68 protein-coding genes and 3 pseudogenes are annotated in these 85734 nt (G+C 64.1%); 41 read left to right on the top strand and 30 right to left on the bottom strand.

The window, feature by feature from the left end:
* Positions 1-356 precede the first annotated feature (356 nt).
* Positions 357-581 (top strand): hypothetical protein, encoded by a 225-nt coding sequence (locus F757_RS0124825; RefSeq protein ID WP_027213742.1) that lies wholly within the window; start codon positions 357-359, stop codon positions 579-581.
* A gap of 78 nt (positions 582-659) precedes the next feature.
* Here the strand turns inward: F757_RS0124825 and hfq are convergent, their stop codons facing one another.
* Positions 660-1136 carry an RNA chaperone Hfq gene (gene hfq, locus F757_RS0124820; RefSeq protein WP_027213741.1) on the bottom strand — a complete coding sequence of 159 codons (477 nt, stop codon included), beginning with the start codon at positions 1134-1136 and terminating at the stop codon, positions 660-662.
* Between the two features lie 319 nt (positions 1137-1455).
* On the opposite strand from hfq, the gene F757_RS36290 reads away from it, so the two are divergent.
* From F757_RS36290 to F757_RS0124795, 5 genes are all read left to right on the top strand, one after another.
* Positions 1456-1608 carry a hypothetical protein gene (locus F757_RS36290; RefSeq protein ID WP_198021436.1) on the top strand — a complete coding sequence of 51 codons (153 nt, stop codon included), beginning with the start codon at positions 1456-1458 and terminating at the stop codon, positions 1606-1608.
* 15 nt (positions 1609-1623) lie between these two features.
* On the top strand, positions 1624-2199 hold the full coding sequence (locus F757_RS0124810; RefSeq protein ID WP_027213740.1) for an RNA polymerase sigma factor: 576 nt from the start codon (positions 1624-1626) through the stop codon (positions 2197-2199).
* Complete coding sequence (locus tag F757_RS0124805) at positions 2196-3065, top strand: anti-sigma factor family protein (protein ID WP_027213739.1); 870 nt, start codon at positions 2196-2198, stop codon at positions 3063-3065. Before F757_RS0124810 ends, F757_RS0124805 begins: the two co-directional genes overlap by 4 nt.
* A gap of 51 nt (positions 3066-3116) precedes the next feature.
* Positions 3117-4694: an FAD-binding oxidoreductase gene (locus F757_RS0124800; RefSeq protein ID WP_027213738.1), complete on the top strand. Its 1578-nt coding sequence runs from the start codon at positions 3117-3119 to the stop codon at positions 4692-4694.
* A gap of 116 nt (positions 4695-4810) precedes the next feature.
* Positions 4811-5209 carry a hypothetical protein gene (locus F757_RS0124795; protein ID WP_027213737.1) on the top strand — a complete coding sequence of 133 codons (399 nt, stop codon included), beginning with the start codon at positions 4811-4813 and terminating at the stop codon, positions 5207-5209.
* Here the strand turns inward: F757_RS0124795 and F757_RS0124790 are convergent, their stop codons facing one another.
* The 8 genes from F757_RS0124790 to F757_RS0124755 form a co-directional block, all read right to left on the bottom strand.
* Entirely contained in the window at positions 5210-6193 is a 984-nt protein-coding gene (locus tag F757_RS0124790; RefSeq protein ID WP_442856660.1) for a DUF1571 domain-containing protein, read from the bottom strand.
* Between the two features lie 142 nt (positions 6194-6335).
* Positions 6336-8150 (bottom strand): AMP-binding protein, encoded by a 1815-nt coding sequence (locus F757_RS0124785; protein WP_027213735.1) that lies wholly within the window; start codon positions 8148-8150, stop codon positions 6336-6338.
* Positions 8151-8367: 217 nt separating this feature from the next.
* The gene (locus tag F757_RS0124780; RefSeq protein WP_027213734.1) at positions 8368-9669 is read right to left on the bottom strand and encodes an acetyl-CoA C-acetyltransferase; all 1302 of its coding nucleotides are present in this window, start codon (positions 9667-9669) and stop codon (positions 8368-8370) included.
* Between the two features lie 26 nt (positions 9670-9695).
* A complete protein-coding gene (locus tag F757_RS0124775) occupies positions 9696-10631 on the bottom strand; it encodes a MaoC/PaaZ C-terminal domain-containing protein (protein ID WP_027213733.1) in 936 nt (311 codons plus the stop codon).
* Between the two features lie 2 nt (positions 10632-10633).
* The gene (locus F757_RS0124770; RefSeq protein ID WP_027213732.1) at positions 10634-12076 is read right to left on the bottom strand and encodes a 3-oxoacyl-ACP reductase; all 1443 of its coding nucleotides are present in this window, start codon (positions 12074-12076) and stop codon (positions 10634-10636) included.
* 118 nt (positions 12077-12194) lie between these two features.
* Positions 12195-14693 (bottom strand): acyl-CoA dehydrogenase, encoded by a 2499-nt coding sequence (locus tag F757_RS0124765; protein ID WP_027213731.1) that lies wholly within the window; start codon positions 14691-14693, stop codon positions 12195-12197.
* A 65-nt stretch (positions 14694-14758) separates the two neighbouring features.
* On the bottom strand, positions 14759-15643 hold the full coding sequence (locus tag F757_RS0124760; RefSeq protein ID WP_027213730.1) for a TetR/AcrR family transcriptional regulator: 885 nt from the start codon (positions 15641-15643) through the stop codon (positions 14759-14761).
* 371 nt (positions 15644-16014) lie between these two features.
* Positions 16015-17250: an MFS transporter gene (locus F757_RS0124755; RefSeq protein ID WP_027213729.1), complete on the bottom strand. Its 1236-nt coding sequence runs from the start codon at positions 17248-17250 to the stop codon at positions 16015-16017.
* A 394-nt stretch (positions 17251-17644) separates the two neighbouring features.
* Between F757_RS0124755 and F757_RS0124750 the strand changes: the two genes are divergently transcribed.
* The gene (locus tag F757_RS0124750) at positions 17645-18829 is read left to right on the top strand and encodes a hybrid sensor histidine kinase/response regulator (RefSeq protein WP_027213728.1); all 1185 of its coding nucleotides are present in this window, start codon (positions 17645-17647) and stop codon (positions 18827-18829) included.
* Positions 18830-18926: 97 nt separating this feature from the next.
* On the opposite strand, the gene F757_RS0124745 is transcribed toward F757_RS0124750, so the two are convergent.
* From F757_RS0124745 to F757_RS0124735, 3 genes are all read right to left on the bottom strand, one after another.
* Positions 18927-19931 carry an aliphatic sulfonate ABC transporter substrate-binding protein gene (locus tag F757_RS0124745; RefSeq protein WP_027213727.1) on the bottom strand — a complete coding sequence of 335 codons (1005 nt, stop codon included), beginning with the start codon at positions 19929-19931 and terminating at the stop codon, positions 18927-18929.
* A 321-nt stretch (positions 19932-20252) separates the two neighbouring features.
* Entirely contained in the window at positions 20253-22439 is a 2187-nt protein-coding gene (locus F757_RS0124740; RefSeq protein ID WP_027213726.1) for an ATP-binding response regulator, read from the bottom strand.
* Positions 22440-22467: 28 nt separating this feature from the next.
* Positions 22468-23682 carry a hypothetical protein gene (locus tag F757_RS0124735; RefSeq protein WP_027213725.1) on the bottom strand — a complete coding sequence of 405 codons (1215 nt, stop codon included), beginning with the start codon at positions 23680-23682 and terminating at the stop codon, positions 22468-22470.
* A 292-nt stretch (positions 23683-23974) separates the two neighbouring features.
* Between F757_RS0124735 and F757_RS0124730 the strand changes: the two genes are divergently transcribed.
* The 3 genes from F757_RS0124730 to F757_RS0124720 all read left to right on the top strand — a co-directional run bounded on the left by F757_RS0124730 (position 23975) and on the right by F757_RS0124720 (position 26172).
* Positions 23975-24568 carry a cytochrome b/b6 domain-containing protein gene (locus tag F757_RS0124730; RefSeq protein ID WP_027213724.1) on the top strand — a complete coding sequence of 198 codons (594 nt, stop codon included), beginning with the start codon at positions 23975-23977 and terminating at the stop codon, positions 24566-24568.
* A gap of 2 nt (positions 24569-24570) precedes the next feature.
* Positions 24571-25362: a molybdopterin-dependent oxidoreductase gene (locus tag F757_RS0124725; protein WP_027213723.1), complete on the top strand. Its 792-nt coding sequence runs from the start codon at positions 24571-24573 to the stop codon at positions 25360-25362.
* A gap of 195 nt (positions 25363-25557) precedes the next feature.
* Positions 25558-26172 carry a hypothetical protein gene (locus F757_RS0124720; protein ID WP_027213722.1) on the top strand — a complete coding sequence of 205 codons (615 nt, stop codon included), beginning with the start codon at positions 25558-25560 and terminating at the stop codon, positions 26170-26172.
* A gap of 401 nt (positions 26173-26573) precedes the next feature.
* On the opposite strand, the gene F757_RS0124715 is transcribed toward F757_RS0124720, so the two are convergent.
* Positions 26574-27416, bottom strand: a complete 843-nt coding sequence (locus tag F757_RS0124715; RefSeq protein WP_027213721.1) for a DMT family transporter — start codon at positions 27414-27416, stop codon at positions 26574-26576.
* 379 nt (positions 27417-27795) lie between these two features.
* Here F757_RS0124715 and F757_RS0124705 point away from each other — a divergent pair, with 379 nt between their 5' ends.
* A complete protein-coding gene (locus F757_RS0124705; RefSeq protein WP_027213720.1) occupies positions 27796-29376 on the top strand; it encodes a methyl-accepting chemotaxis protein in 1581 nt (526 codons plus the stop codon).
* Positions 29377-29413: 37 nt separating this feature from the next.
* On the opposite strand, the gene F757_RS0124700 is transcribed toward F757_RS0124705, so the two are convergent.
* Positions 29414-29917, bottom strand: a complete 504-nt coding sequence (locus F757_RS0124700) for a low affinity iron permease family protein (protein ID WP_027213719.1) — start codon at positions 29915-29917, stop codon at positions 29414-29416.
* Positions 29918-30130: 213 nt separating this feature from the next.
* Here F757_RS0124700 and F757_RS0124690 point away from each other — a divergent pair, with 213 nt between their 5' ends.
* Positions 30131-30991 (top strand): class I SAM-dependent methyltransferase, encoded by an 861-nt coding sequence (locus F757_RS0124690; RefSeq protein WP_027213718.1) that lies wholly within the window; start codon positions 30131-30133, stop codon positions 30989-30991.
* A gap of 52 nt (positions 30992-31043) precedes the next feature.
* Here F757_RS0124690 and chrA read toward each other — a convergent pair whose 3' ends face one another.
* The 3 genes from chrA to F757_RS0124675 form a co-directional block, all read right to left on the bottom strand.
* Positions 31044-32372 carry a chromate efflux transporter gene (gene chrA / locus F757_RS0124685; protein WP_027213717.1) on the bottom strand — a complete coding sequence of 443 codons (1329 nt, stop codon included), beginning with the start codon at positions 32370-32372 and terminating at the stop codon, positions 31044-31046.
* A 307-nt stretch (positions 32373-32679) separates the two neighbouring features.
* On the bottom strand, positions 32680-34152 hold the full coding sequence (locus F757_RS0124680; RefSeq protein WP_027213716.1) for a UdgX family uracil-DNA binding protein: 1473 nt from the start codon (positions 34150-34152) through the stop codon (positions 32680-32682).
* 6 nt (positions 34153-34158) lie between these two features.
* Positions 34159-35370 (bottom strand): putative DNA modification/repair radical SAM protein, encoded by a 1212-nt coding sequence (locus F757_RS0124675; protein WP_027213715.1) that lies wholly within the window; start codon positions 35368-35370, stop codon positions 34159-34161.
* Positions 35371-35541: 171 nt separating this feature from the next.
* Here F757_RS0124675 and F757_RS0124670 point away from each other — a divergent pair, with 171 nt between their 5' ends.
* The 11 genes and pseudogenes from F757_RS0124670 (at position 35542) to F757_RS0124615 (ending at position 46153) form a co-directional block, all read left to right on the top strand.
* A complete protein-coding gene (locus tag F757_RS0124670) occupies positions 35542-36147 on the top strand; it encodes a 2'-5' RNA ligase family protein (protein ID WP_027213714.1) in 606 nt (201 codons plus the stop codon).
* A 356-nt stretch (positions 36148-36503) separates the two neighbouring features.
* Positions 36504-36950: a DnaJ family domain-containing protein gene (locus F757_RS0124665; protein WP_027213713.1), complete on the top strand. Its 447-nt coding sequence runs from the start codon at positions 36504-36506 to the stop codon at positions 36948-36950.
* 524 nt (positions 36951-37474) lie between these two features.
* Positions 37475-37999 (top strand): annotated as a pseudogene (gene tadA / locus F757_RS0124660) (tRNA adenosine(34) deaminase TadA); the annotation flags it as partial.
* A 59-nt stretch (positions 38000-38058) separates the two neighbouring features.
* Positions 38059-38985 (top strand): muramoyltetrapeptide carboxypeptidase, encoded by a 927-nt coding sequence (gene ldcA / locus F757_RS0124655; RefSeq protein WP_027213711.1) that lies wholly within the window; start codon positions 38059-38061, stop codon positions 38983-38985.
* A gap of 311 nt (positions 38986-39296) precedes the next feature.
* Positions 39297-39989, top strand: a pseudogene (locus F757_RS0124645) (GntR family transcriptional regulator); the annotation flags it as partial.
* Positions 39990-40514: 525 nt separating this feature from the next.
* Positions 40515-41996: an NCS1 family nucleobase:cation symporter-1 gene (locus F757_RS0124640; RefSeq protein WP_027213709.1), complete on the top strand. Its 1482-nt coding sequence runs from the start codon at positions 40515-40517 to the stop codon at positions 41994-41996.
* 59 nt (positions 41997-42055) lie between these two features.
* Positions 42056-42883 (top strand): aspartate/glutamate racemase family protein, encoded by an 828-nt coding sequence (locus F757_RS0124635; protein WP_027213708.1) that lies wholly within the window; start codon positions 42056-42058, stop codon positions 42881-42883.
* 193 nt (positions 42884-43076) lie between these two features.
* Positions 43077-44027, top strand: a complete 951-nt coding sequence (puuE, locus tag F757_RS0124630; RefSeq protein WP_027213707.1) for an allantoinase PuuE — start codon at positions 43077-43079, stop codon at positions 44025-44027.
* The gene (uraD, locus tag F757_RS0124625; RefSeq protein WP_027213706.1) at positions 44024-44545 is read left to right on the top strand and encodes a 2-oxo-4-hydroxy-4-carboxy-5-ureidoimidazoline decarboxylase; all 522 of its coding nucleotides are present in this window, start codon (positions 44024-44026) and stop codon (positions 44543-44545) included. The genes puuE and uraD overlap by 4 nt, the downstream gene beginning before the upstream one ends.
* Positions 44546-44630: 85 nt before the next feature.
* Positions 44631-45644, top strand: coding sequence for an allantoicase (alc, locus tag F757_RS0124620; protein WP_027213705.1), 1014 nt, complete (start codon positions 44631-44633; stop codon positions 45642-45644).
* Positions 45641-46153: an ureidoglycolate lyase gene (locus F757_RS0124615; protein ID WP_027213704.1), complete on the top strand. Its 513-nt coding sequence runs from the start codon at positions 45641-45643 to the stop codon at positions 46151-46153. Before alc ends, F757_RS0124615 begins: the two co-directional genes overlap by 4 nt.
* A gap of 505 nt (positions 46154-46658) precedes the next feature.
* Here F757_RS0124615 and F757_RS0124600 read toward each other — a convergent pair.
* Entirely contained in the window at positions 46659-47852 is a 1194-nt protein-coding gene (locus tag F757_RS0124600; protein WP_027213702.1) for a urate hydroxylase PuuD, read from the bottom strand.
* 243 nt (positions 47853-48095) lie between these two features.
* Positions 48096-48449: a hydroxyisourate hydrolase gene (uraH, locus tag F757_RS0124595; RefSeq protein WP_013339491.1), complete on the bottom strand. Its 354-nt coding sequence runs from the start codon at positions 48447-48449 to the stop codon at positions 48096-48098.
* 546 nt (positions 48450-48995) lie between these two features.
* Here uraH and F757_RS0124590 point away from each other — a divergent pair.
* On the top strand, positions 48996-50393 hold the full coding sequence (locus F757_RS0124590) for an 8-oxoguanine deaminase (RefSeq protein WP_027213701.1): 1398 nt from the start codon (positions 48996-48998) through the stop codon (positions 50391-50393).
* A 120-nt stretch (positions 50394-50513) separates the two neighbouring features.
* On the opposite strand, the gene F757_RS0124585 is transcribed toward F757_RS0124590, so the two are convergent.
* Positions 50514-51446: a LysR substrate-binding domain-containing protein gene (locus F757_RS0124585; protein ID WP_006051768.1), complete on the bottom strand. Its 933-nt coding sequence runs from the start codon at positions 51444-51446 to the stop codon at positions 50514-50516.
* 248 nt (positions 51447-51694) lie between these two features.
* Between F757_RS0124585 and F757_RS0124580 the strand changes: the two genes are divergently transcribed.
* From F757_RS0124580 to F757_RS0124565, 4 genes are all read left to right on the top strand, one after another.
* On the top strand, positions 51695-53296 hold the full coding sequence (locus F757_RS0124580; protein WP_027213700.1) for an ABC transporter ATP-binding protein: 1602 nt from the start codon (positions 51695-51697) through the stop codon (positions 53294-53296).
* A gap of 83 nt (positions 53297-53379) precedes the next feature.
* Positions 53380-54486: an ABC transporter permease gene (locus tag F757_RS0124575; protein WP_027213699.1), complete on the top strand. Its 1107-nt coding sequence runs from the start codon at positions 53380-53382 to the stop codon at positions 54484-54486.
* 37 nt (positions 54487-54523) lie between these two features.
* The gene (locus F757_RS0124570) at positions 54524-55453 is read left to right on the top strand and encodes an ABC transporter permease (RefSeq protein WP_013339487.1); all 930 of its coding nucleotides are present in this window, start codon (positions 54524-54526) and stop codon (positions 55451-55453) included.
* 57 nt (positions 55454-55510) lie between these two features.
* Positions 55511-56617, top strand: a complete 1107-nt coding sequence (locus F757_RS0124565; RefSeq protein WP_027213698.1) for a BMP family ABC transporter substrate-binding protein — start codon at positions 55511-55513, stop codon at positions 56615-56617.
* A gap of 371 nt (positions 56618-56988) precedes the next feature.
* Here the strand turns inward: F757_RS0124565 and F757_RS0124560 are convergent, their stop codons facing one another.
* Positions 56989-57198 carry a dodecin gene (locus F757_RS0124560; protein WP_027213697.1) on the bottom strand — a complete coding sequence of 70 codons (210 nt, stop codon included), beginning with the start codon at positions 57196-57198 and terminating at the stop codon, positions 56989-56991.
* Positions 57199-57382: 184 nt separating this feature from the next.
* Here F757_RS0124560 and F757_RS0124555 point away from each other — a divergent pair, with 184 nt between their 5' ends.
* The 5 genes from F757_RS0124555 (at position 57383) to F757_RS0124535 (ending at position 63721) form a co-directional block, all read left to right on the top strand.
* On the top strand, positions 57383-58327 hold the full coding sequence (locus F757_RS0124555) for an NAD(P)-dependent oxidoreductase (protein ID WP_027213696.1): 945 nt from the start codon (positions 57383-57385) through the stop codon (positions 58325-58327).
* Between the two features lie 151 nt (positions 58328-58478).
* Positions 58479-60071: an ABC-F family ATPase gene (locus F757_RS0124550; protein WP_027213695.1), complete on the top strand. Its 1593-nt coding sequence runs from the start codon at positions 58479-58481 to the stop codon at positions 60069-60071.
* A 176-nt stretch (positions 60072-60247) separates the two neighbouring features.
* Positions 60248-61672, top strand: coding sequence for an aldehyde dehydrogenase family protein (locus F757_RS0124545; RefSeq protein WP_027213694.1), 1425 nt, complete (start codon positions 60248-60250; stop codon positions 61670-61672).
* 129 nt (positions 61673-61801) lie between these two features.
* Positions 61802-62992, top strand: a complete 1191-nt coding sequence (locus F757_RS0124540; protein ID WP_027213693.1) for an NAD(P)H-dependent flavin oxidoreductase — start codon at positions 61802-61804, stop codon at positions 62990-62992.
* A 72-nt stretch (positions 62993-63064) separates the two neighbouring features.
* On the top strand, positions 63065-63721 hold the full coding sequence (locus tag F757_RS0124535; protein WP_027213692.1) for an OmpW/AlkL family protein: 657 nt from the start codon (positions 63065-63067) through the stop codon (positions 63719-63721).
* A gap of 151 nt (positions 63722-63872) precedes the next feature.
* Here F757_RS0124535 and F757_RS0124530 read toward each other — a convergent pair whose 3' ends face one another.
* The 3 genes from F757_RS0124530 to F757_RS0124520 form a co-directional block, all read right to left on the bottom strand.
* Positions 63873-64076, bottom strand: coding sequence for a DUF1289 domain-containing protein (locus F757_RS0124530; RefSeq protein WP_027213691.1), 204 nt, complete (start codon positions 64074-64076; stop codon positions 63873-63875).
* A gap of 100 nt (positions 64077-64176) precedes the next feature.
* Positions 64177-65547 (bottom strand): phospholipase A, encoded by a 1371-nt coding sequence (locus F757_RS0124525; protein WP_027213690.1) that lies wholly within the window; start codon positions 65545-65547, stop codon positions 64177-64179.
* Positions 65548-65841: 294 nt separating this feature from the next.
* Positions 65842-67137, bottom strand: coding sequence for an Nramp family divalent metal transporter (locus tag F757_RS0124520; protein ID WP_027213689.1), 1296 nt, complete (start codon positions 67135-67137; stop codon positions 65842-65844).
* 882 nt (positions 67138-68019) lie between these two features.
* On the opposite strand from F757_RS0124520, the gene F757_RS0124515 reads away from it, so the two are divergent.
* From F757_RS0124515 to F757_RS0124500, 4 genes are all read left to right on the top strand, one after another.
* On the top strand, positions 68020-69120 hold the full coding sequence (locus tag F757_RS0124515; protein WP_027213688.1) for a polyamine ABC transporter substrate-binding protein: 1101 nt from the start codon (positions 68020-68022) through the stop codon (positions 69118-69120).
* Between the two features lie 93 nt (positions 69121-69213).
* Positions 69214-70380, top strand: a complete 1167-nt coding sequence (locus tag F757_RS0124510; protein ID WP_027213687.1) for a polyamine ABC transporter ATP-binding protein — start codon at positions 69214-69216, stop codon at positions 70378-70380.
* Positions 70377-71306 (top strand): ABC transporter permease subunit, encoded by a 930-nt coding sequence (locus F757_RS0124505; RefSeq protein ID WP_027213686.1) that lies wholly within the window; start codon positions 70377-70379, stop codon positions 71304-71306. Before F757_RS0124510 ends, F757_RS0124505 begins: the two co-directional genes overlap by 4 nt.
* On the top strand, positions 71306-72121 hold the full coding sequence (locus tag F757_RS0124500) for an ABC transporter permease subunit (RefSeq protein WP_013339471.1): 816 nt from the start codon (positions 71306-71308) through the stop codon (positions 72119-72121). The genes F757_RS0124505 and F757_RS0124500 overlap by 1 nt, the downstream gene beginning before the upstream one ends.
* Positions 72122-72152: 31 nt before the next feature.
* Here the strand turns inward: F757_RS0124500 and F757_RS0124495 are convergent, their stop codons facing one another.
* The 3 genes from F757_RS0124495 to F757_RS0124480 form a co-directional block, all read right to left on the bottom strand.
* Complete coding sequence (locus F757_RS0124495) at positions 72153-73556, bottom strand: methyl-accepting chemotaxis protein (protein WP_027213685.1); 1404 nt, start codon at positions 73554-73556, stop codon at positions 72153-72155.
* Between the two features lie 343 nt (positions 73557-73899).
* The gene (locus tag F757_RS0124485) at positions 73900-74916 is read right to left on the bottom strand and encodes an alpha/beta fold hydrolase (protein ID WP_027213684.1); all 1017 of its coding nucleotides are present in this window, start codon (positions 74914-74916) and stop codon (positions 73900-73902) included.
* 61 nt (positions 74917-74977) lie between these two features.
* Positions 74978-76477, bottom strand: a complete 1500-nt coding sequence (locus F757_RS0124480) for a flavin-containing monooxygenase (RefSeq protein WP_027213683.1) — start codon at positions 76475-76477, stop codon at positions 74978-74980.
* Between the two features lie 262 nt (positions 76478-76739).
* On the opposite strand from F757_RS0124480, the gene F757_RS0124475 reads away from it, so the two are divergent.
* The gene (locus F757_RS0124475) at positions 76740-77429 is read left to right on the top strand and encodes a TetR family transcriptional regulator (RefSeq protein ID WP_027213682.1); all 690 of its coding nucleotides are present in this window, start codon (positions 76740-76742) and stop codon (positions 77427-77429) included.
* A 104-nt stretch (positions 77430-77533) separates the two neighbouring features.
* On the opposite strand, the gene F757_RS0124470 is transcribed toward F757_RS0124475, so the two are convergent.
* Positions 77534-78730, bottom strand: a complete 1197-nt coding sequence (locus F757_RS0124470) for a tetratricopeptide repeat protein (protein ID WP_027213681.1) — start codon at positions 78728-78730, stop codon at positions 77534-77536.
* A gap of 208 nt (positions 78731-78938) precedes the next feature.
* Positions 78939-79619 (bottom strand): PspA/IM30 family protein, encoded by a 681-nt coding sequence (locus F757_RS0124465; protein ID WP_027213680.1) that lies wholly within the window; start codon positions 79617-79619, stop codon positions 78939-78941.
* A 391-nt stretch (positions 79620-80010) separates the two neighbouring features.
* Between F757_RS0124465 and F757_RS36285 the strand changes: the two are divergent.
* Positions 80011-80165 (top strand): annotated as a pseudogene (locus tag F757_RS36285) (transporter substrate-binding protein); the annotation flags it as partial.
* Positions 80166-80204: 39 nt separating this feature from the next.
* Here F757_RS36285 and F757_RS0124455 read toward each other — a convergent pair.
* Complete coding sequence (locus tag F757_RS0124455; protein WP_027213679.1) at positions 80205-80885, bottom strand: plasmid mobilization protein; 681 nt, start codon at positions 80883-80885, stop codon at positions 80205-80207.
* 535 nt (positions 80886-81420) lie between these two features.
* On the opposite strand from F757_RS0124455, the gene F757_RS0124450 reads away from it, so the two are divergent.
* Together F757_RS0124450 and F757_RS34065 are read left to right on the top strand one after the other, a co-directional pair.
* Positions 81421-83922 (top strand): penicillin-binding protein 1A, encoded by a 2502-nt coding sequence (locus F757_RS0124450; protein WP_027213678.1) that lies wholly within the window; start codon positions 81421-81423, stop codon positions 83920-83922.
* Positions 83923-85198: 1276 nt separating this feature from the next.
* Positions 85199-85734, top strand: a 536-nt coding sequence (locus tag F757_RS34065; RefSeq protein ID WP_442856661.1) for a contractile injection system protein, VgrG/Pvc8 family, incomplete at its 3' end; no start/stop codon positions are given.

Here is an 85734-nt window from a genome sequence, read left to right as displayed (position 1 = left end):
CCCAAGCCCGCCCCAAACCCAAGCCCGCCCCAAACCCAAACCCAAACCCGCCCCGACGCGCAGGTCGCAGCGAAAGCCGCACTCCGTGCGCCATCCGCCGCACAACATCCGCCATCCGCCGCACAACACCCGCCGCACAACCATTGACTCGCGCCAAAACTTGAAACGCCGGCTCACCGGCTCGTTTTCCGTGTGTCGCGGCAATGCGGCGCCGAATACAACAATCGCAGGCGGTCGCGAGGAGCCGGTCCGTCAGGCCGCCAGCGACGCATCTGCAACGTCCGGCTTGTGGAGGGGCGCGAAATCAATCGACAAACGACAATCGACAATCGACAAACGACAAGGCAGCGAACACCATGGACAGGAAGCCCGTACGCGCGAAGCGCTTCAACGCTTCACACGTGGTGGAAGCAGAGCTGGACCATCTGGATTGGGCAACGAGGCAGCCGGCGCAACGGATGCTCGACGCCGGCTACTGGCGGCGCCGGCTGTTGGCGGTGAAGTGCAGGTTCGAGCTGTCGGACCAGCAGGTGGCGAGAGTAGAGAAAATCTTGCAGCGGCTGGACCATGCCCAGGAGTGAGGCGGCGGGAGAGGCGGAAGCAGTGAGCGGAAAGCAGTGAGCGCAGCCGCAGCCGCCGCTCACCGTCTACGAGTGTGCCTACTCCTGGCCGCCGTTGCCGCCATGATTGCCGTGGTTGCCGCCGTCGCCACCCGTGCCGAACAGGCGCCGCCGGCGCGTGACCACCACCGGCGCATCCGACCCGCCGCTGCGCTCGGACGATGACCGCTCCGACGGCGCACCGTACGATTCGCGCGGCTCGCGTGGTTCACGCGGTTCCCGATGCTCGCGTGGTTCACGCGAACCGTGCGGCCCGCGCGTGGTGTGCTCGCCATGCGACGGCCGCCCGGCGCGCGGCGCCGGACGGGTTCCGGTGTCGAGCTGGATCGTCGAGATGGCGCGCTTGTAGATGCCCTGCAAGCCGACGGGCGTGCGCAGCATCACCAGATATTGGTCGAACGACTCGATGCACCCCGTCAGGCGGATGCCGTTGACGAGATAGATCTCAACGCGCTTTCGTTCTTTGCGCGCAGCGTTCATGAAGTCGTTTTGCGGATGCGATTCTGCGGAAGCCATGGACAATTCAGGTTAGAAAGACGGTGGTTCGCCGCGATTCTACCCTGTGTGGGGGCAGAACGCCTCGGCGGGCGAACTGCGTCCACTATAACGGCTTGCGCGGACATAAGCACCTGGTAACTATTGACTGTAACGTTGAGTTACCAAATCAGCCGATCATAGGCCGGCTTGTTCCGCCAGAGCGGCTGCTTGCCGGCGCCAATGGCGGAAAAAGCGGGCAGTGCGCGCAGCCCCGGAATAAAGCACCGGGCTGCCGCGTTAAGAGAGGCAAGGCGTTCACATCGCCGAGCCCACAACTTCGGCCCATCTGGAGACTCACATGAAATCGACCCGCATACCCGCCATGCTCCTCATGCTGTTCACGCTCGCATTGAGCTCGCTCGCCACCAGCGCATGCACGTCCGCGACCGACGGCGGCGCCTCCAGCACCAGCGGCTCGAGCGGCGGCAGCGGCAGCGCCGGCGGTTACTGAGCGTTTGCGCGCCGGGTGAGCTTCGAAGCCGAAGTCATCTCGTGGCTCCCGCAACTGCGCCGCTACGCGCGCGCGCTAACGGGTGACCGCGCCTGGGCCGACGACCTCGTGCAGGATACGGCGGAGCGTGCGCTTGCACGCTGGGCGGCGTTCAGGCCGAACAGCAACCTGCGCGCGTGGCTGCTCACGATCCTGCGGCATCTTTATATCGATCAGTTGCGCGGCCGCCGCGAAATTGCCATCGACGAAGAGAGCGCCCCCTGGCGCAATCTCGAAGCCCCGCAAGGCGAGGTGGACGGCCTCGTGCTGCGCGATCTGCAACGCGCGCTGTATGGTCTGCCGCTCGAGCAGCGCGAGGTGCTGCTGCTCGTCTGTGTGGAGGAACTGACGTATCAGGAAGCGTCGAAGGCGCTCGGCGTGCCGGTGGGTACGGTGATGTCGCGTCTGTCGCGCGGCCGCGAGCATCTGCGTGTGCTGCTGGAGGCGCCGTCAACCGGGCTCACGACCGACCCCACCACTGAGCCCGCAACCGGCGCCGCGCAAGGGCCGGCGCGCAAGCCGCCGTTGAAAGTAGTGAGAAATCCGCGATGAATCACGACCACGATGCCAGCATGCCCGACGGGGTGGACCTGCGAGCGCTGTCGGCGTTCGTCGACGGCGAGCTCGCGCCTGCCGAGCGCGAGCGCATCGCCGCGTTGCTCGCGCAACGTCCGCAAGCGGCCGCGCGCGTGAGCGCGTGGCGCGCGCAAAAGGCGGCGCTGCGCGCGTTGTGCGGCGCGCCGCTGCACGACGGTACGCGCCACGATCTGTCGAACCACGCGGAACTGCCGGGCGATCGGGCATCCACTGCCGCCGACGACCCGGCTGTCATCGTGCTGCGTCCGCGCACGCCCTGGTGGCGTCGCGCGGGGCTTGCGGCCTGCTGGCTTGCCGTAGGTGCCGGGCTCGCGCTCGCGCTCGGCCCGCTCGCGCCGCGTCTGACGGGCGGTGCGTGGAATGGCCTCGGCGCGCGGGCGCCGGCTTTCGCCGAACGCGCCGACATCGCGTATGCGGTCTACACGCCCGAGCAGCGTCATCCAGTGGAAGTCGCGGCGAGCGAGGAGGAGCATCTGATCAACTGGCTATCGAAGCGCCTGAACCGGCCGCTTTCGGTGCCGTCGCTGCAGGAGTACGGTTATACGCTCGTGGGCGGCCGGCTTCTGCCGGGCGAGGCCGGACCCGCCGCGCAGTTCATGTACGAGAACCGCAGCGGCGCGCGCCTCACGCTGTACGTAAGCGGCACGGCGCGCGACGAAACCGCGTTCCGCCTGCTGCGCGACGGCAACCGGCGCACCTTCTACTGGATCAGCGACGGCATGGGCTACGCGTTGTCGGGGCCAATTGCGGAAGGCAAGCTGCGCTCGATTGCCGTCGACGTATGCAGCGCGCTCGGCGGCAAGCCGGAAGCGTGGCAATAGCAGCGCGCAGCGCCCCATCGTGCCGCGCACACCGCCGCAAAGGAAGAGCCCTTGAGCCGCAATCTGCCGTCGAAACTTTCCGCCACGCAGTTCGATGCCGCGCTCACCGCGTGGCGCGCCATTGTCGGCGAGCAGCATGTGGTGAGCTCGGCGGCGGCACTTTCGGCCTATCGCGATCCGTTCGCGCCCGGCGAGCCCGAGGCGTTCGCTGCGAGCGCCGCGCTGCTGCCGTCGTCTGTCGACGAGATTCGCGCGGTGCTGCGCGTCGCCAATCAATATCGCATTCCTTTGTGGACCGTTTCGACCGGGCGCAACTTTGCTTACGGGGGTGCCGCGCCGCGTCTTACCGGTTCGGTGGTGCTCGATCTGCAACGGCTGAACCGCATTATCGAGGTCAACGAGACGCTCGCGTATGCGCTCGTCGAGCCGGGCGTGAGCTACTTCGATCTGCATGCGTATCTGCGCGAGCACGGCTACCGGCTGTGGGTCGATCCGCCGGCGGCGGGTTGGGGCAGCGTGGTCGGCAACACGCTCGAACGTGGTTTCGGCTATACCGCGTACGGCGATCATGCGGCCACGCAATGCGGGATGGAAGTGGTACTCGCCAATGGCGACGTGCTGCGCACTGGCATGGGCGCCATCGACACGAGCACCGCCTGGCAGCTTTACCAGCCCGGCTACGGGCCGTCGTTCGACGCGATGTTCATGCAGTCGAACTACGGCGTGGTCACGAAGCTCGGCGTGTGGCTGATGCCGGCGCCGCCCGCGTATCTGCTCGGCGAAATCCAGTTTCGCCGTGAGACGGACCTGGAGGCCATTGTCGACATATTGCGGCCGTTGCGGCTCGACGAAACAATCCGCAATCACGCGGTGATCGAAGGCGGCGTGCGCCGCGCAGCCGGATTGTCGGCGCGCGCGCAATGGTATGACGGCCCCGGCGCGATGCCGGAGAGCGCGGTGAGTGCGATGCTCGACAAGCTGAACGTTGGCCGCTGGAACCTGCATTTCGCGCTGTACGGCACGCCCGAGCTGATCGACGCGCGCTATGCAATCGTGCAGCGCGCGTTTGCGCGCGTGCCTGACGCACGCATCTACGCAAAGCGTTATTCGGGCGATGCCGAGCCGAGCGGGGGCGGCGACCGCAACCTCGCCGGCATCCCGGCGATGAGCGCGTTTCGCATGCTCGACTGGCGCGGCGGCGCGGGCGCGCACGTGGACTTTGCGCCGATATGTCCCGCGACGGGGCGCGATGCGCTGCGTCAATACTTCATGGTCAAGGCGCGCGCTGCCGAATACGGCTTCGACTACTACGGCGGGTTTACGGCGGGCGTGCGTCATCTGCATCACATTTTTGCGGCGATCTTCGACCGTGACGATGCGGCTCAGGTCGAGGCGGCCGGCGCCTTGCTGCGTTCGCTGATGAGCGACGCGCGCGCGGCCGGCTACGGCCAGTATCGCGCGCATCTCGCGTATATGGATTTTGCGGCCGCGCAGTACAGTTTCAACGAAGGCGCCTTGCTGCGGTTCTCGGAAACGATCAAGGACGCGCTCGACCCGAACGGCATTCTCGCGCCGGGCAAGCAGGGCATCTGGCCGGCGCCGTGGCGCGACCGGCGCGGCTATACGTGATGGAGCGTGAGCGGAGTGTGAGGGGCAGCGCATAGCATCGCACGAAACTTGCACCACGAACTTACCGCAAGAACTTACCGCAAGAACTTACGCAAGAACCCACCCGAAGGACCAGCATGGACCGGCGCACTTTCATGATGACGGGTGCATGGCTTTCCACCACCGCAGGCTGCGCGTGGCCGTGGCTGGCGCCTGCCGCGGCGCGCGGCGACACCTTCGCGATTGCCGACTCGACCCTCGCCGCGAGCGCCGCGTTTTCCCGCTACGCCGCGGCGTTGAACCTGCGCACCTTCGAAACCGGCGACGACATCGGTCTGCTCTGGCACGCCACGCTGCTTCCGCTGCTGCACGCCTCGGCCGATGCAGGTTCTGCGCCCTGGCTCATAGGCGTGACGCGCGCGTCCGACTACTTCGTGTTGAAAGAGCTTGCCACCCGCGCGACGCATCGGCTGGAACATAGCCATGAACAGGCAGCGCGGTCCGCTCACGTGAGTTTCGTGCTCGCGCCGCGCTAGCTAGAACTTGTAGGCCTTGTTTTTCGGGTCGAACGTCGAGTCGTCGAACGTTTTGGGCGTGATGGTCTCGAAGACGATCTTCTCGAAGATGCGGCCGTCGTTGTCATAAGACTCGACGGTGCGGAAATACGGATGCCGCAAATCGAGCCCCAACGTTTCCTTCTTCGCATAGAACTGTGGCTGGCCCGTGGGCGTCTCGAAGGTGAAGGCGACCACACGCACGCCGTCGATGGTCTTCACGTCGATCTGCATGGAACGCGGCAAGCCGGCCTCGATATATTTTTTGCCCTCGGCAAGATACTGCTGCGCGATGTATTCGGTGCCCAGGTCGCGCACCTGGTGGTTGGATTGCGAGCGGGCGAGGGCGCCGTTCAACGAGGTCCATAGCGGCATGACGTTCATGATGCCGCCCAGGTGACCGTACATTTCGTCGGTGCGCCTGGACTCGTCGTAGATGATCTCCTGACCGGCGTGCGCGCCGTCGGGCAGCCATTTTGCGTAGATGCGCAGCGGATCGTGCGCGACGCGCACCAGCATGTGATCGGGCTTGTCCGGCCACTTGCCGCCAATGCGCTCCGAGCGCGACATGGTGAACTCATACGACGCGTAGCCGTTCGGGCCCTCCTTGATGTAGCGCGGCAACGCGAGCGGATCGAGCGACTTGAAGAGCGCGACCAGTTGCGCGTCGTCGAGCGCTTCGAGCGCACCGCTTTGCTGCGCGGCGCGCAGCCATTTGACCTGCTGATCGAGCGTCAGCTTGCCGACCTGCGAAGCCGGGGTGGCGGGGGCCTTGACCGCGCTCGCCGTTTCGAGCGGCGGCGGCTTGTCGTCGTTTTGCGCGAAGACGGGCGAAGTGCCGAGGCCGAGCGCCGCGCAGACGATCAGCGCGGCACGGGGCAAGGCGCGAGGCCGCACCGCGTGCAGCCTGAACGCGCGAAGCTGCCTGCGCAACGCATGCTCAGCGGCTTTCGCTTTGCACCGCATCGGCGAGAACAGGCAGGGGCACAAGCGCAAGCATAAGTGCATGCACAAGCTGCGCAAGCGTAGGCCGGGCCGTGCCAACAGGCAATGCGTCATCGAACTCTCCCGAAAGGTGGCGCAAGTTTCCACACGAGCGCCTTGCCTGTCAGGCAGACTTTTGCTTCGCGAGTTCCTCGTCACGAAGCGCACGGCGCAGAATCTTGCCGACGTTGGTTTGCGGCAACTCGTCGCGAAACTCGACCGCCTTCGGCACCTTATAGCCCGTCAGATTCTTGCGGCAATGGGCGATCACCTGTTCGGCCGTCAGCGACGGGTTGCGCTTCACGACGAACACCTTCACGCGCTCGCCCTGGGCGTCGTCGGGCACGCCGATTGCCGCCACTTCGCGCACGTCGGGGTGCGCCGCGATCACGTCTTCGATCTCGTTCGGATACACGTTGAAGCCCGACACCAGAATCATGTCCTTCTTCCGGTCGATGAGGCGAATGAAGCCGCGCGAATCCATCACGCCGATGTCGCCAGTCGCGAGCCAGCCTTCGTCGTCGATAGCCTTCGCGGTTTCTTCAGGACGGTTCCAGTAGCCCTTCATCACCTGCGGCCCCTTCACGCACAGTTCACCCGGCTCGCCGATGTCCGCCCAACTGCCGTCGTCCTTGCGAAAGCGCACTTGCGTGGAGGGCGCGGGCAGGCCAATCGAGCCTTCGAAGTCGCGCAGGTTAGAAATATCGACCGGATTCATCGAGACGATCGGCGAGCATTCGGTCAGGCCGTAGCCTTCGATAATCGGCTTGCCTGTCACCGCCTTGAAGCGCTCGGCCACCGAGCGCTGCGTCGCCATGCCGCCCGCCATCGCGAGCTTCAGGTCGGAGAAATCGCGCTTGCAGAACTCCTCGTTCTCGAGAAACGCGTTGTAGAGCGTATTGACGGCCGTCATGCCGGTGAACTTCTCATGGCGGATGATCATCATCACGCGCTTCATGTCGCGCGGATTCGCAATCAGGATGTTGCGCCCGCCGAGTCCCATGAAGATCAGCGCGTTCACCGTGAGCGAATAGATGTGATAGAGCGGCAACGGCGTAAGCACCGTCTCGACTTCGCCGCTCAGTTGCCCTTCGGCCCACGCCTTCGCCTGCAGCAGATTCGCGATGATGTTGCGGTGCGTGAGCATCGCGCCCTTGGCGACGCCGGTCGTACCGCCGGTGTACTGAAGAAACGCAATGTCGTGATGCGTCAGCCGCACCGGCGTGAGCGGCCGCGCATAACCGACGGCGAGCGCCTTGACCAGCGGCACTGCATGCGGAATATGGTAGGCGGGCACCATTTTCTTCACATGGCGCAGCATGAAATTGAGCAGACGCCCCTTCGCATTTAAACCGTCGGCGAGCAGGTCGCCCAGTCCCGTCACGATCACGTTCTGCACCCTGGTGCCGGGCAGCGCATCCTGCACCGTCTTCGCAAAGTTTTCGAACACGATGATGGTTTGCGCGCCACTGTCCTTCAACTGATGCGCAAGCTCGCGCACCGTGTAGAGCGGATTGACGTTCACCACCACGGCGCCCGCTTTCAATACGCCGAAGAGCGACACCGGATATTGGAACGTATTCGGCAGCATGATCGCGACGCGCTCGCCGGGCTTTACGCCGATGCTCTGCAAATACGCGGCGAACGCGGTCGCCTTGCGGCCCAGTTCCGCATACGTCATGCTCGCGCCGACGCTCACATACGCTACGCGCTCGCGAAACTGCGCGATACATTCGTCGAAAAAATGAACGATCGACTCGTATTGGCCAACGTCGATTTCATGCGGCACGCCTGCGGGATACGACGCATACCAGATGCCGTCGGTGTTCGGCGCGCGCTGTGCGGGCTGCGCCGGTTGGGCATGCGGCGCGAGCTGCGCGCGCCCGCCTGCCTGGTCCGCAGCGGCGGGCGAGGTCGAGGCTTGAGTGGGCTCGGTCATCGGTCGTCTCCTGAAGCCGGGGCTTCATATGTTGTTTCTGTGTGTACCAGGTCTCTATGCTCGTTGTGCTGTCCGGTGCTCCCGGATGTTCTTGGATGCCGTCGGGTGCTCCTGCGGCCCTCGAGGCCGCTCGCGGTTTTGCGCTCATGCGCGCCGGCGATTGCTTGCCGGTGCCTCTATGCATGTCTTGCCGCGAGCGGCATTCACCCGCCGGCCATCAGCGCTCAAGAATCGCCACCACCCCCTGGCCGCCCGCCGCGCAAATCGAAATCAGGCCGCGCGCGCTGCCCGCCGGTTTATCGAGTTGCGCGAGCATCTTCGCGATGCCAGCGACGATACGCCCGCCTGTCGCTGCGAACGGATGACCCGTCGCGAGCGAGCCGCCGTTCACATTGAGCCGGCTGCGGTCTATCGCGCCGGGCGGCTCTGCCAGGCCCAACTGCGTGCGACAGTATTCGTCATCCTGCCATGCCGCGAGCGTGCACAACACCTGCGCCGCGAACGCTTCGTGAATCTCGTAGAAATCGAAGTCCTGCAAGCTCAGTCCCGCTCGCGCGAGCATGCGCGGCACCGCGTAGACGGGCGCCATCAGCAGACCTTCTTTCTTGTCGAAAAAGTCGACTGCGGCCGTTTCCGACCAGCTCAGATATGCGAGCACCGGCAGCCCGCGGCGCGCGGCCCATTCTTCGCTCGCGAGCAGCACGGCGGACGCGCCGTCGGTAAGCGGCGTCGAATTGCCGGCGGTCAGCGTGCCGGCGTCGCGGTCGAAGGCGGGCTTCAGCGAAGCGAGCTTTTCGAGCGTCAGGTCCTCGCGCAGGTTGTTGTCGCGCGTGAGGCCGCGATACGGCGTCATCAGGTCGTTGACGAAACCGCGCTCATACGCGTCGGCGAGCCTGCGGTGGCTCTCGTAAGCAAGCACGTCCTGCGCTTCGCGCGAGATGTTCCAGCGCTTGGCCATCAATTCGCAATGCTCGCCCATCGAAAGGCCCGTGCGCGGCTCGCCGTTGCGCGGCAACAGCGGCTTGAACAGCATGCCGGGCCGCAGCTTCGCGAGTGCGCCGACGCGCTCGCCGGTGCTCCTGCCGCGATTCGCCTCGAGCAAGATCTTGCGCAGGTTTTCGTTCACGCCGATTGGCGCATCCGATGTCGTATCCACACCGCCCGCGATGCCTACGTCGATCTGTCCCAACGCAATCTTGTTGGCGACGAGTATCGTCGTCTCGAGCCCGGTGCCGCAGGCCTGTTGAACATCGTACGCGGGTGTTTCCTTCGCCAGTGTGGTGGACAGCACGGATTCGCGCGTGAGATTGAAGTCGCGCGAATGCTTGATGACCGCGCCCGCCGCGACTTCGCCGAGGCGCTCGCCATGCAGAGCGTAGCGGTCGATCAGCCCTTGCAGCGTGGAGGTCAGCATGTCCTGATTCGACGCGGTCGCATAGGCCGTGTTCGAGCGCGCAAACGGAATGCGGTTGCCGCCGATAATCGCGACGCGGCGCACTGCGGGCAGCGGGTGAGGCATGCGTGGCTCCGTGATGTTGTCTTCGTTCATTGCAGCCTCCATTGCATGCGGCCGCGCAAATGCGGTTTTTCTCCGGCGATGTCGCGCACTTCGATGTCGCGTTCTATCAGCGAAGACGCCGCGCTCCATAGCGACGCTTCGCCGGGCAGCGGCATCGGCAGCTTGAATTCGGCGCTGAGCGTGGCCTCGGCAAGCGGCTTGGGCGGTTGCAACGACGAGGCGGCGCGCGCGAGCGTCCACATGCCGTGCGCGATTGCGCGCGGAAAGCCGAACGCCTTGGCGGACAGCGCGCTCAGATGAATCGGGTTGTAGTCGCCGGACACGCTCGCATAGTCGCGGCCGAGTTGCGGCGCGAGTTGCCAGCGTGCGATGCGTTGCAGCACGGCGCTATCGACTGCAAGCGGATCTAGCTGGGCGCCGCTTGCCGGCACGCCGCGCTTCAGGTAGACGCTGTCGCCGTCCCACACGGCTTCGCCGCGCCGGTAGATGCGTGTGTGCAGCAGGAACGCCTGGCCCTTGTCATGGCGCAGCAGTGCGCCGAACTCCACTTCCACGCGCAGCAGGTCCTGGTAGGCGAGCGGCCGGCGCAGCCGCACGTGATTGGCCAGATGCAGCAAACCGACCGCAGGCCACGGAAACGCCGGGTCGGTCAGCATCAGCAGATGCAACGGAAACGCGAGCAGATGCGGATACGTAAGGGGCACGCCGTGCTCTGGAATGAAGCCGCATACGCGTGCATAGCGCCACGCCGGCCCCGGTTCGAGCGCGACGGCGGGGCGCACCAGCCGCAGCGCGGGCAAGTGTGCGGGACGTCCGCGCTTGACGATGCCGGACAATGCGCGCGCATAGAGCCGCGCGGGCGTGGGCAAGGTTTCCACCACCACTGTCTTTGGCCGCACCGTTTCGTGCCGCACGAGCTGGGACGCACGATTGCCGCCGAACGGATCTCCCGGTTCTTCCATGCTCAGGCTCCGATCAGACTCTGTCCGCACACGCGCACCACCTGGCCGCTGATGCCGGCCGACCCCGGATGCGCGAGCCACGCGATGGTCTGCGCGACGTCCACCGGCTGCCCGCCCTGGCTGAGGGAATTCATGCGGCGGCCCGCTTCCCGAAGGGCAAAAGGCATTTTCGCGGTCATCTGCGTTTCGATGAAGCCCGGCGCGACCGCGTTGATGGTGATGCCGCGTGCGCGCAGCACTGGCGCCATGCTTTGCACGCGGCCGATCACGCCGGCTTTGGAGGTTGCGTAGTTGGTCTGGCCGAGATTGCCCGCGATGCCGCTGATCGACGACACGCCGATAATGCGTCCGCCGTCGCGCAGAATGCCGGCTGCGAGCAGCGCTTCGTCAATCCGCTCCTGGGCCGACAGGTTGATGTCGATCACGCTTTGCCAGGCGGCGGCCGTCATCTTCGCGATGGTCTTGTCTTTGGTGATGCCGGCGTTGTGCACGATGATGTCCACGCCCTGGTCGTCGAGCGCGGCCGCGATCTGCGCGGGCGCTTCGGGCGCTGCGATGTCGAAAGCGAGCGGGGTGCCGTTCAGCTGACGCATAGTGGCTTCCAGCGCATCGCGCACCGCAGGAATGTCGAGGCCGATCACCTGCGCGCCCTGCGCGGCGAGCACGCTTGCAATCGCCGCGCCGATGCCGCGTGCCGCGCCCGTCACCAGCGCGCGCCGGTTGGTGAGCGGCGCATGCCAGTCGAAGGGCGCTGAGCCGCCGTTGTTCGCGGGAGCGTCCGGCATGCCAGCGCCAAGACCGTCGGCGGAAATCTGCACGACCTGACCCGACACATAGGCCGAGCGCGGCGACAGGAAAAAGCGCAGCGTGGCCTCCAGTCGCTCCTCGGCACCGGCGCTCACATACACGAGATTGGCGGTGATGCCGCGCCTTGCTTCCTTGCCGAGCGAGCGCGTGAGCCCCTCGAGCGCGCGCTGTGCAGTCCACTGCCGTGGGTTCGCGCACTCTTGCGGCGGCCGCCCCAGCACCACGATGCGCCCGCACTTGCCGAGCGAGCGCAGCGTGTCGTGGAAGAACGCATGCAGCGGTTCCATCTGGCTGCTGTCTTCGATACCGCTCGCGTCGAAGATCAACGCGGCAAGACGAGCGGCCGAGCCGGCGTCCGCGGGTTCGAAGCGCCCCGTCATCAGCCCGTGTCGGTGCGCGAGCGGCATCCATAAGCCGGCGCTTTCGTGCGCGACACTGGTCACGCCGATGCTCGCCACCAACTGCGCGAGCGCTTCCAGCAAATGTGGCTCGCGCGCCGCGCCGATCGCGATCAGCCCGCCGAACTCCGGCTTGTCTGCGCGATAGCGGCGCAGCACCTCGGGTTTTGGCAGACCCAGCGAACGCGCGAGGCGCGCGCCGAACGGCGAATTGACGAAGTTCAGGTAAGAGTCGTTCATAGAGTCGATTGCTCAGCCGGGCACGCCCGCATGTTCGCCAGTGTGCACCGGGCGGCACCCACCGGCGTGCTCTGCAGCAAGCTTTTTTTCCGATGCAGGCGGATGACGGGCAGTTCTGTTACAGCGCCGCTTCCAGCGTCGTTTCAAGCGCCTCCTTGCGGCGTTGCAGGTTGGCGAGCAGGTCGAAGTCGGCAGGGAAATCGTCGACCTTCACGACCTCGGCCGCATAGCGTGCGTAATCGTCGAGCACGCGCCGCTCGTCGGCATCGATCAGACCTTGTTGCAGCGCGGCGTCGGCCCATGCGGACAGTTGCACGACGCTTTGCGGCATCGGCTCGATACGCCGCGCTTTCACGGCTTCCCTGAGCTTCTGTTCGATCTGTGTGAAGCGCGGGTTCAACTCGAACACGAGTTCGCCGTAGCCGATTGCGTCGACGTCGGGATGCGGCACGTACGAGTCCGACACCAGCCGGTCGCGCGCGGCGCCGGGTGTCTGCATCAGCTCGGCAATCTCGCTGCTCAGGCGGTCGGACGGTTCGCGGTGCGGCAAGCCGAACGGAAAGGCGAGCAGACGCACGAGACCCGCGGCGAAGCGGTTCGGATAGTTCGCGAGCACGCCGTCGAGCGCGTGTTGCGCGCGGTACAGCGAGTCTTCGACGCCCCAGCGCACGAGCGGCAGATCGTCGGGCTGGCGGCCTTCGTCCTCGAAACGCTTGAGCGTGGCGGAGATCAGATAGAGCTGCGACAGCACGTCGCCAAGGCGCGCGGAAATGCGTTCGCGCCGTTTCAGATCGCCGCCGAGCACGAACATGGAGACGTCCGCGAGCAGCGCGAACACCGTGGCCATGCGCGTGGCGGCGCGATAGTACGCGTGAAGCGGCGCATGCGCGCTGCGCACGCGCGCGATGAAGGCGCCGCCGGTGATGCCGTACACGAAGCTGCGGACCACGTTGGACAGCGTGAAGGACAGGTGGCCGAAGAAGGCGTCGTCGAAATCGCGCAGGGCCTGCGCGCGGTCTGCTTCGCGCGTCGCGCTCATTTCCTTCAGGACATACGGATGGCAACGGATCGCGCCCTGGCCAAAGATGATCAGACAGCGCGTGAGAATGTTGGCGCCTTCCACGGTGATCGCAATGGGCACCTGCTGATAGGCGCGCGCGAGAAAGTTCGACGGCCCCATGCAGATGCCCTTGCCGGCGGCCACGTCCATCGCGTCGTTGATCACCATGCGGGCGCGCTCGGTAATGTGATACTTGGCAATGGCCGAGATCACCGAGGGTTTTTCGCCGAGATCCACCGCATGCGCCGACAGTCGGCGCGCCGCGTCCATTACATACAGGTTGCCGCCCATGCGGCCGAGCGCTTCCTGCACGCCCTCGAACTTGCCGATGGCCGTGCGGAACTGCCGGCGCACGGCGGCATACGCGCCCGTGCCGCGCACGGCGAGCTTCGCCATGCCGACATTCGACGACGGCAGCGAGATCGCGCGGCCCGCGGCGAGACACTCCATCAGCATGCGCCAGCCGTTGCCCACTTGCGCGCGTCCGCCGATCACCCAGTCGAGCGGAATGAACACGTCCTTGCCCGAGTTCGGGCCGTTCTGGAACACTGCGTTCAGCGGCCAGTGACGCCGGCCGATGTTGACGCCGGGATGATCGGTTGGAATCAGTGCGCAGGTAATGCCGGGTTCGTCGTTCGAGCCGAGCAGGTGGTCCGGGTCGAGCGCTCGAAAAGCGAGGCCGAGCACGGTCGCAACCGGTCCAAGCGTGATGTAGCGCTTGTCCCACGTGACCCGGAAGCCGAGTGTCTCGCGGCCTTCGAACATGCCCTTGCAGACGATGCCGACGTCCGGAATCGCGGCGGCGTCCGAACCGGCGTACGGGCTCGTCAACGCAAAGCAGGGGATTTCCTCGCCGCGTGCAAGCCGCGGCAGATAGTGGTTTTTCTGTTCGTCGGTGCCGTAGTGCATGAGCAGCTCGGCGGGGCCGAGCGAATTGGGCACCATGACGGAAACGGCGGCGGCCGAGCAGCGCGTGGCGAGCTTCATGATGACCTGCGAATGCGCGTAAGCGGAGAACTGCTTGCCGCCGTACTGCTTCGGAATAATCATGCCGAGAAAGCCGCGTTCCTTGACGAACTGCCATGCCTGCGGTGAGAGGTCCTGCCACACCGTGGTGGTTTCCCAGTCGTTCGCGAGATCGCACAACTGCTCGCATTCGTTGTCGAGGAACGACTGCTCTTCGGCGCTCAGGGTCGCGGGGCCGTAGCCGAGCAGCGTGTCCCAATGCGGGCGGCCGGAAAAGAGTTGTGCGTCCCACCAGACCGTGCCGGCTTCGATCGCGTCGCGCTCGGTGGGCGACATCTCCGGCAGGATCTTGCGGAAGATGTCGAGCACCGGCCTCGTGAGCCATGCGCGCCGCAACGGCTTCACGGCGAGTACGAGCGCAGGTAGCACCAGCACGACAGCGAGCAGTGCGCTTGCCGCCACACCGGCCGCTGCGCTCAGACGCACCGCCGCGACCCACACGACCATGAAGGCGAGCCACGCAAGCGCGCGCGCCTGGAAGTACGTGAGCGCAAGCGCACCCACGGCAAGCAGCAGGACAAACCACGACATGACGTTTCCTCCCAGTTTCGATGCTGCGTGCGAACGCATCCACGCTGCGTGGACGGCTCGCGTTTTTATTGATGTTGTGCGAGCGGGGTCGTGTCGGCTTGCCCCAACGATGCATTCGCTGCGCGAGCCGATGAAGCGGGTCCGCGCGGCTCGCCGTGCGCTGCATCGGCGGCATGGCCCGCGAGAGGACACGCGTTGTCCGGGTTACTGCCAAAGCTTGCGTTCGCCTCTGCACACGCGTCCTTGTCCGTCGCGTCGCCGAGCACCGCCGCGAACATCGCCAGTTGCGACGCATCGGGCAACGGCGCCTTGAGCGCGGCGACCATGAGCGAGGCGAGGCGCGCGATCAGTTGCAGGTCGTTCATCGTCTTGCCCTGCGAGAACTCTGCAATGAGGCTCTCGGTGTCGGCGCCCGCGAGCACACCCGAGAGCGCGCCGATCGCAAAGTGCAGGCGCCAGCCCAGCTCCTCGCGTGGCAGATGCGGCAGCGCCCGCTGGAACGCGTCGAAAAAACGCACGGCGACCGACGCATAGTGCGCGTTCAGAAAGTCGCGTATGAACGCGGAGGGGTCTGTGTACGCACGGCCCAGCAAGCGCAGGAACGCCTTGCCGCCCACGCGCGGATCGCGCGAAAGCCGCAGTGCGGGAATAAACATCGCGCCGAGCACGTGCTCGCAGGTCAGCCGCTCGCCGAGCATCCTGTCGAAGCGCTCGAGCAGCTTCACGCGCTCTTCGTTGAGGCGGTCCAGCCGGCGCGAGAGCATCGAGTGAATCAGCGATTCCTTGCTGCCGAAGTGATAGTTGACCGCCGCCAGATTGACTTCCGCGCGCGAAGTGATCTGCCGCAGCGACATGGCCTCGTACCCGCAATCGATGAAGAGCGTCTCAGCTGCGTCGAGGATGCGTGACTTCGTATCGCCGGTGTGCCGGCTCGTTGTGCGACCTGCCATGTTGCGTCTCCTGATTGCCGGGCGTGCGGCCTGCGAACAGGCGATTCAAATGTGAATTTGAAACAGCCGTTTTTTTGAGGATAAGAAGGATGGTGAAGCTGAGCAAGGTCTGTTGTCGATTAACTCCTCTAGAAGACTTGAAGCTCTGCGCGCACGGTCCGGTATGCAGCAACCGCGCGCGAAAACAAAAAGGCCGTTCCGACGGATCGGAACGGCCTCGTATGAATGATGCCTGGTTTGGCCCTGCGCTCATGCGCTTGTATAAGTCGGCATGGTCATCATGCCGTGGCGGTTCTGGCCGCCTTTGCGTCTATTGTGCCCGAGAACCGCGCGGCGAAATAGCCGTTTGTTTCAAACCTCTGAGGCTGACCTTACACCGGGTGGCTTTGCACATGGTCGCCGACGTGCGCGGCCGACTGCGTCATGTCGATGCCGCGCCGCTCCCGGCTAAACGGAATCAGCGCGCAGATCACGAGCGCGACGATGCCGATCACGACCGCCATGACGAGCGCATAGTTGTTGCCGTGCGCTTCGGCCGCGGTTGCCTGCAGCGGCCCATTCACCGACGCGATCAGATTGCCCAACTGATACACGAGACCTGGAAACGTGGCGCGAATTTCGTCGGGCGAGATCTCGTTCAGATGGACAGGAATCACGCCCCATGCGCCTTGCACAGAGATCTGCATCAGGAACGCGCCCACCGCGAGCAGTACCGGCGTGCTCGAAAAAGCCCAGAGCGGCAGTACCGGCAACGCAATCAGCGCGGCAATGAAGATGGCGCGCTTGCGTCCGATGTTCTCCGACAACATGCCGAAAAAGAGCCCGCCGCAGATCGCGCCGACGTTCAGCGTGATCGTGATGAGCGACACCGTATGCGCGTCGAACTGATGCTGCACGCGCAGGAAAGTCGGGTACAGGTCCTGCGATCCGTGCGAGAAGAAGTTGAAGGCGGTCATCAGCACGATCGCGTAGAGCGACAGCTTGACGTTCTGCTTCAAGGTCGCGACGAGGCCGGGGCGCGCCTGCTTCTCAAGTGTCCTGAAGGCCGGCGACTCCGGCACGTGCGCTCGGATGTACAGCACGAGCAGCGCGGGCAGCACGCCGACAAAGAACATGCCGCGCCAGCCGATGTATTGATAGAACACGCCGAACACCACCGAGGCGAGCAGGTAGCCGCTCGGATACCCGGCTTGCAGCAGGCCGGAGACTATGCCGCGCGACTTCGGCGGCACGGTCTCCATGGTCAGGGCGCCGCCCACGCCCCATTCGCCGCCCATCGCAATGCCGAAGAGCGCGCGTAGCACGAGTAGCGTGGCGAGGTTCGGCGAAAAGCCCGAGAGCAGTTCAAGCAGCGAGAAGCACGCGATGTTGACCATCAGCGTGGGCCGGCGGCCATAGCGGTCCGCAAGCCAGCCGAAAATCAACGCGCCGAGCGGGCGCATCATTAGCGTCAGCATGATGCCGAATGCGACTTCGGGGATTTTCGTATTGAATTCGGCCGCAATATCTTTCAATACGAACACCATTAAAAAGAAATCGAATGCGTCGAGTGTCCAGCCGAGATAGGCGGCAATCGTGACGTTTCTCTGTTCCCGTGTCCAGCTCATGTGTCTGTTCTCCTCGTATCCACCGGCCTGCAATCGGCCGCGTGCGGTGCAAAGTGCCGGTAAGCCCGTGTGGCGGGTGTTTCGAGCGCGAGTGTACGCCCACCTTCTGGCCGCTGCAGGCATCGGCGCAACGCGATCGGTGTTTATCCCTGGAGCAATTAGCGTGCTGAATGCCCGGCTAAAGCAGAATGTCGGTGTAATGTAATGGTTGTATTGACGCTGTTTGCCAAGGCGTTTGCAAAATGTAATAAAAATGCATTGCCTCGATCCGTCATCCGGGCAAAATGACCTGGCGCTTTTGCGTGGTCGAGCCGACTTTTCCGCTTTGCCGCGGCGCAACGGTAGAATGCAATCGACCCCTGTCGGCATTCGCCATGGATGAGCCCGAAACGCGATGAGCGAAACCCCACAAGCTGCAACGCAAGCCACTCTGCAAGCGCCGTTCGCCGTTCTCTTCGTCGACGACGATGAAATGTCGCGCAACCACTTCGCGCGCGCGGTGCGCGACGATTACCGCGTGCATCTGGCGCGCGACGCCGACGAAGCCATCGCGCTATTGCAGGAGTTGGGGCCCGAAATCGCCGTGCTCGTCACCGACTTTCGCATGCCGGGCCGCGACGGTGGCCATCTGCTGCGCGAGGTCGCGAACCTGTATCCGCAGATCGTGCGCATCCTCGTGACCGCATATGCCGACAAGGACATGCTGCTGCAAACCTTCAATACGGCCGACCTGTTCCGCATACTCGAAAAGCCGCTGCGCGCGGACTCGGTGCGCGATGTGCTGCGCCAGGCGGTGGCGCGCTATGCCGAGCGTGAAACGCGCCAGCAGCGGCTGCTCGCAATGGACGAAACCCTCGCGTTCCTCGCTCACGAACTCAATACGCCGCTTGCCGCGATCTCGCTCTTCGCACGCTCGGTTGAAAACGACGTCGCACAGGACTACGATCCGCAGCGTCAGCGGGACATTGGTCTCGCGGCCACCTCCATGCTGAATAACGCGCAGTACTGCCTGACGCTGATCTCGTCGTTCTGGGCAACGGTGCACAAGAGCGGCGGCCAGCAGTCGGCGCCGGGAAGCGGGGCGCGCGAAGTGAAGGCGACGCGTCTCATTGCGACGTTGCTCGATTCTTATCCGTTTGCCGGCGCGCAGCGCGACTGCGTAGAGGTCCAAGCGCACGGCGATTTCGTCGTTCACGCCATGCCCAATTGCGTCGCGCTGGTGCTTTCTTCGCTGATCTCGAATGCGTTGCGGGCGCTCGAAGGCTGCCGGGCGCCTTCGCTGCGCATTGAAGTGACGGACGAGCCGGAGCCCGCCATTCGCCTGCTGGACAACGGCCCGGGTATCGAGCCGGAGGTCCGGGCGCGCCTGCTGCTCGACCCGGTGACGACGCACGCGGGCCGTGGCGGCCACGGCATGGGCATGATCTTTTGCAACCGCATCATGCAGTCGTTCGGCGGCGGCCTCGGCATCGAATCGACGCCTGGAGAGGGCACCGCCGTCACGATGCGCTTTCCCGCGCGAAGAGGCCGCTTGCAGGACGACGCCGGCGAACCGGCGCCGGATAGCCACGCCGCCTGAGCGGGGCACAGCCGGCGGCTTCCGCTTAATGCTCGCGCACGGTGCTGTCTTCCTATGTTGGTTGCGCGCGTTGACCCCGTATGCGCATTAGCGTTGGCTAGTCGCCGATAAGCCTGGCCTGCTTCGACGCGTAGTCCCAGTACTGCGCCTGCCTGGTTTCGATGCGCGCGGGCAATAGGCCGTTCTTGAAGAACGCGTCGGCGATGACCTGCTGCTCGTTAAAGTGCTGGGCGGCCACCGCCCGTACCTGATAGCTGCGGCGTGCGTTGGCCCGTTGGATCGTCGATGCGTCGAGTCCCCACACAGGCGCGAGCGTCCTGGCCGCTTCGTCTGGATGCGCGCGCAACCATTCCCCCGCCTGCTTCAACTGATCGAACACGATCTGCACAACCTCGGGGTGCGCCGACGCGAACGTGCGCGACGCGAGATAGTAGCGCTGATAGGAAGCGAGGCCGTTGCCGTCCGCGAGTATCCGTACGTCCGGGTTCCTGTCGACGGACGCCACATACGGGTCCCATGTGACCCATGCATCGACGCTGTCGCGCTCGAAAGCCGCGCGGCCATCGGCGGGCGCGAGGTAACTCGTTCTGACATCGCTTGCCGCGATGCCTGCCTTGCCGAGCGCTGCGAGCAGCAGATAGTGGCTGCCCGCCGCTTTCGTAACCGCGATGCGTTTGCCCTTGAGATCGGCGAGCGAGTGCAACGCACTGTCCTTCTTGACGATGATTGCCTGCGCGCCCGGCGACGGCGCTTCTTGCGCGACATAGACGAAGCGCGCCTGCGCGGCTTGCGCAAAGATCGGCACCGTATCGGCGACGTCGGCGCTGAAGTCGACAGCATCGACGTTCAACGCTTCCGTCAAGGGCAGGCCGCTCGTGAACTCGTTCCACGACACCCGCACGTTCAGCGGCGCAAGCGCTTTTTCGAGCGTGCCGCGTGCCTTTAGCAGCGTGATCAAGGTCGACGACTTCTGATAACCGATGCGCAGAGTCAACGGCGTGATCGTCCGTGCGCTCGTTTGTGTGAAGCTCGGTGCGCTGGCGAGAGTCAACATGGTGGCCAGTGCGATGCGGGCGAAGGCCCGTCTTGTGAGATATGTCATAGCGGTCCGTGCGTCGCTGAATCGGGCAAGACAATGGATGATCGCACCATCGTAGCAACGGGATCGCCGCTGGCTAAGCGAGTGTTTCTGCTTTGGATCTCACGCTTCAAGATAAGCGCGAACGCGTGAAGAGAGGCCATCGGTCGCTTAACGGGCCGTTGCGGCATGGATACGAAGTCACCACGTCAAACAGGCATTTGTCGAGATATTTTTCGGTGATTAAATGGGGATGAGCCATCGTCATCTATACGTCGGTCTATACGCCTATTCTGTCGCACTACGAACTGATGCGTGCCAAGCGTAATGTCATCGTGATGGCCACTATGCCTGGACTGTCTTTTCAGGCCCCAACGCCGGCCCCGCAGCGTACGGCGCTCCTGCGGAGCCCGCGTTGCCGCCGGCGGCACCGTCGCCTTGCTGCGCGAACTGCCTCGTCAGGCACGCATACAGCGAGCCGACCTGTACCGGCTTGACCAGCACCTCGTTCATGCCTGCGCCCATGCACGCCTGCACCGAACCGAGGTCCGCGTAGCTCGTCAACGCGACGATCGGCACGCTGGCATAGGCATCGCTGCGCGAGCGAATCGCGGCTGCGGTGTCGAGACCTCCCATGCCCGGCATGTTCATGTCCACTACGATCGCGTCGATGGCAAGCCCTTCGTCCAGCCGCTCCAGCACCGCCCGCCCATGTTCGGCTTCGACGACGCTCGCGCCGAAACGCTCAAGGTACGCTTTGGCGACGAGCCTGCTGTAGGTGTCGTCGTCGGCAACGAGAATCGACTTGCCGGAGAAGTCGTTAAAGCGCTGGTTCACAGCTCGCCGGGTGCCGTTCTCGAAGAGCGCCTGCAGTGACGCGAAGAGTTCCATTGAGCTGCAGGACTTGCTGATCATGTCGTCCATGCCGGCGCGCCGCGCGAGCACGCGCGCGACGTTGCCCGGTTCCGACGTATAGGCGGCCACCAGCACGTTCGCGTTCGGATGATCACGCCCGGCGCGCAACCGTTCGGTGGCCGTATAGCCGTCGAGCACGGGCATGTTGACGTCCATCAGCACGAGGTCGTAGGCCGTTGCCTCGCGCAACATCGTCAATGCGATCTCGCCGTTTTCCGCCTCGCTCACGAGGGCGCCTACCCGGGCGAGCGTGCGCTGCGTGCGCGTGCGGTGCGCGGCGTCGTCGTCGGCAAGAAGAATGCGCTTGCCGTCGAGCACGGCCGTCGCGCGCTCGAGCACCGCCTGTTCGTGCGCGGCCAGCTCGCTTTCGGTGACAGGCGGGAACTGGAGTGTGAACTGCGTGAACTTGCCCGGCTCCGATTTGCAGGCGATGCTGCCGCCGAACGCGCGCATGGCGCGCTGACAGTACGCGAGTCCGAGCCCCGTGCCTGCCGAGTTGCCTGCAGTGCGAAACGGCTCGAACAGGTGCGGCAGGATGTCCGGCGCGATGCCGCTGCCCGTGTCGCGCACGGTGACCGAATGCCGGTCCACGGTGAGCGTGAGCGTGGCCGAGGGAAGCGGCGCAATATGATGCAGCGCGTTCTTGATCAAATTGAAGAGCGTGAAGAGGTAGACCGTCTCGTCCACCTTGAAAGTGAAATCTTCCAGCACGACGAGGCGCACCTTGCCGCGTTCCTTTTTATCCGCAAAGCCGTATTCGTCGAGCGCCTTGCGGGTGGCGGCCGCCGCGCTCAGGTAAGCAAGCGAGTCCGAGCGGATCTGTTTCGCGCTGACTTCGTCGAGCGTCATGGCGATCACCCGCAGGCCGCGCTCGATCGACAACTGCCCGTGCGCGAGATGCCGGTACAGCAGCGCCGCGCCTGAGCCGGAGAGCGCGGGGGCGCGGCCCCCTTCGGTGAGAGCGGGCAGTGTTTCTTCGACGCGGTCGAGCACGTGCTTCAACTGGCTGAGCGGGTTGCGCATTTCATGTGCAATGGAGCCGGCGAGCGCCTGCAGCGCACGGTTTTTCTCGACGAAGATGCGCCCTTTACTGATCGCATGGGCAAACGCCATGCTGCATAACACGACGACCGGCAGCACGGCGAGGTCCGACTGATTAGCGGTGCTGAGCACGATGGGAGCAGGCGAGCTGGCCACCGCGGCCAGCGCGCCGGAGAGCATGCCGATGCCGATGCAGCCCATCAGCAGGAAGGGATTGTCGATGCACAACGCCATGATGAAGATCATCATGACTTCGGTCATCATCCACATGGTGGAGAAGGAATTTCTGATTGCGAGGAACGTGCACACGAACGGTAGCACGTAGATCAGGCACACATGCCAGTAGACCAGCAGGTAGGCGTTGAACCGTTTTGGCCAGCGCGCCTGGAAGATCAACGGAATGCAGATCAGCGCCGCGCTCAGACGCAGCGGCAGATTGTCGTAGGGCTGCGGCAGGAGGTAAGTCCAGACGAGGTAATAGACGGGGTGGCATACGAGGCCGAGTACGCCTCCCCATCGGATTGCAAACCGGCTTCGGTCCAGCACGTCCTGCATGCTTTCGCGCGGTATGATCATCTGGCCTCCAGTGACATTGACGACCCGGTTAATTCATATTTGCGGTTACGCCCAGATCGAGGTTGATCGCCGAGCCGTCCTTGCCGTGAAAAGGTCCGACCGAGAATCCGTACTTTTTCAACAGCCCATGAGTATAGGAGACGGACCATACGGGCGGGCTGCCGATAATGAAGTCGGAAGCGATACCTTCCTGCCAGGCGGCATAACCCTCGGCGAAACACGTATAGCAGTCGCGCGTGCTCGGCAGCCGGAACGGAAAGCGCGAATCGAGACCGGCCGGGCCGCGCGCGAAACATTCAATATATAGCGTATGTCCGCGCGACGCGAGTTCCGCCTCCACGCTCGCGGCGCGTGGATGCGAGTCGTCGATCCAGAAGCGCGCCCGTTTCAGATCGGCAGCCGTCAGATAAGGCACGCTGGTGCTGCTCGCGAGAATCGCGCCGTCGAACTGCGGCAAGGGCTTCTCGGGGCTGAAGGTGTGGACCGACACCTTGGTGTGTCCGAGCAGGTCGGCCGCCATCAGCTCGCGGGCCTGATCCGCCAGCAGGTTGACCTTGTCCGGCAGGTCGATCAGCACCAGTTCACGCGGCGTTTCCTTATAGAGCAGGTACTTGGCCACCGTCGTGCCGAGCCGTCCCGCCGCGCCGAAGAGGGCGAGCTTCATGTTGCCGAATTCGAGGTCGAGCTCGTTGCAGCAGTGCATCGCCCAGTCTTTCAGCATCGCCGCGGTCGCCGCGTGGCCCGTCGTGATGTGCGGCGGCCTGGTCTGCCGCGGCAGCGCTCCATAGTTGCAGGCGTATGGCGTGGAGGCGCCCATCGCAACCATGTTCAGGCCTGCCTGCTTCGCCAGTTCCAGCGCGGGGAAAAACTGCGTTTCGCGAAACCGCTTGATGCCGCGCGGGCTGCCGAGCCAAAGCTCCAGCGGCACCGGGCATGCAATGTTCGCGCCGATCATCTGCGAGCCGAGATAGATCGGCGAGGCAATGAAAGGACTGGTGCGCCAGAGCTCTTCCTCGAATGACGCGTTACGGGTCTTGACGTTGTGAAAGGAGAAAGAAAGCGTCTCCCAGTCCGTAGCGTGAAAGAGAAAGCCGATGCCACCCTGGCCCGCGGGCAGATTGTCGCGAATCTGCTCGGGGTGGATCGTGTGTTTGAGCGTCAGCGGCGCACCGGCCGGGCGCAGCATCGAGGTGCTGTGCACGTCGCCGGCAGTCGATGGTTCGTTGTAAAGAGAGGTTCCCATTGTGGTTTTTCCTTTGGTCCTTGAGTTGGCTCGCGCCGGGAGTCGGCGCGGCTTCGCCGGCCGGCATTGGCCGGCGACCCATCAACTCTAGAGAAATCCAATAGTCTTTGTCCGTGTGTTCGTGCGCATCGTCCGCCGATTGGGGGATTGGCGGATTGGCCGGTGGCCCGATCTGCGCGCCTCGCGCCCAGCGCCGAAATAAATTGCCCATGCAATGGAATAGCTGCCTACAACCGCTGTTTACGCCCATGACAGTGCCGATTTTTTTGCAGCTATCCACCACGAGGCCGCCTTGAGTTACACGAAGATTCAACCCGCCTGGGTCCGCATCTCACACTGGATTAATGCGCTCGCCGTCATGCTGATGGTGACGAGCGGCTGGCAGATCTACAACGCGTCGCCGATCTTCGCGGACTGGCGGTTTCCGTCGGCCATCACGCTGGGCGGCTGGCTCGGCGGCGCGTTGCAATGGCACTTCGCGGTCATGTGGCTGCTGGTCGCCAATTTCATTGTCTACGTCGGGCTCAATCTCGCTTCGGGCCGCTTGCGGCAAAAGCTGTTGCCAGTGAGCTTGCGCTCGCTCGCAAGCGACCTGAGCGCCGCGTTGCGCGGCAAGCTCGGCCACGAGGACCTGTCGCGCTACAACGCGGTGCAAAAGTTCGCCTATCTCGTAGTGATCGTGGATATTGCGCTTGTCATTCTGTCCGGACTCGCGATCTGGAAGTCCGTGCAGTTCCCGCTGTTGCGCACGCTGATGGGCGGCTACGACAACGCGCGAGTCGTGCATTTCTCTGCTATGAGCGTGCTGGTCGCGTTCTTCGTCGTGCATGTGGCGATGGTGGCGCTGGTGCCGCGCTCGCTTCTCGTGATGATTCGGGGGCGCTGATCATGACCTTACCCAACAAATCCGGAAAACCCAGTGCGTTCGCGGTTTCACATGCGCAGACCATCATCAAGGACGCGCGCGGCGAGCTGAAAAACCCGGCGCGCCGCCTGCTCGGCCAACGCATTCTCACGCTAGGCGGGATCGCGCTCTTGTCGGGCTGCGATCTCTCGAACGACAAGTCAGTGAACACGATGCTGCGCAAGATGTCGTCATTCAACGACGACGTGCAGGCGCTGCTCTTCAGCCCGAAGACACTGGCGCCGACGTACGCGGAGTCGATGATTACGCGGCCGTTTCCCTTCAATGCGTTCTACGACATCGACGACGTGCCCGAGGTCGACGCGGCGAGCTACCGGCTGCAGGTGAGCGGCCTCGCGAACGGCAAGCGCGTGTGGACGCTCGACGAACTGCGCGCGCTGCCGCAGGAGAGCCAGATCACGCGGCATATCTGCATTGAAGGATGGAGCGCGATCGGCCGCTGGGACGGCGTGCGCTTCGCCGAGTTCCTCAAGCGCGCGGGGGCCGATATAACGGCGAAATACGTGTCCCTGCATTGTGCGGACAACTATTGGACCAGTATCGACATGCCGACGGCGCTGCATCCGCAGACGCAGCTCACGCTCGGTTACGACGGCGCGACACTGCCGCCCAAGTACGGCTTCCCGATGAAGCTGCGCATCCCTACCAAGCTCGGTTACAAGAACCCGAAGCATATCGTCGCGATCAGCGTGACCAACGACTATCCCGGCGGTTACTGGGAGAACCAGGGCTATAACTGGTTCGGCGGTTCCTGATTGCCGGCTTCCATTTGCCGTGCATGGCCAGGTGGTGTTGCTTTGCCGTGCCTGTTTTGCGGTTGCTCTTTTGCCGTTCTTTTTTGCGGTTTCTTTTATTTGCAGTTCGTCTTTTTTGCAGTTTCGCTTTTGCAGTCCGTCTTTCGCAGTCCGCGTTTTGCAGTCCCATAACCGTTTCTCATGGAGCGTTCATTCATGTCTATTCGCCTCAAACTCGGCATCACCCTGGCGACGCTGGGTTTTGCCGGCGCCGCGCTCGCACAGACGCCCGCCGCCAAACCGTCGCGCATTCGCGGCGACATCGTTTCGCTCGACGGCGACGTGCTGAAGGTGCATCGCCGCAGTGGCGACACGGTGTCGGTCGAACTCAAGCCGACTGTCGCCGTGTCGGCGGTCAAGTCGATGCAGCTTTCCGATATCAAGCCGGGTTCGTTCGTCGGCACTGCCGCGACCACGGGCACCGACGGCAAGCTCACTGCCACGGAAGTCGTGGTATTTCCGGAAGCCGCGCGCGGCACGGGCGAGGGTCACTACAACTGGGACCTCGGCCCCAACAGCACGATGACGAACGCGAACGTCGACACCGTGGTTCAAGGCACGAGCGGCCGGAACCTGAAGCTCTCGTACAAGGGCGGCAGCAACGAAGTGACGGTGCCGCCGAACGTGCCCGTCGTGACCTTCACGCCGGCTGCGCGCGCCGATCTCACGCCGGGCAAGAAGGTGTTCGTCGTGGCAACGGCGGCGTCGCAGGGCGCGTATGTCGCTCAGCGCGTGGTGGTTGAAAAGGATGGTGTCGCGCCGCCGATGTGAAGCGGTGACGCGTAGGGGGCGGGCTTGGGCTTGGCGAGCGCCTGAGATCCGGAATGACGGGGCTAGCGGTGAAGGCGCGCGGCCCGATGCCTGAAGCCTCAAGCCTGATGCCCGAGGGCTGAGGCGTCAAGCCTGGTGCCCGAGGCGCGAGGCCCGAGGCCCAAGGCCCAAGGCCCAAGCCCAAGCCCAAGCCCAAGCCCAAGCCCAAGCCCAAGCCCAAGCCCAAGCCCAAGCCCAAGGCCAAGCCCAAGCCCAAGCCCAAGCCCAAGCCCAAGCCCAAGCCCAAGCCCAAGCCCAAGCCCAAGCCCAAGGCCAAGCCCAAGGCCAAGCCCGGGTAACAGGCGTCATGGTCCAACACCCCAGAGCCCAACTCAGCGCTCAACGCGCGCCAGCGCCAGCATTCACAGCCCCAGACACACCGCACCGGCCGCGACCACCACGCAGGCCAGCCAGCGCTTGCCGGTCACCGTTTCGCCGAGGAACAGGCGTCCGATCAGCACCGCGAACACCACGCTGGTCTCGCGCAATGCAGACACGGTGCCCATTGCGCCGGACTGCATCGCCCAGATCACGATGCCGTACGCCCCCACCGCCACGAGCCCACCCCCGAGCGACGAAACGACCGCGGCCGGCGTCGAACGCAGCGGGGTCCACAGCGCGGCCAGGCCGCGTCGTGCGACGAACAGCACCGGCATCAGCCAGTAGAACAGAAACATCCACGCGGTATAGGCGAGCGCCTTGCCGCCGGACAGCCGCACGCCGATGCCGTCTATGACCGTGTACAGCGCGATGGTCGCGCCAGTGGTCAGCGCGGCCAGCACGCCCGCGCGCGACACGCGCCCGCCTTGCAGCGCGATGGCGATGATGCCGCCGCAGATCATCGCGATGCCGAGCGCGTGCAGCGGGCCGATCAACTCATGAGCGAACAGCGCCGCGCCAAGCGCGACGAGCAGCGGCGACGAGCCACGCGCTACCGGATACGCCTGCGCCAGATCGCCGCGGCGGTACGCGTGCACGAGACTCGCGTTGTAGGCGATATGCACGAGCCCCGATGCGATGACATACGGCCATGCAGCGGCGTCCGGCAACGGCAGGAACACAACGATGGGCGTGCTGACCGCCGCGATGGCGACGCTCATCCACGTCATCGAGAGAAAACGGTCGCGATTGCCGTGCAGCAACGCGTTCCAGCTTGCATGCAGCAGGGCTGCGAACAGAACGAGACCACCGGTATAGCTAAGCATGCGCGGGCAGGCGGCTGCGGCCGACGTTGAAGAATGGTGCCGATGCCCGAATGGGCGAGCGTTCGATATTAAACCGGAATCGGTGCGATTGACCTGTCGTCGCTCACTGTGCTGCTCACTGTACCGCTCAATGTGCCCGTCAACGTTCACGCCCATTCCATCGCATGCGATGTCCGACCGGTTCACATCCCTCGCCGGGGCCACTTGCAGCCCGCGCATGTCGCAATCGGCTTTATCCACGTCGCATTGCCGCAACTGCGCGGCGCCGCACGTGCCGTAAAGCTGTGAGTCGGTTTTCGACCCGTCATCCCTTTCACAGCCCGATCTTTGCTATCCGGAGGAACGGACCCGGCAAGGCAGCCCGCCCGGTCTTAAGCCCATGCGCAGACACATCACCATCCGCGGCGGATTGGCCGCGACGATCGCCGGTTACACGCTGCTGCTGATGCTGGTCATCGTGGCCGGCATCGCCGGGCTTTACGACAGCAGCCGCGCGCTGCGCGATATGTACCAGGACGACACCGCGTCGCTGCTGCATCTGAAGACGAGCTCAGAGCGGCTTCTGCAACTGCGCGGCGGCCTCGGCGAAACGGAGCAGATCATCAGCGCGGGCAAGCCGGCCAAGGACGCCATCGCGCAGCTCCATGTGCTGCTTGACGCGAGCAACCGCGAGCTTGATGCTTATCGCGCGCTGCATGCGCCCGACAGCATCGAAAAGCCGCTCGTCGACGCGATGACCGCAAAGCGGCAGCGTCTCTTTTCCCAGGTATTGCAACTGGCGCTCAAGCAGCTCGACGACGACAACCTCGTCGACTTCCTCACGACGCAGCGCGAAGCCCCCGCCGCGCTGTTTGCCGACTATCAGGCCGCGCTCACGGCGCTCGAGGACTACCAGGTGCAGCGCCAGAAAGCGCGCTTCGAGCACGCCGAAGCCCGTTTTCACGTGATGCTGTGGGCGCTGGGCATAACCGGCGGCGTCGCGTTGTGCATTGGCGTGCTCGCGCAGCGCACGCTCGCGCGCGCCATCGTGCAGCCGATCAACATGGCGGTCGATCATTTCGGCCGTATCGCGGGCGGCGACCTGACGGGCGCCATCGCCGTGCAGCGCGACAACGAAATGGGCTATCTGCTTGATGCGCTCAAAGGCATGCAGAACAGCCTCGTGCAGACGGTCCAGAAAGTCCGCGCAAGTACCGAGGCGATCGTGCAGGACGCGCGCGCGATTGCCGGCGGCAGTGTCGATCTGTCGGCGCGCACGGAGCAGCACGCGGCCTCGCTGCAGCAGGCGGCGGCGAGCATGGAGCAGTTGACCGCCACCGTCCGCCAGAATGCCGACAATGCGCGCCGCGCCGTCGAGCTTGCGACCGGCGCTTCTGAAATCGCGTCGCGCGGCGGGCAGGTGGTCGACCAGGTGGTGGCGACCATGGATGCGATCTCCGGGAGCTCGAACCGTATTGCCGGAATCGTGGCTGTGATCGAGGGTATCGCGTTTCAGACGAACATTCTCGCGTTGAACGCGGCTGTCGAAGCGGCCCGCGCGGGTGAGCAGGGGCGCGGCTTCGCAGTGGTCGCCTCCGAGGTGCGCAATCTCGCGCAGCGCTCGGCAGCCGCGGCGCGTGAGATCAACGAGCTGATTGGCGACTCGACCGTCAAGGTCAATGACGGCAGTACGCTGGTCGCACACGCGGGCGCGACGATGCAAGAAGTGGTGGAGGCGGTGCGGCGCGTGAGCGCCATCATGACCGAGATCAGTCTCGCCTCGAGCGAGCAGACCGCGGGCATCGAGCTCGTCAACACGAGCGTCACGCAGATGGAAGAAGTGACGCAGCACAACTCGGCGCTCGTCGAGGAAGCATCCGCTGCCGCAGTGTCGCTCGAACAGCAGAGCCGCGAACTGAACGACGCCGTGGCTGTGTTCCGGTTGAAGGAAGACCGGGCGGCTGCCGAAGCTGGGCGATAGCGCCGCGGCCGCGCCGCGCCTGAGCGAAAAGCCCGCACTAGTCTTTCTCTTTTCGGGTGGCTCGCTTGTCAGATGCCTCTTTGCCGCCGCGCCGCTCGTCGTCATCGCGCCTGTCGTTTTCTACGTCGCGATGGTCGACGAACGGCGAATCGGTATCGCTGCCGCCTTCGCGCAGCGCAGTGCGCGCTTCCTTCGCGAGGTTTTCGTACTGTTTGCGAAAACGCGTCAAGTCTTTCTCTTCGAGTTCCTCCAGATCGAGCAGCGCGTTATGCGCGCCTTCCAGCGCGCGAATCAGTTCGTCAAGCTTGATCTGCATCGCGGCGGTGTCCCGGTTCTGCGTGTTCTGGATCAGGAAAACCATCAGGAACGTGATGATGGTAGTCGACGTGTTGATCACGAGCTGCCACGTGTCGCTGTAGTGAAAGAACGGTCCGGTGACGCCCCATACGACGACGAGCGAAACGGCGATGACGAAGGTGCCCGGGCGACCGGTCATCGTCGAAAGATAGCTTGCGAAGTTCGAAAACCATTTGGTGTTCATGGCGCTCTCCCTGTTGGGTCGGGGTTGGTTTGTACGATGATCGCATAGAGATGCGGCTGTATTGGGTCTTGTGTGGCGGGGCGCGGGCGGCGAATGGGCCGCTATGCCGATGCTATGCTCGATGCTTGTCGCGCTTAGCGCTGCCGTGCCCGAACGCGGCGCTCAAGCGTAGCATTCCCGCATTCCTGGACACTCGTAATAAGGAGGGCGCTCATGAACGAAGAACGCAAACTGGCACCCGACAGCACCGCGGCTCGGGTCGCCCTTTGGCGTGCACTCCACATGGAGGCCGACGCCGCACCGCCGGTTTTCGAAGATCCGATCGGTTTGCAACTGCTCGCTCCCGGCGACGACTGGCGCCAGCGCGGCGACATGGATGTGCAGTTCACGCGTGCGTTTCGCGCGTCGATCGTGGCTCGCGCGCGCTTCGTCGAAGATCTGCTGGCCGGGGAGGCCGCGCGCGGCATCGATCAGTACGTGATTCTGGGCGCGGGCCTCGACAGTTTTGCGCAGCGCAGGCCGGAGCTTGCTTCGCGCCTCGCCGTGTTCGAAATCGACCAGCCGGCACCGCAGGCGTGGAAGCGCCAGCGCCTTGTCGAACTGGGTTTCGGCATTGCACCCTGGCTGCGATTCGTGCCGGTCGATTTCGAGGCCGGCGAGGCGTGGCGCGACCGCCTGGTGGAAGAAGGCTTTGACAGCAGCAAGCCGGCCGTGGTCGTTTCCACTGGCGTGAGCATGTACCTGACACGCGAGGCAAACGCGGCCACGCTGCGCGAAGTCGCGGCCTTCGCGCGCGGATCGACGCTTGCGATGACCTTCCTGCTGCCATTGGAAATGGCCGACCCCGAGGTGCGCCCCGGACTGGAAATGGCGGAGAAGGGCGCGCGCGCAAGCGGCACGCCGTTCCTCAGTTTCTTTACGCCGACGCAGATGCTCGCCCTTGCCCGCGAAGCCGGGTTCGCGCAGGCCCGGCATGTTTCAGCCGCTGACCTCACGCAGCGCTACTTCGCGAATAGAAGCGACGGCTTGCGCCCGCCGAACAATGCCGAGGAGTTGCTGGTGGCCGCCACCTGAGTGCGCCGTCACGGCATGCCGCAATGCCGCAATGCCGCAGGCGTGCGTTTCATCACACCAGTAGCCGATACGCGAGCCCTATCACGCCGCACACCAGCACCACGGGGATCACGCCGGCCTTGAAGCGAAACAGCGCAATGCCGGCCGCGAGGCCGATGACGAGCGACGGCCAGTCGAAGCTGCCTTGCAACCCCCGCGGCCACAACACGTGCAACGCAAAAAACACGGCCAGATTCACAATGACGCCGACCACCGCTGCGGTAATTGCCGTCAACGGCGCGGTGAACTTGAGATTTCCGTGCGTGGTCTCGATGAAGGGGCCGCCAAGCAGAATGAACATGAATGAAGGCAGAAACGTGAAGAACGTGACGATAGTGGCGGCGAGAACCGCGGACAGCACGAGCGCGTCGGGGCCGAATATCGCTTTCGTCCATCCGCCGACAAAGCCGACGAAGGCGACCACCATGATGAGCGGGCCCGGCGTCGTCTCGCCGAGCGCGAGACCGTCGATCATCTGCAGCCCCGTCAGCCAGTGCTGGTGTTCGACCGCGCCTTGGTAGACGTAGGGCAAGACGGCATACGCGCCGCCGAACGTGAGCAGCGCGGCCTTCGTGAAAAACCAGCCCATTTGCGTGAGCGCGCCTTGGCGTCCGAAGATCATCGCCAACGTGCCGATTGCCGCGAGCCATAAAGCGACGAACACGGCCAGCACGATGAAAAAGCGCTTCCAGGTGAAGAGTGCGTGGGAAGGCGTGGGGGTGTCGTCGTCGATCAGCGCGGGCGCATGAGTTTGTGCGGCGGCGTCATGCCTGCCGCCGATCGCAAAGGTGCCCGGCGCATATTTGCCGCCGACGTAGCCCGTGATGCCAGCCACGAGGACGATCAGCGGAAAGGGCACCTTGACGGCGAAGATCGCAATGAACGCCGCAGCGGCGATGGCCCATAGCCACGCGTTCCTGAGCGCGCGCGAGCCAATGCGATAGGCGGCGAACACGACAATCGCGGTTACCGCCGGTTTGATGCCGTAGAGCACGCCGGCCACGGCCGGCACGCTGCCGAACACGAGGTAGACCCACGAAAGGCCCATCAGAATGAAAAGCGACGGCAGCACGAACAGTCCGCCCGCGATCACGCCGCCCCACGTGCGATGCATGAGCCAGCCGATGTACGTCGCGAGCTGCTGCGCTTCGGGCCCTGGCAGCACCATGCAGAAATTGAGCGCATGCAGGAAGCGCTTTTCAGAGATCCAGCGCTTTCTTTCGACGAGTTCCTGATGCATCAGCGCGATCTGCCCGGCCGGGCCGCCGAAGCTCATGAAGCCGAGCCTCAGCCAATACCAGAATGCAGTGGAAAGCGGGACTCGCGCGACGTCGTCTTTCATTGAGGTGGCCTGGTGGTTTGCTGTGGTGTGGGGTTGTGAGTTTATGTCGATGAGAGGCCGATGAGAGTAGGGCTGGGGAATTTTTTTAGCGCAGGTGGCAGGGGATTTGATGACCGGCTGAGTGGGTGCGGGTCTGACCGTGTGGGCGCTTGAGCGCCTGAGCGCCTGAGCGCCTGACCGCCCGGCTGTTTGGCTGCCTGACCGCCCGGGTGCTTGACCGCTTGACCGGCCGGCTGTCTGGCTGCCCGGTCGGCCGACGCATTACCGCATACCAAGCTCAGCGCCGCTTGCGACGCAATCTCCACAGCTACGGAACTTCCCGCGGGTCGCCTCGTATGGATTGCGCGAGCTTGCGTGCCTCGCTGAGCGCATTGCTGATTGCGGCCATCACCTTTTCGCGCGCAGCGTCGCTCCGCTGACGCAAGGCAAACGAAGGGTGATACGTCGCAATGCCCCAGCCGCCCTCGAGCTCAAAAGGACCCTTGAGATAGTCCTGCAGGCTAGACTTTTCGCGCAGCAACGCATTGAGCGCCGTTGTGCCCAGTGTGACCACCACAGACGGACGAACCGTTTCCAGTTCCTGCGAGAGCCAATGCGAGCACGCTTGCATCTCGCGCTGGGCGGCCGTTTTATGCAGCCGGCGCTTGCCGCGCGGCTCCCACTTGAAATGCTTGACCGCGTTGGTCAGATATAGCTGCTCGCGCACGAGTCCGGCGTGCGCGATTGCGCTGTTCAGCAGTTGGCCGGCGGGGCCGACGAACGGCTGGCCGCTCAGGTCTTCGTGGTCGCCGGGTTGCTCGCCGATCACCATGATTCGTGCGTCGCGGGGCCCCACGCCGCCCACCGCCTGAGTCGCGTTGCGCCATAAATCGCAACGCCGGCACGCATCCAACGAAGAGGGTTGCTCGCGTAGCGGTTGCGCCACTTCTGCTTCGACAGAAATTGCCTTGCCGTTGAATGCTGCCACTCCGCTCGCTTGCGCGAGCCGCCGCGCGCCGCTCCGTGCCTCGCTGATCATGCCGGGAATGAGCCGTCCTTCCGGCAACGCTTTCCAGAATCGCACCGGCATGTGCTGCGCGAGCGCGGCCTCGTTCAGGCGCGCCGGGTTAAACGTGCTGCGGTAATAGGCGAGCCATAGGGCTTGCGCTTCGTCATTCGTCTCGCACCGATGCGGGTCACGCAGCGCGCGGTCGTTATCGATACGCAGCTCTGCGCCGTCCCAGAATGCGGCGCCGTGCGGTGTCGCGATCATCCACGATGAACGCCCCATGCGTTGCGCGAAATGTTCGGCGCCCCAAGCCAGGACGTCGTGTTCCGGCTCATACCACGCGATGTACTCAGGCACCGAAGCGTCCGCGTTCTTCCGGAAGCGCACATACGCAATCATGTCGTGCTTCGCGCGGCGCACGCATTTAGCCATGCGATAAAGCCGCGCGCCGTCTTCATCGGCCGGCGACGCGGCCGCTCGATCTCCCTGTTGCCAACGCCATAGCACCTTGTACAGAAACGCCCAGCGGTGCGGCTCGCGATAGAGCGCTGCGTCGCGCAGCAACGCCGCCAACTCCTTCGACACATGGATTGCGGGCGCCTGCGCCACCGGGGCCGCAATGCCGACGCCCTCGCCATAGTCGAACGCCGCCTGCTCGACTAGCGACTCGGAACCGGCGCCCTCACTGAGGCGCCACTCGATCGCCTCGGGCGGGAGCCCTTGAGCCAACGCCGCCAGTGAGGCGGCACGCCAAGCGCCGAAGTTGTTGCTGATCTCGATGCTACGGAGCACGGCATGTCACCACAACTGCATTTGCACGGACGGCGGTGTCAAAACCCGCCGCAGATGTGCGGACGGCGCATCATGCAGGGCCGCGCGATAGTCCTGAGTGACGACGAACGGCTTGATTTTTTCCAGCGGACAACGCAGGCGCACGAGGTCTTCATAGCGCACGCGCCGCGAGCGCCGCAGTTCGACCAGCCGCTTCGCGTTACGCATGCCGATACCCGGCACCCGTGCGATCATGCGCAGCGGCGCGCGGTTCAGGTCCACGGGAAACTGCTCGCGATGTGCGAGAGCCCACGCCAGCTTCGGATCCATGTCGAGCGGCAGGTTGCCTGGTTCCTGGAACAGCTCGCCGACGCTAAAGCCGTAACCGCGCAGCAGAAAGTCCGCCTGGTACAGCCGATGCTCGCGCAGCAACGGCGGGGCTGCGCCGGGCACGGCCGAAGGGCTGTCTGGGATCGGACTGAACGCCGAGTAGTACACCCGCTTCAGTTTGTATGAACCGTACAGCGTTTCGGCTGTCTGCAAGATCGTGCTGTCGTTTGTCTGATCCGCGCCGACGATCATTTGTGTGCTTTGTCCGGCAGCCGTGAATTTCGGGGCCTTTGTGTCGCTCAGCGCTTCCTCCTGTGCGAGGCGAATCGAGCCCATGGCAAGCTTGATGGTTCGCACGTTCTTTTCGGGCGCGAGGCGCGCGAGGCTGGTTTCGGTCGGCAGTTCGATGTTGACGCTCAAGCGGTCCGCGTAGCGGCCGGCTTGGGCTATCAGTTCCGGATCCGCGTCGGGAATGGTTTTCAGATGAACGTAGCCGCGGAACTGATGATCGACCCGCAGCGATTGCGCGACCCTGACCAGTTGCTCCATGGTGTAGTTCGACGAACGAATGATGCCGGAGCTCAGAAACAGCCCGTCAATGTAGTTGCGCCGATAAAAATCCAGCGTGAGTTCCACCACCTCCTCTGGCGTGAAGCGCGCCCGAGGCACGTTGCTGGAGCGCCGGTTCACACAATACTGACAGTCGTACAGACAGAAATTGGTGAGCAGGATTTTCAGCAGCGACACGCAGCGCCCATCTGGCGTGAAGCTGTGACAGATTCCTGCCCCGGTGCTTGCGCCCAAACCTGCAGTGCCACGCGACGCGCGCTTTGGCGCGCCGCTGCTTGCGCAGGATGCGTCGTATTTTGCTGCGTCTGCGAGAATTTCCAGCTTTTTTTGCAGTTCCACGTTGCCGCCAATACTGTATGGATGTACAGTATTCTACGTAGGCAGTCGGCAAGCGCAAGTGTTTTTTGAAAGGTGTGGCAATGCGGCTGCGAGGGCGAACCCATCGCCGCACGCGAGCCCAACGTGAAGGAGGAAACGTGTAGATGGCGGCGTTCAACATGCAGGAGCGAGATGCCTGAACAACTCTGGTTGCCCGGGCTGGAGGCGCCGCCCGTCCCCACAGACGGTCTTTTCTTCGCTGTCTTTCCGGACACCCATACGGCGGCCGGTATTGCAAAGCTCGCGCAGCGGCTTTGTGGGGAAGCACGTGCTCGCGGCCGGCCGCTCGCCGCCAGTCGTTTGCACGTCACGCTGCGCCATCTTGGCAATTTCGCGGGCGGGCTGCCGCAGGCGCACGTCGAGGCGGCGATGCAAGCCGCAGCTTCCATCCGGATGGCGCCGTTTACTGTCGAGTTCGACACGGTCGCGAGCTTCGCCTCAAAACCGCGGCCCGGGCCTTTGGTCCTGACCGGGTCCGACGGCGTCGTCGGTCTGCATGCGCTGCACGATGCGTTGGAGGACGCGTTGCGGGAATGCGGCATTGGAAGTCATGCGACCTCAGCGGCAGCCGCTTACACGCCACATGTGACGTTGGCTTACGGTTTGCCGTGGGTCGCCGCGGGCCCGATCGAGCCGGTTTGCTGGAACGTGCGCGGGTTTGCGCTTATACACAGCTTGCTGGGGCGCACCAGGCATCTTGTGCTCGCGCGCTGGCCCCTTGAAGGTGTCGAGCTGTAGCGCATTGGTGTGCGGCTTGTACGGTACGGCCTTCCTGCTTCTGCGATCGGGTGAGTGCGCCGCAAGGGAGCGGGCGCATGGCGGGCAATCAGCGGTGCGCCGCCGCGCTTCTTGTCAACCGTATGGCGCGCGTTCTGCCAAGGCTAACGTGGTGCAGCCCGAATCGGACCGCAAGGCAACCGGGGCTCGCCGGTGTACGGCGCTCGGTCCCGAATCGACTGCTCGCTTCGCACAAGCACGCGGCGGCGGCCTTCGTATGGTGTCACCGGCCGGATCTGCAGAGCGGGCCCAGCCTTGAGGAGAGCCCCCGTGCGCTCCCTGATAGAATGCTTGGGCCGCAACGTAGTGGATTGCAGATGAGATTGCTTGATGCGTTAGTCGAACAGCGTATTGCCGCCGCAGCCGCGCGCGGCGAGCTCGACGATTTGCCCGGCGCCGGCGCACCGCTTGACCTGGACGAAGATGCATTGGTCCCCGAAGAAGTGCGCGTTGCTAACCGGATTCTGAAAAATGCGGGCTTTGTGCCACCTGCGCTCGAGCAGCTGCGCGCGTTGCGCGACCTGCAGACCGAGCTCAATGCCGTGAGCGACAAGGCCACCCGGTGCCGCCTCCAGGCACGCATGCTGGCGCTGGATATGGCGCTGGAATCGCTGCGCGGCAGCGCTTTCGTACTGCCACATGAGTATTGCCGCCGGATTGCCGAGCGACTGTCCGAGCGCACGTCGAACGCAGCGGCCCCTGTCGCGGACGGCACCGGTTTGGCGGCGCCGGGCGCGCAACCCGCCGTCGCGAGGACGCCGTGAGCGTGCCCGCTACCCCGTGCGGCGCGCCGCTGGCCGACGCTGATCGGCTTGAGGCCGGCACGTTGCCGGCTATGCCGCTTGAAACGGCAAGTGGAACAGATTTGATTGTTGGTGAGGCGGCTGCCGGCACCATGGGGGCAGACTCCACCGTGACCACTCAGGCCGCGCGCACTTCAAAGGCGCCCGCCGCGACAGCGTCCAGCCCCACAACGCACGCATCAGAAGCGCACATTGCGGCAGCGCATACCGCGACAGCGCCCACCACAGCAGAGCACGTCCCGGCGGAGCACACCCTGGCGGAGCACGTCCCGGCAGAGCACGTCCCGGCAGAGCACGTCCCGGCAGAGCACGTCCCGGCAGAGCACGTCCCGGCAGAGCACGTCCCGGCAGAGCCCACCCCGGCAGAGCCCACCCCGGCAGAGCCCACCCCGACAGAGCACACCCCAACAGAGCACACCCCAACAGAGCACACCCCAACAGAGCACGCCCCAACAGAGCACGCCCCAACAGAGCACGCTCCAACTGTCAGCGAGCGCGATCTCCGCTTCATGGCGCTCGCTCAGGCCGCGGCCGAAGAGGCGCGTGCGGCCGGCGAAGTGCCCGTCGGCGCGGTACTGGTACGCGGCGACGAAGTCATCGCAAAAGGTTTCAACCATCCGATCAGTGCGCACGATCCATCGGCGCACGCGGAGATGGTCGCGTTGCGCGCCGCGGCGCAAGTCGTAGAGAACTACCGGTTGCCGGGCTGCGAACTGTATGTGACGCTGGAGCCCTGTCTGATGTGCGCGGGGGCGATCATGCACGCACGCATTGCGCGCGTCGTGTTCGGTGCGCGCGACCCGAAAACGGGCGCGTGTGGCAGCGTCGTGGACGCATTCGCCAACCCGCAACTGAATCACCACACCGAGGTAACCGGCGGCGTGCTAGAAAACGAATGCGGCGCGGCGCTGAAATCGTTCTTTGCCGAGCGCCGCCGCGCCAGTCGCGACGCGCGGGCTGCGGCGCGCGCAGGCATAGGCGCGCAAACCGATCCCGGCGAGCCGCGCTAGCCGGCGCTCAGTGGCAACTGAGCGGCAAACTTCCCCCATAATCCCGACCAAATCCGCCGATGACCATTCACCGTACCTTCGACCTGATTGCGCCGTCCGGTTATCCGCACGACGCGGATGTACTGAATCGCGCGTTGCAGCGCCTGCGCACACAGGGGCATCGCGTGGAGGGCGTGGAGGCGACGCAGCGTCGGTATCAGCGCTTCGGCGGTACGGATAGCGAGCGTGCGGCGGACCTGAACCGGCTCGCGGATGCATCGCGCCCGTTGCCCGATGTGGTGTTGGCCGTGCGCGGCGGCTACGGCGCGGTGCGCATTCTGCACGGCCTCGACTACGATGGGCTGCAACGCCGGCTGAGCGCTCAGCCGGTCGCTCTCGTCGGCCATAGCGACTTTACGGCGGTCCAGCTGGCGCTTCTTGCGCGCGCTGGTCTGAAAACCTTCAGCGGTCCGATGCTGATGAGCGACTTCGGCGCGGAACACGTCAGCGAATTCACCATGCGTCACTTCTGGTCGGCGCTGACGCAGCCCACCGTGACGATCTCGCGAAACGTGCCGCAGGCGCACGCGGTGGACGTCTCCGGCACGTTGTGGGGCGGCAATCTGGCCGTTCTCACGTCGCTCGTGGGCACGCCGTACATGCCGCCGGTGCAGGGCGGGGTGCTGTTCGTGGAAGACGTGAACGAACAGCCGTTTCGCATTGAGCGAATGCTTTATCAACTGCACCTGTCCGGGATTCTCGATCAACAGCAGGCGCTCGTACTGGGCGATTTCTCGGGCGGCAAGCCGTTCGACTACGACAATGGCTACGACCTGCAGGCCATGATCGAGCAGATGAGGTCGGTGATCGGCATTCCGATCATCACCGGCTTGCAGTTCGGGCACGTGCCGGACATGCTGACGTTGCCGGTCGGAGCCGACGCGCACCTCGTCGCGGATGCAAACGGCTTCAGGATGACGTTATCCAATTATCCGTGTTTGCGCTGACAAACCGGTCATCGAAAGCGGGCTTGGCCCGCTTTTTTTATGGACGTCCACGGAACTAACTGCCGGCATCTGGACGGCGAAACGATCAGCAACACCACGCGCAAGCGCGACGTTTTTGTCAACAAAATCGGGCGCCGGAAATTAAGGGAAATCCAGCAGGTTGCATGCGTCCCCCCCATCCAGTAAGCCCCGACCGCGCAGTTCCCGCTCCGAGCCCGCCCATCACCGCCTCAAGCGTCGCCAATGCGAGCAAAAATTGTTGACAATCTTTATGTCCACCCTATTATGACCAACATACCGAGACGCAAATCATGTCCAACATCGAGCCGACCAGCGCGAACAGTTCGAAGCCCGAAGCAATTGCCGAGCGCATCCGCGCCGCGATCCTCGAGCATCGGCTGGCGCCAGGAGCGAAGCTGACAGAAGCACAGTTGTGCGAAGTATTCGCGGTGAAACGCGGGCCGATCCGGCAGGCGCTGGCACAGCTCGCGACCGACCGTCTGGTGGATCTGGAGCCGAACCGCGGCGCTTTCGTCGCGAGTCCGTCGCTTCAGGAAGTGCACGAGGTGTTCGAGATGCGCCGCATCATCGAGCTTGCGGTCGTCGAGAAGATTTGCAGCGGGCACGGCATGCGCCGGCTAAAGAACATTGGCAGCATGATCGGCCGCGAACGCAAGGCGTTCGAGACGCGCGACTTTTCGTCATGGATTCGTTTGTCCGGCGAGTTCCACACGGCGTTGGCCGAGCTCACCGGCAATGCTGTGCTATGCGATTGCCTGAACGGACTGGTGGCGCGCTCCACGTTGATTTCGGCGTTGTACGAATCGCTGGGTCGCAGCCCGTGCTCGTTTGAGGATCACGAAGCCATTCTCGCCGCGCTCGACGCCGGCGATGCAGAAAAGGCGGCGGATTTGATGTCGCGCCATCTGCAGAGCGTCGAGTTGAAGATGCTGGAGCGGCCCGCGCGCGGCGCAGCCGATTTGCGTGAGGTGTTCGGCGCGCTTAATAGCGTGACGGGCGGTGCAACAAGCGGTGTAACAAGCGGTGTAACAGGCGACGCAAGGAGCGGCGCAAAGCGTGGCGCCAAAGCGGGTGCATTCAGCAGCCCCGTCGAAGCATCACCCGAAGAGTCATCCACGAAGCTATCCAAACGCAAGTCCGCGCCAGGCTGAGGCATGCGGCCGGCGTGCGCCCGTTGCTGGTGCGCGCCGCACTGAACTGAACCGTATCAAGCGAGCGTTGCACGGCGGCCTTGAGCAGGCGCTGCCGGCTGGCGCACGCACGTCCGTCGCTTTGGCGAGCGGCGAGACGAGAAAGCAGTCCGCTTGCCGGAAATCCGCGGAAGGCCGGCAATGCGATAACCACAAGTACTTCAGTACGGAGACAACCGCGGCGAGGCCATGGCGGCAGTCCGGGCTACCTGCGTCCACACGGACGGCAGGTGCGGGACGCGCAGCAGAACCGCAACTGGCATGGCCAATGCAATGCCCTTCGATTTGCAATCGACGGTCCCATCACAAGGAGGAATCATGGCTCAGTTCAGTGCAGCGCCCGGCAGTTCCGCAATCCCCCCTTATGCAGACGGCGACACGTCCGGCGAGCCCGCGCTGCCGGCCGGCTACAGCGAGCGCCTCTACAACGAGGACCTCGCGCCGCTGCGTCACCAGACCTGGGGCGCCTACAACATCTTCGCGTTCTGGATGTCGGACGTGCACAGCGTCGGCGGCTATGTATTCGCCGGCAGCCTGTTCGCGCTCGGCTTGACGAGCTGGCAGGTGCTGATCGCGCTGCTCGTCGGCATCACGATCGTCAACCTGCTGTGCAACCTGATCGCGAAGCCGAGCCAGGCGAATGGCGTGCCGTATCCGGTGGCATGCCGCGCGACCTTCGGCGTGCTCGGCGCCAATATTCCCGCAGTGATTCGCGGCCTGATCGCGGTCGCGTGGTACGGCATCCAGACGTATCTCGCGTCGAGCGCGTTGGTCATTGTCGTGTTGAAGTTCGTTCCGCAACTGCTGCCGTATGCCGACGTGCATCGCCACGGCTTGATGGGGCTTTCCACGCTCGGCTGGTGCGGCTTCATGCTGCTGTGGGTGTTGCAGGCGCTGGTGTTCTGGCATGGCATGGAGACGATCAAGAAGTTCATCGACTTCGCCGGGCCTGCGGTTTATGTGGTGATGTTCATTCTGGCCGGCTACATGGTGTACCGCGCGGGTTGGCGCAACATCGGCATCAATCTGGGCGGCGTCAAGTATCACGGCATGGAGGTGCTGCCTGTAATGATCACGGCGACCTCGCTGGTGGTCTCGTACTTCTCCGGGCCCATGCTGAATTTCGGCGACTTTTCCCGCTACGGCAAGAGTTTTCGCAGCGTGCAGCGCGGCAATTTCTGGGGACTGCCGGTCAACTTCCTTGCGTTTTCGCTCGTCACGGTGATCACCACGGCGGCCACGCTGCCGGTGTTCGGCCAACTGATTACCGACCCGGTTGAAACGGTGGGGCGCATCGACTATCCGACCGCGGTGATTCTGGGCGCGCTGACCTTTACGATCGCGACCATCGGCATCAACATCGTCGCCAACTTCGTGTCGCCGGCTTTCGACTTCTCGAACGTCGCGCCGCGGCTCATCAGCTGGCGCGCGGGCGGCATGCTCGCCGCGGTGGCGTCGATCTTCATCACGCCTTGGAATCTCTTCAACAACCCGGCCGTGATTCATTACACGCTGGACGTGCTCGGCAGTTTCATCGGACCTTTGTACGGAATCCTGATCGTCGATTACTACCTGGTGAAGCGTCAGAAAATCGTGCTTGACGATCTGTACAGCGTGGCGCCCACAGCTTCGTACTGGTATCGCAACGGCGTGAACTATCGGGCGGTTGCGGCGCTCCTGCCGGCGGCGCTCATTGCGGTGCTGTGCGTGATGGTGCCCTCGCTCGACGGTATGGCGAACTTCTCGTGGTTCATCGGCGCGGGCCTCGGCGCGCTGTTCTACCGCGTGCTGGCGCGCTGAGCGTCGCTGGATGGAAGCGGCAGTGCCGGTGCACTGCCGGTGTAGAAAAAGGAGACGACATGCGCATCAAACTGATCAACCCGAACACGACCCAGCGCATGACCGATGCAATGGGCCGCTGCGCACGCGAAGTCGCCGCGCCGGGCACGGAGATTATCGCAGTGAGTCCGACGATGGGCCCGCCCTCCATCGAAGGCTATTACGACGAAGCGCTCGCGACGCCCGGCCTTCTCGCCGAAGTCATGTCAGGCGAGCGCGAGGGTTGCGACGGCTATGTGATCGCGTGCTTCGGCGACCCTGGTCTTTACGCGGCGCGTGAGCTCGCGCGCGGGCCGGTGGTCGGCATCGCGGAGGCGGCCATGCACGCGGCGAGCGTGCTGGCGCCGGGTTTTTCGGTGGTGACGACACTGGCGCGTACCTGCGGCATGGCATGGCATCTCGCCGAGCGCTATGGAATGCGGCGCTTTTGCCGCAACGTGCGCGCGACCGACGTCGCGGTGCTCGATCTGGACAAGCCGGGGTCGGCTGCGCGCCGCATCATTCTGGACGAATGTCGGCGCGCGCTGGCCGAGGACGGCTCGGACGCGATCGTGCTGGGCTGTGCGGGCATGGCGGAGCTTTGCGCAGAGATCGAGGACGCGTTGGGCGCTCCTGTGATCGAGGGCGTGACGGCCGCCGTGAAATGGACGGAGGCGCTCGTCACACTGCGTCTTTCCACAGCCAAGCGCGGCGACTACGCGCGGCCGCTGCCCAAGCGTTACGACGGCTCGCTGGAATCGTTCAGTCCGTCGGCAGTGGACCCGAACCCGCTGCCGCCGCGCGCGATCCATGCGGGCTCGCTGCGGGTAAACACCAGCGAAGAGCAGCCGCACATACATTCAGTCTGACACGCACTATCTGCCCGGGTGTATGGGCGCATCCGGGTGTTTTCGCTACACTGGTTCAACTCGGCGCGGGCTGCCGGACGCGCTTTGAGCGGCGCTCATGCAGACTGCCGCGAGCGCTTCAGCGGTGCCTTTGGCGCATCTTGCGCCGCGTCGCGCGAGCACACACGTATTGCCACCACGCATTCGTCAAATCATGCCACTCGACTCCAACTATCCACGCGATCTGATCGGCTACGGCCGCCACCCGGTGCAGGCGAACTGGCCAGGGCGAGCGCGTATCGCCGTGCAATTCGTCCTCAACTACGAGGAGGGCGGTGAAAATTGCGTGCTGCACGGCGATCCCGGCTCCGAACAGTTTCTGTCAGAAATTGTCGGCGCGGCCGCGTACCCGGCGCGTCACATGAGCATGGAGTCGATCTACGAGTACGGCTCGCGCGCGGGCGTGTGGCGCATTCTGCGCGAATTCGAAAAGCGCGGCCTGCCGCTCACCGTGTTCGGCGTGGGCATGGCGATCGAACGGCACCCGGAGCTCGCGCGGGCGTTCGTCGAGCTCGGTCATGAGATTGCATGTCACGGCTATCGCTGGATTCACTATCAGAGCGTCTCGCCGGAACAGGAAGCCGAGCATATGCGGCTCGGCATGCAGGCTATAGAACGTGTGACGGGCGAGCGGCCGCTTGGCTGGTACACCGGGCGCGACAGTCCGAACACGCACCGGCTCGTCGCCGAATATGGCGGTTTTCTGTACGACTCCGACTACTACGGCGACGACCTGCCGTTCTGGATGGACGTCGAGGTCACAGGCGGTTCCACGGTGCCGCAACTGATCGTGCCGTATACGCTCGACACCAACGACATGCGCTTTGCGAGCCCGCAGGGCTTCAACACAGCGGACCATTTCTTCACGTATCTGCGCGACGCGTTCGACGTGCTGTACGAAGAAGGCGACGAAGCGCCGAAGATGCTGTCGGTCGGCATGCACTGCCGGCTGCTCGGACGCCCGGGGCGCTTTCGCGCGCTGCAACGTTTTCTCGACCACATCGAACAGCATGACCGCGTATGGGTCACGCGGCGCGTCGACATTGCGCGGCACTGGCGCGAACATCATCCGTATCAGCACAACAACCGCGGGGCGGCGGCATGAAGGCGATGCATTACACACTGGACCAACTCAACAGCAGTTCGACCGACGCCTTCGTGGCGGCGCTGTCGGGCATTTTCGAGCATTCGCCGTGGGTCGCGGAACTTGCCGCGCATGAGCGGCCTTTTGCAAGCGTCGACGAATTGCATCGCAAGATGTCCAACATTGTCGAGACGGCGGGCGAACAGAAGCAGCTCGCGTTGATCAACGCGCACCCGGAGCTCGCCGGCAAGGCGGCGGTGCGCGGCGAACTCACCGCGGAATCCACGCGTGAGCAAAGCGGCGCGGGCCTTTCGCAATGCACGCAGGAGGAGTTCGACAAGCTGCTGGCACTGAACGCCGCCTATCGGGAGAAATTTGGTTTTCCGTTCATTCTCGCGGTGCGCGGCTACGACCGCCACGGCATCATCGCGAACTTCGAGGCGCGCGTGAACAACGGCCGCGCGGACGAACTGCGCGCGAGCCTCGACCAGATCTATCGTATCGCGCGTTTCCGGCTTGAAGACCTGATCAGCGCGTGACGAACGCATGAGCGCTGCTGCTCTCTGACTCAGCGGCTCTTCGCAGGAACGTTTTTAGCACACACCAACATCAAGGAAGACAAAGATGGCACTGCCGATTCTCGACCCCAACGCTCCCGAATTCACGCGTCGCTACGTGAATCTGGCGGATCCGCGCCTGGGCGCGCAGGCGCTCGAGGCCAGCGACGAATTCTTCGCCCCGAAGGAGCGCATGCTGAACCCGGAGCCGGCCGTCTTCATTCCCGGCAAGTACGACGAGCACGGCAAGTGGATGGACGGCTGGGAAACGCGCCGCAAGCGCGTGACCGGCTACGACTGGTGCATCGTCAAGCTCGCGCGGCCGGGCGTGATCAAGGGGCTCGACCTCGACACAAGCCACTTTACGGGCAACTTCCCGCCGGCCGCTTCGGTGGAAGCGGCGCGCGTGGTGGACGGCGTGCCGAACCATTCGACTCAATGGACCGAGATCGTGCCCTCGACCACTTTGCAGGGCAACAGCCACCACTATCTGGATGTGGGCGACGCGACCGCCTATACGCACCTGCGCGTGAACATCTATCCGGACGGCGGTATCGCGCGGCTGCGCGTGTACGGTCAGCCGCAAGTCGACTGGGCCGGCGCAAGCCGCACCGAACAGTTCGATCTGGCCGCAATGGAAAACGGCGCCTACCTCGTCGCAGCGAACAATCAGCACTTTGGCGCAGCCTCTACGATCTTGATGCCCGGCCGCGGCGTGAATATGGGCGACGGTTGGGAAACGCGGCGGCGTCGCGAGCCTGGCAACGACTGGGCGATCGTCGCGCTGGCGCAGCCGGGCGTCATTACAAAAATTGAAGTGGACACCGCGCACTTCAAAGGCAACTACCCGGACCGCTGCTCTATTCAGGCCGCGTATGTGACGGGCGGCACCGACAGTTCGCTGGTCACGCAAGCGATGTTCTGGCCCGTGCTGCTCGGCGAGCAGAAGCTGCAAATGGACAAGCAGCATTACTTCGAAAGCGAGATTGCCGCGCTCGGCCCGGTCACGCACGTGCGCTTTAACATCATTCCGGACGGCGGCGTCTCGCGCCTGCGTCTGTGGGGCACGCTTGCATCATGAAGACGCTCGCCATCGAAGCATTGACCAAGGAAGCGTTCGCCGCATTTGGCGACGTGATCGAGCTCGAGGGCGCGAAGCAGATTCCGATCAACCTCGGTACCACGATCCGTTATCACGATCTCGCGAGAGTGGATGTCAGCGACGAAAATGGTCGCACGCTCGTCAATCTGTTTCGCGGGCAGCCGCGCACGCTGCCGTTCGAGGTGAAGATGCTCGAGCGTCATCCGCTTGGCAGCCAGGCGTTCGTGCCGCTGAACGACAAGCCGTATCTGGTGGTAGTGGCGCCCGCGGGCGAGCTCGACGAAACGAAGATCCGCGCATTCGTGACGAGCGGCTGGCAGGGCGTCAATTATGCGAAGGGCGTGTGGCACCATCCGCTGATCGCGCTGGGTGACGTGAGCGACTTCATCGTCGTCGATCGCGGCGGCGAGGGGCTCAATCTCAACGAGCAGGATCTTGTCGAGCCACTGTGGCTGACTGAAGATGCGTTGAATGCAGTGGCGGTCTGATTTTTTGTTTCGGTGTTAGTTACGAGCAAGGTTCGTTTCCAAGAGCCCGCAGCACGGTGATGCTGCGGGCTCTTTGTTTTTCGCAGTCACGATGTGCGTCCTCGGTTCAAGGCGATGGGCGCGCTGTCACTCGCGCGTAGATTTGCCGATGCGGCGAATGACGTGAGCGCCGCGTTTGCCGCGTTGCCTGCAGTGCGCGCACAGCTAACTTCCAGCCGCTGAGGTAGTGGGGGCATGTGTGCTGTCACGCTAACTCGATGTAATGCGCCGATGAAATGCGCCGATGAAATGCGCCGATGAACATGCGGCGGCTCCATGCGGACATCAAGCGCGAAGCGGCGAAAGACACCGCGACGGAAAAACAACCCACAAAAAAGCCAGCCAACAAAAAACGACTCAACAAAAAACGGCTCAACAAAAAAACGAGCCTTCCGCCTCCGCGAAAAGCCCGCTTCGTCATATCTATGCGGCCCGAGAATTCAACAACCGCCCGGCCACGCCTCTATCACTTCGCCGCTCCTCCCTCGAACCATGCGGCAATCTTCATCCGTTCGTCGTCGGTCATGTGGGTGACGTTGCCAAGCGGCATGGCCTTGAGCGTTACCGCTTGCTGATAGATACGCTGTGCGTTCTGCGAGATTTCATCCGGCGTATCGAGCATCACGCCGGCGGGCGCGCTGCCCATCATCGTCGGATGCGCGGAGTGGCATGCCGCGCAGCGCTGTTGGAGCACCGGCGCGATGTCGGCCAATTTCACCGTGGGCGCATTCGCGGCTTGTGCCTGCGGAACTATGGGCCTTGGCATCGTCCAGAAGAGGGCGCCGAACATCAGCGCGATGCCGGCGAGCGGCAGATACCACAGCACCTGGCCGCGATGACGCATCACGAAGAACTGACGGATCAGCGCGCCGGCCAGCATGATCACGACGAGCACGGCCCAGTTGTACGGGTGCGTGTACGTCATCGCGTAGTGGTTGGAGAGCATCGCGAACACCACCGGCAACGTGAAATACGTGTTGTGCACGGAACGCTGCTTGCCGCGCTTGCCGTAAATGGGATTCGGCGTGTCGCCCTTGAGCATCGCGTCGACCATCTTGCGCTGGCCCGGAATGATCACGAAGAACACGTTGGCCGACATGATGGTCGCGAGCATCGCGCCCATCATCAGATAAGCCGCGCGCCCCGCAAAGATATGACACGCGAGCCAAGCCGCAATCAGCACATACACGCCCACGCAAATGCCGAGCACCTTGTCCTTGTTGCCGAGCATGCGGCACAGCGAGTCGTACACGATCCAGCCCGCCGCGAGAAAGCCGAGCGCCGAGGCGACAGCCACCACCGGGCCCATGTCGAGCACATTCCTGTCGATGAGATAGGTGGACGGCGAAAACAGATACAGCACCGTGAAGAGGCCGAAGCCCGAGAGCCACGTGGTGTACGACGGCCACTTGGACCAGTGGAGGTCGTCCGGCATTTCGGGCGGCGCAACGGTGTACTTCTGCATGTTGTAGAAGCCGCCGCCGTGCACATGCCAGAGTTCGCCGAACACGCCGCGCTTGCGCTGGTTTGGGTCCTGCGGCGGTTTCAGGCTGTTGTCGAGCGCGACGAAATAGAACGACTCGCCGATCCACGCAATGGCGGCGACGACGTGAAACCAGCGAATCGCGAGATTCAGCCAGTCGGTGATAAAGCCTTCCATGAAACTCCTCCACTTCTGATTCGTTGCTCGCGCGGGCGGCGTTCTGTGTGTCGCGTATCCGCTTGACGGATGCTGGCGAAGAGGACGCCGCCCCGCGGACTGCGGGATGAAAGACGCGGTGCGCTCAGTTCGCACGACGTCGTGGGGTTACGTTTTTGTTGGGTTCCAGCGTTGAGCGTGCGGGCGCCGTGGTTGCATACCGGCCGCCGATCAGCCGCACCGCAGCCGCACCGCAGCCGCACCTCAACTGCCGCGATACGTGCTGTACGACCACGGTGACACCAGCAACGGCACGTGATAGTGCGCTGCCGCGTCGGCGATGCCGAAGCGCAATACGACGCGATCCACGAAGCGCGGCTCGGGCACCTGCGTGCCGATGGATGCAAAGTAGTCGCCCGCGCCGAACACCAGTTCGTATTCGCCGGCGACGAACGCGTCGCCTTGCAACAGCGGTTCGTCGCAGCGGCCGTCGTCATTGGTGAGGGTGGTTTTCAGCGCGCGGCGCGTGTCGCCCGAGAGCGCGAAGAGTTCGACCTTGATGCCCGCGCCGGGACGGCCGTTCGCGGTATCGAGCACATGGGTAGTGAGCTTTCCCATTCGCAATTTTCCTTGTGTGTTTGCGAGGTTTCGGCGGCAGCCCGATCCAGATACGTTTGCGGCGGATCGAGGCTCCACGTCAGTGGCTACATACCCGTCGGCGAATTGAAGCGAGCGCCGTGGGAGCCATTGTAAAAACTTGTTCTGCCGAACGCGCGCGCGATAAGAAAGATAATAGCTGGCGCATGAAGGACCGTGCACCGCTAGCCGCAGCGAGTGACGCGTGGCCACGCTTTGCGCATATTCGATCCCCACTGGATCGTACCGGCGTCAAAAATGCCCCACTATATCGGCAGCCTTAAGTTGGTTATCGCAACGCCGCGAGTTGTCAGCCTTATTTTGGCCGCCGAAGGTTACGCCTGTGCACCGCAGCAATACGACGCCCCGGCGAAGAGCGCGGGCTTGACGCGGCACACGTCCCGAAGACGGCGCATGACGCTGGGTAACCGGGCCAACGGCGTTCGACGGGACGCGGCGGCGCCGGTTCGTGTGCCGTCACATCGCGTTCGAACGACTTTGCACGGAAGCAATCACGCGGAGAAACGGATGACGATGGAACACGCAGGACAAGGAACCAGCAAGCCAGCCCGAACCATGCTGGTGAAACACGCAGACATGCTCGTCACGATGGACGACGCACGGCGCGAATTGCGCGACGGCGGCCTGTATATCGAGGACAACCGCATTGTCGCGGCCGGACCCACGGCACAGTTGCCCGCAGACGCCGACGAGGTGCTCGACATGCGCGGGCACCTGGTGATTCCGGGGCTCGTGAACACGCATCACCACATGTACCAGAGCCTGACGCGCGCGATGCCGGCCGCGCAGAACGCCGAACTGTTCGGCTGGCTCACGAGTCTCTACAAGGTGTGGGCGAACCTCACGCCGGAGATGATCGAAGTGTCGACGCTCACCGCGATGGCCGAGCTGCTGCTCTCCGGATGCACGACCTCGAGCGATCATCTGTATATCTATCCGAACGGCAGCCGGCTCGACGACAGTATTGCCGCCGCACGACGCATCGGCATGCGCTTTCACGCGGCGCGCGGCAGCATGAGCGTGGGGCGCAAAGACGGCGGCCTGCCGCCCGATTCAGTGGTGGAGCGCGAGGCCGACATTCTGAAAGACACGCAGCGCCTCATCGAGACGTATCACGACGAAGGCCGTTACGCGATGCTGCGCGTGGTCGTCGCGCCGTGCTCGCCGTTTTCGGTGAGCCGCGACTTGATGCGCGAATCGGCGTCGCTCGCGCGGCAGTACGGCGTGTCGCTGCATACGCATCTCGCCGAGAACGCCAACGACGTGGCGTACAGCCGCGAAAAGTTCGGCATGACGCCCGCGCAATACGCGCAAGACCTCGGCTGGGTGGGTCGCGACGTGTGGCACGCACACTGCGTGCAACTCGACGACGCCGGCATCGAGCTGTTCGCGCGCACCGGCACGGGCGTCGCCCATTGTCCGTGCTCGAACATGCGGCTCGCGTCGGGCATCGCGCCAGTCAAGCGGATGCGGCTCGCGGGCGTGCCCGTGGGTCTCGGCGTGGACGGCTCGGCGTCGAACGACGGCGCACAGATGGTTGCCGAAGCGCGCCAGGCGTTGCTGTTGCAGCGAGTCGGTTTTGGACCGGATGCAATGACCGCGCGCGACGCGCTCGAAATCGCCACGCTGGGCGGTGCGCGGGTGCTCAACCGCGACGATATCGGCGCGCTCGCGCCCGGAATGGCGGCGGACTTCGTGTCGTTCGATCTGCGTCAGCCGCTCTTTGCCGGCGCATTGCACGACCCGGTTGCCGCGCTGGTGTTTTGCGCGCCGTCGCAGGTGAGCCATAGCGTGATCGGCGGGAAGGTGGTGGTGAGGGACGGAGAGTTGACGACGCTGGAGCTCGGGCCGGTCATCGAGCGCCACAACCGGCTCGCGAAAGCGCTTGGCGAAGCGGCGGTGTGACGTAGGGCGCGTGCGTGGCGGCGGATGCGCGCGGGGTACATACGGGCGTGCGCGCGGTGCACGCGATCGCGCACGCGGCCGCGCATGCATCTGCCGCCGGCCACGCGCGGCGCCGACACGTCAAGGCTTGTCGATCAATGTTCGGGTCGCTTCGGCGACGAGGCTGCGCAACCAGCGCACTTCATCGGAGTAATGGACCCGCTCGTGCCACAGCTGGTAGTACTGCATCGGCGGAAAGTCGAGCGGCGCGGGCACCACGGTGAGCGGCAGAAATTTGGCGTAGTAGTCCGCAAAAAGACGCGTCGTCGTGAAGATCAGATCGGATTTGATCAGCACATACGGCGCCAGATTGAAATACGGCAGCGTGACGACCACGTGGCGTTTCAGGCGTTCGCGCGCGAGGTGCACGTCGATTGCGCCGCGCTGGCCGACCGAATACGGAGTGGGGGCGAGATGCGGGGCGTTCAGGTACTGGTCGAGCGTGAGCCCGCCGCGCTTGGCGAACGGATGCGTGTTGCTCATCAGGCAGACGATCTGGTCGACGAACAGGTTCGACAGATGCAGTTGCTCCGGCGGCTCAGGCCAGTTGCCGACCACGATGTCGAGCTTGCCGTCTTCGAGCGCAAGTTCATAGTCGAACGCGGGGCCAAGCGAATGGAATTCGAGCGTCGCGTTCGGCGCCGCTTGGCGAAAGCGTTCGACCACCGTCGGCACGAACAGCACGTTGAGATAATCGGGGCAACCGATGCGGTAGCAGCGAATGGAGGTTGCGGGGTCGAAATTGTGCTGCTGGAACTTGATGCGCTCGATTTCCCGCAGCGCGTTCTGCACCGGTTCGAGCAGGCGCAGGCCGTATTCGGTGGGCACCATGCCGGACTTGCCGCGCACGAGCAGCGGGTCGCCGGTGATGTCGCGCAAGCGGCGCAGCGCGGCGCTAATGGCCGGTTGCGACTGGTTCAGTTTGACGGCTGCGCGGGTGACGCTGCGCTCCATCAACAGGGTGTGCAAGACGCGTAAAAGGTAAGTATCGATCGCCTCGCGTTGCTGGCTCATGACTTCTCCGAAATATATGTTCTGGCTGATCGACGGGGTACTGGGGTATATGCGTTTTAATATGAACGAAAAGGCGCGTCAAGCGAGACATACCCGCGGAGCGTGCTGTGGCGGGGCTTTGCGCGAATTTTGTCGGCTCGACTGAGCGGTTTGAATTAGGTATTGTCATCCGGTTGTGGTGACGGATCGTCTGGCGACGACGCAGGCGAACCTCGCGCAACGGTTTCACTGACGCACTACGGAATCACATGAGCAACTCTTCTGATCGCGACGGCGCCGCCATGCAGCGGGACCCCGGGCCCAAGCACACGGCGCCCCGGCTGATGCTCAAGGGCATCACCAAGCAATATCCCGCCGTGCGAGCCAACGACGACGTCACGCTGACCGTCGCGCCCGGCGAGATTCACGCGGTGCTCGGCGAAAACGGCGCGGGCAAGAGCACGCTGATGAAGATCATCTACGGCGCGGTGCGCCCGGACGCCGGGGAAATCCATTGGGAAGGCGAGGCGCTCGAGATCGCGAGTCCGGCGGCGGCGCGCAAGCTCGGCATCGGCATGGTGTTTCAGCACTTTTCGCTGTTCGAGACGCTGACCGTCGGCGAAAACATTGCGCTCGCACTCGACGAACCGTTCGATCTGAAGGCGCTCGCCAAGCGCATCCGCGACGTGTCCGCGGAATACGGGCTCGACATCGACCCGCAGCGTCACGTGCATAGCCTGACGGTGGGCGAGCGCCAGCGCGTGGAGATCGTGCGCTGCCTGTTGCAGAATCCGCGTCTTCTGATCATGGACGAACCCACCTCCGTGCTCACGCCGCAGGCGGTCCGCAAGCTGTTCGCGACGCTCAAGCGGCTCGCCGCCGAAGGCTGCAGCATTCTCTACATCAGCCACAAGCTCGACGAAATCCAGGAACTGTGCGACACCGCCACCGTGATGCGCGGCGGCCGCGTGACAGGCCACGTGAAGCCGAAAGAGGAAACGCACGCGTCGCTCGCGCAGTTAATGGTCGGCCATTCGCTGCCCGACTACACGCGCCGCGAGCACAATCCGGGTGCCGTGCTGCTCGACGTGAAAGCGTTGTCGGTCGCGAGCGACGACCCGTTCGGCACCTCGCTCGAGAACGTTTCGTTCGCCGTGCATGCGGGCGAGATTTTCGGCATTGCCGGCGTCTCGGGCAATGGCCAGGCGGAGCTGCTGTCGGCGCTCTCGGGCGAAAAGCGCGGCTCGCGCATGGATGCGGTGAGCATCTGCGGCAAGCCCGCCGGGCGTCTGGGCGCGGGAGCGCGGCGCGCGCTCGGCTTCGGCTTCGTGCCGGAAGAGCGGCTTGGCCGCGGCGCGGTGCCGGCGATGACGCTCTCCGAGAACGCGCTCCTCACCGCGCACCGGCAGAACATGGTGAGCTCCGGGTGGATCAAGGCGGGCGCCATGCGCGCGTTCGCGAAGCGCTGCATCGAAGCGTTCGACGTGCGTTGCGGCGGTCCCGAAGCGCTCGCGCAAAGCCTCTCGGGCGGCAACTTGCAGAAGTACATCATGGGCCGCGAGATTCTGCAGGCGCCCAAGGTGCTGGTGGTCGCGCAGCCCACATGGGGCGTTGACGTCGGCGCTGCGGCGTTCATTCGCCAGCAGTTGCTCGACCTGTCGGCGCGCGGCGTTGCGATCCTTGTGATCTCGGAGGAACTGGAAGAGCTGTTCGACATCTGCGACCGCATTGCGGTGCTCGCGGGCGGGCGGCTCTCGCCGGTGCGCGCGACGGGTGCGACCAACGCCGAGGAAATCGGCCGCTGGATGGCGGGCCTGTTCGGCGAGCGCGAAGGCGCGGCGCCTTCAGCGGGGCATCCGGCGCACGCCTGAGCGGTGGCTGCGCCGCGCCCCTTACTCGACACCGCGCAGAATTCGGCCATCCCACGACAATACCAACGCTCATCACGCTACCCATGATTCTTCCGTATCGACTTGAAGCGCGCACCGCGCCCTCGCGCGCCATGCAGCTCGCCGTGCCGCTCATTGCCGCGCTGCTGACGCTCGCCATCGGCTTTGTGATCTTCGGTCTCGTCGGCCGCGATCCGCTGCAGGCGATGCACGCGTTTTTCATCGAACCGCTTTCCAGTGTGAACGGCTGGTCCGAGCTTCTGCTCAAGGCGTCGCCGCTCTGCCTGATTGGCCTCGGTCTTGCAATCGGCTATCGCGCAAACGTCTGGAACATCGGCGCCGAAGGGCAGATGCTGCTGGGCGGCATTGCGGCGAGCGGCGTCGCGATCTATTTCGATCAGGCGAGCGGCTGGTGGATCCTGCCGCTGATGATGCTTGCCGGTGTGATCGGCGGCATGCTGTGGGCAGCGATTCCCGCGCTGCTCAAAAGCCGCTTCAACACCAACGAAATTCTCGTGAGCCTGATGCTCACCTACGTCGCGGCGCAACTTCTGATTTATCTCGTGAGCGGACCGTGGCGCGATCCGCAGGGCATGAACTTCCCGCTCTCGGAAATGTTCAGCGGCGACGCGCTTTACCCGACGCTTTACGGCGACTGGCACTGGAAATGGCTGCGCGGCACGCGGCTGAACGCGTCGGTGTTCATGACGCTCGCGGCCATTCCGCTCGTATGGCTCTTCATGCGCAAGAGCTTCGCCGGTTACCGGATGAACGTCGGCGGTCTCGCGCCGCTCGCCGCGCGCTACGCGGGCTTCTCCGACAGGAAAACGATCTGGATGTCGCTGCTCATCAGCGGCGCACTCGCGGGTCTCGCCGGCATGGGCGAGATCGCCGGGCCGATCGGTCAGTTGCAGGCGACGTGGTCGCCGGGTTACGGCTTCACAGCGATCATCGTGGTGTTCGTCGGGCGGCTGCATCCGCTTGGCATTGTCCTCGCGAGTCTGCTGATGGCGCTGCTCTACCTGGGCGGCGAAGCGGTGCAAACCTCGATGCAGCTGCCGCAAGCGCTCTCCGGCGTATTCCAGGGACTCCTGCTGTTCTGCCTGCTGGGCGCCGACCTTTTCGTGAATTACCGTGTGCGCCGGCGCTCCGTTGCCGCGCAAGCCCACTGATTCGCCACCGTTTCGCTACTTACAGCCGTCGCATTTCATGGATATTCAACAAGCCAGCGCGCTTACCTCAAGCGCCGTCACTGCTGCGATTCCGCTGATGTTCGCGGGCGCGGGCGAACTCGTCGCCGAAAAGTCGGGCGTGCTCAATCTCGGCGTGGAAGGCATGATGCTGATGGGCGCCGTAACGGGCTACGCGGTCACGGCGATCACCGGCAGCCCGTGGCTCGGCGTGCTCGCCGCCATCGGCGCGGGCCTGGCCATGTCGCTACTGTTCGCGTTCCTCACGCTGACCATGCTCGCCAACCAGGTCGCCACCGGCCTTTCGCTGACCATCTTCGGCATCGGGCTCTCCGCGTATGTCGGCAAGCCGTACACGTCGGCGGCGGTGCGCGCCACCATCGACACGTGGACCATTCCCGGCCTCTCGAAGATTCCGGTGCTCGGACCCGCGCTTTTCAGTCTCACGCCGCTCGATTACCTCGCGTTCCTGATGTTCGCGGTGATCGGCTGGTTTCTGTATCGCACGCGCGCCGGGCTCGTGCTGCGCTCGGTCGGCGAATCGCCGCAGGTCGCGCATTCGGTCGGTTTTCCGGTGGTCGGCGTACGCTATGGCGCGGTCGCGTTCGGCGGCGGCATGGCGGGCCTTGCGGGCGGTTATTACTCGATCGTCAACCTGCACCTGTGGCAGGAACAGCTTACCTCGGGCCGCGGCTGGATTGCGCTCGCGCTCGTCGTGTTCGCGACGTGGCGCCCGGGGCGCCTGTTGATCGGCGCACTGCTGTTCGGCGCGGTGACGGGCCTGCAGTTCTACGCGCAGGCGATCGGCGTGCCGGTGCCGACGCAATTTCTCGCGATGCTGCCGTACGTCGCGACGGTCGTCGTGCTCGTGCTCATCTCGCGCAACCCCAACACGATTCGCCTGAATGCACCGGCCTCGCTCGGCAAGCCGTTTTTTTCGGCGGGCTGACGCGCCGCGGTGCATCGCCATACGTTTCAATCACTGGATCACACGACAGGAGAAAACATGAAGAAAAGAAATGTGCTGACCGCTTTCGCGTGGGGCGCCGCCTCGCTCGCGCTGGCTGCCGCCGTGACCGCGCCGCTCGCCGGAGCGGCGCAGGCGGCCGAAGCGCCGGGTGTCGCGTTCGTCTATCTCGGCAATCCGGGCGATGCCGGCTGGACCTTCGCGCACGACCAGGGATCGAAGGAAGCGCAAGCAAAGTTCGGCAACAAGATCAAGATCACGCGCATCGAAAACGTGCCCGAATCGGCGGACTCCGAACGCGTGTTCCGCGATCTGGCCAACAAGGGCAACAAGATCATTTTCGGTTCGAGCTTCGGTTATCAGGACTTCGAACTGAAGGTGGCGAAAGACTTTCCGGACACCGTATTCCTGCACGCAACCGGCTACAAGAAGGCGCCGAACTTCGGCACCTACGACGTGCGCATGTATCAGGGCGCGTATCTGGCCGGCGTCGCCGCGGGCTACGTGACGAAGACGAACACGCTGGGTTTCGTTGCGTCCGTGCCGATTCCGGAAGTGGTGCGCAACATCAACGCCTATACGCTCGGCGCTCGCTCGGTAAATCCGAAGGTGCATACCAAGGTCATCTGGATCAATAGCTGGTTCGATCCGGGCAAGGAAAAGCAGGCGGCCGAAACGCTGATCGGTCAGGGCGCCGACGTGCTGTTGCAAAACACCGACTCCAGCGCCACGCTGGCCACCGCGTCGGAAAAGCACGTGCATGCATTCGGCTGGGACTCCGACATGAAGAAGTTCGGGCCGGGCGCGCATCTGGGCTCGGTAGTGGCGCACTGGGGCGTGTACTACAACGCCGCCATTCAGCAGGTGCTGGACGGCAAATGGAAGAACGATCCGGTGTGGTGGGGCATTCCGCAGAAGGCAGTCGATCTGGAAGACCTGGATACCTCGGCAGTTCCGGCTGACGCGCAGAGGAAGGTCGCGGCGAAGCGCGAAGAACTGGCGAGCGGCAAGTGGGATGTGTTCGCCGGCCCCATCAAGGATCAGTCGGGCACGGTGAAAGTGCCGGCCGGCAAGACCTTGACGGACCCTGAACTGCAGCGCCTGAACTGGTATGTGGAAGGGGTGGACGGTTCGCTGCCGAAGTGAGTGGTTTGGGGGGCTTCGGCGTGTGAGGGCGTGATCGCGCGAGAACGTGAGGGGCAGGGCGTCACGCCCTGATTGCGGGAAGACGTATAGACCTCGCACGAGCGCGCTGGCTTCCTGTCCGCCGACGGAATCTTCCCGCTCGGATACGGCGGGCGTAAGCCGGTGAGCCGGGGAGCCCGTAGGCCCCTAAGTCCGTAAGCCCGCCCGTGCTGACGAACGCGCTCACTGGCGCGGCTGCTAAGCGCGGGGCCGAGCAGCGGCCGGCGGCAACGCTTGCCCCGGTCGCGAAAAGAGCTGCATCCGCTCGCTGTGGATCGCAGCTCTTTTTGTCTGGTTGCGCCGATGCCGCTCAGTTCGGCGCGTGGGCCGCGTCAATCGTCGATGCGCAGGCCAACCTTGATCGTCACCTGCCAGTAGGCGACGCGGTCGTTTTCGATCTGGCCCCGCGTTTCCGTCACTTCGAACCAGTGCAGATTACGCAGCGTCTTAGATGCCTTGGCGATCGCGGTGCTGATCGCGTCGTCGATCGAGGTGGTCGATGAGCCGGTCAGTTCGATCTGCTTGTAGACGTGGTCTGACATGAAGTCTCTCCTTTATCTTCGTTGGCGTTCAAAAAGTATAGGTAACGCGAACGGGTGCACAGGGCCGCCGCATGTGGGGTGCTGTCGCACGTCGCATGCCCGGTATGGCCGCTGCGCCGCGCGTGCCCGCGTGGCGCCGTTATGATGTTTGTCCGATGCAATCTGAACGTGACGAGGTTCGAAAGTGGAAATAGGCTTTTGCGGTCCGGGGCTGATGGGCGCGCCGATGATCCGGCACCTGCTGCGTGCGGGCCATACGGTGCTCGTGTGGAATCGCACGCGCGCCAAGGCCGAGGCGCTTGCGGCGGAGGGCGCGAAGGTGGTCGATACGCCGGGCGAACTCGCAACGCGCTGCGACGCCGTGCTGCTGTGTCTCGCCGATGCGGCGGCGGTCGAGCAAACCGTGTTCGGCCCGGCGGGGCTGCTCGCGTCAGGCGCTGGTGCAGGTGACGACGTGGCACGTGAGCCGCGCCGGGTTCGCTGGATAGTCGACCATTCGAGCATTCCGCCGGCAGCGACGCGCGAGTTCGCGCAGCGGGCTGTGGAGTTGGCGGTTGCGGCAGACAGGGCAATTGCACCGTCCCCCGGCTGGATCGACGCCCCCGTATCCGGTGGCGTCGGGGGCGCGCAGGCCGGCACGCTAGCCGTCATGGCCGGCGGCGCGGCGGCCGACGTCGATGCCGTCAGGCCCCTGCTCAGCGCTTACGCCGCACGCGTCACACATATGGGCGAAGTCGGCGCGGGGCAAACCGCGAAGCTCTGCAACCAGACGATCGTCACCGCGACCATTGCAGCGATTGCCGAGGCGGTGAGCCTCGCCACACGCAGCGGCATCGACGCCGCGAAGCTGCCCGAAGCGCTTGCTGGCGGTTGGGCCGACTCGGTGCTGCTGCAAACCTTCGTGCCACGCATGACGCAAGGCGGCTTCACGCCGATCGGCGCACTGCGTACGTTTCAGAAGGACGCGGACACCGTCGCTGCGACAGCCTATGAGACGGGCACGCCGATGCCGGTTTCGTCGACGGTCCAGCAGTTGCTGCGGCTCGGCGCAGCCATGGGACTCGCCGAGGCGGACTTTTCGGCGTTTATCGACATTTTGCAGACGCCGCGCGGCGGCGCCGGCGGGTAGGGAGCGCGCGGGGGACGGCTGAGGCGGCCGGGCTGTGGGGCGGCCGAGCCGTCGGGCTGCGGGGTAGGCCCGACTTTCGCGCCGGGCGACTTCCCAATAACCTGCTAAAATATTGGGTTTTTCGCCGATATCACATTCAAAGGGACGCGCCGTGCTGTCTACTGCCAACATCACCATGCAATTCGGGCCAAAGCCCCTGTTCGAGAACATCTCGGTCAAATTCGGGGAAGGGAACCGCTATGGCCTGATCGGTGCGAACGGCTGCGGTAAATCAACCTTCATGAAGATCCTCGGTGGCGACCTGGAGCCGAGTTCGGGCAGCGTCATGCTCGAGCCGAATGTGCGCCTCGGCAAGCTGCGCCAGGACCAGTTCGCCTACGAAGACGTGCGCGTGCTCGACGTCGTCATGATGGGCCACACCGAAATGTGGGCCGCGATGACCGAGCGCGACGCGATCTACGCGAACCCCGACGCGACCGACGACGACTACATGCACGCCGCCGAACTCGAAGCGAAGTTCGCGGAATACGACGGCTACACGGCCGAAGCGCGCGCCGGCGAACTGCTGCTCGGCATCGGCATCGCGATTGAAGACCACAACGGCCCGATGAGCAACGTCGCGCCGGGCTGGAAACTGCGCGTGCTGCTCGCGCAGGCGCTGTTCTCGAAGCCGGACGTGCTGCTGCTCGACGAACCGACCAACAACCTGGACATCAACTCGATTCGTTGGCTGGAAGACGTGCTGAACCAGTACAACTCGACGATGATCATCATCTCGCACGACCGGCACTTCCTGAACCAGGTGTGCACGCACATGGCCGACATGGACTACGGCACGCTCAAGGTCTATCCGGGCAACTACGACGACTACATGCTTGCGAGCACTCAGGCCCGCGAGCGCCAGCAGGCCGCCAACGCCAAGGCGAAGGAGCGCGTGGCCGACCTGCAGGACTTCGTGCGCCGCTTCTCGGCAAACAAGTCGAAGGCACGCCAGGCTACCAGCCGCCTGAAGATGATCGACAAGATCAAGATTGAGGAATTCAAGCCGTCGTCGCGGCAGAATCCGTTTATCCGCTTCGAATTCGAAAAGAAGCTGCACAACATCGCCGTGGTTGCGGACAGCATCTCGAAGAAGTACGAGCGCACCATCTTCAACAACTTCAGCATCAGCGTGCAGCCGGGCGAGCGCATTGCGATCATCGGCGAGAACGGCGCGGGCAAGACCACGCTGCTGCGCTCGCTGCTCGGCAATCTGCAACTCGATCACGGCACAGTGAAGTGGGCTGAGAACGCGAACATCGGCTACATGCCGCAGGACACGTACGAAGAGTTTCCGCAGGACGTCACGTTGATGGAATGGATCGACGCCTACCGCAAGGAAGGCGACGACGAGCAGATGGTGCGCGGCACGCTCGGCCGCCTGCTCTTCAATGCCGACGACATCCGCAAGTCGGTGAAAGTGTTGTCGGGCGGCGAGAAGGGCCGCATGATCTGGGGCAAGCTGATGCTCGGCCGCCACAACGTGCTGATGATGGACGAGCCGACCAATCACATGGACATGGAATCGATCGAGTCGCTGCAAATCGCGCTCGATAAATTCGAAGGCACGCTGATTTTCGTCTCGCACGACCGCGAGTTTGTGAGCGGCCTCGCGAACCGCATCATCGAAGTGAAGACGGACGGCACCCTGAACGACTTTGGCGGCAATTACGAGGACTTTCTGGCGAGCCAGGGCGTGCAGTAAGCCCATTAGCCCGACCAGATCAGGTTCGCGAAACGCAAAGCCCGCTTCTTCGAAGCGGGCTTTTTTCATGGCGCCGGCCTGGCGCCCGAGTGGCGCGCGCCGCGAGGCAACGCCGAGCCTTTGACCGACGCTGGTTAGAATAGACCAACCAACATCCCACCTAGGGGCCGATCATCATGAAGATCTACGACAAACTCTATATCGACGGCAAATGGATCGCGCCGTGCGGCACCGGCACCATCGACGTGATCGACTCCGGCACTGAGCAGGTGATGGGACGCATCCCCGAAGGCGTCGAGGCCGACGCCGAAAGCGCGATTGCGGCCGCGCGCGTGGCCTTCGACGGCTGGGCCGCCACCAGCGCCGCACAGCGCGGCGACTATCTGGAGCGCATCGCGGCGAACCTGAAAGCGCGCACGGACGAGCTGGCCGCGCTGATCGCAGGCGAAGTCGGCATGCCGCTGAAGCTCGCGCGCGCGATCCAGGTGGGCAGCCCGGTCTACAACTGGAGCGCATATGCGCAGCTTGCAAAGAGCTTCGAGTTCGAAAAGCGCGTCGGCAATTCGCTCGTCGTGCGCGAGCCGGTCGGCGTGGTCGCGGCAATCACACCGTGGAACTATCCGCTCAATCAGATCACGCTGAAGGTCGCGGCGGCGCTCGCGGCCGGTTGCACGGTGGTGCTCAAACCGTCGGAGATCGCGCCGCTCAATGCGTTCGTGCTGGCCCAGGCGATTCATGAAGCCGGGCTGCCCGCCGGCGTGTTCAACCTGGTGAGCGGTTATGGGCCGGTGGTCGGCGAAGTGCTGGCGAGCCATCCATCGGTCGATATGGTGTCGTTCACAGGCTCGACTCGCGCGGGCAAGCGCGTGTCGGAACTGGCGTCGGCGACGGTCAAGCGTGTTGCGCTCGAACTGGGCGGCAAGTCGGCGTCCGTCATTCTCGATGACGCCGACTTCGCCGCCGCCGTGAAAGGCACGGTGAGCGCGTGCTTTCTGAACTCGGGGCAAACCTGCTCCGCGCACACGCGCATGCTGGTGCCCGAAGCGCGCTACGACGAAGCGCGCGCGCTTGCGAAACAGGCGGCCGAGAGCTATGCACCGGGCGATCCGCGTGATGAAAAAACGCGTCTCGGGCCGCTGGCGTCCGCGGTGCAGCAGGCGCGCGTGCAGCAGTACATCGCGAAGGGCATCGAGGAGGGCGCCGAACTGGTGACGGGCGGCGCGGGGCTGCCTGACGGCGTGTCGAAAGGCTTTTTCGTCAAGCCGACAGTGTTCGGCCGCGTGCATCCGAAGGCGACGATCGCGCAAGAAGAGATCTTTGGTCCGGTGCTGTCCATTCTGACCTACAAGGACGAAGAGGAAGCAATTCGGATTGCCAACGATTCTCCCTACGGGCTCGGCGGCGCAGTGTGGGCCGGCAGCGACGAGCGCGCGCAAGCCGTCGCGCGCCGCCTGCGCACGGGCCAGGTGGACATCAACGGCGGCGCATGGAATATGGCGGCGCCGTTCGGTGGCTTCAAGCAATCGGGCTTTGGCCGCGAGAACGGCGTCTATGGTCTCGAGGAATATCTCGAGTTCAAGTCAATGCAATTCAGAGTCTGATAAGCATGACCGGCGTCAACTTTTACGCCGACGCGGCCCGCGCATTCGCACGCAGATTGACCTGACGCAACGCCGCCCGCGCCCGACGGACGATTATCCACGCTTCGATAATCGTCCGTCGGGTCCGCCATGCTTCACTCTCATTCGTTCTCTCCGCTAGTCATTCGTGGCCGCTCGTTACTGCCCATCGTGCAGGGCGGCATGGGCGTCGGCATTTCGGCGCATCGTCTCGCCGGCAGCGTTGCGCGCGAGGGCGCGCTCGGCACGATCGCCAGCATCGACCTGCGCCACCACCATCCCGATCTCGTCGAGCGCTGCCGCGAGTCGCCCGATCGCGCCACGCTCGAAGAAGCAAATCTCACGGCGCTCGCGCGCGAAATCCACGCGGCGAAGAAACTCAGCGAAGGCCGCGGCATGATTGCCGTCAACGTGATGAAGGCAGTCAGCGCGCAGGCGGATTACGTGCGCGTTGCCTGCGAAAGCGGCGCCGACGCAATCGTAATGGGCGCGGGCTTGCCGCTCGATCTGCCGGACATGACGCAGGGCCACGACATTGCGCTCATTCCGATTCTCTCGGACAGCCGCGGGGTCGCGCTCGTGTTGAAGAAGTGGATGAAGAAGGGCCGCCTGCCCGATGCAGTGGTGATCGAGCATCCGGCGCATGCGGGCGGGCATCTTGGCGTCACCAGCATCGCGGACATGAACGACCAGCGCTTCGACTTCATGCGCATTCTCGAGGAGCTGGAGGCCGTATTCGCCTCGCTCGGCGTGGATCGTAAGCAGGTGCCGCTGATTCTCGCGGGCGGCATCAACAGCCATGAGGCCGTGCGGGCGCTGCTGAACGCGGGCGCGAGCGGGGTGCAGCTCGGCACGCCGTTCGCGGTGACCGAGGAAGGCGACGCGCATCCGAATTTCAAACGCGTGCTGGCCGAGGCTGCGCCGGAAGACATCGTCGAGTTCGTCAGCGTGACCGGCTTGCCCGCGCGCGCCGTGAAAACGCCATGGCTTACACGCTATTTGCGGCATGAGGCGCGGATTCGCGAGAAGATCGGTGCGCTCAAACATGCGTGCCCCACCGCGCTCGAATGCCTGAGCGTATGCGGCTTGCGCGATGGCGTCGAGAAATTCGGGCATTTCTGCATCGACACGCGCCTTGCCGCCGCGTTGCGCGGCGACGTGGCGAACGGCCTGTTTTTCCGCGGCAAGGAAGCGCTGCCGTTCGGCTCGGCGATTCGCAGCGTGCACGACCTTATTGAACTGCTGCTGACCGGCGTGGCGCGACCGGCTGTCGCAGGGCGCTGGGCGTTCTCGCTCGGTTGATGCGAGTCAAACTGTCGCGCGGCCCGAGCTTCGACAATCCCCACATATCATCAATAAACGGGGAAGGGAAAAATGAAAGTCTCGCTCAGTAACACCATCAGGACTGCTGCAATTGCGTCTGCGCTATTGTGCGCAACGGCGCTGAGCGCGCCCGCGCATGCGGCGGGCGACGACTCGATGAGCGGCATTCACGCCGGCGACGTGCTCGTGCGTCTGCGTGCAATCAGTATCATGCCGAGCGTCTCGACGACGGGAACGCTCTCGACGCTGCATACCGACGTGAACAACGCGACGGTGCCGGAGCTCGATTTCACCTACATGATTCGCGACAACATCGGCGTCGAACTGATTCTCGGCACTTCGCGGCATCAGCTCACGTCGAGCATTGGCGGGTTGGGTGGCGTGAACGTGTTGCCGCCCACGTTGCTGCTGCAATATCACTTCAATCACGCCGGGCGCGTGCGTCCCTATGTCGGCGCGGGTTTGAACTACACGCTCTTCTATAACAATGGGCTGCACGCCGGCGCACAGCCGGTGTCGATCCGTAACCACAGCTTCGGTCCGGCGCTGCAGGCCGGCGTGGACGTGCAGGTCACGAAGACACTGTTCGTCAACGCGGACATCAAGAAGATCTGGATGCACACGGACGCGTCGCTGGGCGCTCAGCCGCTCGGCCGCGTTAGCATCGATCCGGTGGTGGTGGGGCTTGGTGTCGGCATGCGCTTTTGAGAGATGAACCGGCGCGTGGCGTGAGCCGCGTCGCCGGGACATCTTGACGAGCGCATCAAGGAGTGACTCAGGGGGCGCCTCCCGAAGCGACTCAAGAAGCGCCTCCCGAAGCACCCCAAGAAGCGCCTCAAGCAGCGCCCCGGCGATCCGCTCAGAGCTTGTCGTTCTGGAAGCGCATGGCCGTGCCTTCCTGCTCGATGCGCGCCCACACGGCGCGCTTTTCCTCGTCGCTCAGGAACACCCAGTTTGACACCTCGCCGGCCGTGCGGCCGCAGCCTTTGCAGACTTCGTCGAAAAGTGTCGAACACACGCCAATGCATGGGCTGTCGGGAAGAGCGTGGAGATTGGAAGCCATCTGGAACCTTGCAGCGGAAAGCGGAGTGCCGCTATGTTAACCGATACGTAAGCGCGGCGTGGCGACGGCACCCGACGCCGGATGGCCGCCGCCTGTCGATTCATCGCGCGATGCTGTAGCCGATGCGCGCGATCCAGTGCTGACGGTTGTTGTAGTCGAGCAGATCCTCGCCGTAGCCGTTGAAATAGCCGACCCACAGATAGCCGCCCCACGCGCTGCCGAGCAGCTTCGCGAGCGGATAGGTAAATTGCGTGTCGACGCTGCCGTACCAGTGCTTGGTGCCTTTGCGCAGCGTGGTGGCCAACTGCCAGCCGTCCGGGCTGCCGTACTTGACCAGCAGGTCCACGTAGCCGCGATAGGCCGCAATGTCGGGGTTGTTCTTGGTGCCGACGTAGTAGTAGATCTTCGGCGACACCGTCAGATGGTTCGCTGCCAGATCGCCGAATTCCCACGTCGGGCGGATAAATGGCATGTTGATGCTGCGCGAATCGTCGCCACCCTTGCCGTTCGATTCATGCGCAATGCCGGCCGCGAAGCCCATGCGCGTGAAGAACGGACTGCGCCAGCCCGTGTCCGGCACGTAATAGAACAACTGCGGCGAGTACGTGGTGTCGCGAAACGGCCGCGATTCCGCGGACAGATCCCATACCGACGTTTGCGTGTACGCGAAGTACAGGTTGTCGGTAAATGCTTTCGAGCGCAGATCGTCCGGAATGCGCAGGCGATACTTGAAGCTCAGTTGTAGCCGGGCATTAGTGTCGCCGTTGTGGCCGAAGGCGATATACATCGGCTCGTAATAGGAGACGTGCGCGAAGACGCCGCGTCCGGTCGTCGACAGCGAGTCTCCGGGCGGCGAGATCGCGTCGCCCGTGGGGCCGTCGAGCGCGGCCGCCGTCGCCGCGGCCTGGGCGGGCGTGCTCGCCTTGCTCTCGCTGCGCTCGGCCTGCGCGATTGCATCCTGATCGGGGCCGCGATTGATCACGACGAGCGCCGGGGAAGCGTCGAAGCCAACCGGATCGATGCGCACCTCGCCGCGCGCCGACTCTGGCCAGGGCGCCGCGAAGCGCACTTTGCGGAACTGGCCCGGCCGCAGACGCAGCGTATTGGGCACGCCCGCTTCGCGCGCGAGTTCGAGCGGCCGCGGAGATTGCTCACCGCCGCTCAGGTTCACCCGCAAGGTCTGCGGCACGGTGACAGTGAGCGCAGTGCCGTCGTCGGCGGAATAGAGCAGCGTGATCTGCAGCGGCTCGTTGGCTGCAGCGATGCGCGCGGGCTGCAGCATGGAGACTGTGGCAGACGCCTCGCGGCAAACCGCGCTCAGCACGACCAGCACGACCAGCGCGGCGAGGGCGCAGGCGGGCGCGCCGCGCTTGCGGTAGCCGGACGGGCGGCGGTGCGTCGTGATGCTTCGGAGCGTGAAGCGGTCGAACGGGGCGGTAACGAACGCGAGGCTGATAGCAACAAAAGGCATAGGCTGTCATCCGGGAGCGAGGGCTGTGAGACCAACGGCGCGACGCGTGTCGGGTAGGCATCATGCCCGATGCATCGCATTTCATTGCGTCGCCGCCCTGAGAGCGAGACGCGTGCGAATCAGAAACTATAGAAAAGCTGGTGGCGCAAGAAGGCTGCCGCGAGTGCAGCGCTGCCCTTTGTATCACGGCAACGGCTGGCGGCGCCGCGGCGCACACGTCAAGACCGACGGAATATTTACAAGTTCACTGCACCGGCGCGCGAGAGCCGGGTAGCGGCTGTCCGGCCTCTTGCCTCAGTCGCCGAATGCGACCTGCCACAGCAGCGCGCCGTTGAGCACGATGATGAAACTCGCGGACATCCACGCGAGCACGAGCGGCACGCCGCGCACGCGCCAGCTTCGCATCAGGCGGGCATCGGACGCATAGCGGATCAGCGGCACCACCGCGAGCGGCAATTGCAGGCTCAGCACCACCTGGCTTGCGACCAGCAACTGATTCGAGCCTTGCTGGCCGAACATCGTCACGGCGACGAGTGCCGGTCCGATCGCGAGCGCGCGCGTGAGCAGCGCGCGTTTCCAGCGTGGCAGGCGCAATTGCAAAAAGCCTTCCATCACCGCCTGGCCTGCCAGGGTGCCCGTCACGGTCGCGCTAAGGCCGCACGCGAGAAGCGCTGCGGCAAACAGAATGCCGGCCCAGTGTGTGCCTAGCAGCGGCGCGATCAGGCGATGCGCGTCCGCGAGGTCGGTGACGTCCCGGTGGCCGCTTGAATGGAACACCGCAGCGGCGACGATCAGCAACGCGGCATTGATCACGAAGGCAAAGAGAAGGGAGCCGATGGTGTCGATATTGACCACGTGCAACGCGGCCCGGATCTGGGCGTCGCTGCTCTCGGGGGCATGGTGCTTGACGAGCGACGAGTGCAGATAGAGATTGTGCGGCATGACCGTCGCGCCGACGATGCCCGCCGCGAGCCAGAGCATGCCCGCGTTGCGCAGCAGTGCGGGACTCGGCGCGGTGCCGGCCAGCGCCGCGTGCCAGTCGGGCCGCGCAAGCGCCAGTTCGATGACGAAGCACAGTCCGACGAACCCGATCAGCGACGCGATCACCGCTTCCAGCTTGCGGCCGCCTTGCTGCTGGAGCGCGAGCAGCGCGAACGTGCATACCGCGGACATCAGCACGCCGACGGTCAGCGAGACGCCCAACAGCAATTGCAATGCGACGGCGCTGCCGACCACCTCGGCGACGTCGCAGGCGATGATCGCCACCTCGCTGGTGAGCCACAGAAAGATCGTGCGGCGGGGCCCGGAACGCTCGCGGCAGACCTGCGCGAGATCGCGCCCGGTGACGACGCCGAGCCGCGACGACAGCCATTGCAGCAGCATCGCCATCAGGCTGGAGAGCACCACCATGCCGAGCAACTGGTAGCCGTAGCCGGCGCCCGCGCCGAGCGCTGTCGCCCAGTTGCCGGGATCGATATAGCCGACGGCGATCAGCGCGCCCGCGCCGACGAACGAGAACCAGTGCGCGGGTCCTCCTTCGGGCAGACGCCGACGGCGGTTGGGGCGCAGCGCAAAAGGATTGGTGTTCATGGATGCCTGAGGTCAAGGACTGCCTGGTTCCGCAAGGCCTGTGCCCGGAGGAGGCGGGCCGGCAGTCGCGGCAAGCGGGCAGACGCCGCGTCCGGCTGGGCGCGGGCGGGCGGTTGTCTGTCGCGACGGACGCAGACTGACCGGCGCCGACCGGCAGCGGCTTGTACTGGATCGCACTGGCTCGCGCGAACCTGCACCGACTACCACAGACTAGCACCGGCCGGCAGCGGCTGGCACTGGCTCGCACGAACTGGCAGCGACTACCACAGACTAGCACCGACCGGCAGTGACTCGTACTGGCTCGCACCGCCCCGCACCAACTCGCAAGGACCCGCACCGCCCCGCACCAACTCGCAAGGACCCGCACCGACCCGCACCGACTGACTCACACCGACCGTCGCTCCCCGTCGGTGCTTAGCTCGTGCCCTCCGTCGCCCGGCTTCGCCGTCCTTAGCAACGTTCGCTCGTGACTTGCCCAATGCCTCCGTCACCCCTGAACCAGGCTCGCGCGAAGCCTGCCCGCCCGGCCAGCCTGAGAAGCAAAGCGCCGCGCGAGAGCCACGAGGCAGTCGACAAACCCGCCGGGCACCAACGCCCGCGAGTGCCGGCCGGCGCCTGGCTTGGCCACCGCCCGCTCATCGCCGTGCTTGCCGGGCTTTTTTTCAGGTAGACATGCGCCCATAACCCGCTAAAATTGCGCCCATTTTCCGCCGGCACGGCTTACGCTGTACCGTTTGCGCGACACTGCGGCATTTTTTTTGGTCCGCGCAATAATTGATGGTAGTTTTCGGGTTTTTCAGGGGAGCCGCAGGCGCAGCGTGGTCGCTGCATCGCGGCGTGCGTGAGGAGGGCCGGCTCGGACCGGTCAGATCGGAGAACGGGATGAAAAGACGGGTAGTGGGGCAAGTGGCTGCGCTGGTCTTGTGCGCGGCGCCGTGGCTGACGGCGGCAGCGAAGGATACGCAGCTCAACGTGTACAACTGGTCCGATTACATCGCCAAGGACACCATTCCGAACTTCTCCAAGCAGACCGGTGTTCAGGTCAAGTACGACAACTATGACAGCGACGACACGCTGCAAGCCAAGCTTCTGACGGGCAATTCCGGGTACGACATCGTCGTGCCGACCAGCAATTACGCCGGCAAGCAGATCGCCGCCGGCATCTTCGCCCCGCTCGACAAATCGAAGCTGCCCAACCTCAAGTACCTCGACCCGTCGCTGATGGCGCTCGTCGCCGGCGCCGATCCGGGCAACAAATTCACGGTGCCCTGGGCCTACGGCACGACCGGGCTTGGCTATAACGTCACCAAGGCGCAGCAGATTCTTGGCAAAAACGTGCCGCTCGATAACTGGGACATCCTCTTCAAGCCGGAAAACATCTCGAAGCTGAAGGCCTGCGGCGTGTCCGTGCTCGACGCGCCGGACCAGATGTTCGCCGCCGCGCTCCATTACATCGGCAAGGATCCGATGAGCACGAACCCGGCCGACTACCGCGCCGCGCTCGCCATGCTGAAGAAAATCCGTCCGTACATCACGCAGTTCAACTCGTCGGGCTATATCAACGACCTGGTCGGCGGGGACGTCTGCTTCGCGTACGGCTGGTCGGGCGACGTCGTGATCGCAAAGCATCGCGCGATCGAGGCGAAGAAGCCCTACAAGATCGAGTATTACATTCCGAAGGGCGGTGCCCCGGTGTGGTTCGACGTGATGGCAATCCCGAAGGACGCGAAGAACAAGGAAGCCGCGCTCGAGTGGATCAACTACATCGAAACGCCGCAAGTTCATGCTGCGATCACCAACGCTGTCTACTACCCGAGCGCCAACCTCGAAGCGCGCAAATACGTGGACAAGGACGTCGCCAACGACCCGGCCGTGTATCCAACACCTGAAGTCATCAAGACGCTGTTCCTGTTGAAGCCGCTGCCGCCCGAAGTGCAACGGCTGCAGACGCGGCTGTGGACCGAGTTCAAGTCCGGCCGCTGACCCACGGCCACAGGGAACGGGTCGGCATCATCAAGAAGCCCTCGGTTGTTCACCGGGGGCTTTGTTCGTCAAACGCCGGAGTAAAGCATTGTGATGAGTAGTGAGCAGTCGGGCGCCCTGGACCGCACGGCGGGGCCGTCCGCCGGCGGCAACGCCGCGAGCGGCGACCCAGCCGGAAATTTCGTGCAGGTCGTCGACGTCGTGAAGAAGTTCGGCGAGACCACGGCCGTCAAAGGGGTCAATCTGTCGGTGAGAAAGGGCGAGCTGTTCGCGCTGCTCGGCAGTTCCGGCTGCGGCAAGTCGACTTTGCTGCGCATGCTGGCCGGGCTGGAGACCGTGACCTCGGGCAAGATCCTGATCGACGGCGAAGACCTCGCGCAACTGCCGCCGTATCGCCGGCCGGTCAATATGATGTTCCAGTCGTACGCGCTCTTTCCGCACATGACGGTGGAGTCGAACGTGGCGTTCGGCCTGAAGCAGGAGGGCGTGCCCAAGGCGGAACTGAAGGAGCGCGTGCAAACCGCGCTCGAACTGGTGCAGATGGGCCGCTTCGCGAAGCGCAAGCCGCATCAGCTCTCCGGCGGCCAGCAGCAGCGTGTCGCGCTCGCGCGCTCGCTGGTCAAGCGGCCCAAGCTGCTGCTGCTCGACGAGCCGATGTCCGCGCTCGACAAGCAGATCCGCCAGCGCACGCAGATCGAACTCGTGAACATTCTGGACAAGGTGGGCGTGACCTGCATCATGGTCACGCACGATCAGGAAGAAGCGATGACCATGGCGGGCCGCCTCGCCGTGATGAGCGAAGGCGAGATCGTGCAGCTCGGCACGCCGCATGAGGTGTACGAGTATCCGAACAGCCGTTTCTCGGCGGAATTCATCGGCTCGACGAATCTGTTCGAAGGTCATACGGTCGAGGACGAACCTGACCACGTCTTCATCGAAACGCCTGATCTCAGCACCCGGCTCTATGTGAGCCACGGCATTACGGGTCCGCTCGGCATGCCGGTGACCATCTCGGTGCGGCCCGAGCGCATCGCGCTCACGCGCAAGCCGCCCGAGGGTGCGTTCAACTGGGGCAAGGGCGTAGTCTCCAATATCGCGTACATGGGCGGCTACTCGCTGTATCACGTGAAGCTGGAGGGCGGCAAGACGGTAATTGCGAACGTCACGAGCCTCGCGCTCACCGAAATCGATCCGCCCACGTGGGGCGACGAGGTGTACGTGCGCTGGAGCGCCTCCGCCGGTGTGGTGCTGACGTCATGAAGCGCCGGTTCGACTCGTTCCTCAACTGGCCGGTGCGGCGCTTTAATCTGACCGGCCGCACGGCGGTGGTGGCCGGTCCGTTCGTCTGGCTGCTGCTGTTTTTTCTCGTACCGTTTCTGCTGGTCGTGAAGATCAGCTTTGCCGATCTGCAACTTGGCATTCCGCCGTATACGGAGCTCACGAATTTCACCGACGGCGCGCTGAATATCAAGCTCGATCTGTCGCATTACGCGTTTCTCGTCACGGACAGCCTTTATTTCGCGACGTACGTGAATTCGGTGGTGGTGGCGGCGATTTCCACGCTGCTGTGCCTGCTGATCGGTTATCCAATGGCGTATTACATTGCGCGTTCGGATCCGGCGCGCCGTAATCTGCTGATGATGGCGGTCATGCTGCCGTTCTGGACGTCGTTTCTGATTCGCGTGTATGCGTGGATCGGCATTCTGAAAAACAACGGGCTGCTAAATAATTTTCTGATGTCGGTCGGCCTGATCCATTCGCCTATCGAGCTGTATCACACGAATACCGCTGTGTATATCGGCATGGTCTATTCGTACCTGCCGTTTCTCGTGATGCCGTTGTACGCGCATCTCGTGAAAATGGACATGACCTTGCTGGAAGCCGCTTACGACCTCGGCGCCAGGCCGTGGAAGGCGTTCTGGCAGATCACCTTGCCGCTGTCGAAAAACGGCATCATTGCCGGCTGTCTGCTGGTGTTCATTCCGGCGGTGGGCGAGTACGTGATTCCGGAACTGCTCGGCGGCGCGAATACGCTGATGATCGGCCGCGTCATGTGGAATGAATTCTTCGACAACGCCGACTGGCCGATGGCGTCGGCCGTAACCTGTGCAATGGTGTTGCTGCTGCTGGTGCCGATGGCGTTTTTCCAGTACGCGCAGGCGAAGGCGATGGAGGAGCGACGCTGATGAAGCCGAACCGGATCTTGCAGTTCACCGCGCTGGCGCTGGGCTTTCTGTTTCTTTATGTGCCGATCATCAGCCTGATTGTCTATTCGTTCAACGAATCGCAGCTTGTCACCGTGTGGACGCGCTTTTCGACGCGCTGGTATGCGGCCTTGCTGCACGACGACGAACTGATTGCGGCCGCATGGCTGTCGTTGCGAGTGGCGGTGCTGACCGCGTTCGCGTCGGTGGTCATCGGTACGTGGGCGGGTTTCGTGCTTGCGCGCATGGGCCGTTTTCGCGGGTTCACGCTGTATACCGGCATGATCAACGCGCCGCTGGTGATTCCAGAAGTGATTCAGGGCATATCGCTGCTGCTGCTGTTCATCGAAATGGCGAAATGGTTCGGCTGGCCGGCGGGACGCGGCATTTTCACGATCTGGATCGGGCACGTGATGCTGTGCATTTCGTACGTTGCGATTATCGTGCAATCGCGCGTGAAGGAACTGCATCCTTCGCTCGAAGAAGCAGCGCTCGACCTTGGCGCGACCCCCGTGCGAGTGTTTTTCTCGATTACGTTGCCGTTGATTTCCCAGGCACTGGTGTCGGGGTGGCTGCTGTCTTTTACGCTGTCCATCGACGATCTGGTTCTGTCGGCGTTTCTCTCGGGGCCTGGGTCCACGACGCTGCCGCTGGTAGTGTTCTCGCGCGTCAGACTGGGGCTGAATCCCGAGATGAATGCGTTGGCGACATTGTTTATCGCGGTGGTGACCGTGGGCGTCGTGGCGGTCAACTATTTCATGCAGCGGGCCGAAAAAAGGCGCGTGGGGCTCGCATGACTGGTTTTCGCCACGAGGGTCTGGATAACGACTACACCCGATATCCGATTCTCACGCCGCCCCAATGCCGCCCCTGCACGTAGACCGGGGCGGACGCATCCTTCATCAGCACGAACTCGCCGCCGCCCATATCGCGCCGATAGGTTTGCAGCAGAAACTTCTTCGTATGCGAGCCAGCCGCGAGCCCCGTGCGGTCATTGAAAATGCGCCGGTTCCGGCAATTGGCCATATTCCACACGACGTCGTCGCGCTGCGGCAAGGAGAACTTCAGATTGTGCGTCGGTAGATAACCGCGCACGTCGATCGCGGCGCAGAATGCGACTCGCGGATCGAGATCGAGCAAGGGCTCCTGAATCGCCGGCAATACCCGATCGGTAAATGCCGTGAAGCGGGTCATGAACTGCTGGGGATTGCTGCCAGGCACCGGCACGTAGTGTTGATCGAACAGATCGTCGAGCGAAATTTCGCCGCGCGCGACGGCGCCCTCGAATGCCTTGCTCACGGCCGCGGCCGCATTTTGCACCGCTTCGATAAAGCGTGTGTCGGCGGTCTCCACGCCTGCGGCCGCCGTCAGTTCGATCAGGGTCTCCGACACGCCGAGCAGATTGCCGAGCCGGTCTTTCGCCTGCACGAAGTTTTCGCTGGAATCTTCGACGCCGCTCGCCATTTCCAGCACCTGCGCTTCCAGTCCGCCGCACTGCGTTTCGATCTCGCCGGTGAGCGCGGCGATCTGTTCGGCCTCGTTGTTCAGGTGCGCGATCGCGTCGCCCGTCGAATGCACGACGTCACCGATCCTGCGCGTGCCTTCGCGCACGCGATGGGCTCGTTCGGTATTCACCGAGCCTTCGTTAATCAGTTGCTCGGTCTGCTGCGTAAGCTCCGCGAGCGTGGTTTCGATCTGACCGGTTGCCTGTGCGGTCTTCGCCGAAAGGTTCTTCACTTCGGCGGCCACTACCGCGAAACTGCGTCCCGATTCGCCGGCGCGCGCCGCTTCAATCGCGGCATTGAGCGCGAGCAGATGCGTTTGCCGCGCGATCAGCGAGATTTCCTCGGAGACGCGGCTCACATGCGCAAGCGCGCTGCGCAAAGCGCCGATCTGGCTCTCGATCACCGTTACGCCTTCCACCAGACCGTGGATGTCGGCGAGCGATGCCTCCAGCGTCTGTTGCGACTCCTGCACCCCGGTCGCCGCCTGCGCCGATACATCGCGCATACCGCGCGCGGCGGTGGCGATGCGATGATTGCCTGCGAGCGTCTGCGCGGCGGACTCGCGCAGCGCCCGGCACACTTGCGCCTGATGCTGCACGCGGGCGGCGACTTCGTCGACGTGGCCCGAGACATCGCAGATTTCGATACCCAGTTTGCCGGCCTGCGCGGCGATATCGCCGACGACCCCTTGTGAACGGGCCGGCCGCCGAAAGCTGAAACGCGACATGAACGTCTCCTTGATGACGCTAGCGACGCTGCGCTTACGCGCTGAGCGAGCGCGAATACAGCGTCTTCTCGATGCGTTTACGGCTGGCTTTCGGCCGACTTGATACGGGGTATCCCTCAGTCGGTATCATGTGCGCGGCGGCGGCGCGGCGCTCGTGCATTTCCACCAGCGGGCCGCAGCCGTCCCTTACTCACGGTAACAATGATCGATTCCTTCGCGCGCGTTTCGGGCTTGCAGCAGCTCTATCATCTTTGGCAACTGCTCGTCATGCTCTGCAAGTTCCTCTGGAGCCTGCTGCGTTTTCTCGGCGGCGGCACCTAGCGGTGCTTGCTGCCGCCCGCGCTCAAGCCGGCGTGCGGCGTGTGTCTTTGTCCGGCGAGCGCGGCGCCCTAGTGTCTTCGCGGTGCAGGCCGAGAAAAGCGCGCAGGTCGGCGAGCACGCGCTCGGGTGCTTCCTCCATCGGAATATGCCCAAGGCCAGGATACATCACCGACTTCGCGCCCGGAATGCGCCGGGCGAATTCAGCCGCGTGCGCGGTCGGAATCCAGCGGTCTTTCGCGCCCCACAACACGAGCGTCGGGACTGCCAGTGTGGTCAGCACGCTGGTATCGAGTTCGGCGAAGTCGAGCGTGGGTACCATTTTGCCGATCGCAGTGCGCGTGCCTTCGCCGTGGAAGAACTCGACATAGCGTCGCAGCGTGTGCGGGTCGAGCTTGCGCGGATCGCCGTACACGTTGCGCACCGCGCTTCTGATAATCGCTTCGGGCAGCCAGCGCGGCGAAGTTGCACGCACCAGCGCACTGTTGAATAGGCCGATGTAGATCGGCAGCCGCATCGGAAAGCCCGCGGAATCGATCAGCACCAGCCGTTCGACGGCCTCGCGATGCCGCACCGCGTAGTCCCACGAAATAAGCCCGCCGAGCGAATTGCCGATGAACGTCGCGTGGGTAATGCCGAGCGCCTGCAAGAAGGTGTCGATGAAACGCCGGTAGGTCGGCAGGTTCATCGTTTCGATCGCGCCTGTGGCGCCCCGCAGCGGGCCTGTCACGCCGAACGGCGGCAGGTCGAGGCGGATCACGCGGTAAGCGCGCTTGAGTTCATCCGCGACGCGGTTCCACGTGTGCAGCGAAGACGCAAAACCATGAATCATCACGATGATGTCGCCGCTGCCTTCGTCCACGTAATGCACGTCCGCGCCCATGATGCCGATGAACTTCGAGCCGCTTTGCGTATAGCGGCGCCGCAATTCGTCGCGCGGCACGCTCGTGATGCCGAGGCGGGCGGCAAGCGGGCGGGGCGGCAGTGGAGCGGCTGCGCTGGATGCCGGTGAATTCGACGACTGCGGTTCGATGCTAGCCATGTTTTCCGTCTCCCTTTTTGTTTGAACCGGACCTGCAACCGCACCCTGGCCGTCGCACGCATCAAGGCAGGAAGCGATAGTCGCGTGGCCGCGCGCGGCGCGTGCGCTTGCGAAAGTTGAACGTGAAGCCGGGCCACTGGGTGGTCACTTTGCCGCTTTTGGTCTGATACCAACTGTGGCAGCCGCTCACCCACACCGAGCGCTGCATGTCCTCTTGAAGGCGCGTGTTGTAGTCGCGTTGCACGTCGGGGCGCAGGTTCATCGCGCGCGCGTTGCGTTGACGCAGCACGCGCAGGCAATCGGCGATGTACTGCACTTGAGACTCGATCATGTAGATCATCGAGTTGTGGCCGAGGACCGTGTTGGGGCCGACAATCATGAAGTAATTGGGGAATTCCGCGATGCTGGTGCCGAGATACGCTTGCGGTCCGTCACGCAGCCACAGCGTGCCGAGGTCCGCGCCGCCAATACCCGTCACCTCGAATGCTGGGCCCACGTCGTTGACCAGAAAGCCCGTGCCGCAAATGATCGCATCCACACGACGATGCACACCGTCCTGCGTGACAATGCCGTCCGCGACGATCTCGCGGATGCCCGTGGTGATCACGTTCACGTTGGGCTCGACAAGCGCGCGATAGTAGTTGCTCGACAGCAGCACGCGCTTGCAGCCAAGGCGGTAATCCGGCGTGAGCTTCGCACGCAGTTCCGGGTCTTTGACGCGCCGCGCGAGGTAGCTCAGGCACAACTTCATCGGCCGGTTCATGAGCTTTGGATTCCTCACGAACGCGAGGGCCTGCGATTCCAGCTTCCAGTAGATTGCGCTGCGCACGAGGCGCTGCGTGAAGGGCAGATGCTCGAACAGCCAGCGCGCGCGCCGGCCGATGCGCTTGTCGGGCTTCGGCATGATCCACGGCGCCGTGCGCTGGAACACATCGAGTTGCGCGACGCGCGGCTGGATTTGCGGCACGAACTGGATCGCGCTCGCGCCGGTGCCGATTACCGCGACGTGTTTGCCTTCGAGCGGATACGCATGGTCCCAGCGCGCGGAATGGAAGAGCTTGCCTTCGAAGCGTTCTATGCCGGCGATTCGCGGCATCGCCGGGCGCGACAGGCCGCCGCTCGCGGCGATCAGCACGTCGGCCTCGATGATCTCGCGCGTGCCGTGCGCGTCGAGTTCGATGTTCCACACGTAACGCACTTCGTCAAAGCGCGCGGCCACCACGCGCGCGTTGCAGCGCACGTAACGGTCCACCCCGTATTTGCTCGCGCAATGCTTCAGGTAGGCGAAAATCTCGGCTTGGCCGCTGAACACGCGCGACCACGCGGGGTTCGGTTCGAACGAAAACGAATACAGATGCGAGGGCACGTCGCAGCCGGCGCCCGGATAGGTATTGTCGCGCCAGGTGCCGCCGATATCCGCGGCGGCTTCGTAGATCGTAAGCGACGTGATGCCCATTTTTTGCAGCCGCACAGCCATGCCGATGCCGGAAAAGCCGCTTCCCACGATCGCAATGCGCGGCGCGATGGCTGGTGTAGATGCGGTGGATGAGGCGGAAGTCACATCGGTCTCCAGCAGGGAGTGTTCGTGCGCGGCGTGCGTGCGCTGTCCTGGCGTGCTGTCGTTGTTTGCTGTCGTTGTGTGCTGTCGTTGTGTGCTGTCGTTGCGTGCTCGCGGCACGCACCGCCGGCAGCGTGGCCGTCGGCGTTAGCCGCTGGAACGTACCGCGCAGGGTAGACAACTGTGCACCTGGCGTCAAGATCGTTTAGAGTACGTCTATCAAACGCGCGCCCTGCGCAGCGATTCAAAACCCACCATGAAGGTTATGAAATCCGTTTTCGAAACGGCGCGGCAACCGCAGGCCGATGCGCTCCTCGCGCCGCCGTTGCCCACTGGCAAACGCAAGCTGATTGACGCCGCGCTGCGTCTGACCGCGGGTGGGCGCAGCTTCGCGAGCCTGGGTCTGCGCGAGCTTGCGCGCGAGGCGGGGCTCAATCCAAACACCTTCTATCGTCATTTCGACACACTCGACGATCTCGCGCGCGAAGCCGTCGACTCGGTCAGCCGCCGCTTGCGGCCCATGCTGCGCCGTGAGCGCTGGCTCGCCGCGCACGACGAACCGCACAGCGTGCCGAGGCGCGCGTGCGTGGCGTTCTTCCTGTTTGCGGTGGACCACCGCGAGGCGTTTCTGAGCGCGTTAGCGGAATATCACGGCACGTCGCCGGCGTTGCGCGAAGCCGTGCGCGCGACGCTCCATGAGGTGTCCGCGGAAATGGCGGACGACGTCGTGCAATTGCAGCTCATGCCGACACTCGCGCGCGACGTTGTCGACGAAGTCTGCACGCAGGTCGTACTGCAACTGTTCCACCTTTCCGCCGAGTATCTTGATGCCGACGGCGTGCGCCGCGAGGCGCTCGTCGCGTATGCCGAGCGGTTCATCGTGAGGCTGTTTGTGGGCTCCGTGCTGCTTGCAGAGCATGAGGCCGAGCGCACGCCGGTGTCGCGGCGGGCGTGAATCAGCGCGGAGCGCGGGTGAAAAGCGAAACAGGCTCCGCGAAGGGAGCCTGTTTCATGGCGCTGCGAAAGTGCAGGGTGCCGCGCTTGATGCGCTGTGAGCAGTCAGGTGTCGTCGCTCCAGCCGCCGGAATCGTCGTTGCTGCCCATGTCGATGCCGCCGCTGTTGTCGCTCCAGTCGTTCGAGCCCTGGCCGAAGTCGAGGCCGCCGCTGTCGCCCCCATTGTCGCCACTACCGCGGCGGCGCGCTTCGTCGTCGACGATCACGTCGCGCTCCACGACACGCTCGCGCCCGGAGTTCAGCGCTTCGCCGAGCAGCACGCCAGTCAGCAAGCCGCCCATGCCGCCGCCGAAACCGCCGCCTTGCTGCACGACCACAGGTGGCTGCTGCTGATACGGCCCTTGCTGCGGATAGGGTGCTTGTGGCGGGTTGCCGAAGCGTTCAGCTTCGCGTGCATAGGGCGATTGCTCATTGCCTGCCCCGTTCGCCGCGTTCGGATCCGGCCGGCCTTCGGCACGCGCGCGCAGGCTGCCAATGCGCTGCTCCAGTTCGTCGAGCTGATAGGGCGGAACCGGGTTCTTGCTGTTCGATAACGCTTCGACGAGTGTGCGCAACTGGTCTTCGGTGGCTTCCACTTCCTTCTCCAGCGCTTCGTGGCCGGGCGCGGTGGAGAGCTTCACGTCGAGTTTCAGCGAACGCACGGCGTTGAGCAGTTCCGTCGCGCGCTTCAGTTGCACGCGACGCTCGTCGTCGGCGCGAGTGTCGTCCTGCTTGCGGGCGCGGCGCAAGGTCCAGCGCAGCACCAGCGCGATCACGCCGACGAGAAGCAGAATGCCCACCCACATGCCGATGCCGGGACCGTGGCGCTCAGCCGCACGCGGAACGATTGCGGACTGTTGCTGCACGGCCGGTGCGTTCTGCTGGGCGAACGGGTTGTCGGCGCGGCTCGTCGACCGGGCTGCGGCATTGCCCGCGCGTTCGGCGTCGCGGCGAATGCGCGCCTCGGTCTGGGCGAAGCGCGTAGGGTCGGTGAAACGGATTTGCGGGTCGAGCGTTTTGGCCTGTTGAAGCTGGGCGAGCGCGTCGCCATAGCGGCCTTCGCGGTCGAGCACCTGGCTGTACAGGTAGTGCGCGCGCGCATTGTTGGGATGCGCCTGCAGCACTTCCGACAGGCCGGCGTCGGCCTGCTGCCAGTTGCCCTGCGACATCGCGGATTCGATCTGCTGAACCGTGGGCACGGCAAACGCCGCCGCCGAAACGAGCAGCAGCGAGGCGAATGCGCTTGCAATAAGTTTTTTCATTTGCGGACCGGGCGGGGGGCGCCCGTCTCCTTCAGTCGATTGCGGCGATCCGGCGGCCGGTGATCCGGCGACCGGCGATCCAGCGACTGGCGATCCGGTGGCCAGCGGTCCGGCCATCCGGCGGGCCAGCCATCCGGCGGCCGGCGCATCGGACGCCGCTGCGGCCCATCCATGGGCACCGGTGCGCCGTCATGCAAGCCTCACGCAATTACTGGGCCGGTGTATTGAGCTGCTTTTTCAACGCTTCCAGACGATCTTCCACCGACGGGCCTCGGTTCAGGTCGGCGAGCTTGTCGTCGAGCGCCTTGCCGCTTTTGACGTCCGCGGAATTCAGGCGCGCGTCTGATCGTGCATTCGAAAGCGCGACCTTGTCTTCCAGCTTCTGGAAATCTTCCGACAGGTTCTTCCCGCCGATGCCGCCGAGCGCCGTTGCCGCCACGTCTTTCGCCTCGGCGATCTGCTGCTTGGCTTGCAGAATGTTGGAACGCGCGTTCAGGTCGTTGCGGCGCGCACGCATGTCCTCGATCTGGCTCTTCAGTTGAGCGACCGACGGCTCGAGCGTGGCGAGTTCCTTCGTCAGCGCATCGCGTTCGGCTTCGGCGGTGGCCTGCGCGCCAAGCGCTTCGCGCGCGAGCGCTTCGTCGCCGGATTGCAGCGCGCGCTTTGCGCCGTCTTCGTATTTCTTCGCCTTGTCGGCGGCAACGTCGCGCTTGCTTTGCTGCGTGGCCACTTGCGCCTGAATTTCGATCAACGAATTTTCGGCCTTGCCGATGCTCTCGTCGAGTTCGCGCACGATCTGGCGCGAATCGCGCGACGGGTCTTGCACGGAGTCCGCCGCGTCGTTCAGGAGACCTTTTAGCGTGCGCGAAATGCTGTCAAAAAGCGACATGAAAACCTCCAAAGAATGGTGTCGGCGCTGAAAAATTTCCGCGCATCAACTGCTTGCCATTGCTACTTTACGCCGCCGCGCGAAAGGCAGTGCAGGCAGTGCAGGCAGTGCAAGGTACGGACCCGAGGTCGGGGCGCGCGCGCCGAATGCAATAGCGCGAGCGCACATTGTCCGGTTCGTTCGTGCAACGCGTGACGAAGCGGGTAGCTCGCAACGATGATTACGCGGGACAGTCCTTCAGCGGCTCGCGGATATTACACCACGGGCTCTCTTAAAATGCGCTTAAAGGGCACGATGCGCGAGCACGTCCAGTATGAGAGCGGCGAGTGTCGCCGGCGTGAAGTGCGCGGACAGGCATGAGCGTGCGACTGCCCGGAAGAGGCTTGCGGCCGTGTCTCGTTCATCGACCGAAGGCATGCTGCGAAACGACCGCGCGAACAATCACGCCATTCTCACGCCGCGCATTGCCGTTTGCCGGGCGGACGGTGCGTTCGGCATCGTGTGGGAAGCCGCCATCCGGTGAAGCCCGACCCTTATCTGGTCTCGCGCGTTCATTGGGGCATGCCTGTCGACGATCGTCTATTTCTAGGCGAAGCGTCCGCCCTCGGCGCCGAGGTCGCCTTGCGGCTCGTCGTCGGCGGAAGTGGTGTCGAGACGAGGGCGCCCGAACACGCTTTTCATACGCGTTTGCGTGCTCGCGGCAACGGGCGCCGGGTTGACGCTGGCGGCGGCGCGGGCGGCGGCGACTCGCGCAACGGCCTCGGCGGTCGCGACGGCGTCCGCATCGACTTCGGTAGTGAGTGCGGCGAGCACATCCGCGGGCAGCAGCGGCGCAGGTGCCGAAGCTGCCGGCATGCTGCCCGCCGGGGTTTGGCCCGCCGGCACTGCCGACTCGCGCGCTGCGCGGCTTGCCGCAGCGAACGGCGCTGCGTCCGCGTTGACATTTGCATCGACACTGGCATCGGCAAGCGTATTTGCCTTGCCGCTCACGCTCGCTTGCCGCGCGGCGGGCAACGCTGCGCGCTCACGCGCGCTGTCGTGCGCAACGCGCCGCAGCGCCGCGTCGAGCGCATCGGGCGCGCGCGGCGCATTGAGCCGGTCGACGATGCTGGCCGCTTTCACCTGCTCGCTCGTTGCGTCGAAACTCAACACGGCGCGCCGCATCAGCTCGCTGACGCTGATACCGTGCTGGTCCGCTGCGGCGGCTATCGCGCGTTTCTGCGCGGGCGTGACGAATACGACGATGCGTTCGCTGGGCTTGGTCATGATCGGCTCGCATACTTGTTGGGCATGGCGCTTCGCGGCGCGCATCGGCGTGCGCGCAGTCCATCATATGACGAGTTGCGCCGATGGGAAACGGGCGCGTCGCAAAAATGCCGTGACATCAATGGCTTGTCGCGTTTTCTGTGGGCTTGTCCACAGGGCTGTCAACTTTTTCTGTTGATAACTCGGGCAGTGTGCGCGAGCGCATCGAAAGCTTGCCGAAACTACCCACGTCGGCGCCGCGACGCCTTGCGCGAAGGGAACTCTTACAAAAAAACTGCGTTGGGCGGCGCTTGATTTCTTTAAAATGCGCTGTTACGTTGCGCCGGATACTGTGCCGGGATGCGCCGTGGCGACTCGCCGGGGGCAAAGGGTCGCGCGGCGGTTTGCGTCTCGCACAGCGCCCGCTCGGTATTCAAGCGCGCCTCATGCGCGAGAACAAGGCGGTGACTCAGGCCGTCGAGCAACGCCGTTAAGTAACGCGGTCGAGCAACGCGGTCGAGTCTCGCGGTTGAGCCTCGCGCCCACTATTCCAGTCATGCCAATCATCAAACCACCGCATTCTTCGCATTCTCCCGCCGGTCAAGACCGGGACTCCTACCGCCGCACCCAGGGACGCAACGCCGCCTCGCGCGACGCAGACGAAGGCGGCCGTTCCCTCGGCGCAACGATCGCGATCTGGTTTGCGAGCCTCGCTGCGATCGTCGCCGTGGTGGGCGCGCTGATCGTCGGCTATGCGCTCGTCGTCATGGGGCCGCAACTGCCTTCGCTCGAGGCGCTCACCGACTATCGCCCGAAAGTGCCGCTGCGCGTCTACACGGCCGACCACGTGCTGATCGGCGAATTCGGCGAGGAACGGCGCAGTCTCGTGCGCTTCCAGGACATTCCCGACCAGATGAAAAAAGCGGTGCTCGCCATCGAGGACTATCGCTTCTACGAGCACGGCGGCGTCGACTTTCTCGGCATTCTGCGCGCGGGTTTTGCGGACATTGCGCACGGCGGCGCCTCGCAGGGCGCAAGCACGATCACGATGCAGGTGGCGCGCAACTTTTTCCTGTCGAGTGAAAAGACCTACACGCGCAAGATCTACGAAATGCTGTTGGCGTACAAGATCGAACGCGCGCTGACGAAAGACCAGATTCTCGAGCTGTACATGAACCAGATCTACCTGGGCGAGCGCGCTTATGGCTTCGCGGCGGCCGCGCGCGTGTACTTCGGCAAGGATCTCAAAGACATCACGCTGGCCCAGGCCGCGATGCTCGCGGGCCTGCCGAAAGCGCCGTCGGCGTACAACCCGGTGGTGAATCCGAAGCGCGCGAAGATCCGCCAGGAGTACATTCTCAGGCGCATGCTCGAGCTTCGCTACATCAGTCAGGAGCAGTACGACCAGGCGGTGAAGGAAGAGATCCGCACGCGCAATCCGGGCAACGAGTACAGCGTGCACGCCGAGTACATCGCCGAAATGGTTCGCCAGATGATGTACGCGCAGTACAAGGACGAGACCTACACGCGCGGCCTGAACGTGACGACTACGATTGATTCCGCGGATCAGGACGCCGCCTATCGCGCGGTGCGCAAGGGCGTGATGGATTACGAGCGGCGCCACGGTTATCGCGGGCCGGAAGGTTTCGTGCAACTGCCGGCGGCTGGCGACGAGCGAGATCAGGCTATCGACGACGCGCTGACCGACCATCCGGATAACGGCGAGATCGTCGCCGCGGTGGTCACGGAGGCGGCTCCGAAGCAGGTGAAGGCCCAACTGGTCGACGGCACGCAACTCACTATCAGCGGCGAAGGGCTGCGGTTTGTCGCGAGTGCGCTGAGCGCGCGTGCCCCGGCCGCGACGAAAATCAAGCCGGGCTCAATCGTGCGCGTAATGAGCGACGACAAAGGCAACTGGCAGATCACACAGCTTCCGCAGGTGGAAGGGGCGCTCGTATCGCTCACGCCGCAGGACGGTGCGATTCGCGCGCTGGTTGGCGGCTTCGACTTCAACAAGAACAAGTTCAACCACGTGACGCAGGCATGGCGTCAGCCGGGTTCGAGCTTCAAGCCGTTCATCTATTCGGCGGCGCTCGACAAGGGGCTCGGACCGGCCACCATCATCAACGACGCGCCTCTGTATTTCCCGTCGAGCACGCCGGGCGGCGACGCGTGGGAGCCGAAGGACGACGACCAGCCGGACGGCCCGATGCCGATGCGTCTCGCGTTGCAGAAGTCGAAGAACCTCGTGTCGATTCGCATCCTGTCGTATATCGGCACGAAGTACGCGCAGGACTTCGTCACGCAGCGCTTCGGGTTCGACGCCGACAAGACGCCGCCGTATCTGCCGATGGCGCTCGGCGCGGGGCTCGTCACGCCGCTGCAGTCGGCGGGCGCGTATTCGGTGTTCGCGAACGGCGGCTATCGCATCAACCCGTATCTGATCAGCGAAGTAACGGACGCGCGTGGCGAGCCGCTTTCGAAAGCGCAGCCGCTCACCGCCGGCCGCGACGCGCCGCGCACGCTCGAGCCGCGCAACGCGTACATCATGAACAGCCTGCTGCATTCGGTCGCGACGGCCGGTACGGGCGCGGGCACCAACGTGCTGCATCGCTCGGACCTGCAGGGCAAGACGGGCACCACCAACGACGCGAAAGACGGCTGGTTCGCCGGTTATCAGCAGTCGCTCGTGGCCGTGGCGTGGATGGGTTACGACCAGCCGAAAACGCTTGGCAGCCGCGAATTCGGCGCGCAACTGGCGCTGCCCATCTGGGTCGAGTACATGCAGCGCGCGCTGCGCGGCGTGCCGCAAAGCGAGCCGGCGCAGCCTGACGGCGTGACGACCGTCGACGGCGAACTGTTTTATTCGGACATGACGCCGGGCAATGGCTTTGTGGCGAGCATCGGGCTGGATTCGGCGAATCCCACAGCGGGCGTCAGCGATGCGGTGGGGGGCGTCGGCCCCGCGGGCATGACGCCGCCGACGGTGCCGCCGCCGAGCGTGTCGTCGAATGAGAAAAAGCAGATCATGGATCTGTTTGAATCGAATAAGCCTTGATGGGGGAGCGTGCGGCGGGAAGGGTGGGGCTGCACGCGTATTGATTTTTCGCCTGAGCCGCAATGTGCGGTCCGGCGCCGTTCCTTGCCGGTCGCCCCGCAGATTCTTCGTGCGGCATTCTCACTGTGTTTTGATCACGCCTGCGGTGCTTCATCGGAGTCCGTCAAAACGCTGGACGCGTAAGCTGCCTTCCATCTCGAGTATGGCTGTGTCTTGCGGCGAGCAAGGCGTCACCTTGCGCCGCAGCGACAGCGTGTCGTGCGCATCGCACGCCTTGAGACAGGCAAGCCGGTGATGCTGGCAGCCGACATGGAGTCTGTCTGCGCGACTCCGCAAGCGCTGACGTCGTCGGTGCACGTCAGCAGCTTCGAAGATGATGATTAGCCTCTATACACTGAAAAGTCTGCCTGCCTCTGCCTGCCTCTGCTTAGTGAGGCGATAACCCGTCAGACGCTGACTGTCAAAAAAACGCCGGGATTGCTCCCGGCGTTCTGTCATTGGCGCGGTCCTGGCTGTTTGCCGTTACCTGTATTTGCGGGCGTCCCTCCACCTACCGGCGGCGCAGACTTTGGTGCCGAAGGCGGACTGTTTCTGCGTCCGCCACCCGATGGGTTGCCTGTTTTGCTAGGCGCGTTCTTCATACATACATCTCGTTAGCTTGTTAGAAACCGGGATGCGGCCAGCCTTCATTACGTGCTAGCGGACCGGACACTCAAGAGAGCCAGGCAAGGAAAACGGATGCATCAGGACAAGTCCGAAAGCGACTGTCACTTCGCTGTTTCATTTGATGTGGGTCAGCATGCTGTCAGCAATGCGGCTTCGAGGAAGAGCTAGGAAGCCCTACCGCACCACGCGCGATAGCGAGGAGCCCGGGCGCTCTGTGGCAAAGGTCCTTCCATCGTGCCTCCAATCAGCGATCATCATCGTGCGGCCCGGTCGGGAGCCGACGACGCGACCTTATTCGCATCGGGAACGCTTGTACGTCGCACAAGTGAGGGCGGGCGTACCCGGCAAGCCTCCGGATTGACCTAGCGCGGCCTGCTGCTCGGCGGGACTGGACTGCGTCTCATCGTGCACTAGCCTCATCGTTTTTTGTAAAGCTGTGTCAAGAATCGTCTGTCTCAAATTAATTAAGTTGACCTGATTAGTATTGAATGGTCAATTAGCAATTACGCAGCGAAATGCTGTGTCACTGGTCTTTTTCAGGGAGCGGGGAGTGGCAGAGTCTGATCCGTTAATCCAGAGCCTGACGGGACAGCAGGCGTATTTTCTGGATGTGCCGGGCACCGGAAGCGCTGCCGCGCTCTCGGTCGTGTCGTTCGAGGCAACCGAAAAGATGGGCGAGCCGAATGAAGTGCGCATCTTGCTCACCCATCCGCAGCAGCTTGTGCGCGCTGACTACCTGAGCCGCGATGCGGTATTCACGATCAGGCCTTACACCGGCCCGGTGCGAAAGTTCTCGGGTTACATCGAACGCTTCTCGACGGTGCAGACCACGAAGGATTTCACCCGGTACGAGATCGTGTTGAAGTCGCATNTCGGNCGACTCCAGGCTGTCACGAACACGCAGACCTTCCAGCACCTGAGCACACCGCAGATCATCCGGGAAATCCTCCGCAGCCACGGCATGCGCGATCATCAGATGTCGTTCCGCTTGCGCAGNGNGTATCCGGCGCACCGNTGGCGCTTCCAGTACCAGATGACCGACTTCTCCTATGTGCACATGCTCATGCAGAAGGCGGGTATCTACTGCTTCATGGTCGAGACGGAGTACGGCGACCAGATCGTGTTTGCCGACGACATCGACCACTA

Origin of the sequence: Burkholderia sp. WSM2232 (assembly GCF_000472545.1) — a bacterium.
GTDB lineage: Bacteria > Pseudomonadota > Gammaproteobacteria > Burkholderiales > Burkholderiaceae > Paraburkholderia.
The sequence above is the reverse complement of the archived record's forward strand: the minus strand, read 5'-3'. Positions and strand labels throughout refer to the sequence as shown.

What these genes read in the sequence shown, in the direction of transcription:
- F757_RS0124705 (WP_027213720.1), top strand. Translation starts at nt 27,796, where the DNA reads ATGCGCAGACACATCACCATCCGCGGCGGATTGGCCGCGACGATCGCC.
- F757_RS0124560 (WP_027213697.1), bottom strand. Translation starts at nt 57,198, where the DNA reads ATGTCAGACCACGTCTACAAGCAGATCGAACTGACCGGCTCATCGACC.
- F757_RS0124475 (WP_027213682.1), top strand. Translation starts at nt 76,740, where the DNA reads ATGAAATCCGTTTTCGAAACGGCGCGGCAACCGCAGGCCGATGCGCTC.
- F757_RS0124505 (WP_027213686.1), top strand. Translation starts at nt 70,377, where the DNA reads ATGAAGCGCCGGTTCGACTCGTTCCTCAACTGGCCGGTGCGGCGCTTT.
- F757_RS0124765 (WP_027213731.1), bottom strand. Translation starts at nt 14,693, where the DNA reads ATGTCGTGGTTTGTCCTGCTGCTTGCCGTGGGTGCGCTTGCGCTCACG.
- F757_RS0124465 (WP_027213680.1), bottom strand. Translation starts at nt 79,619, where the DNA reads ATGTCGCTTTTTGACAGCATTTCGCGCACGCTAAAAGGTCTCCTGAAC.
- alc (WP_027213705.1), top strand. Translation starts at nt 44,631, where the DNA reads ATGGCACTGCCGATTCTCGACCCCAACGCTCCCGAATTCACGCGTCGC.
- F757_RS0124805 (WP_027213739.1), top strand. Translation starts at nt 2,196, where the DNA reads ATGAATCACGACCACGATGCCAGCATGCCCGACGGGGTGGACCTGCGA.
- F757_RS0124725 (WP_027213723.1), top strand. Translation starts at nt 24,571, where the DNA reads ATGACCTTACCCAACAAATCCGGAAAACCCAGTGCGTTCGCGGTTTCA.
- F757_RS0124585 (WP_006051768.1), bottom strand. Translation starts at nt 51,446, where the DNA reads ATGAGCCAGCAACGCGAGGCGATCGATACTTACCTTTTACGCGTCTTG.
- F757_RS0124740 (WP_027213726.1), bottom strand. Translation starts at nt 22,439, where the DNA reads ATGATCATACCGCGCGAAAGCATGCAGGACGTGCTGGACCGAAGCCGG.
- F757_RS0124545 (WP_027213694.1), top strand. Translation starts at nt 60,248, where the DNA reads ATGAAGATCTACGACAAACTCTATATCGACGGCAAATGGATCGCGCCG.
- F757_RS0124745 (WP_027213727.1), bottom strand. Translation starts at nt 19,931, where the DNA reads ATGACATATCTCACAAGACGGGCCTTCGCCCGCATCGCACTGGCCACC.
- F757_RS0124755 (WP_027213729.1), bottom strand. Translation starts at nt 17,250, where the DNA reads ATGAGCTGGACACGGGAACAGAGAAACGTCACGATTGCCGCCTATCTC.
- F757_RS0124690 (WP_027213718.1), top strand. Translation starts at nt 30,131, where the DNA reads ATGAACGAAGAACGCAAACTGGCACCCGACAGCACCGCGGCTCGGGTC.
- puuE (WP_027213707.1), top strand. Translation starts at nt 43,077, where the DNA reads ATGCCACTCGACTCCAACTATCCACGCGATCTGATCGGCTACGGCCGC.
- F757_RS0124520 (WP_027213689.1), bottom strand. Translation starts at nt 67,137, where the DNA reads ATGAACACCAATCCTTTTGCGCTGCGCCCCAACCGCCGTCGGCGTCTG.
- F757_RS0124720 (WP_027213722.1), top strand. Translation starts at nt 25,558, where the DNA reads ATGTCTATTCGCCTCAAACTCGGCATCACCCTGGCGACGCTGGGTTTT.
- F757_RS0124470 (WP_027213681.1), bottom strand. Translation starts at nt 78,730, where the DNA reads ATGAAAAAACTTATTGCAAGCGCATTCGCCTCGCTGCTGCTCGTTTCG.
- F757_RS0124495 (WP_027213685.1), bottom strand. Translation starts at nt 73,556, where the DNA reads ATGTCGCGTTTCAGCTTTCGGCGGCCGGCCCGTTCACAAGGGGTCGTC.
- F757_RS36290 (WP_198021436.1), top strand. Translation starts at nt 1,456, where the DNA reads ATGAAATCGACCCGCATACCCGCCATGCTCCTCATGCTGTTCACGCTC.
- uraD (WP_027213706.1), top strand. Translation starts at nt 44,024, where the DNA reads ATGAAGGCGATGCATTACACACTGGACCAACTCAACAGCAGTTCGACC.
- F757_RS0124600 (WP_027213702.1), bottom strand. Translation starts at nt 47,852, where the DNA reads ATGGAAGGCTTTATCACCGACTGGCTGAATCTCGCGATTCGCTGGTTT.
- F757_RS0124500 (WP_013339471.1), top strand. Translation starts at nt 71,306, where the DNA reads ATGAAGCCGAACCGGATCTTGCAGTTCACCGCGCTGGCGCTGGGCTTT.
- F757_RS0124615 (WP_027213704.1), top strand. Translation starts at nt 45,641, where the DNA reads ATGAAGACGCTCGCCATCGAAGCATTGACCAAGGAAGCGTTCGCCGCA.
- F757_RS0124770 (WP_027213732.1), bottom strand. Translation starts at nt 12,076, where the DNA reads ATGAACGACTCTTACCTGAACTTCGTCAATTCGCCGTTCGGCGCGCGC.
- F757_RS0124455 (WP_027213679.1), bottom strand. Translation starts at nt 80,885, where the DNA reads ATGACCAAGCCCAGCGAACGCATCGTCGTATTCGTCACGCCCGCGCAG.
- F757_RS0124785 (WP_027213735.1), bottom strand. Translation starts at nt 8,150, where the DNA reads ATGACCGAGCCCACTCAAGCCTCGACCTCGCCCGCCGCTGCGGACCAG.
- F757_RS0124565 (WP_027213698.1), top strand. Translation starts at nt 55,511, where the DNA reads ATGAAGAAAAGAAATGTGCTGACCGCTTTCGCGTGGGGCGCCGCCTCG.
- F757_RS0124735 (WP_027213725.1), bottom strand. Translation starts at nt 23,682, where the DNA reads ATGGGAACCTCTCTTTACAACGAACCATCGACTGCCGGCGACGTGCAC.
- ldcA (WP_027213711.1), top strand. Translation starts at nt 38,059, where the DNA reads ATGACCATTCACCGTACCTTCGACCTGATTGCGCCGTCCGGTTATCCG.
- F757_RS0124515 (WP_027213688.1), top strand. Translation starts at nt 68,020, where the DNA reads ATGAAAAGACGGGTAGTGGGGCAAGTGGCTGCGCTGGTCTTGTGCGCG.
- F757_RS0124570 (WP_013339487.1), top strand. Translation starts at nt 54,524, where the DNA reads ATGGATATTCAACAAGCCAGCGCGCTTACCTCAAGCGCCGTCACTGCT.
- F757_RS0124700 (WP_027213719.1), bottom strand. Translation starts at nt 29,917, where the DNA reads ATGAACACCAAATGGTTTTCGAACTTCGCAAGCTATCTTTCGACGATG.
- F757_RS0124665 (WP_027213713.1), top strand. Translation starts at nt 36,504, where the DNA reads ATGAGATTGCTTGATGCGTTAGTCGAACAGCGTATTGCCGCCGCAGCC.
- F757_RS0124575 (WP_027213699.1), top strand. Translation starts at nt 53,380, where the DNA reads ATGATTCTTCCGTATCGACTTGAAGCGCGCACCGCGCCCTCGCGCGCC.
- F757_RS0124760 (WP_027213730.1), bottom strand. Translation starts at nt 15,643, where the DNA reads ATGGCAGGTCGCACAACGAGCCGGCACACCGGCGATACGAAGTCACGC.
- F757_RS0124450 (WP_027213678.1), top strand. Translation starts at nt 81,421, where the DNA reads ATGCCAATCATCAAACCACCGCATTCTTCGCATTCTCCCGCCGGTCAA.
- F757_RS0124485 (WP_027213684.1), bottom strand. Translation starts at nt 74,916, where the DNA reads ATGGCTAGCATCGAACCGCAGTCGTCGAATTCACCGGCATCCAGCGCA.
- F757_RS0124640 (WP_027213709.1), top strand. Translation starts at nt 40,515, where the DNA reads ATGGCTCAGTTCAGTGCAGCGCCCGGCAGTTCCGCAATCCCCCCTTAT.
- F757_RS0124540 (WP_027213693.1), top strand. Translation starts at nt 61,802, where the DNA reads ATGCTTCACTCTCATTCGTTCTCTCCGCTAGTCATTCGTGGCCGCTCG.
- F757_RS0124580 (WP_027213700.1), top strand. Translation starts at nt 51,695, where the DNA reads ATGAGCAACTCTTCTGATCGCGACGGCGCCGCCATGCAGCGGGACCCC.
- F757_RS0124775 (WP_027213733.1), bottom strand. Translation starts at nt 10,631, where the DNA reads ATGGAAGAACCGGGAGATCCGTTCGGCGGCAATCGTGCGTCCCAGCTC.
- F757_RS0124590 (WP_027213701.1), top strand. Translation starts at nt 48,996, where the DNA reads ATGACGATGGAACACGCAGGACAAGGAACCAGCAAGCCAGCCCGAACC.
- F757_RS0124750 (WP_027213728.1), top strand. Translation starts at nt 17,645, where the DNA reads ATGAGCGAAACCCCACAAGCTGCAACGCAAGCCACTCTGCAAGCGCCG.
- F757_RS0124510 (WP_027213687.1), top strand. Translation starts at nt 69,214, where the DNA reads ATGAGTAGTGAGCAGTCGGGCGCCCTGGACCGCACGGCGGGGCCGTCC.
- F757_RS0124780 (WP_027213734.1), bottom strand. Translation starts at nt 9,669, where the DNA reads ATGCCTCACCCGCTGCCCGCAGTGCGCCGCGTCGCGATTATCGGCGGC.
- F757_RS0124530 (WP_027213691.1), bottom strand. Translation starts at nt 64,076, where the DNA reads ATGGCTTCCAATCTCCACGCTCTTCCCGACAGCCCATGCATTGGCGTG.
- chrA (WP_027213717.1), bottom strand. Translation starts at nt 32,372, where the DNA reads ATGAAAGACGACGTCGCGCGAGTCCCGCTTTCCACTGCATTCTGGTAT.
- F757_RS0124525 (WP_027213690.1), bottom strand. Translation starts at nt 65,547, where the DNA reads ATGCCTTTTGTTGCTATCAGCCTCGCGTTCGTTACCGCCCCGTTCGAC.
- F757_RS0124715 (WP_027213721.1), bottom strand. Translation starts at nt 27,416, where the DNA reads ATGCTTAGCTATACCGGTGGTCTCGTTCTGTTCGCAGCCCTGCTGCAT.
- F757_RS0124635 (WP_027213708.1), top strand. Translation starts at nt 42,056, where the DNA reads ATGCGCATCAAACTGATCAACCCGAACACGACCCAGCGCATGACCGAT.
- F757_RS0124790 (WP_442856660.1), bottom strand. Translation starts at nt 6,193, where the DNA reads ATGCGGTGCAAAGCGAAAGCCGCTGAGCATGCGTTGCGCAGGCAGCTT.
- F757_RS0124535 (WP_027213692.1), top strand. Translation starts at nt 63,065, where the DNA reads ATGAAAGTCTCGCTCAGTAACACCATCAGGACTGCTGCAATTGCGTCT.
- F757_RS0124825 (WP_027213742.1), top strand. Translation starts at nt 357, where the DNA reads ATGGACAGGAAGCCCGTACGCGCGAAGCGCTTCAACGCTTCACACGTG.
- F757_RS0124795 (WP_027213737.1), top strand. Translation starts at nt 4,811, where the DNA reads ATGGACCGGCGCACTTTCATGATGACGGGTGCATGGCTTTCCACCACC.
- uraH (WP_013339491.1), bottom strand. Translation starts at nt 48,449, where the DNA reads ATGGGAAAGCTCACTACCCATGTGCTCGATACCGCGAACGGCCGTCCC.
- hfq (WP_027213741.1), bottom strand. Translation starts at nt 1,136, where the DNA reads ATGGCTTCCGCAGAATCGCATCCGCAAAACGACTTCATGAACGCTGCG.
- F757_RS0124670 (WP_027213714.1), top strand. Translation starts at nt 35,542, where the DNA reads ATGCCTGAACAACTCTGGTTGCCCGGGCTGGAGGCGCCGCCCGTCCCC.